The 113,090-nt window shown below is 73.7% G+C and carries 104 protein-coding genes and 1 pseudogene (1 of these 105 running past the window's edge); 64 read left to right on the top strand and 41 right to left on the bottom strand.

The window, feature by feature from the left end; genetic code table 11:
• From ACZ45Q_RS16755 to ACZ45Q_RS16775, 5 genes are all read right to left on the bottom strand, one after another.
• Positions 1-374: S-adenosylmethionine synthetase N-terminal domain-containing protein (locus ACZ45Q_RS16755; protein ID WP_468261183.1), on the bottom strand; the 374-nt coding region annotated here is incomplete at its 3' end.
• Positions 375-550: 176 nt separating this feature from the next.
• Entirely contained in the window at positions 551-1,195 is a 645-nt protein-coding gene (locus ACZ45Q_RS16760) for a class I SAM-dependent DNA methyltransferase (RefSeq protein WP_468261185.1), read from the bottom strand.
• A gap of 105 nt (positions 1,196-1,300) precedes the next feature.
• On the bottom strand, positions 1,301-2,293 hold the full coding sequence (locus tag ACZ45Q_RS16765; RefSeq protein ID WP_468261188.1) for a DMT family transporter: 993 nt from the start codon (positions 2,291-2,293) through the stop codon (positions 1,301-1,303).
• Complete coding sequence (locus ACZ45Q_RS16770; protein ID WP_468261191.1) at positions 2,293-3,291, bottom strand: PLP-dependent cysteine synthase family protein; 999 nt, start codon at positions 3,289-3,291, stop codon at positions 2,293-2,295. Before ACZ45Q_RS16770 ends, ACZ45Q_RS16765 begins: the two co-directional genes overlap by 1 nt.
• 157 nt (positions 3,292-3,448) lie before the next feature.
• Positions 3,449-4,435 carry a class I SAM-dependent methyltransferase gene (locus tag ACZ45Q_RS16775; protein ID WP_468261194.1) on the bottom strand — a complete coding sequence of 329 codons (987 nt, stop codon included), beginning with the start codon at positions 4,433-4,435 and terminating at the stop codon, positions 3,449-3,451.
• Positions 4,436-5,126: 691 nt separating this feature from the next.
• On the opposite strand from ACZ45Q_RS16775, the gene ACZ45Q_RS16780 reads away from it, so the two are divergent.
• The 3 genes from ACZ45Q_RS16780 (at position 5,127) to ACZ45Q_RS16790 (ending at position 8,133) form a co-directional block, all read left to right on the top strand.
• Positions 5,127-5,792, top strand: coding sequence for a class II aldolase/adducin family protein (locus ACZ45Q_RS16780; protein WP_468261196.1), 666 nt, complete (start codon positions 5,127-5,129; stop codon positions 5,790-5,792).
• Positions 5,789-6,367, top strand: a complete 579-nt coding sequence (locus ACZ45Q_RS16785; protein ID WP_468261199.1) for a cupin — start codon at positions 5,789-5,791, stop codon at positions 6,365-6,367. The genes ACZ45Q_RS16780 and ACZ45Q_RS16785 overlap by 4 nt, the downstream gene beginning before the upstream one ends.
• Before the next feature lie 272 nt (positions 6,368-6,639).
• The gene (locus ACZ45Q_RS16790) at positions 6,640-8,133 is read left to right on the top strand and encodes a helix-turn-helix domain-containing protein (RefSeq protein WP_468261201.1); all 1,494 of its coding nucleotides are present in this window, start codon (positions 6,640-6,642) and stop codon (positions 8,131-8,133) included.
• Here the strand turns inward: ACZ45Q_RS16790 and ACZ45Q_RS16795 are convergent.
• A complete protein-coding gene (locus ACZ45Q_RS16795; RefSeq protein WP_468261204.1) occupies positions 8,119-8,664 on the bottom strand; it encodes a TetR/AcrR family transcriptional regulator in 546 nt (181 codons plus the stop codon). The genes ACZ45Q_RS16790 and ACZ45Q_RS16795 overlap by 15 nt on opposite strands.
• A gap of 265 nt (positions 8,665-8,929) precedes the next feature.
• On the opposite strand from ACZ45Q_RS16795, the gene ACZ45Q_RS16800 reads away from it, so the two are divergent.
• The 5 genes from ACZ45Q_RS16800 to ACZ45Q_RS16820 all read left to right on the top strand — a co-directional run bounded on the left by ACZ45Q_RS16800 (position 8,930) and on the right by ACZ45Q_RS16820 (position 14,738).
• A complete protein-coding gene (locus ACZ45Q_RS16800) occupies positions 8,930-9,622 on the top strand; it encodes a haloacid dehalogenase type II (RefSeq protein WP_468261207.1) in 693 nt (230 codons plus the stop codon).
• Positions 9,623-9,811: 189 nt separating this feature from the next.
• Positions 9,812-11,638, top strand: a complete 1,827-nt coding sequence (locus ACZ45Q_RS16805) for a gamma-glutamyltransferase family protein (protein ID WP_468261210.1) — start codon at positions 9,812-9,814, stop codon at positions 11,636-11,638.
• Between the two features lie 89 nt (positions 11,639-11,727).
• Positions 11,728-12,576 carry an inositol monophosphatase family protein gene (locus ACZ45Q_RS16810; protein WP_468261212.1) on the top strand — a complete coding sequence of 283 codons (849 nt, stop codon included), beginning with the start codon at positions 11,728-11,730 and terminating at the stop codon, positions 12,574-12,576.
• Positions 12,577-12,810: 234 nt separating this feature from the next.
• A complete protein-coding gene (locus ACZ45Q_RS16815; RefSeq protein ID WP_468261214.1) occupies positions 12,811-14,220 on the top strand; it encodes a phytoene desaturase family protein in 1,410 nt (469 codons plus the stop codon).
• Positions 14,217-14,738: an O-acetyl-ADP-ribose deacetylase gene (locus tag ACZ45Q_RS16820; RefSeq protein ID WP_468261218.1), complete on the top strand. Its 522-nt coding sequence runs from the start codon at positions 14,217-14,219 to the stop codon at positions 14,736-14,738. The genes ACZ45Q_RS16815 and ACZ45Q_RS16820 overlap by 4 nt, the downstream gene beginning before the upstream one ends.
• 99 nt (positions 14,739-14,837) lie before the next feature.
• Here ACZ45Q_RS16820 and ACZ45Q_RS16825 read toward each other — a convergent pair whose 3' ends face one another.
• The 3 genes from ACZ45Q_RS16825 to ACZ45Q_RS16835 form a co-directional block, all read right to left on the bottom strand.
• On the bottom strand, positions 14,838-15,488 hold the full coding sequence (locus ACZ45Q_RS16825) for a GntR family transcriptional regulator (RefSeq protein WP_468261220.1): 651 nt from the start codon (positions 15,486-15,488) through the stop codon (positions 14,838-14,840).
• A 110-nt stretch (positions 15,489-15,598) separates the two neighbouring features.
• Positions 15,599-16,324, bottom strand: a complete 726-nt coding sequence (locus tag ACZ45Q_RS16830) for an aspartate/glutamate racemase family protein (protein WP_468261223.1) — start codon at positions 16,322-16,324, stop codon at positions 15,599-15,601.
• Between the two features lie 24 nt (positions 16,325-16,348).
• A complete protein-coding gene (locus ACZ45Q_RS16835) occupies positions 16,349-17,830 on the bottom strand; it encodes an NCS1 family nucleobase:cation symporter-1 (RefSeq protein ID WP_468261226.1) in 1,482 nt (493 codons plus the stop codon).
• A gap of 283 nt (positions 17,831-18,113) precedes the next feature.
• Here ACZ45Q_RS16835 and ACZ45Q_RS16840 point away from each other — a divergent pair, with 283 nt between their 5' ends.
• The 8 genes from ACZ45Q_RS16840 to ACZ45Q_RS16875 all read left to right on the top strand — a co-directional run bounded on the left by ACZ45Q_RS16840 (position 18,114) and on the right by ACZ45Q_RS16875 (position 30,242).
• Entirely contained in the window at positions 18,114-19,712 is a 1,599-nt protein-coding gene (locus ACZ45Q_RS16840; protein WP_468261229.1) for an ABC transporter substrate-binding protein, read from the top strand.
• Between the two features lie 32 nt (positions 19,713-19,744).
• Positions 19,745-20,713 carry an ABC transporter permease gene (locus ACZ45Q_RS16845; protein ID WP_468261232.1) on the top strand — a complete coding sequence of 323 codons (969 nt, stop codon included), beginning with the start codon at positions 19,745-19,747 and terminating at the stop codon, positions 20,711-20,713.
• Positions 20,714-20,804: 91 nt separating this feature from the next.
• Positions 20,805-21,617 carry an ABC transporter permease gene (locus ACZ45Q_RS16850; protein ID WP_468261791.1) on the top strand — a complete coding sequence of 271 codons (813 nt, stop codon included), beginning with the start codon at positions 20,805-20,807 and terminating at the stop codon, positions 21,615-21,617.
• 98 nt (positions 21,618-21,715) lie between these two features.
• On the top strand, positions 21,716-22,786 hold the full coding sequence (locus tag ACZ45Q_RS16855; protein ID WP_468261793.1) for an ABC transporter ATP-binding protein: 1,071 nt from the start codon (positions 21,716-21,718) through the stop codon (positions 22,784-22,786).
• Entirely contained in the window at positions 22,779-23,462 is a 684-nt protein-coding gene (locus tag ACZ45Q_RS16860; protein ID WP_468261234.1) for an ABC transporter ATP-binding protein, read from the top strand. Before ACZ45Q_RS16855 ends, ACZ45Q_RS16860 begins: the two co-directional genes overlap by 8 nt.
• A gap of 119 nt (positions 23,463-23,581) precedes the next feature.
• Complete coding sequence (locus ACZ45Q_RS16865) at positions 23,582-25,171, top strand: alkaline phosphatase D family protein (protein ID WP_468261237.1); 1,590 nt, start codon at positions 23,582-23,584, stop codon at positions 25,169-25,171.
• Positions 25,172-25,407: 236 nt separating this feature from the next.
• Positions 25,408-29,328: a glycoside hydrolase family 2 TIM barrel-domain containing protein gene (locus ACZ45Q_RS16870; protein ID WP_468261240.1), complete on the top strand. Its 3,921-nt coding sequence runs from the start codon at positions 25,408-25,410 to the stop codon at positions 29,326-29,328.
• A gap of 35 nt (positions 29,329-29,363) precedes the next feature.
• The gene (locus ACZ45Q_RS16875) at positions 29,364-30,242 is read left to right on the top strand and encodes a DUF72 domain-containing protein (RefSeq protein WP_468261242.1); all 879 of its coding nucleotides are present in this window, start codon (positions 29,364-29,366) and stop codon (positions 30,240-30,242) included.
• Here the strand turns inward: ACZ45Q_RS16875 and ACZ45Q_RS16880 are convergent.
• Positions 30,223-30,585 carry an ArsR/SmtB family transcription factor gene (locus tag ACZ45Q_RS16880; RefSeq protein ID WP_468261245.1) on the bottom strand — a complete coding sequence of 121 codons (363 nt, stop codon included), beginning with the start codon at positions 30,583-30,585 and terminating at the stop codon, positions 30,223-30,225. The genes ACZ45Q_RS16875 and ACZ45Q_RS16880 overlap by 20 nt on opposite strands.
• Before the next feature lie 64 nt (positions 30,586-30,649).
• On the opposite strand from ACZ45Q_RS16880, the gene ACZ45Q_RS16885 reads away from it, so the two are divergent.
• From ACZ45Q_RS16885 to ACZ45Q_RS16895, 3 genes are all read left to right on the top strand, one after another.
• The gene (locus tag ACZ45Q_RS16885; protein WP_468261796.1) at positions 30,650-32,584 is read left to right on the top strand and encodes a heavy metal translocating P-type ATPase; all 1,935 of its coding nucleotides are present in this window, start codon (positions 30,650-30,652) and stop codon (positions 32,582-32,584) included.
• A 61-nt stretch (positions 32,585-32,645) separates the two neighbouring features.
• Complete coding sequence (locus ACZ45Q_RS16890; protein WP_468261799.1) at positions 32,646-34,112, top strand: AlkA N-terminal domain-containing protein; 1,467 nt, start codon at positions 32,646-32,648, stop codon at positions 34,110-34,112.
• A 9-nt stretch (positions 34,113-34,121) separates the two neighbouring features.
• Positions 34,122-34,604: a methylated-DNA--[protein]-cysteine S-methyltransferase gene (locus ACZ45Q_RS16895; RefSeq protein WP_468261247.1), complete on the top strand. Its 483-nt coding sequence runs from the start codon at positions 34,122-34,124 to the stop codon at positions 34,602-34,604.
• On the opposite strand, the gene ACZ45Q_RS16900 is transcribed toward ACZ45Q_RS16895, so the two are convergent.
• Entirely contained in the window at positions 34,601-35,326 is a 726-nt protein-coding gene (locus tag ACZ45Q_RS16900; protein ID WP_468261249.1) for an SIR2 family NAD-dependent protein deacylase, read from the bottom strand. The two genes, ACZ45Q_RS16895 and ACZ45Q_RS16900, sit on opposite strands and share 4 nt — an antisense overlap.
• Before the next feature lie 83 nt (positions 35,327-35,409).
• Between ACZ45Q_RS16900 and ACZ45Q_RS16905 the strand changes: the two genes are divergently transcribed.
• Positions 35,410-35,613: a type II toxin-antitoxin system VapB family antitoxin gene (locus ACZ45Q_RS16905; protein WP_468261252.1), complete on the top strand. Its 204-nt coding sequence runs from the start codon at positions 35,410-35,412 to the stop codon at positions 35,611-35,613.
• Between the two features lie 10 nt (positions 35,614-35,623).
• Here the strand turns inward: ACZ45Q_RS16905 and ACZ45Q_RS16910 are convergent, their stop codons facing one another.
• Positions 35,624-36,118: an NUDIX domain-containing protein gene (locus tag ACZ45Q_RS16910; protein ID WP_468261255.1), complete on the bottom strand. Its 495-nt coding sequence runs from the start codon at positions 36,116-36,118 to the stop codon at positions 35,624-35,626.
• Positions 36,102-37,238: an ADP-ribosylglycohydrolase family protein gene (locus tag ACZ45Q_RS16915; RefSeq protein WP_468261258.1), complete on the bottom strand. Its 1,137-nt coding sequence runs from the start codon at positions 37,236-37,238 to the stop codon at positions 36,102-36,104. Before ACZ45Q_RS16915 ends, ACZ45Q_RS16910 begins: the two co-directional genes overlap by 17 nt.
• A gap of 159 nt (positions 37,239-37,397) precedes the next feature.
• Between ACZ45Q_RS16915 and ACZ45Q_RS16920 the strand changes: the two genes are divergently transcribed.
• Positions 37,398-38,537, top strand: a complete 1,140-nt coding sequence (locus tag ACZ45Q_RS16920) for a glycerate kinase (protein WP_468261801.1) — start codon at positions 37,398-37,400, stop codon at positions 38,535-38,537.
• Between the two features lie 275 nt (positions 38,538-38,812).
• On the opposite strand, the gene pssA is transcribed toward ACZ45Q_RS16920, so the two are convergent.
• The 9 genes from pssA to ACZ45Q_RS16965 form a co-directional block, all read right to left on the bottom strand.
• A complete protein-coding gene (gene pssA / locus ACZ45Q_RS16925) occupies positions 38,813-39,631 on the bottom strand; it encodes a CDP-diacylglycerol--serine O-phosphatidyltransferase (RefSeq protein ID WP_468261804.1) in 819 nt (272 codons plus the stop codon).
• Positions 39,632-39,653: 22 nt separating this feature from the next.
• On the bottom strand, positions 39,654-40,310 hold the full coding sequence (locus tag ACZ45Q_RS16930; RefSeq protein ID WP_468261260.1) for a phosphatidylserine decarboxylase: 657 nt from the start codon (positions 40,308-40,310) through the stop codon (positions 39,654-39,656).
• 170 nt (positions 40,311-40,480) lie between these two features.
• Positions 40,481-41,686, bottom strand: coding sequence for an acyl-CoA dehydrogenase family protein (locus ACZ45Q_RS16935; RefSeq protein ID WP_468261263.1), 1,206 nt, complete (start codon positions 41,684-41,686; stop codon positions 40,481-40,483).
• 3 nt (positions 41,687-41,689) lie between these two features.
• Positions 41,690-42,202, bottom strand: a complete 513-nt coding sequence (locus ACZ45Q_RS16940; protein WP_468261265.1) for a MaoC family dehydratase — start codon at positions 42,200-42,202, stop codon at positions 41,690-41,692.
• A 2-nt stretch (positions 42,203-42,204) separates the two neighbouring features.
• A complete protein-coding gene (locus ACZ45Q_RS16945; protein WP_468261268.1) occupies positions 42,205-43,167 on the bottom strand; it encodes an HpcH/HpaI aldolase/citrate lyase family protein in 963 nt (320 codons plus the stop codon).
• Positions 43,164-45,212, bottom strand: a complete 2,049-nt coding sequence (locus tag ACZ45Q_RS16950; protein WP_468261271.1) for a protein meaA — start codon at positions 45,210-45,212, stop codon at positions 43,164-43,166. The genes ACZ45Q_RS16945 and ACZ45Q_RS16950 overlap by 4 nt, the downstream gene beginning before the upstream one ends.
• 10 nt (positions 45,213-45,222) lie before the next feature.
• Entirely contained in the window at positions 45,223-46,560 is a 1,338-nt protein-coding gene (gene ccrA / locus ACZ45Q_RS16955) for a crotonyl-CoA carboxylase/reductase (RefSeq protein WP_468261806.1), read from the bottom strand.
• Positions 46,561-46,969: 409 nt separating this feature from the next.
• Positions 46,970-47,779, bottom strand: coding sequence for a TetR family transcriptional regulator (locus ACZ45Q_RS16960; RefSeq protein ID WP_468261273.1), 810 nt, complete (start codon positions 47,777-47,779; stop codon positions 46,970-46,972).
• A 184-nt stretch (positions 47,780-47,963) separates the two neighbouring features.
• Positions 47,964-49,769, bottom strand: coding sequence for a 3-hydroxyacyl-CoA dehydrogenase family protein (locus ACZ45Q_RS16965; protein ID WP_468261276.1), 1,806 nt, complete (start codon positions 49,767-49,769; stop codon positions 47,964-47,966).
• A 374-nt stretch (positions 49,770-50,143) separates the two neighbouring features.
• On the opposite strand from ACZ45Q_RS16965, the gene ACZ45Q_RS16970 reads away from it, so the two are divergent.
• Positions 50,144-50,719 (top strand): adenylosuccinate lyase, encoded by a 576-nt coding sequence (locus ACZ45Q_RS16970; RefSeq protein WP_468261279.1) that lies wholly within the window; start codon positions 50,144-50,146, stop codon positions 50,717-50,719.
• A gap of 85 nt (positions 50,720-50,804) precedes the next feature.
• Here ACZ45Q_RS16970 and ACZ45Q_RS16975 read toward each other — a convergent pair whose 3' ends face one another.
• The 5 genes from ACZ45Q_RS16975 to ACZ45Q_RS16995 form a co-directional block, all read right to left on the bottom strand.
• On the bottom strand, positions 50,805-51,368 hold the full coding sequence (locus ACZ45Q_RS16975) for a GNAT family N-acetyltransferase (protein ID WP_468261282.1): 564 nt from the start codon (positions 51,366-51,368) through the stop codon (positions 50,805-50,807).
• Entirely contained in the window at positions 51,365-51,763 is a 399-nt protein-coding gene (locus tag ACZ45Q_RS16980; protein WP_468261285.1) for a RidA family protein, read from the bottom strand. The genes ACZ45Q_RS16975 and ACZ45Q_RS16980 overlap by 4 nt, the downstream gene beginning before the upstream one ends.
• 71 nt (positions 51,764-51,834) lie before the next feature.
• Positions 51,835-53,460: an alpha/beta hydrolase gene (locus ACZ45Q_RS16985; RefSeq protein WP_468261288.1), complete on the bottom strand. Its 1,626-nt coding sequence runs from the start codon at positions 53,458-53,460 to the stop codon at positions 51,835-51,837.
• Between the two features lie 254 nt (positions 53,461-53,714).
• Positions 53,715-54,398 carry a hypothetical protein gene (locus tag ACZ45Q_RS16990; RefSeq protein WP_468261290.1) on the bottom strand — a complete coding sequence of 228 codons (684 nt, stop codon included), beginning with the start codon at positions 54,396-54,398 and terminating at the stop codon, positions 53,715-53,717.
• Between the two features lie 108 nt (positions 54,399-54,506).
• Positions 54,507-55,559 (bottom strand): Rv2578c family radical SAM protein, encoded by a 1,053-nt coding sequence (locus ACZ45Q_RS16995; RefSeq protein ID WP_468261292.1) that lies wholly within the window; start codon positions 55,557-55,559, stop codon positions 54,507-54,509.
• A 178-nt stretch (positions 55,560-55,737) separates the two neighbouring features.
• On the opposite strand from ACZ45Q_RS16995, the gene ACZ45Q_RS17000 reads away from it, so the two are divergent.
• From ACZ45Q_RS17000 to ACZ45Q_RS17050, 11 genes are all read left to right on the top strand, one after another.
• Entirely contained in the window at positions 55,738-56,181 is a 444-nt protein-coding gene (locus ACZ45Q_RS17000; RefSeq protein WP_468261295.1) for an SRPBCC family protein, read from the top strand.
• Positions 56,182-56,330: 149 nt separating this feature from the next.
• Entirely contained in the window at positions 56,331-58,736 is a 2,406-nt protein-coding gene (locus ACZ45Q_RS17005) for an MFS transporter (RefSeq protein ID WP_468261298.1), read from the top strand.
• Between the two features lie 157 nt (positions 58,737-58,893).
• Positions 58,894-61,320 carry an ATP-binding SpoIIE family protein phosphatase gene (locus tag ACZ45Q_RS17010; protein WP_468261300.1) on the top strand — a complete coding sequence of 809 codons (2,427 nt, stop codon included), beginning with the start codon at positions 58,894-58,896 and terminating at the stop codon, positions 61,318-61,320.
• Between the two features lie 173 nt (positions 61,321-61,493).
• Positions 61,494-62,219, top strand: a complete 726-nt coding sequence (locus ACZ45Q_RS17015) for a methyltransferase domain-containing protein (protein WP_468261303.1) — start codon at positions 61,494-61,496, stop codon at positions 62,217-62,219.
• Between the two features lie 213 nt (positions 62,220-62,432).
• On the top strand, positions 62,433-63,266 hold the full coding sequence (locus ACZ45Q_RS17020) for a M55 family metallopeptidase (RefSeq protein ID WP_468261305.1): 834 nt from the start codon (positions 62,433-62,435) through the stop codon (positions 63,264-63,266).
• Entirely contained in the window at positions 63,259-64,608 is a 1,350-nt protein-coding gene (locus tag ACZ45Q_RS17025; protein ID WP_468261308.1) for a M20/M25/M40 family metallo-hydrolase, read from the top strand. Before ACZ45Q_RS17020 ends, ACZ45Q_RS17025 begins: the two co-directional genes overlap by 8 nt.
• Positions 64,609-64,612: 4 nt before the next feature.
• Complete coding sequence (locus tag ACZ45Q_RS17030; RefSeq protein ID WP_468261310.1) at positions 64,613-66,577, top strand: prolyl oligopeptidase family serine peptidase; 1,965 nt, start codon at positions 64,613-64,615, stop codon at positions 66,575-66,577.
• Complete coding sequence (locus ACZ45Q_RS17035; protein ID WP_468261313.1) at positions 66,574-67,521, top strand: S66 peptidase family protein; 948 nt, start codon at positions 66,574-66,576, stop codon at positions 67,519-67,521. Before ACZ45Q_RS17030 ends, ACZ45Q_RS17035 begins: the two co-directional genes overlap by 4 nt.
• A 534-nt stretch (positions 67,522-68,055) precedes the next feature.
• Positions 68,056-69,852, top strand: a complete 1,797-nt coding sequence (locus tag ACZ45Q_RS17040; RefSeq protein ID WP_468261316.1) for a CocE/NonD family hydrolase — start codon at positions 68,056-68,058, stop codon at positions 69,850-69,852.
• A 29-nt stretch (positions 69,853-69,881) separates the two neighbouring features.
• Positions 69,882-70,454, top strand: coding sequence for a GNAT family N-acetyltransferase (locus ACZ45Q_RS17045; RefSeq protein ID WP_468261318.1), 573 nt, complete (start codon positions 69,882-69,884; stop codon positions 70,452-70,454).
• Between the two features lie 45 nt (positions 70,455-70,499).
• Entirely contained in the window at positions 70,500-72,476 is a 1,977-nt protein-coding gene (locus ACZ45Q_RS17050; protein WP_468261321.1) for a DUF5107 domain-containing protein, read from the top strand.
• A 126-nt stretch (positions 72,477-72,602) separates the two neighbouring features.
• Here ACZ45Q_RS17050 and ACZ45Q_RS17055 read toward each other — a convergent pair whose 3' ends face one another.
• Entirely contained in the window at positions 72,603-72,950 is a 348-nt protein-coding gene (locus ACZ45Q_RS17055; RefSeq protein WP_468261323.1) for a VOC family protein, read from the bottom strand.
• Between the two features lie 70 nt (positions 72,951-73,020).
• Here ACZ45Q_RS17055 and ACZ45Q_RS17060 point away from each other — a divergent pair, with 70 nt between their 5' ends.
• The 14 genes from ACZ45Q_RS17060 to ACZ45Q_RS17125 all read left to right on the top strand — a co-directional run bounded on the left by ACZ45Q_RS17060 (position 73,021) and on the right by ACZ45Q_RS17125 (position 83,938).
• Positions 73,021-73,494, top strand: coding sequence for a phage holin family protein (locus ACZ45Q_RS17060; RefSeq protein WP_468261326.1), 474 nt, complete (start codon positions 73,021-73,023; stop codon positions 73,492-73,494).
• 195 nt (positions 73,495-73,689) lie between these two features.
• Complete coding sequence (locus ACZ45Q_RS17065; protein ID WP_468261329.1) at positions 73,690-75,441, top strand: NAD(P)/FAD-dependent oxidoreductase; 1,752 nt, start codon at positions 73,690-73,692, stop codon at positions 75,439-75,441.
• Positions 75,438-77,285, top strand: coding sequence for a transketolase (locus tag ACZ45Q_RS17070; RefSeq protein ID WP_468261331.1), 1,848 nt, complete (start codon positions 75,438-75,440; stop codon positions 77,283-77,285). Before ACZ45Q_RS17065 ends, ACZ45Q_RS17070 begins: the two co-directional genes overlap by 4 nt.
• Positions 77,282-78,241 (top strand): non-homologous end-joining DNA ligase, encoded by a 960-nt coding sequence (gene ligD / locus ACZ45Q_RS17075; RefSeq protein ID WP_468261333.1) that lies wholly within the window; start codon positions 77,282-77,284, stop codon positions 78,239-78,241. The genes ACZ45Q_RS17070 and ligD overlap by 4 nt, the downstream gene beginning before the upstream one ends.
• A gap of 44 nt (positions 78,242-78,285) precedes the next feature.
• The gene (locus ACZ45Q_RS17080) at positions 78,286-78,732 is read left to right on the top strand and encodes a gas vesicle protein GvpO (protein WP_468261336.1); all 447 of its coding nucleotides are present in this window, start codon (positions 78,286-78,288) and stop codon (positions 78,730-78,732) included.
• Positions 78,733-78,868: 136 nt separating this feature from the next.
• Positions 78,869-79,303 carry a gas vesicle structural protein GvpA gene (locus tag ACZ45Q_RS17085; RefSeq protein ID WP_468261338.1) on the top strand — a complete coding sequence of 145 codons (435 nt, stop codon included), beginning with the start codon at positions 78,869-78,871 and terminating at the stop codon, positions 79,301-79,303.
• Positions 79,300-80,073, top strand: a complete 774-nt coding sequence (locus ACZ45Q_RS17090; protein WP_468261341.1) for a GvpL/GvpF family gas vesicle protein — start codon at positions 79,300-79,302, stop codon at positions 80,071-80,073. The genes ACZ45Q_RS17085 and ACZ45Q_RS17090 overlap by 4 nt, the downstream gene beginning before the upstream one ends.
• A 5-nt stretch (positions 80,074-80,078) precedes the next feature.
• On the top strand, positions 80,079-80,342 hold the full coding sequence (locus ACZ45Q_RS17095) for a gas vesicle protein GvpG (protein WP_468261344.1): 264 nt from the start codon (positions 80,079-80,081) through the stop codon (positions 80,340-80,342).
• Entirely contained in the window at positions 80,339-81,058 is a 720-nt protein-coding gene (locus ACZ45Q_RS17100) for a DNA primase (protein ID WP_468261347.1), read from the top strand. Before ACZ45Q_RS17095 ends, ACZ45Q_RS17100 begins: the two co-directional genes overlap by 4 nt.
• Positions 81,055-82,209 (top strand): SRPBCC family protein, encoded by a 1,155-nt coding sequence (locus tag ACZ45Q_RS17105; protein ID WP_468261350.1) that lies wholly within the window; start codon positions 81,055-81,057, stop codon positions 82,207-82,209. Before ACZ45Q_RS17100 ends, ACZ45Q_RS17105 begins: the two co-directional genes overlap by 4 nt.
• Positions 82,206-82,595 (top strand): gas vesicle protein, encoded by a 390-nt coding sequence (locus tag ACZ45Q_RS17110; protein WP_468261353.1) that lies wholly within the window; start codon positions 82,206-82,208, stop codon positions 82,593-82,595. The genes ACZ45Q_RS17105 and ACZ45Q_RS17110 overlap by 4 nt, the downstream gene beginning before the upstream one ends.
• A complete protein-coding gene (locus tag ACZ45Q_RS17115; protein ID WP_468261355.1) occupies positions 82,592-83,407 on the top strand; it encodes a GvpL/GvpF family gas vesicle protein in 816 nt (271 codons plus the stop codon). The genes ACZ45Q_RS17110 and ACZ45Q_RS17115 overlap by 4 nt, the downstream gene beginning before the upstream one ends.
• The gene (locus ACZ45Q_RS17120; RefSeq protein ID WP_468261357.1) at positions 83,404-83,586 is read left to right on the top strand and encodes a gas vesicle protein; all 183 of its coding nucleotides are present in this window, start codon (positions 83,404-83,406) and stop codon (positions 83,584-83,586) included. The genes ACZ45Q_RS17115 and ACZ45Q_RS17120 overlap by 4 nt, the downstream gene beginning before the upstream one ends.
• Positions 83,587-83,674: 88 nt before the next feature.
• A complete protein-coding gene (locus ACZ45Q_RS17125; RefSeq protein ID WP_468261809.1) occupies positions 83,675-83,938 on the top strand; it encodes a gas vesicle protein K in 264 nt (87 codons plus the stop codon).
• Positions 83,939-83,956: 18 nt separating this feature from the next.
• Here the strand turns inward: ACZ45Q_RS17125 and ACZ45Q_RS17130 are convergent, their stop codons facing one another.
• The 3 genes from ACZ45Q_RS17130 to ACZ45Q_RS17140 all read right to left on the bottom strand — a co-directional run bounded on the left by ACZ45Q_RS17130 (position 83,957) and on the right by ACZ45Q_RS17140 (position 86,646).
• The gene (locus ACZ45Q_RS17130; protein ID WP_468261359.1) at positions 83,957-84,127 is read right to left on the bottom strand and encodes a hydrophobic protein; all 171 of its coding nucleotides are present in this window, start codon (positions 84,125-84,127) and stop codon (positions 83,957-83,959) included.
• Between the two features lie 42 nt (positions 84,128-84,169).
• Positions 84,170-84,991, bottom strand: a complete 822-nt coding sequence (locus ACZ45Q_RS17135) for a class I SAM-dependent methyltransferase (protein ID WP_468261362.1) — start codon at positions 84,989-84,991, stop codon at positions 84,170-84,172.
• Positions 84,992-85,125: 134 nt separating this feature from the next.
• On the bottom strand, positions 85,126-86,646 hold the full coding sequence (locus ACZ45Q_RS17140; RefSeq protein ID WP_468261364.1) for a phosphatase PAP2 family protein: 1,521 nt from the start codon (positions 86,644-86,646) through the stop codon (positions 85,126-85,128).
• Between the two features lie 150 nt (positions 86,647-86,796).
• On the opposite strand from ACZ45Q_RS17140, the gene ACZ45Q_RS17145 reads away from it, so the two are divergent.
• Entirely contained in the window at positions 86,797-88,416 is a 1,620-nt protein-coding gene (locus ACZ45Q_RS17145) for an ABC-F family ATP-binding cassette domain-containing protein (RefSeq protein WP_468261367.1), read from the top strand.
• A 79-nt stretch (positions 88,417-88,495) separates the two neighbouring features.
• Here the strand turns inward: ACZ45Q_RS17145 and ACZ45Q_RS17150 are convergent, their stop codons facing one another.
• On the bottom strand, positions 88,496-89,614 hold the full coding sequence (locus tag ACZ45Q_RS17150) for a baeRF2 domain-containing protein (RefSeq protein WP_468261370.1): 1,119 nt from the start codon (positions 89,612-89,614) through the stop codon (positions 88,496-88,498).
• 60 nt (positions 89,615-89,674) lie between these two features.
• Here ACZ45Q_RS17150 and ACZ45Q_RS17155 point away from each other — a divergent pair, with 60 nt between their 5' ends.
• Entirely contained in the window at positions 89,675-89,962 is a 288-nt protein-coding gene (locus tag ACZ45Q_RS17155) for a DUF6158 family protein (protein WP_468261372.1), read from the top strand.
• Positions 89,963-90,113: 151 nt separating this feature from the next.
• Here ACZ45Q_RS17155 and ACZ45Q_RS17160 read toward each other — a convergent pair whose 3' ends face one another.
• The 3 genes from ACZ45Q_RS17160 to ACZ45Q_RS17170 are packed head-to-tail and all read right to left on the bottom strand — an operon-like array spanning position 90,114 to position 91,571.
• The gene (locus ACZ45Q_RS17160; RefSeq protein ID WP_468261375.1) at positions 90,114-90,656 is read right to left on the bottom strand and encodes a type 1 glutamine amidotransferase domain-containing protein; all 543 of its coding nucleotides are present in this window, start codon (positions 90,654-90,656) and stop codon (positions 90,114-90,116) included.
• 51 nt (positions 90,657-90,707) lie between these two features.
• A complete protein-coding gene (locus ACZ45Q_RS17165; RefSeq protein WP_468261378.1) occupies positions 90,708-91,142 on the bottom strand; it encodes a CBS domain-containing protein in 435 nt (144 codons plus the stop codon).
• A gap of 36 nt (positions 91,143-91,178) precedes the next feature.
• Positions 91,179-91,571 (bottom strand): DUF2795 domain-containing protein, encoded by a 393-nt coding sequence (locus ACZ45Q_RS17170; RefSeq protein WP_468261381.1) that lies wholly within the window; start codon positions 91,569-91,571, stop codon positions 91,179-91,181.
• A gap of 163 nt (positions 91,572-91,734) precedes the next feature.
• Here ACZ45Q_RS17170 and ACZ45Q_RS17175 point away from each other — a divergent pair, with 163 nt between their 5' ends.
• The 5 genes from ACZ45Q_RS17175 (at position 91,735) to ACZ45Q_RS17195 (ending at position 96,878) form a co-directional block, all read left to right on the top strand.
• The gene (locus tag ACZ45Q_RS17175; RefSeq protein ID WP_468261384.1) at positions 91,735-91,956 is read left to right on the top strand and encodes a hypothetical protein; all 222 of its coding nucleotides are present in this window, start codon (positions 91,735-91,737) and stop codon (positions 91,954-91,956) included.
• A gap of 306 nt (positions 91,957-92,262) precedes the next feature.
• On the top strand, positions 92,263-93,060 hold the full coding sequence (locus ACZ45Q_RS17180; protein WP_468261386.1) for an RNA polymerase sigma factor SigF: 798 nt from the start codon (positions 92,263-92,265) through the stop codon (positions 93,058-93,060).
• A 336-nt stretch (positions 93,061-93,396) separates the two neighbouring features.
• Positions 93,397-94,362, top strand: a complete 966-nt coding sequence (locus ACZ45Q_RS17185; protein WP_468261389.1) for a hypothetical protein — start codon at positions 93,397-93,399, stop codon at positions 94,360-94,362.
• 201 nt (positions 94,363-94,563) lie between these two features.
• Positions 94,564-95,820 (top strand): aminotransferase class I/II-fold pyridoxal phosphate-dependent enzyme, encoded by a 1,257-nt coding sequence (locus ACZ45Q_RS17190; RefSeq protein WP_468261392.1) that lies wholly within the window; start codon positions 94,564-94,566, stop codon positions 95,818-95,820.
• Positions 95,817-96,878, top strand: a complete 1,062-nt coding sequence (locus ACZ45Q_RS17195) for an MBL fold metallo-hydrolase (RefSeq protein ID WP_468261395.1) — start codon at positions 95,817-95,819, stop codon at positions 96,876-96,878. Before ACZ45Q_RS17190 ends, ACZ45Q_RS17195 begins: the two co-directional genes overlap by 4 nt.
• Here the strand turns inward: ACZ45Q_RS17195 and ACZ45Q_RS17200 are convergent, their stop codons facing one another.
• Both ACZ45Q_RS17200 and ACZ45Q_RS17205 read right to left on the bottom strand, forming a co-directional pair.
• Positions 96,879-97,505, bottom strand: coding sequence for a DedA family protein (locus tag ACZ45Q_RS17200; protein WP_468261397.1), 627 nt, complete (start codon positions 97,503-97,505; stop codon positions 96,879-96,881).
• A complete protein-coding gene (locus ACZ45Q_RS17205; protein WP_468261400.1) occupies positions 97,502-98,275 on the bottom strand; it encodes an MBL fold metallo-hydrolase in 774 nt (257 codons plus the stop codon). Before ACZ45Q_RS17205 ends, ACZ45Q_RS17200 begins: the two co-directional genes overlap by 4 nt.
• Positions 98,276-98,357: 82 nt before the next feature.
• On the opposite strand from ACZ45Q_RS17205, the gene ACZ45Q_RS17210 reads away from it, so the two are divergent.
• The 7 genes and pseudogenes from ACZ45Q_RS17210 (at position 98,358) to dnaK (ending at position 108,154) form a co-directional block, all read left to right on the top strand.
• On the top strand, positions 98,358-98,759 hold the full coding sequence (locus ACZ45Q_RS17210) for a hypothetical protein (RefSeq protein WP_468261403.1): 402 nt from the start codon (positions 98,358-98,360) through the stop codon (positions 98,757-98,759).
• Between the two features lie 211 nt (positions 98,760-98,970).
• Entirely contained in the window at positions 98,971-101,142 is a 2,172-nt protein-coding gene (locus tag ACZ45Q_RS17215; RefSeq protein ID WP_468261406.1) for an alkaline phosphatase family protein, read from the top strand.
• An 84-nt stretch (positions 101,143-101,226) separates the two neighbouring features.
• Positions 101,227-102,702, top strand: coding sequence for an amino acid permease (locus ACZ45Q_RS17220; RefSeq protein WP_468261409.1), 1,476 nt, complete (start codon positions 101,227-101,229; stop codon positions 102,700-102,702).
• Positions 102,703-102,798: 96 nt separating this feature from the next.
• A complete protein-coding gene (locus ACZ45Q_RS17225; protein ID WP_468261412.1) occupies positions 102,799-103,860 on the top strand; it encodes an ATP-binding protein in 1,062 nt (353 codons plus the stop codon).
• Positions 103,857-105,649, top strand: a pseudogene (locus tag ACZ45Q_RS17230) (vWA domain-containing protein). The gene ACZ45Q_RS17225 and the pseudogene ACZ45Q_RS17230 overlap by 4 nt, the downstream one beginning before the upstream one ends.
• A 71-nt stretch (positions 105,650-105,720) precedes the next feature.
• Positions 105,721-106,149, top strand: a complete 429-nt coding sequence (locus tag ACZ45Q_RS17235) for an OsmC family protein (protein ID WP_468261416.1) — start codon at positions 105,721-105,723, stop codon at positions 106,147-106,149.
• A gap of 118 nt (positions 106,150-106,267) precedes the next feature.
• Complete coding sequence (dnaK, locus tag ACZ45Q_RS17240; RefSeq protein ID WP_468261419.1) at positions 106,268-108,154, top strand: molecular chaperone DnaK; 1,887 nt, start codon at positions 106,268-106,270, stop codon at positions 108,152-108,154.
• Positions 108,155-108,175: 21 nt separating this feature from the next.
• On the opposite strand, the gene narJ is transcribed toward dnaK, so the two are convergent.
• From narJ to ACZ45Q_RS17255, 3 genes are all read right to left on the bottom strand, one after another.
• On the bottom strand, positions 108,176-108,673 hold the full coding sequence (narJ, locus tag ACZ45Q_RS17245) for a nitrate reductase molybdenum cofactor assembly chaperone (protein WP_468261422.1): 498 nt from the start codon (positions 108,671-108,673) through the stop codon (positions 108,176-108,178).
• Positions 108,674-108,770: 97 nt separating this feature from the next.
• Positions 108,771-109,568 carry an SAM-dependent methyltransferase gene (locus ACZ45Q_RS17250; protein ID WP_468261425.1) on the bottom strand — a complete coding sequence of 266 codons (798 nt, stop codon included), beginning with the start codon at positions 109,566-109,568 and terminating at the stop codon, positions 108,771-108,773.
• A gap of 109 nt (positions 109,569-109,677) precedes the next feature.
• Complete coding sequence (locus ACZ45Q_RS17255) at positions 109,678-110,544, bottom strand: helix-turn-helix domain-containing protein (protein WP_468261428.1); 867 nt, start codon at positions 110,542-110,544, stop codon at positions 109,678-109,680.
• A gap of 220 nt (positions 110,545-110,764) precedes the next feature.
• On the opposite strand from ACZ45Q_RS17255, the gene ACZ45Q_RS17260 reads away from it, so the two are divergent.
• Positions 110,765-111,190, top strand: a complete 426-nt coding sequence (locus ACZ45Q_RS17260; RefSeq protein WP_468261430.1) for a hypothetical protein — start codon at positions 110,765-110,767, stop codon at positions 111,188-111,190.
• Here the strand turns inward: ACZ45Q_RS17260 and ACZ45Q_RS17265 are convergent.
• A complete protein-coding gene (locus tag ACZ45Q_RS17265; protein WP_468261433.1) occupies positions 111,172-111,987 on the bottom strand; it encodes a helix-turn-helix domain-containing protein in 816 nt (271 codons plus the stop codon). The genes ACZ45Q_RS17260 and ACZ45Q_RS17265 overlap by 19 nt on opposite strands.
• Positions 111,988-112,111: 124 nt before the next feature.
• Here ACZ45Q_RS17265 and ACZ45Q_RS17270 point away from each other — a divergent pair, with 124 nt between their 5' ends.
• On the top strand, positions 112,112-112,417 hold the full coding sequence (locus tag ACZ45Q_RS17270) for a 4a-hydroxytetrahydrobiopterin dehydratase (protein ID WP_468261436.1): 306 nt from the start codon (positions 112,112-112,114) through the stop codon (positions 112,415-112,417).
• A 5-nt stretch (positions 112,418-112,422) separates the two neighbouring features.
• On the top strand, positions 112,423-113,090 hold the 5' portion of the coding sequence (locus tag ACZ45Q_RS17275; RefSeq protein ID WP_468261439.1) for a class I SAM-dependent methyltransferase. The gene runs 73 nt beyond the window's last position; only the first 668 of its 741 coding nucleotides appear in the window; its start codon is at positions 112,423-112,425; its stop codon lies off the right edge, out of view.

Here is a 113,090-nt window from a genome sequence, read left to right on the forward strand (position 1 = left end):
TGGCGGTCGAGTGCGTCGGCGTCGCCCTCGACGCGGGTCTCGTAGGCGGTGTCGACGCCCTGGGCGATGTCGGGGGACTGGGCGCCGATGGAGACGGACACGCCGCAGGAGGCGCCGTCGAAGCCCTTGGCGGAGGAGTCGTAGCCGATGTCGAGGATCGTGTCGCGGACCAGGGTGGCGATGTCGGCGTAGGCCTGGGTGGTGACCTCGCCGGCGATGTGGACCTGGCCGGTGGTGATCAGGGTCTCGACGGCGACGCGGGAGGCGGGGTCCTGGCGCAGCAGGGCGTCCAGGATCGTGTCGCTGATCCGATCGGCGATCTTGTCGGGGTGGCCCTCGGTGACGGACTCCGAGGTGAACAGACGACGGGACATGACACTCCAGACGGTGGTGAGTGAGCACGTGTCGGCAGGTGGCGCACACGGGGGCGCGCGGCCCCCCGGGGGGCGGAACCGGAGTGTCCGTGCCCGCTCCCCGCCGGGGGCCGGCGCCGCCGGGAGGGCTCGGGCCACCGGTCCGCCCCGGTGGGATCAGCGGTCCGCGCCGGCGCTCACACCGCCCCGGCCGTGCGGAAGACCCAGTAGTCGGCGCCCTCCTCGGCGATGTAGTGGGCGTTGCGCAGCGTCATGTGCAGCCGGGCCCGTGCGCTGACCTCGGGGGAGCGGACGAAGTCCTCGAACCCCGTCTCCGCCGCGTAACTGCCGCGGGTGGACACCACGATCAGGCCACCGGGCCGGGCGTACTCGACGAGCGTGAGCAGGGCCGTGGGACGGACGTGTCCCAGCGTGAACACCCCGCTGCTGACGACGATGTCGTACTGGTCCAGGCGGTCGTCCCGCCGGGGCGCGGAGAGGTCGACGCCTCCGTGGACCTTCCGGTACGCATCGGTCCGGAGGGCCTCGGCGGCCATGTTCTCCGACAGGTCGACACCGTCGATCACGTAGTCGCCCAGCGTCCTGAGGACCCGGCCGACGAGTCCGGTGCCGCAGCCGGCGTCGAAGACGGTCGTCTGCGGCGACCCGTAGGCGGAGGCGAGCAGATGGACCAGGTTGGCGGCGATCCGCGGCGCCACCCACTTCTGGTCCGCCAGGTCCACGTCGTAGCGGGCCGCCCAGTCCTCGTAGTAGTCCTTCAGCCCGGGAGAGTCGTCGAAGAAGACGTGCGACTGCTTGATGTTGGTGAACGAGTTGCTCATGGGGGTCCTCCCTTTCGGAACCGGTGAGGTCAGCTGTCAGGGGAAGTGCGTGTTCGGTGGCGGCCGGGCCGGCCGCCGGGGCCTGGCGGGGGGGGCGGTGCCGCGCTAGGTCACCGCGGGCACGTCGGACGCGTCGTCCGCTCTGTCGGCACCGCCGTCGGGGACGCTTCTGGCGCGGGCGTTGCGTACGTCGAAGACCATGTAGACGGCGATGCCGACGAGGATGAACAGCGCGCCGCCGACCTCGGTCCAGGTGGGCATCCGCTGCTCCACCGGCAGACTGAGGATCGCCCCGAAGATCGTCTCCGTGGCCAGGAGGGGACCGACCAGCGGCACGGGGATCCCCTGCGCCGCCTTCACCCAGATGTAGGTCCCCCACCACGATCCGATGACGCCGAGGAACACGCACCAGGCGATGATCTTGAACAGGGGGTACGGCTCGAAGGTCTCGTCCGGAGTGGTGGCGATGGCGAAGGGCAGCAGCACCATGGAGGCACCGCCGGCGCCCATCGCCACCAGCGCGGCCCAGATCGTCGGGTCGGGCTTGGTCTCCCAGGTGCGCTGCGACTGGGCGTTGCGGACCACGAAGTAGGACCAGGTGAGCATGGCCATGATGGCCAGGGCGATGCCGAAGAGCGAGTCGCCCGCGCGCTCCGAACGCCCCTGGATGTAGTCCGAGGCACTGAGCAGGGTGAGACCGGCGAGGATGAGGACGACCGGGGGGATCAGCTCCCGCCAGGACATGCGCCGCTCCGCGAAGTTGCCGGCCACCGCGATCGTGATCGGCGACGACCCCACGACGACGGCGGTGATGAAGCCGCTGCCCGCGGTCGCGGAATACGAGACGCAGACGTAGAAGACGAAGTACCCGACGAACCCGATGTAGAGCCCGAACAGGACGCGTCGGACCGGCATCGCCCGCAGCGCCTGCCGGTCGCGGCACAGGACGTACAGTCCGCACAGGCCGAACAGCGTGTACCGGCCGGTGACCAGGAGCAGTTCGCTCGCCGGCTGGACCGCGGCCGGGGCGACGAAGGCGAAGGCCCACAGCAGCGCGGCCGTCAGCGCGGCGGCCACGTTCTTCTTCGTGCTTCCCATTACGAGGCCGGCTCCAGTGCGTGGTTCTCGCCGGCGTCGAACCCGTGCCGGGCCAGCCAGTCGGGGTTGTAGATCTTCGACATGTACTTGGTCCCGCTGTCCGGCAGCACCGTGACGACCTTCGCGGGCCCCGGCAGCGACCGGGCGACCTGCACCGCGCCCCACACGTTCGCCCCCGAGGTGCCGCCGCACACCAGGCCCTCGCGGCGCGCCAGGTGCCGGCAGGTGGCGAAGGCGTCGGCGTCGGTGAACCGCAGGACGTCGTCGACGACCGAGAAGTCCATGCACTGCGCCAGGTGGTCCTCGCCCGCGCCCTCGACGAAGTACGGAGCGATCTGCCCGGGGTCGACGACGCCCTGGTGGAAGTAGCGGTGGTAGATGGAACCGGCCGGGTCGAGCAGCACCGAGCGCACGGCCGGATTGCGCTGCTTCAGGAACCGCGACGTGCCGGAGATGGTGCCGCCCGTGCTGCCCGACGCCACGAAGGCCGTCAGCGACATGCCCAGCTCGCTCCAGATCTCCGGCCCCGTCGAGCGGTAGTGCGCCTCGGCGTTGAGGGGGTTGTCGTACTGGTCGAGCATGAAGGAGCCCGGTGTCTCGGCGTGCAGCCGACGGGCGACGGCCACGTAGTGCTCGGCCGAGTCCGGCGGGGACGGCGTCGGGCAGACGATCACCTCCGCGCCCATCGCGCGCAGGGCGTCCTGCTTCTCCTTGCTCACCTTGTCCGGCATCGTCAGGATCGCGCGGTAGCCGCGGGCCGCCGCGGTCATCGCGATCGCCGCTCCCGTGTTCCCGGAGGTGTTCTCGATGATGGTGGCCCCCGGCAGAAGCAGGCCGCGCCGCTCGGCGTCGTCGAGGATGTAGCCGACGATCCGGTCCTTGATGCTGCCTCCCGGATTCACGAACTCGACCTTGGCGAATATCCGAACATCCGCGGGGACATCGAAAGTGGTGAGTTCGACGAGAGGGGTGTTGCCAATGAACGACTGGATGTTCATGCCGACCCTTACTGAATGCTGAGGGAAGTTGCGGTCGAATTCCCGCGAACGCGGCGAACGGACCGGAGTGGCGAACGCGCCAAGTTGTGTGACGCGCCGTGCCGGACACCGCACCGGGCCTTTGCCGCCGCGCCGGCCGTGTGGTGTGCCGCCGGTGTCAGAGAGCGGTGTCCGGAATCTTGACGGAATCGAGGATCGCGACCGTGTGGCCGACCTTCTCGCCCTTTTCCACCAGGGCCAGGGCGTCCACCGCGGGCATCGCGTGGGGCGCCAGCCCGGCCTCCAGTTGCAGGGCCTGCGCGCCCGCCGCCGCGGCCGTGAGCCCCGCGAACGCCTCGCGCAAAACGTCCACCGGGTAGAAGTGGAACGGCCCGAGCCCCTCCCGCTCCCACCGGGCGTAACCGCCGACCACCTCGTGCGGCTCGGACTGCACCTTCCAGGTGAAGGTCAGGATGCTGCCGTTGTATCCGGCGGCCCCGGACAGCGCCAGGATCTCCGACAGCGGCACGCGCGCCCCGATCGACGACAGCACCCGGCCGCCGACCCGGAGGATCGGGTGCGCCTGCTGGAGAGCCAGGTAGTGCAGCGTGACGAGGTTCTTCTCGGCGAACCCGGGGATCTCCTCGCTGCGGCCGGTGATGAACGTCGAGCTGGTCTGGCCCTCGTCGAGGTCGCCTTCCCCGGCCATCGGGATGTTGGGGAGGTTCTCGTAGACCACGTCGACCTCGGACATCCGGCCGGCCAGCGGGGACAGGAGGTCACCCGCCGCCCCGACCAGTTCGACGTCCCGGCCGAGGACGTTGCCGCGGATGTTCTCCCGGGCGTGCGCGAGGACGTCCTCGTGCAGGTCGGTGAAGCCGACGGTGCGCGCCTGGAGGATCTCCACCGCCGCCAGGGCGTCCAGGCCCGCGCCCGTGCCGACCGTGCAGAACCGCGGGGCGAGGACGCCCATGCGGGCCAGCGTCTTGAACGCCGGCACGGCCACGCTCGCGACCCAGTCGGCGCGGGGCTCGTCCGCCTTCGGCAGATAGGAATGGTCCGAGAGCGTGAGCCCGATCGTGGAGCGTATGCGAGAGGTCTGTGCGAGCTGGAAGAAAGCGGCCGGCGAAATCGTCATCTCGGCCTGGTCGAACTCCGTACCCATGTGCGCCTCCTGCGTCATGACTGCGCTGTCTCAGCGAGAAATCCCGATCCACCCCGAGCCGGAGAGCAAGTGGCGCGCCCAGCCGGTCTGTACCGGAAGCCGGATCGGCTTGCCCGACCTCGGTGTCGGCTGATCCGGGCAATGGGGAATGGCGTCCTTTTGTCGCGGACGGTCCCGCCGGTGGCGGAAGCAACTTCACTATCGGCGGTCGCTCGCAAAGCTGTACAGGGCGTGCCTGTTGTCTGTCGCGAGGCAACACGGCGCAACACCGGCCCCGCTGACCGCCCTTCGGTCCCGGCCACCGGCCGCACGCCCGTGTACGGGGCACCGGTTTCTGTCACCTTCGCGGCATCGGTGTCTTCCCGTCACACCGTCATGAACCGGGGCACAAGGGCGCGTTCGGCCCGGTCGGGGTACCAGGCCCGTCCGCGCGGCGCAAGCGGCCTCGCTCCGGCCACCCGGCGCCGGGAGCTGTTGACGCCCGGAAGATCGCCTCCCTAGGATGTAACTAAACCGGTGGGTATACCTCGCCGAAGAGTCCGTCCGAAGGGCGAGGGTGGAGTTCCCACCGCCGTTCCGCGTCGGCCGCCCCCGGAGGGGCCCCACGAGGAACCCGCCGAGGGAAGCGACGCACCTCGGTCTGTCCCGGCCGCCGGCCGGATGCGCAGACCGGTGCTGGAGGAGACGAGTCGTGAAGCCCGTACACATCCACGAGGACCCGGGACCGCTGCGCGCGCGCCTCGTGGCCACCTGCCGCACCCTGCGCCGGCGCGGCCACCTGCCGGGGACCTCCGGCAGCGCCTCGGTGCGCACCGGTGAGGCGGTCCTGATCACGGCCGGCGGCCGGAGCGACGCGGCGCCGTCCCCCCAGGACACGGTGCTCGTCGACCCCGTCCAAGGGCTGCCGCTGCTCGGCGAGACCGAGTGGCCGCCCACCGAGACCCCGGTCCACCTGGCGGTCCACCGGCAGCTGCCCGGCGGCGGCGCGGTGCTGTACGCGCACCCCCCGTACGGCACGGCTCTGGCCACCCTCACCGGCGCCGGGCCGCTCGGCCGCGTCGTCTTCGAGGACCCGGGACCGGCCTGCCCCCTCGGCCCCGGCGACTCCCGCCGCATCGAGGTCCCCGTCCTGCCCTGCGGCCGCGACGTCCTGCGCACCGCCGAGGACGTGACCGCCCGTCTCCACGCGCCGCCGGCCGGCCCCCTGCCCGCCCTGTTCCTGGCCCGGCAGGGCGTCCTCACCTGGGGGCGAGACCTCGACGAGGCCCGCGACCGGCTGGAGTGCCTGGAGTCGCTCAGCCGGCTGCGGCCGCCGGCCGGACGCCCCGGCGGCGCCGTGAAGGACCCCGTCGGGTGACACTGCTTCAGATCATGCCGGAGGACGCGCCGGACACGGTGCGGCTGCGCACCGAGGACCTGGACGTCATCCGCGGCGAGCTGCTCGACATCGGCGTGCGTCTGGAACGGTGGCACCCCACCCACCGGGTTCCGGCCGGTGCCGCCGACGCCACCATCATGAAGGCGTACCGGAGCCACATCGACCACATCAGCGCCGAGGGTGGTTACCGGTTCGTCGACATCGTGCGCATGCCGCCCGAACCCGCCGACCCCCGGTGGCCCCGGCGGGCGCGCGCGGCCCGCCGGAAATACCTCGACGAGCACGTGCACGACGACGACCTGGTGCGCTTCTTCGTCACGGGGACCGGCTGCTACTGCCTCCATGTCGCGGGCCGGGTGCACGCCGTGGTGTGCACCGCCGGTGACCTGCTGTCCGTGCCCGGCCGGACGGCGCACTGGTCCGACATGGGCTCGCGCCCGTCGTTCACCGCGATCCGCTTCCGTCAGACGCCGGACGGCGGGGGCAGCCGGTTCCCGCCGGACGGCATCGCCGCCCGGTTCCCGACCCTCGACGATCTGCTGGCCACGACATGAGCGACGCCGGCGCCCACCCCGCCCGCGGGGACGCCGGCCCCACCGGTCCGTGAGGGCCGGTGCGCCCCGGGACGGCCGCCGTGCCCGGCCTTCGTCCGCCCCGGGGCGGACGCCGTGCCCGGCCCCCGTCCCCGGGGCCCGCCGGGCCTGCGCCGGGGCGGGCCCGTCCCCGCACGGCCCGCCCCCGTCCGCCCACCTGCTCGACGTCCGCGACCCGACCCACCCGGTCCTACACCACGCACCGACGGCTCCACGGTTCGAGGGGATTCACCATGCTGCGAGAAACCGCGCACCACTCACCGGCCATCAGTCCCTCCCGCGGGAACGCCGGCCGGGCCCCGGCCGCCGCCCCCGCCCCCGCGTCGTTCGGTCAGCTGCTCCGGGCCCGCCGCCAGCAACGGGGCCTGTCCCTGGCGCAGTTGGCCTCACGGGTGCACTTCGACCGGGGCCATGTCAGCAAGGTCGAGACCGGCAAGCGTCCCCCCTCGGTCACCTTCGCCGAGGCCTGCGACCGGGCGCTGGACGTCGGCGACACCTTCACCACCATCGCCACGGCCCTGGAAGCCGCCTCCCGGCAGCACCGGGGCTGGGTCCGCCCCGCCCAACTGCCCGCGGCGACCCAGCACTTCGTCGGACGCCACGCCCTGCTCGACCGGCTCGACGGTGTGCTGTGCGGGGACGAGCGGTCCCTCGGTGTCCCCGTCGTGGTCGTCGACGGACCGCCGGGGGTGGGGAAGACCGCGCTCGCCGTCCGTGCCGCGCACCGGGCGGTGAACGCCGGACGCTTCCCGGACGGGCAGTTCTTCGTCGACCTCCAGGGCCCGGGCCCCGGCACCGCGGCCGCACCGCTGGACGTACTGGAGGACCTGCTCCGCGCCCTCGGCGTGCCCGCCGAGCACATCCCGGCGGACCTGGACCAGCGGGCCGCCACCCTCCGCTCCGTCCTCCACGGCCGGGAGGTGCTGCTGGTCCTGGACAACGCGGCCGACGCCCGGCAGATCCTGCCGCTGCTGCCCGGCTCGCCCGGCTGCGCCGTCGTCGTCACCAGCCGCCCCCAGCTGCCCGGCCTGATCTCCTTGGTGGGGGCCGTGACCCTGACCTTGCAGGAGTTACCCGGGGCGGAGGCGGCACGGCTGATCCGCTCGCTCATCGGCGACGCCCGCGCCGACGCCGACCCCGCCGCCGTGGCCGTCCTGGCCGAGCGCTGCGGGCACCTGCCGCTGGCGCTGGTGCTGGCCGCCGAGCACATCGTCAGCCGGCGGCACCACAGCGCCGGTACGCTCGCCGCCGACCTCAAACCCGAGGACGCCCGGCTCGACCTCGCCGCGGGGGACGTGGCTCTGCGGGACGCGTTCTCCACCTCGTACGAGACGCTCGACGAGCGGACCGCGCGGATGTTCCGGCTGCTGGGCCTGCTGCCCAGCTACACGATCAACCCCGCCGCGGCGGCGGCGACCGCGGGCGTGGGGCAGGACGAGGCCTCCCTGCTGCTGCGCAACCTCGCCGACGCCCATCTGATCCGGCACCACGACGAGCGGCACTACCGCCTGGACAACCTGCTGCGGGCCTACGCGACCAAGCTGGCGAAGTGCCTGGACGCGAGGTCCGAGCGGATGAAGGCGATGCGCCGGGCGGCCGACTTCTTCCTGAACGCCTCGCCCGGCTGCGGCTCGTCCCGCGGCACGGGCGCCGGGGCGGCGGGGGAGGGGGCGGCGCCGGGCGTCGCCGCTGCGGCCGGCGGGCCGGCGGGGTCAGCCGGCCAGTGACGACTCGATGAGGGCGGCGGCCATCTGCTCGGCCCGGTCGACCGCCTGGTCCACCGATCCCATGGAGTCGGCGATGCACGCCCCTTCGTGCAGGATCAGCAGCTGGGCGGCGAGCGCCGCGGGGTCCTTCGCGCCGGCCTGCGTGGCCAGGTCGCCCATGTAGGCCAGGAGCCAGGCCTTCTGCTCGCGGGCGACCTCCCGCCCCGGGTGGTCCGCGGGCAGTTCCACGGACGCGTTGACGAAGGCGCAGCCCCGGGAGTTGCGCTCGCGCATCCACTCCCGCAGCGCACCGAACGTGGCCAGCAGCTTCGCGCGCGGCGGTCCGTCGTGGCCGTTGACGTACTTCACGAGGGTGGAGCGCCACAGGCCGTCGCGGGCCCGCAGATACGCCACGATCAGGCCGTCCTTCGACCCGAAGCGGTCGTAGAGGGTCTTCTTCGTGACACCCGCTTCCTCGGCGATCGCCTCCACGCCGACCGCGCGGATCCCCACGTCGTAGAAGAGCCGGGAGGCGGTCTCGAGGATCTTCACGCTGGCCGGCGTCAGATGCGGCACACCGTGCGGCCGGCTGCTCCGTCTGGCGGTCCCACTCTGTGTAGTAGTCACCCTTCGACGGTACACCCATCGGTATGGTTATGTCCGGTCCCCCACCGGCGGGTTCTTCCCCTCCCTCCCGCCGGCCGGCCGCCGCCTGACAGGGCGTGACATGCCACGAACGGCGTAATCGGGCCCCGGGCCGCCGCGCCGGGTCAGGCTGTGCGGCGTCGTGACCCGACCGCTGTGGGGAGGAGACCGGATGGTCCAGGCAGGTGACATCGAGGTCGTCGTCTTCGACGTCCTCGGAACGATGGTCGACGAGCCGGGCGGGCTCCGGGCGGCCATCGGCGAGGCGGTGCCCGACGCCGACGACGCGACCCTCGACCGGCTTCGCACCGTGTGGCAGGAGCACGTCGAAGGCGAGCAGCGGCGCATCGGGGAAGGGAGCCGGCCCTACGCCGGCTCCGCGGCCCTCGACCGCGAGGCGGCCCGGCGCGTGGCCGACCGCGCCGGGCTCGCCGACCCGGCGGCCGTCGAGCGGCTGGCCACCGCGGGGCAGCGCCTGCGGCCCTGGGACGACTCCGCCGCAGGACTCGCCCGCCTGGCGGACCGCCGGCCCGTGATGGCGCTCTCCCACGCCGGCCGTGCCGCCCTGCTCCGCCTCGGCGCGCACGCCGGGCTGCGCTGGCACCTGGCGCTGTCCGCAGAGGACGCCCGGGCCTACAAGCCGGCGCCGGAGGTCTACCGGCTCGCGCTCGACGCGGCCGGATGCCCGCCGGAGAGGGTGCTGATGGTCGCCGCCCACGCCTGGGACCTGCGCGGCGCACAGGCGGTCGGCATGCGGACCGCCTACGTGCGGCGGCCGGCCGGGGACCCTCCGACGCCCGCCGACACCTTCGACCTGCGGGTGGACGGCCTGGACGAACTGGCCGGGGTCCTGTCGGCGGTCTAGTGGAGCCGAAGGACGGCGACGGCGGTCCAGCGGAGCCGAAGGGCGGCGGACTCCGGTTCCCGGGCGGTCGATAGCCTGCCGGGGCAGCGGACGGAACAGGGCCGACCGCGCCCCCGGCCGCTCCTCAACGGCCCGTCAGAAGAACCCGGCGGGCCGGTCGTCGAGCGAGACAGCGAGGTCGGAACCCGGATGTTCACCACCCGCCCCACCCTCCAGGGCACCTTCGGCATGGTGTCCTCCACCCACTGGCTGGCCTCCCAGTCGGCGATGGCCGTTCTGGAGGACGGCGGCAACGCCTACGACGCCGCCGTGGCCGGCGCGTTCGTGCTGCACGTCGTCGAGCCGCACCTCAACGGGCCGGCCGGGGAGGTGCCGATCCTGCTGGCGCCGGCCGGCGGCGAGGTGCGGGTGCTGTGCGGGCAGGGCGTGGCCCCGGCCGGGGCGAGCATCGCGCACTACCGCGGGCTCGGTCTGGACCTCGTCCCCGGCACCGGCCCGCTCGCCGCCGCCGTGCCCGGCGCCTTCGACGCCTGGATGCTGCTGCTGCGCGACCACGGCACCAAGTCCCTCGCCGAGGTGCTGAAGTACGCCATCGGCTACGCCGAGCACGGGCACCCGCCGGTGGAGCGGGTGGGCGCGGCGGTGGAGACCGTCCGGGAACTGTTCGAGACCGAGTGGACCTCCTCGGCCGAGGTCTACCTGCCGGGCGGACGCGCGCCCCGGCCCGGCGACCTGTTCCGCAACCCCGCCCTCGCGGCCACCTGGAGGCGGCTGCTCGCGGAGACCGGCGGCGCGGGCAGCCGGGAGGCGCGGATCGAGGCCGCCCGCCGGGTGTGGAGCACCGGGTTCATAGCCGAGGCCCTGGTCCGGCAGGCCGCACGGCCCACCATGGACACCAGCGGCGAGCGGCACACCGGCACCCTGACGGCCGCCGACCTCGCCGGCTGGTCCGCGACCTACGAGAGGCCGGCGACCTACGACTGGAACGGCTGGACCGTGTGCAAGGCCGGCCCCTGGAGCCAGGGCCCCGTCCTGCTCCAGCAACTGGCCCTGCTCCCGCCCGAACTGCCCCCGCACGGCTCCGCCGACTACGTCCACCTGCTGATCGAGGGCAGCAAACTCGCCCTGGCCGACCGGGAGGCCTGGTACGGCGACGCGGCCGAGGTGCCGCTCGAGGATCTGCTGTCGGACGCGTACAACACCGAGCGGCGCACGCTCGTCGGCGACCGCGCCAGTCGCGAACTGCGGCCCGGCAGCCCCGGTGGGCGCACCCCGCGGCTGTGCGCCCACGCGCGCGTGGTGGCCGCGGACGGGGCCGCCCGGCCGGTGCCCGGCGCCGGCGAGCCGACCGTCGCCAAGGGCCCCGCCTCCCCGGTGCCGGGCGAGCCGGACGTCGCCGCGGACGGCGGCACCCGCGGCGACACCTGCCACCTCGACGTCGTCGACCGCTGGGGCAACATGGTCGCCGCCACCCCCAGCGGCGGCTGGCTCCAGTCCAACCCGGTCGTGCCGGAACTGGGCTTCCCGCTGGGCACCCGGTTGCAGATGACCTGGCTGGAGGAGGGCCTGCCCAACTCCCTCACCCCCGGCCGCCGGCCCCGCACCACGCTCACGCCCTCCCTCGCCCTGCGCGACGGCGTGCCCGTCATGGCCTTCGGCACGCCGGGCGGCGACCAGCAGGACCAGTGGCAGCTGCACTTCTTCCTGGCGGTGGCGCTGGGCGCCCTCGTGCGCGGCGGTCTCGACCTCCAGGGCGCCATCGACGCCCCCAACTGGCACAACGACAGCTTCCCCGGCTCCTTCTTCCCGCGCGGGATGCGCCCCGGCAGCGTCACCGTGGAGTCCCGCACGGCCCCGGAGGTCGTCGCCGAACTGCGCCGCCGCGGTCACGACGTCACGGTCGGCGACCCCTGGTCCGAGGGGCGGCTGTGCGCCGTCGCGCGGGACCCGGACACCGGCGTCCTGTCGGCGGCGGCCAATCCGCGGGGCATGCAGGGGTACGCGGTCGGCCGGTGAGCGGGGGCGGCACCCGCTGTTCACGTCGATTCCGCCCGCCGTGCACCGGCCGGGTGGGGATTGTCGCAGGGGCGTGCTCTCATGGAGGCATGATCGAAGACAGCGAAACCATCGACGAGTTTCTCGCCCGGTACGCCGACGACGTGGAAGAGGCCGTCCGCAAGGCGGCCGCCCTGGAGATCATGCCCCGCTGGCGCCGGCTCGCCGCGCACGAGGTCGACCAGAAGACCGGACCGCACGACCTGGTCACCGACGCCGACCGGCTGGCCGAGCAGTACCTCACCGGGGAACTCGTCAGGCTGCTGCCCGGCTCCGTGGTGGTCGGCGAGGAGGCCGTGCACGCCAACCCGGCGTCCTACGAGGCGATCCGGGGCGGGGCACCGGTGTGGATCGTCGACCCCGTCGACGGCACCCGCCAGTTCGTGCACGGCGACCCCGGCTTCTGCACGCTGGTCGCGCTCGCGCACCACGGCGTCGTCCACGCGTCCTGGACCTACGCACCCGCCCGCGACCAACTGGCCACGGCCGTACGGGACAAGGGCGCCTTCCTCGACGGCGAGCGGCTGCACGCGGGCCCGCCGGAGCCCGGCCGCGAGCTGCGGGTGGCCACCTCCCACCCGGACTACACCACCGAGGACCAGAAGCGCGCCCTGCTCGGACTGCGCACCCCGGGCGTGGCTCCCCGCCCGTGCGGCTCCGCGGGGCTGGAGTACCTCGCCGTCGCCCGTGGCGAGTCGGACGCCACCGCGTTCTCCTGGGAGGCGGCCTGGGACCACGCCGCCGGACTGCTGCTGGTGGAGGAGGCGGGCGGCACGCACCTGACGCGCACGGGCGAGCCGTTCCGCATCACGGGGGGCAACGACCTGCCGTTCACGGCGGCCCGCGACGCCGCCACCGCCCGCCGCGTCGTGGCCCTGCTGGCGGGCGAGGCCGCCTGAGCCGACGGCCCTCCACCAGCCCGTCCGGCCCCCACCGCCGCGCCGCTTCGCCGAGATCATCCGGCCCCGGCCGCCCGTCCGCGAGGGAGTCACCCGCCCCGCCCGCCCTGGCCGTCCGCCCCGGCCGTCCGCCCCGGGAGGGCCGTCCGTACCCGTGCGGGAAGGCTGTCGGTGGTGCGGCCTATCCTGATCTCAGTGGCCGTCGGCTGACGAAGGGGTCCGAAGGTGCCGTCGATGCTCGATGCCGTCGTGGTGGGTGCGGGGCCGAACGGCCTGACGGCCGCCGTGGAGCTGGCCCGCCGCGGCTTCTCCGTCGCCGTTTTCGAGGCACGGGACACCGTCGGCGGCGGCGCCCGCACCGAGGAGCTGACCCTCCCCGGTTTCCGGCACGACCCGTGCTCCGCCGCACACCCCCTCGCGATCAACTCCCCGGCCTTCCGCGGACTGCCCCTGAAGCGGTACGGGCTCGAGTGGCTGCACGCCCCCCTGCCCATGGCGCACCCGTTCCCCGACGGCTCCGCCGCCGTCCTGGCCCGCTCCGTCGGCGAGACCGCGGCCTCCTTCGGCCCGCGCGACGCGGGCACCTACCGCCGGCTGGTCGAACCCTTCCTGCACCGCTGGGACACACTCGCCCGGGACTTCATGTCCCTGCCGCTGACCGCCCTGCCCCGCGACCCGGTCACCCTCGCCCGCTTCGGCCTGGTCGGCCTGCCCCCGGCGACCTGGCTGATGCGCCGCTTCCGCGACGAGAAGGCCAGGACCCTGTTCGCCGGGCTCGTCGCCCACGTCATGGCCCCGCTCGGCGGCCTCGCCACCGGCGCCGTCGGCCTGGTCTTCGCGCTCGCCGCGCACGCCCGCGGCTGGCCCGTGGCCCGCGGCGGCTCCCAGGCCATCTCCGACGCGCTCGCCGCGTACCTCACCGACCTCGGCGGCGCCCTGCACACGGACTACGAGGTCAAGCGCCTGGACGACCTGCCGCCCGCCCGCGCCTACGTCTTCGACACCTCGCCCACCGCCCTGGCCAGGATCGCCGGCCTCGGGCGCTACTACGACGACTACCGGTACGGCCCCGGCGTCTTCAAGATCGACTACGCGCTGGACGGCCCGGTCCCGTGGACCGCCGAGGAGGCCCGCACCGCGGGCACCGTGCAGATCGGCGCCGACAGCACGGAGATCGGCGCCGCCCTGCACGCGGCGTCCCGCACCGGCCGGGCGCCCGCGAAGCCGTTCCTCATCACCGTGCAGCCCGGCGTCGCCGACCCCACCCGGGCTCCGGAGGGCAAGCAGGTCTTCTGGGCGTACGGCCATGTCCCCAACGGCTGGACCGGCGACCTCACCGACGCGATCGAACGCCAGCTGGAGCGCTTCGCGCCGGGCTTCCGGGACCGCGTCCTCGCCCGCGCCACGGCCGGCCCGCCGGAGATCGCCGCCCGCAACGCCAACTACGTCGGCGGCGACATCGCCTCCGGCGCGGTCTCCGGCCTGCAGATCATGCTGCGTCCCAAGCTCTCCCTGTTCCCGTACGCCACCCCGCACCCGGCCGTCTTCATCTGCTCGTCGGCCACTCCGCCGGGCCCCGGCGTCCACGGCATGTCCGGACACAACGCGGCGAAGGCCGTCTGGCGGAGGCTGAGGCAGACATGACGGCGGACAGCACCCGGATCACGCTCGTCCAGGGCGACCTCACCCGTGAGCGCGCCGACGCCCTCGTGAACGCGGCCAACTCCTCCCTGCTCGGCGGAGGCGGCGTCGACGGCGCCATCCACCGCCGCGGCGGCCCCGCGATCCTCGAGGAGTGCCGGGCGCTGCGCGCCTCCCGGTACGGCAAGGGCCTGCCCACCGGCCAGGCGGTCGCCACCAGCGCCGGCGACCTCGACGCCCGCTGGGTCATCCACACCGTCGGCCCGGTCTGGTCGGCCACCGAGGACCGCTCCGGCCTGCTCGCCTCCTGCTACGCCGAGTCCCTGCGCGTCGCCGACGAACTGGGCGCCCGCACGGTCGCCTTCCCGGCGATCTCGACGGGGGTCTACCGCTGGCCGATGGACGACGCGGCCCGTATCGCCGTCGCGGCCGTGCGCGCCGCGCGGACCTCGGTCGAGGAGGTCCGGTTTGTCCTCTTCGACGACGGCGCGTACGCGGCGTTCGCCGCACAGATCCGCTGACGGCCACCCCGGCGCCCCCTACCCCCGGTACCCCCGACGCCCTGGTGCGGCGAGCCCCGGCCCGGGAACGCCACGCCGGTGTTTCCGTGCGCGCGGGGCTCAGCCCTCGGTCTGCCGCCGGTGCCCCATGGCCGCCTTGCGGCTGCTCGCCAGGTGCTCGAGGACCAGCGCCTCCACCTTGGCCACGTCCCGTTCCGCGATGGCGTCGCAGAGCGCCTCGTGCTCGCGGGCGACGGCCAGCAGGTCGTCGTGCTGGCCGAGGAGCCAGCGCAGTCTGCTGCGCAGGACGTTCTCCAGTTCGGTCAGCAGTTCGTTGGCGGCCAGCGAGGTGACCGTCTGGTGGAAGTCCGCCGCCGCGCGGCGCGCCCGCACCGCGTCCCCGGCCCGCGCCGCCTCCAGTTCGGCGTCCACGACGGCCCGGAGCCTGTCGAGTCCGTCGCGGGTGTGCCGTTGCGCGGCGAGCCGGAAGGACAGCAGTTCCAGGGCCGAGCGCACCTCGTCCAGGTCGGCGACGTCGCTGGGGGTGAACTCCCGCACCACCGCCCAGGACCGCGGGCGCGGGGTCACCAGCCCCTCGGCCACCAGCGCCTTCAGCGCCTCCCGCACGGGAAGGCGGCTCACGCCCAGCGCCTCGGCCAGCTCCCGCTCGACCAGCCGGCTGCCGGGGCGCCGCACGCCGTCGAGGATCTCGTCACGCAGTTGTCGCGTCACCCGCTCCGACTCGGGTGCGAAGTCCCCAGACGCGCCCATCCCCGTCCTTCTTCTGTCGTCGTCGTACCGGCACGGTGACCTTAGCGAACGACGCCTCCGGCGGCACACGGGGCGGGCGGGCGCCGGGACCCGGCGGCGGCCGGACGGCGTCAGCCCGCCACGGGCGGCCAGTTGACGATCCGCTTGGGCCGCGGTGGTGCGTAGGTGCGCACCTTGGACGTGGACAGGCCCAGCCGGACCAGCGACTCGGCGACGGTCACGGCGGCGGCCACCCCGTCGACGACCGGCACCCCGGTGCGCTCGACGACGGCGTCCGCGAGGCCCGCCATGCCTCCGCAGCCCAGGCAGATCACCTCGGCCCGGTCCTCCCGCACGGCCCGTTCGGCCTCGGTGGCGATGGCGTCGACCGCGGTTTTCTCGTCCCGTTCCAGGTCGAGCACGCCCAGTCCGCTCGCGCGGACGGAGGCGCACCGGGCGCCGAGCCCGGCGACGTGCAGCCGCTCCTCGATGAGCGGGACGGTGCGGTCGAGGGTCGTGACGACGGAGTAGCGGCGCCCCAGGAACTGGGCGGTGCTGGCGGCGGCCTCGGTGATGTCGACGACGGGGACGTCGAGCAGTTCCTGGAGTCCTTCCCGGCCGTGCTCGCCGTACCCCGCCTGGATCACGGCGTCGTAGGGGCCGGGGTGGGCGCGGACGGTCTCCATCACGGCGACCGCGGCGAGGTAGCTCTCGTAGTTGCCCTCCACCGAGACGGCGCCGAAGGCCGGGGTCAGCGGGACGATCTCGGTGCCGGGCGAGGCGGCGAGGACGGCCTGCCTGCCGATGGCGTCGGTGAGGGACTGGGTGGTGTTGACGTTGACGACGAGGATGCGCATGGGCGGGCCTCCGGTAGGGGCGGGCTATTCGGCGGCCACGGCGATGGCCTCGCCGTCGACGTCCCGGACGGGGGCGGCGCGGTCCGCGACGACCGTGTACAGCAGGGCGGCGAGGAGGGCTCCGACGAACCAGGAGAATCCCGCGGCGGCCTCGAACGCCGGGACCAGGGCGACGACCACGGCGATCGCGGCGCTGGGGAGGAAGGCGGCGACGGCACGGGGGTTGTAGCCGCGCCGGTAGTGGTACTCGCCCCGCGCGTCCTCGGTGTACAGGTCGGGCACGTTCACCCGGGACCGGCGCAGCAGCCAGTAGTCGGCCATGATCACTCCGAACAGCGGGCCGAGCAGGGCGCCCAGGCCGCCGAGGAAGTAGTTGACGACCGCCGGGCTGTTGTAGAGGTTCCAGGGGGTGATGACCAGGCCGAGGACGGCGGTCACGAGGGCGGCCCGCCGGAAGTTCAGCCGGCGCGGGAAGAGGTCGACCAGCGCGTAGATGGGCGCGACGAAGTTGGCGAGCAGGTTCACCGCGATCGTCAGGGCGATCAGCGCGAGCGAGGCCGCCGCCAGCAGGAACATGTTCGGGATGGTCCGGACGATCTCCGTGGGGCTGGTGATGACGTGGCCGTCGAGCTTGAACTGGGCGCCGCTGAGGACGGCCACGATGACGGCGAAGAAGAGCATGTTCACCGGGATGCCGATCACGTTGCCGCGGACGATCGCGGAGCGGTCCTTGGCGGACCTGGTGAAGTCGCAGAAGTTCAGCACGAACGTCCCGTAGATCACCACCCACAGGGCGGCGGCCTGGAGGATCTGCAACCACATCGCGCCTCCGGTGAGCGGCGCGTCGACCGACAGGGAGATCGAGGCGTCGGCCCGGACGAACATCCACACGGCGAGCGCGCACATGGTGATCAGCGTCGTCGGGGCGGCGAACGCCATGTAGCGGCGGATCATCTGCATCCCGTAGCTGACGATGAGCACCTGAAGGCCCCACAGGGTCAGGAAGGTGATCCAGCCCAGTGCCGACTGGCCGAGCAGGGAGTCGGTGTCCCAGGCGGCCAGTGCGGGGAACATCGCCACCAGCAGGGCGCTGAGGACCACGGCGGCGAGGTACGTCTGGATCCCGAACCAGGCGATGGCCACGGCGCCGCGCACCCCGGCCGGGATCTTCGCCCCGTTGACGCCGAACGCGACGCGGCTCATGACCGGGAAGGGGACGCCCGTCTTGTGCCCCATGAACCCGGAGAGGGTCAGCAGCAGGAAGAGCAGGACGGAGGCGAGGGCGAAGGCGGCCAGGATGCCCCACACGCTCAGCCCGAGCGCGAACAGGCCGATGGCGAAGGCGTAGTTGCCGAGGCTGTGCACGTCGTTGGCCCAGAGGGTGAAGACGTTGTAGGCGCCCCAGCGGCGGCCCTGTCGTTTCGTCGGGGCCAGGTCGTACGTGTAGAGGCCGGGGCTGACGGCGGTGCCGGTCTCCGGTGAGGAGCGGTCGTCCAGGGCGGTCATCGGGGCTCCTGGGATCGGGGAGGGGAAGGAAGTCCGCTTGCGGGTCCCCGTTTTGTATCCCAAAAGAATTCAACCAACAAGGGTTGTCGCGCCTCGCCGGGCGCTCTTGGGTGTTTTCACGAGAGTAAAAGGGGCGATACGGGGTGATCAGGACGGACGATGATCCGGAAGTGCCCTCCGAGTCGGTATCCCAAATCCCGGTGGATGCGAAGGTTCCTTGATGGGCGCTTTAATTGCGTCCGATGTGCAACAACGGCTCACCGGCAAGAAGCATGGGGGACACATGACAACCCGTCGGATACGAAGCGCCGCCGCCGCGGCGGCGGCGATGGCCGCGGGCCTCACCGCCTGCTCGGCCCCCGGGGGCGGCTCCGGCGGTGCGGGCGACGGCAAGGCCGCCGACTCCGTCGTCATCGGTGTCGCCTCCGAGCCGGACACGCTCAGCCCGCTGCTCGGCTACGGCAAGGACGGCAACTCCAAGATCTTCGACGGGCTGCTCGCCCGCGACACCGACCTGAAGCTGAAGCCCGCCCTGGCGGCGAAGCTTCCCGAGGTCACCGACGGCGGCCGGACCTACACCTACACCCTGCGCGAGGGTGTGAAGTTCAGCGACGGCGAGGCGCTGACCGCCGACGACGTGGTCTACACGTACCGCACCGTGCTGGACGGGAAGACCAACAACACCGCCAAGAGCGAACTGGACGCCGTCAAGAGCGTCGAGGCCAACGGCGACGACGAGGTCGTCTTCACCCTCAAGTACCCCTACGCCCCCTTCGCCGCCCGCACGGTGCTGCCCATCGTCCCCGAGCACGTCGCCGGGAAGCAGGACCCCAACACCGGTGCGTTCAACACCCGGCCGGTCGGCACCGGGCCGTACGTCCTCACCGACTGGAGCAAGGGCGAGAAGCTCACCTTCAAGGCCAACCCCCACTACTGGGGCGGCAAGCCGAAGGTGACCTCCTTCACCATGGCGATCATCGCCGACGACAACGTCCGCGCCACCCGGCTGCGCTCCGGCGACCTCGACGGCGCCGTGCTCCCGCCCAACCTGGCCGCCACCTTCGCCAAGGACGACGGCAAGCGGACGTACCAGGCGAAGTCGTACGACTTCCGGGCCGTCACCCTTCCCACGGGGAACGAGGTGACCGGTGACCTCGCCGTCCGGCAGGCGCTGGACGCCGCCGTGGACCGCCGGGCCATGGTCGACCGGATCCTCGACGGCGCCGGCCGCCCCGCCTACGGCCCGCTGCCCGCCGACGATCCCTGGTACGCCGAGGGCATCGAGCGCCCGCGCGACCTCGCCAAGGCCGAGCGCATCCTGGACGAGGCCGGCTGGAAGCCCGGCAAGGACGGCATCCGCGTCAAGGACGGGCAGCGCGCCTCCTTCACCCTGTACTACCCCTCCGGCGACAAGGTCCGCCAGGACCACGCCCTGGCCTACGCCTCCGACGCCAAGAAGGCCGGCGTCGAGGTGAAGGTGGAGGGCGCCACCTGGGAGGTCATCGAGCCGCGGATGGGGCGCGACGCGGTGCTCGCCGGCTTCGGCAGCGTCGGCGACCCGGACTTCGGGCTCTACACGCTGCTGCACTCCTCCCTCGCCGGCGACGGGTTCAACAACATGGCCCGCTACGACAACCCGGCCGTCGACGAGGCCCTCGACCAGGGCCGGCAGAGCCAGGACCCGAAGGAGCGCGGCGCCGCCTACACCACCGTCCAGAAGGAACTGGCCGAGAACCCCGGCTACACCTTCCTCACCCACATCGACCACCTCTACGTGCTCGCCGACCGCTGGAGCGGACTGACCACCCAGCTCGAACCGCACGAGCACGGCTTCGCCAGCGGCCCCTGGTGGAACATCGAGGACTGGCAGCCGAAGAAGTGACGCCGATCCCCCGGAACCTGCCCTGGGGAGCGATGGCACGGCTGGCGGGGCGGCGGGCACTGTTCGCCGCCCCGGTCCTGGTCGTCGTCACGTTCGCGGTGTTCGCGATCGCCGCCGCCTCCCCGTTCGACCCCGTCAAGGCCTACGCCGGCACCGCCGCCCTGGGCGCCGACCAGGAGACCCTGGACCGGCTGCGCGCCAACCTCGGCGTCGACGAGCCCTTCGTCAGCCGCTGGTGGCACTGGCTGACCTCCGCCCTCACCGGCGACCTCGGCCACTCCGCCGTGATGCGGCAGCCGGTGACGCAGGTGATCGCCGAGCGGCTGGTGTGGTCCGCGCTGCTGTGCGCCGTGGCCTTCGCCGTCGCCGTCCTCGTCGGCACCCTGCTCGGCGTCCTGGCCGCCCGCCGCCCCGGCTCGCTCCTCGACCGGGCGGTGACCTCGCTCGCCTACGCCCTGGAGGCCGCGCCGGTCTTCTGGATCGCGCTGCTCGCCGTGTGGCTCTTCGCCCTCCAGTGGGACCTGCTCCCCGCCGGCGGCCTGACCGACACCGCGAGCCGGCAGGTCACCTTCGGACAGGTCGCGAGCCACATCGTGCTGCCCGCCGGGGTGCTCGCCGTCTCCCAGCTGCCCTGGTTCACGCTGTACGTGCGCCAGGGCGTCGGCGACGCCCTCGCCGAGGACCCGGTGCGCGGCGCCCGCGCCCGCGGGCTGAGCGAGCGCACCGTGCTGCTGGGCCACGCCCTGCGCTCCGGGCTGCTGCCGGTGCTCACGCTGATCGGCTCCCGCGTCCCCGAACTCATCACCGGCGCCCTGCTGGTGGAGAGCGTCTTCAGCTGGCCGGGCATCGCCGCGGCCACCGTCGAGGCGGCCACCGCCGTGGACTTCCCGCTGCTGGCCGCGCTGACCACGCTCGCCACCGCCGCCGTCCTCGCCGGGAACCTGCTCGCCGACCTCCTCTACGGACTGTTCGACCCGAGGGTGAAGCTCAGTGACATGTGACGCGCCGGCCCCGACGCCCGCACCCGCGCCCGCTCCCGTCGAGAAGCGGACCTGGCGGTCGTACGGCGGCGACCGCCGCTCCACGCGCGCCCTGCGCGTGCGCACCTCCGCGGCCCTGGTGGCCGTCACCGTCCTCGCCGTCCTCCTCGTGCCGCCGCTGGTCCAGCTCGACCAGCAGGCCGTCGACCTGGCCGCCGAACTGCGACCGCCGAGCTGGGCGCACCCCTTCGGCACCGACGACGTCGGCCGGGACCTGCTGCTGCGCTGTGTGTACGGGCTGCGCGTCTCCCTGCTGGTCGGGGTCGCCGCGGCGCTGACCGCGACCGTCGTCGGCACCGCCGTGGGCGCCGCCGCCGGTGCCCTGGGCGGCTGGTTCGACCGCTGCGTCATGCGGGTCGTCGACGCCTTCTCCTCCGTACCGCATCTGCTGCTCGGCATCTTCATCGTCGCGCTGTTCCGGCCGGGCGTCTGGCCGGTGGTGGTCTCGGTGGCGCTGACCCACTGGCTGTCGACGGCGCGGATCGTCCGCGCCGAGGTGCTGTCCCTGCGCTCGCGTCCCCACATCGACGCCGCCGTCTCCGGCGGGGCCTCCCGGTGGCGGGTGGCGGTACGGCACCTGCTGCCCGGTGTGCTGCCGCAGGCGGCGCTCGCGGCCGTGCTGATGGTGCCGCACGCCATGTGGCACGAGTCGGCGCTGTCCTTCCTCGGCCTCGGGCTGCCCACCCACACCGCGAGCCTCGGCAACCTGATCCAGGACGCGCGCGGTTCGCTGCTGGCGGGCCAGTGGTGGCCGACCCTCTTCCCCGGCCTGTTCATCATCGTCCCGACCCTCGCGATCGCGGGCCTCGCCGGTGCCTGGCGGGAGCGGATCAACCCCCGGCGGCGATCGGAGCTGATGCTGTGAGCGACAAGCACGCCGTGAAGGAGCAGGACGCCGTCACGGACCAGGACGCCGGGAAGGGACAGGACGCCGTGACGGACGAGCGCGCCGTGGTGGACGCCATGACGGACAGGAACGCCGCGACGGACGCCGTGCGCGACAAGCGGCCCGGTGTGACGGCCGGGCGCGCCCCCGTGCTGTCGGTGCGCGGGCTGTCGGTGCGGTTCCGCATGCCGGGCGGGCGTCCGGTCGCCGCCGTCACCGACGCGCACTTCGACGTCGCGGCCGGCGAGTGCCTGGCGCTGATCGGCGAGAGCGGCTGCGGCAAGTCCGTGCTCGCCTCCGCCCTGCTGGGCCTGCTCCCCGGCAACGCCCAGACCGCGGGCGAGGCCCGGCTCGGCTACGGCTACGGCTCCGGCGACGCCGGCCGCGGCCTCGACCTGCTGGCCGCCGACGAGCGCACCCTCGCCCGCTCCGTGCGCGGCCGGCTGATCGGCCTCGTCCCGCAGAGCCCGGCCGCCCACCTGACGCCCGTGCGCACCATCCGCTCCCAACTGGAGGAGACCGTCGCGGCACTGACCGGCACCCGGGGCGGCGCGGCCCTGCGCACCGCCGCCGAGGCCGCCGCCGCACGCGCCGCGTTCCCCGTCGACCACCTCGACCGCCACCCGCACGAGCTGTCCGGCGGCCTCGCCCAGCGCGCCGCCACCGCCCTCGCCCTCGTCGGCGACGCCCCGCTGCTGCTCGCCGACGAACCCACCACGGGACTCGACCGGGACCTGGTGGACCGCACCGTCGACGAACTGCGCCGGCACGTCGACGCCGGCACGGACGGCACCGGCCGCGCCCTGCTGATGATCACCCACGATCTGGCCGCCGCCGAGCGCATCGCCGACCGCGTCGCCGTGATGTACGCCGGCCGCATCGTCGAACTCGCCGACGCCGCCGGCTTCTTCGGCGAACCCGGCCCCCGCCACCCGTACAGCCGGGGCCTGCTCCAGGCGCTGCCCGACCGCGCCTTCGCCCCCATTCCCGGCCTGCCGCCCGAACTCGGCGCCCTGCCCGACGGCTGCGCGTTCGCCGCCCGCTGCGAGCGCGCGAGCGACGCCTGCTCCGTGCTGCCGCCGCTGTCCGGCACGGTCGCCTGCCACCACCCGCACACCGCCCCGACGGAGGCCGCCGACCGTGCTTGAGCTGCGTGCCATCACCGCCGGATACACCCGGAACGCCCCCGTGATCCGGGACGTGTCGCTGACCGTCGCCCCCGGGGAGTCCATCGGGCTGCTCGGCCCCAGCGGCTGCGGCAAGTCCACCCTCGCCCGGGTCGCGGCCCTGCTGCACCGGCCCGACGCCGGCACCGTCGTCGTCGACGGCGAACCCGTACGCCGCTGGCGCCACCGCGCCCCGCGCGCCCTGCGCACCGCGTTCGGCGTCGTCTTCCAGCAGGCGCGGCTGTCCGCCGACCCCCGCCTGACGCTCACCGACCTGATCGCCGAACCGCTGCGCGCCACCGGGCGGCGCGAGGCGGTCACCGACCGCGTCGGCGAACTCGCCGCCACGGTCGGGCTGACCGGCGAGCTGCTGACCCGGCGTCCGCACGAGGTCAGCGACGGCCAGCTGCAACGCGCCTGCCTGGCCCGCGCCCTGGTGCTGCGCCCGCGCTGGCTGGTCTGCGACGAGATGACGGCGATGCTCGACGCCTCGACCACCGCCGCCCTGGTCCGGGTCGTGGAGGAGTACCGGGCCGAGACCGGCGCCGGGCTGCTGGCCGTCGGCCACGACCGCACGCTGCTCGACCGGTGGTGCGACCACACGGTCCACTTCACGGATCTGACAGCCGCCGTTCCCGCGCGGGCGGCCTCCCGGTAGCACGGACTCCGGCTGCTCGACATGTATCCGTCAAACTAGGGCAACGAGCTTCCCGGCCGGGGTTCATCCGGCGCCGCTTGGCTGGTGTGGTCCGCAGCCATCCGCCGCCTGGAGGTTCGATGACCCCGCCGCGCACCAGCATGGACAGCTCCCTGAAGAGAAGGGGATTCCTCGGGATCGCCGGGGCCGGCGCCGGCGCGGTGCTGCTCGGCACCGGCGTCGCACCCGTCGCCGCGGCCCCGCAGCGCGTCCCGGCCGACCCGTTCCGGCTCGGCGTCGCATCCGGCGACCCGCTGCCCGACGGAGTGGTCCTGTGGACCCGACTCGCCCCGAAACCCCTGGAGTTCGGCGGCGGCATGCCCCGGCACCCCGTCCCCGTGCAGTGGGAGGTCGCCCTCGACGCACGGTTCCGGCGCGTCGTCCGCCGCGGCGTGGAGGTCGCCCGGCCCGAGGAGGCGCACACCGTCCACGCCGACGTGCGCGGCCTGCGCCCGCACCACGAGTACTTCTACCGCTTCCGCGCCGGCCGGGCCGTCTCCCCGGCCGGCCGCACCCGCACCGCCCCGGCCCCCGGCACCGCACCCGCCGTCGAATTCGCCTTCGCGTCCTGCGCCAACTGGGAGCAGGGGCACTTCACGGCGTACCGGCACATGGCCGAGGAGCGGCCGGACGTCGTCTTCCACCTCGGCGACTACCTCTACGAGTACGCGGCCGGCGTCAACGGCAAGGTGCGCACCCACATCGGCGACGAGATGAACACCCTCGACGAGTACCGGCAGCGGCACGCCCAGTACAAGACCGACCCCGACCTGCGGCTGCTGCACGCCACGGCGCCGTTCGTGGTCACCTGGGACGACCACGAGACCGACAACAACTACGCCGACCTCAGCCCCGAGAACAGCGACCCCGCCCAGGGCAACGACACCACCGCCCGCTTCGCCGCCCGCCGCCGGGCCGCCTACCAGGCCTACTGGGAGCACATGCCGCTGCGCCGGTTCCGCAAGCCGGTGGACACGGCCCTGCCGCTGTACCGCCGGCTGGAGTTCGGCGCCACGGCCACCTTCAGCGTGCTGGACACCCGCCAGTACCGCACCGACCAGCCCTACGGCGACAAGTGGCAGGTCTCCGGGCCCGAGCAGTGGGACCCGAACGCCACGATCCTCGGCGACGAGCAGCACGCCTGGCTGGAGCGCGGCCTCGCCCGCTCGCGGTCCCGGTGGAACGTGCTCCCGCAGCAGATCTACTTCGCCAACTGGGACGCCGTGGCCGGGGAGGACGACGGCGGCTACAACGACGGCTGGGACGGCTACCGGGTCTCCCGCGACCGGGTGCTCGGCTTCGTCGAGGAGCGCGGCATCGAGAACTTCGTGGTGCTCACCGGCGACGTGCACGCCAACTGGACCAACGACCTGCGCCGCGACTTCGAGCGACCTCAGACCCCGGTGCTGGGCAGCGAGTTCGTCACCACGTCGATCACCTCGGGCGGCGACGGCACCGACTCCCACGACCCGGGCCGGGTGTACTGGGACGAGAACCCGCACACCAAGTACTACAGCAACCGCCGCGGCTATGTGCGCTGCCGCGTGACCAAGGACGAGTACACCGCCGACTACCGGGTGGTCGACCACGTCACCCGGCCCGGCGCCCCGGTCCGCACGGACAGGTCCTTCGTGATCGAGTCGGGCCGGCCGGGGGTCCAGCCCCGCTGACCCGGAGCACGGACCGGGGGAGGGGGCCGGTGGCCGGAGACGGCCGCCGGCCCCGCGTCTCTCAGGAACGCACAGACTCCGACACGGTGATTGATTCGATTGTGTTCGGCTCTTAGGGTGTGGCTGACTCAGTCGTCGCCCCGTCACCGGCAGTTGCCGGCCGGCCCGGTGCCGACTGCCGACGAACACCGTGCGTTGAGCCGCCCCCGAACCGACGCCCACGGAAGGCCACGGTCATGCCGCAGCACTCGCCCGTGTCACCCGCCGGCCCCCACGCCGCCCCCCGCCCCCGCCCGCTCGTCAGCCGCCGCCGGCTGCTGGAGGGCGGGGCCGCCTTCTTCGGCGCCCTCGCGCTGTCCGCGTCGCAGCCCGCGGCGCACGCGGCCGGCCGCGCCCCCGCCGCCCCCGACGGCCCCCCGGCCTGGCACGACTTCGGTGTCTTCCGGCTCGGCACCGAGCCCCCGCACACCACGCTGATGCCGTACGCGGACGTCTCCCAGGCCCTGGCCGGCGACCGCACCCGCTCGCCGTACCGCCTGAGCCTCGACGGCACCTGGAAGTTCGCCTACGCCGACCGCCCCGACGACCGCGACCCGGACTTCCACCGCACCGACCTCGACGACGGCGACTGGGAGACCATCCCGGTGCCCTCCGTCTGGCAGCTGCACGGCCACGACTTCCCGATCTACCTCAACATCACCTACCCGTACTGGGGCCCCAACGGCCGGGGCGAGGACCCGCGGCCCCCCACGCCGCCGACCCGCTACAGCCCGGTCGGCCAGTACCGGCGCACCTTCACCGTCCCCCGCGACTGGTCGGGCCGGCGCACCTTCCTGCACTTCGAGGGTGTCAAGTCCGCGCACTACGTGTGGATCAACGGCCGGCCGGTGGGCTACGACGAGGACTCCTTCACCCCCTCCGAGTACGACATCACCGACCACCTCCGGCCCGGCACCAACCAGATCGCCGTCGAGGTCTACCGCTACTCCGACGGCGACTGGCTGGAGGACCAGGACATGATCCGGCTGAGCGGCATCTTCCGCTCGGTCTACCTGTACTCCACCCCGGCCGTGCACCTGCGCGACTTCAAGCTGGACACCCCGCTGAACGCCACCTACAGCGACGCCGAGCTGTCCGTCACCGCGAGCGTGCGCGCCTACGGCGGCGGCGACGCGGGGCGGTACACCGTGGAGACCCGGCTCTACGACGCCGCCGGCCACGCCGTCTGGTCCCGCCCGCTGGAGCAGCCCGCCGACCTCTCCACGGTGAGCGTCGGCGAGGACGTCACCGTGCGGGCCGCCAAGGCCGTCCGCGCGCCCAGGCTCTGGTCGGCCGAGCACCCGTACCTCTACACCGCCGTCCTCCGCCTGCGCGACCCGGCCGGAAAGGTGATCGAGACCCTCTCGCACCGCGTCGGCTTCCGTGAGTTCGCGCTCAAGGACGGCCTGATGCGCATCAACGGCAGACCCGTCTCCTTCCGCGGCACCAACCGCCACGAGATGCACCCGGCCCGCGGCATCGCGCTCACCCGCGAGGACATGATCGAGGACATCACGGTCATCAAGCGGATGAACATGAACAGCGTCCGCACCTCGCACTACCCGAACAACCCGCTGTGGTACGAACTCGCCGACGAGTACGGCCTCTACCTCGTCGACGAGACCAACCTGGAGACGCACGGCATCCGCGACGAGTACCCCGGCGACCACCCCGAGTGGACGAAGGCCTGCGTGGCCCGGGCCCAGAACATGGTGCACCGCGACAAGAACCACGCCTCGGTCGTCATCTGGTCCCTCGGCAACGAGGCCGGCGGCGGCAGCACCTTCACCGCCATGCACGACTGGATCCGCTCCTACGACCCCACCCGGGTCATCCAGTACGAGGGCGACGACCGCCCGGGGATCAGCGACATCCGCTCGGAGATGTACGACACGCCCCAGCGCGTCGAACAGCGGGCGAAGGACACCTCCGACACCCGGCCCTACGTGATGATCGAGTACTCCCACGCGATGGGGAACTCCAACGGCAACTTCAAGAAGTACTGGGACCTCGTCCGCCGCCACGACGTCCTCCAGGGCGGCTGGATCTGGGACTTCGCCGACCAGTCGCTGAGCTGGCCGGTCCCGCGGCGCACCCTGCTCACCGAGACCGGCCCCGCCCGGCTGCGCGGCGAGATCCTCGCCGCCTCCGGCACCTTCGACCCCGCCGAGGGCCTGTCGGGCGGCACCGTCTTCGCCCGCGACGAACGCCTGGACCTCACCGGCTCGCTCACGCTGGAGGCCTGGGTCACCCCGGACGTGACCGGCTACCACCAGCCGATCATCGCCAAGGGCGACACCCAGTACGCCCTGAAGCAGAACGGCCGCACGCTGGAGTTCTTCATCCACTCCGGCGGCCGGTGGATCACCGCCACCTGGACCGTGCCGGAGGACTGGACCGGCCGCGAGCACCACGTCGCGGGCGTCTTCGACGCGGACGCCGGCACCCTCGCCCTGTACGCCGACGGCGTCCGGCGGGCGACCCGCACCACCGACCGCCGGCCGGACGTCACCGCCGCGCCGCTCGCCCTGGCCACCGACGCCGACAACCAGGTCCGCGAGTTCAGCGGCACCATCCGCCGCGCCCGCGTCTACGCCCGCGCCCTGACCGCCGCCGAACTCGCCGACGACGACCGCGGGCCCGGCGACGACGGCGTGCGGTTCTGGTTCGACGCCCGGACCGTCGAGGTGGAGCGGAAGCGGCCGGAGGAGAAGACCTTCTTCGCCTACGGCGGCGACTGGGGCGACAACCCCAACGACGGCAACTTCGTCGCCGACGGCATCGTCACCGCCGACCGCGGCCACACCGGCAAGGCCGCCGAGATCAAGCGCGTCCACCAGGCGATCGGCGTCCGCAAGCGGCCCGGCGGCCCCGGCGCGGTCACCCTCGTCAACGAGTACCTCTTCACCGGCCTGCGCGAGTTCGACGGCCACTGGCAGCTCGTCGCCGACGGCCGGGTCGTACGGCGCGGACGGCTCACCCGCGACCAGCTGGCCGTGGAACCGCTGTCCGAGAAGGACATCACCGTGCCCGTACGGCTGCCGGACGACCCGGCGCCGGGCACCGAGTTCTTCCTCGAACTGTCCTTCACCACCAAGGAGGCCACACCCTGGGCGAAGGCCGGTTTCGAGGTCGCCCGGCAGCAGCTCCCGCTCGACGCGGACGTGCCCGCCGTGACCCCCGTGCCCCTGGACCGCGTCCCGGCCCTGCGCCACCGCGACGGCGACGACGAGGTCACGGTCGACGGCCGCGGCTTCTCGGTCACCGTCGACAAGCGCAGCGGCACCATCACCTCCTTCGAGGCGAACGGCACCCGCCTGATCACCTCCGGGCCCGTGCCCAACTTCTGGCGGGCGCCCACCGACAACGACCGCGGCAACGGCCAGCACCTGCGCAACCAGACCTGGCGGGACGCCGGGGCCCGCCGCAGGGTGACGGAGGTGACGGTCCGCGCCCTCGGCGACCGGGCCGTCGAGATCAGGGTCGCCGGCACCCTGCCGACCACCACGGAGTCGGCGTACACCACCACCTACACGGTGTTCGGCAACGCCGAGATCAAGGTCGACAACACCCTGCACCCCGGCGCCGCGAACCTGCCCTACCTCCCCGAGGTCGGCACGATGCTGTTCCTGCCCCGCGGCCTGGACCGGCTGCACTGGTACGGACGCGGCCCCGAGGAGAACCACTGGGACCGCAACACCGGCACCGACGTGGGCCGGTACTCGGGAACCGTCGCCGAGCAGTGGACGCCCTACATCCGCCCGCAGGAGAACGGCAACAAGACCGACGTGCGCTGGGTCGCCCTCACCGACCGCCGCGGCGTCGGCCTGCTCGCCTCGGGCGAACCCCTGCTGGAGGTCAACGCCTCGCACTTCACGCCGGAGGACCTGTCGTCCGGGGTGCGCCACGACTACCAGCTCACCCCGCGCGACGCGGTCGTGCTGCGGCTGAACCACCGTCAGACGGGCGTCGGCGGCGACAACAGCTGGGGCGCGCACACCCACGACGAGTTCAAGCTGTTCGCCGACCGGGACTACTCCTACACCTACCGGCTGCGCCCGCTGACCGATGTGAAGAAGGCGACGGCGGCCTCGCGGCGGCCCACGGCGACCGACTAGGGATCGCGCCGGGAGCCCGGGGTAACCGGGCTCCCATGGGCGAGGTACGGGTCGGCGCGTGTTCCTGGACGGACCGGCACCTGGTCGCGAGCGGCTGGTATCCACGGGGACGGCGGGACGCCGAGGGGCGGCTGAGGCACTACGCCTCCCGGCTGCCCGTGGTCGAAGTGGACGCCGGGTACTACGCGTTGCCGAGCCGGCGCAACAGCGAGCTGTGGGTGGAGCGCACCCCCGACGCCTTCCGCTTCGACGTCAAGGCCTTCTCGCTGCTGACCGGCCACCCCACGCGCGTCGAGGCACTCCCCGCCGACCTGCGCCGGGCCGATCCCGGCGCGCTGCGGCGCGGGCGGGCCGGCGAGGCGCTGCTGGACGAGGTGTGGGGCCGGTTCGCCGAGGCGGTCCGGCCGCTGCGCGAGGCCGGCCGGCTGGGCACCGTGCTGTTCCAGTTCCCACCGTGGTTCGCGCCCGGCGACTCGGCCGAGGAGACGCTCCAGGCCTGCGCCCGGCGCACCGAGGGCTGGCCGGTCGCCGTGGAGTTCCGGCACCCGGGGTGGTGGGAGGCCGAACGCGCGGACGCCACCTGCGCCCTGCTGTCCGCCCTCGGCGCGACGGCCGTCGGCACGGACATGGCGCAGGGCCTGCCCGGCTCACTGCCGCCCGTGCTGCCGGTCACCCGGCCCGGCCTCGCCGTCGTCCGCTTCCACGGACGCAGCCGCTCCTGGGGGAGGGGCGGCAAGGAGGACCGGTTCCGCCACGACTACTCCGCCGCCGAACTGGCCGCCCGCGTACCCCGGCTGCTGCGCACCGCCCGGCAGGTGGACGAGCTGCACGTGCTGTTCAACAACTGCTGCGCGGACGCGGCCGTACGCGCCGCCGAGACGATGAGCGGGCTGCTCACTCCGCGGTGTCGCTGATCCCCAGCCGCAGGTGCTCCACGTGGTACACGGCCTGGTCCAGCAGCTCGGCGACATGGTGGTCGTGCAGCGTGTACACCACGGACCGGCCGCGGCGCTCGCCCACCACGAGGCCCAGGTTCCGCAGCAGCCGCAGCTGGTGGGAGCAGGCCGACTGCTCCATGCCGACCTCGGCCGCCAACTCGGTCGCGGGCAGCGGGCCTTCGCGCAGCCGGGCCAGGATCAGCAGCCGGGAGGGCGTGGACAGGGCCTGGAGCGTGGTGGCGACCTTCGCGGCGTTCTCCGCGTCCAGGCGCACACGTGTGCCGGCGTCCTGCGCGGTGGTGACGGCTCCATGACCCATGCGCTCATCTTACGCACCCCCGCACAACCCATGAATGGATGAACGGGTCTTCATCTGTTCCTGTATGGTGCTGCGCGTGTCCACAACGCTCGCTCCCACCCCCGTCCCCTCGTCCACCCGCTCGGCGCCGCGCCGCCGCACCCGTGTCCTCGCCCTGCCCGAGGCCCGCTGGGCGCTCCTGTCGCTGATCGCCTTCCTGCTCGCCCTCGCCCTCGACCTCACCGGCGCCCCCGCCTGGGCCCACGGCCCGCTCTACGCGGTCGCCTACGTGGCCGGCGGCTGGGAACCGGCGCTGGAGGGCCTGCGTGCGCTGCGCGACAAGACCCTGGACGTCGATCTGCTGATGATCGTCGCCGCCCTCGGCGCGGCCGCCATCGGGCAGGTCCTCGACGGCGCCCTGCTCATCGTCATCTTCGCCACCTCCGGCGCCCTGGAGGCCCTGGCCACCGCCCGCACCGCCGACTCCGTGCGCGGCCTGCTCGACCTCGCCCCCACCACGGCCACCCGGCTGACCGAGGACGGCCGCGAGGAGACCGTCCCCACCGAGGAACTGCGCGTCGGCGACCTGGTGCTGGTCCGGCCCGGTGAGCGGATCGGTGCCGACGGCACCGTGACCGACGGCACCAGCGAGGCCGACCAGGCCACCATCACCGGCGAGCCCCTCCCCGTCCTGAAGCGTCCCGGCGACGAGGTCTTCGCCGGCACCCTCAACGGCACCGGCGCGCTGCGCGTCCGCGTCGGGCGCGACGCCGCCGACTCGGTGATCGCCCGGATCGTCACCCTGGTCGAGGAGGCCTCCCGCACCAAGGCCCCGACCCAGCTGTTCATCGAGAAGATCGAGCAGCGCTACTCGGTCGGTGTCGTCGTCGCCACCCTCGCCGTCTTCGGCGTCCCGCTCGCCTTCGGCGCCGACCTCGACGACGCCCTGCTGCGCGCCATGACCTTCATGATCGTCGCCTCGCCCTGCGCGGTCGTCCTCGCCACCATGCCGCCGCTGCTGTCCGCCATCGCCAACGCCGGCCGGCACGGCGTCCTGGTGAAGTCGGCGGTCGCCATGGAACGCCTCGGCGAGACCGACACCGCCGCCCTGGACAAGACCGGCACCCTCACCGAGGGCGCCCCCGAGGTCACCGCCGTGCGCCCGCTGCCGGGCTCCGGCCTCACCGAGGACGCCCTGCTCGCGCTGGCCGCCGCCGCCGAGCATCCCAGCGAGCACCCGCTGGCCCGCGCCGTCGTCGCCGCCGCCCGCGCCCGGGGACTGCGGACCGGCGACGCCCGGGACTTCACGGCGATCCCCGGCCGGGGCGTCACCGCGGTCGTCGACGGCCACCACGTGCGGGTCGGCCGCGCCGAGACCCCCGAGGGCGACGAGACCACCGTCGAGGTCGTCCGCGACGGCGTCCCCGTCGGCACCCTCACCCTCACCGACCGCCTCCGCGTCGACGCCGCCCGGGCCACCGCCGCGCTCACCGCCCTGACCGGCACCGCCCCCACCCTCCTCACCGGCGACAACGACCGCGCCGCCGCACGCGTCGCCGACGCCACCGGCATCACCGACGTCCGCGCCGGTCTGCTGCCCGAGGACAAGGTCACCGCCGTACGGGACCTGGAGCGGGCCGGCCGCACGGTGCTGTTCGTCGGCGACGGCGTCAACGACGCCCCCGCGCTCGCCGCCGCCCACGCCGGCGTCGCCATGGGCCGCGCGGGCTCCGACCTCGCCCTGGAGACGGCGGACGCCGTCGTGGTCCGCGACGAGCTGACGGCCGTGCCGGCGGTGGTACGGCTGTCCCGGCGCGCCCGCCGGCTGGTGGTGCAGAACCTGGTCATCGCGGGCACCTTCATCACCGTCCTGGTCCTGTGGGACCTCATCGGGCACCTGCCGCTGCCGCTCGGTGTCGCCGGACACGAGGGCTCCACCGTGCTGGTCGGCCTCAACGGCCTGCGACTGCTGCGCGAGACGGCGTGGCGATCCGGCGAGGACCAGCAGACGCAAGGTTGATGTCGGATTCTCGCCAGCCCCGGACCGGGCCGTCGACCATCCTGGACGCATGCAGAAGGGGATGCACACCCACACCGAACGCTGCGTCCGCGCAGTGCTGTCCAAGGACGCCCGGTTCGACGGCTGGTTCTTCACGGCCGTCCTGTCCACCGGCATCTACTGCCGGCCCAGCTGCCCCGCGGTGCCGCCCAAGCCGGAGAACATGACGTTCCACCCGAGCGCGGCGGCCTGCCAGCAGGCCGGGTTCCGGGCCTGCAAGCGGTGCCGCCCCGACACCACGCCCGGCTCCCCGGAGTGGAACGGCCGCGCCGACCTCACCGCACGCGCCATGCGGCTGATCGCCGACGGCGTCGTGGACCGCGACGGCGTGCCCGGACTCGCCGCCCGGCTCGGCTACAGCACCCGGCAGATCGAACGCCAGCTGCTCGCCGAGCTGGGCGCGGGCCCCCTCGCGCTGGCCCGCGCCCAGCGCGCCCAGACCGCCCGGCTCCTGATCGAGACGACCGCGCTGCCGATGGCCGAGATCGCCTTCGCCGCGGGCTTCTCCTCCATCCGCACCTTCAACGACACCGTCCGCGAGGTCTACGCGCTCGCCCCGACCGACCTGCGCAACCGGCGCTCCGGGACCGCGGCGCACACCCCCGGCGCCCTCTGTCTGCGCCTGCCGTTCCGGGCCCCGCTCAACCCCGACAACCTCTTCGGCCACCTCGCCGCCACCGCCGTACCCGGCGTGGAGGAGTGGCGGGACGGCGCCTACCGCCGCACCCTGCGGCTGCCGTACGGGCACGGCATCGTGGCGCTCACCCCGCAGCCCGACCACATCGCCTGCCGGCTGAGCCTGACCGACCTGCGGGACCTGCCCGTCGCCACCAGCCGCTGCCGCCGGCTGCTCGACCTGGACGCCGACCCGGTCGCGGTCGACGACCGGCTGCGCACCGACCCGCTGCTGGCGCCCCTGGTCGACAAGGCACCCGGGCGCCGGGTGCCGCGCACGGCCGACGCGGCGGAGTTCGCCGTCCGGGCGGTGCTCGGCCAGCAGGTCTCCACGGCCGCCGCCCGCACCCACGCCGCCCGCCTGGTCACCGCGCACGGCGAACCGGTCGAGGACCCCGAGGGCGGCCTCACCCACCTCTTCCCCTCGCCCGGCGCACTGGCCGAGGCGGACCCCGAGACCCTGGCCATGCCGCGCAGCCGCCGCACCACCCTCGCCACCCTCGTGAGCCACCTCGCCGACGGCTCCCTCCGCCTCGGCGTCGACAGCGACTGGGCCGAGACCCGCCGGCGCCTCCTCGCGCTGCCCGGCTTCGGCCCCTGGACGGCCGACGTCATCGCCATGCGCGCCCTCGGCGACCCCGACGCCTTCCTCCCCACCGACCTCGGCATCCGCCGCGCCGCACGGGAGCTGGGACTGCCGTCCACCCCGGCGGCGCTCACCGCCCGCGCGGCCGCCTGGCGGCCCTGGCGGGCGTACGCCGTCCAGTACCTGTGGGCGACCGACGACCACCCCATCAACTTCCTGCCCGTGTAAGGGAGACCCGTGAAACAGCACACGGTGACCGACAGCCCGTACGGCCCCCTCACCCTCGTCGCCGAGGACGGCGTCCTGTGCGGCCTCTACATGACCGACCAGCGCCACCGCCCGCCGCAGGAGACCTTCGGAGAACGCGACGACCGGCCGTTCGGCGAGGCCCTCGACCAGCTCGGGGCGTACTTCGCCGGCGACCTGAAGCACTTCACCCTGGAACTGCGGCTGAGGGGCACGCCCTTCCAGCGCAGGGTCTGGGACGCGCTGCGCACCATCCCGTACGGCGAGACCCGCACCTACGGCCGGCTCGCCGACGCCCTCGGCAACCCCGCCGCCTCCCGCGCCGTCGGCCTCGCCGGCGGCCGCAACCCGATCGGCATCATCGTCCCCTGCCACCGCGTCGTCGGCGCCAGCGGCGACCTGACCGGCTACGGCGGCGGCCTGGACCGCAAGCGCCGCCTGCTGGACTTCGAACGGGGAGCGGGGCTGTTCTAACCGGCGAGGGTGCGCAGCAACTCCGGCAGCGCCGTGCCGATCGGCTCCCGGAGCACCTCGTCGGCCAGGTCGTCGTACGGCGTCGGCTCGGCGTTGACGATGATCAGGCGGGCCCCGTGGTCGGCGGCCACCCCGGCCAGCGCGGCGGCGGGCTGCACCTGGAGGCTGCTGCCGACGGCGACGAACACCTCGCAGGCCTCGGCGACGGCGACCGCCTCGCCGAGCACGACCGGATCGAGCCGCTCGCCGAACATCACCGTCGCGGACTTCAGGATGCCGCCGCACTCCAGGCAGGGCGGATCGTCCTCGCCGGCCTCCACCCGGGCGAGCGCGTCCCGCATCGAGCCGCGCGCACCGCACCCGGTGCACACGACGCCGTGTGCGCTGCCGTGCAGTTCGAGGACCTTGCGCGCGGGCATCCCGGCCAGCTGGTGCAGCCCGTCCACGTTCTGCGTGATCACCCGCACCGGCACCCCCGACCGCTCCAGCCCGGCCACCGCCCGGTGCGCGGCGTTCGGCTCGGCCCGCAGGGCGTGGGTCTCGCGCCGCATCCGCCACGAACGGCGCCGGATCTCCGGATCGCCCATGTAGTACTCGTACGTCACGAGCTTCTCGGCCTCCGGATCGCGCCGCCACAGACCGTGGGGACCGCGGTAGTCGGGGATGCCGGAGTCGGTGGAGATGCCGGCACCGGTCAGGAGGGCGACCAGGGGCTTGCTCATGGCCCCGAGCGTAGGGCGCCCGGGACCGGGGCGGCGAGCGGATAATCCTTCCGCGGTGGGGCGCCGGGTGCTAGCGTCCCGGCATGGCCAAGGTCACCGTCTCCCTGGACGCCGAGCTCGTGGTGGAAGCCATGGTGCTGGCCGGCGTCGGCACCCCGCAGGACGCCGTGGAGCTCGTCGTCCGCGACTACATCCAGCGCGGGCACCGCACCGAGGCCAGGACCGCCGAGCGGGACGAGGCGCTGCACGCCGTCGACGCCAAGCCCCAGGACCACCAGGGAGGCTGACGGGCGGCGGTCAGCCGACGCGGCGGCCGTTCTCCAGTTCCACCGTGCCGCCGTTCTCCGCCAGGGCGTCCAGTCCGGCCAGCACCCGGCCGAGCAGAGCGCCCAGCAGGTGGTCGGGCAGCTCCTCCCGGGGCACCAGCCGCCAGGACAGCAGCTCCTCCTCCTGGAGCCGGATCGCCTTGAGGTCCTCCTCGCCGAGCACCCCGCCGTCGTACAGATAGGACACCAGCGGCGGCCGGTCCGGTCCCGGTACCCAGTCCACCACCAGCAGCCGGCCCAGCTCGACGTCGAGGCCGATCTCCTCGGCCGTCTCCCGCCGCGCCCCCTGCCGCGGGGTCTCACCGGCGTCCGACTCGACCGTGCCGCCGGGCAGCGTCCAGCCCTCCCGGTAGTTGGGCTCGACGAGCAGCACCCGGCCCTCGGCGTCCCGCAGCAGCGCGGCGGCACCGCACAGGACGCGCGGCAGACCGGCGATGTACGTGGCGTAGTCAGGTGTCGTGGTCATCCCGGAAGGGTAACCGGGGCCGGGCCGGTCGATGCCCGGCCTCCGCGAGGCGCACCGTGCGCTCGGCCAGCTCACTGATGCGCACGCCGTCGAACCCGAAGACGGCACTGCGCACCGTGTCCCGCAGCGGCTCCGTCCACTGCGCCGGGATGGCCGCCGCACCGCACAGCACTCCGGCCACCGACCCGGCCGTCGCCCCGTTGGAGTCGGTGTCCAGCCCGCCGCGCACGGTGAGGGCGATGGTGCGGGTGAAGTCGCCGTCGCCGTACAGCAGCCCGGCGGTGAGCACGGCGGCGTTCGGGACGACGTGGATCCAGCCGAGCCCGGCGGTCTCCTCCGTGACGGTGGCCAGCGTGTCCTCCCAGCTCAGCCGGGCGTCGTGCAGGGAGATCACTCGGCGTACGGTGCGGGCCAGCCGGCTGCTCGCCGGGACGACGGCGAAGGCCTCGTCCAGCGCGTGCCGCACGGTCGGGGCCGTGAACGCCGCCGCGATCAGCGCCGCCGCCCACATGGCGCCGTAGACGCCGTTGCCGGTGTGCGACAGCACCGCGTCCCGGCGGGCGAGCAGCGCGGCACGGCGCGGGGCGCCGGGGTTGGTCCAGCCGTGGACGTCGGCGCGGATCAGGGCGCCGATCCACTCCTGGCAGGGGTTGTCGTAGGTGGCGGTCAGCGGCGGCTTGAGCCCCTTGGCCAGGTTCCGGTACGCCGCCCGCTCCGCGGTGAAGGTCTGCAGGTAGGGCAGCCGCAGCAGCCACAGGTCGCCGACCTGCTCGGTGCTGAAGCCGAAGCCGTGGGTCTCCAGCAGGTGCAGGCCGAGGACGGCGTAGTCGACGTCGTCGTCGCGGCAGCTGCCGTCGATCCGGCCGCGGACGCAGGCCCGCCACTCGGGCCGCAGCAGCGCGGCGTCGCCGTCGCCGTCGTCGCCGGTGGCCAGGGGCTCGGGCAGGTAGTCGGTCAGCGGCAGGGCGCCGGTCCGCCGCAGATAGCGGTCGATGCGGTCGCGGGTCCACACCTCGCCCTGCTCGACGGGCTTGCCGAGCATGTTGCCGGCGATCCGGCCCAGCCAGCCGCCGTGGACGCGGTCGGGCAGTCCGGGGGCGGCGATGCGTTCAGGGGTCATGTCTGCGGTGTACCCGCTCACGGCGGCCCGCGGGCCGTTCCACGGTCCGGGCAGGGCATGACGGCGGGGCGGGTGTGAGGTTAAGGTCGCAGCGGCGCGACTGCCTTGACGTGCGCAAGGCCCGAAGAGCAAGGGGATAGCAAGGTGGCTGACGCTGCAGTGGACGGGGCCCGTCGGGTGCTCGTCGCCGCGGACAAGTTCAAGGGCTCGCTGACGGCCGTGGAGGTCGCCGAGCGGGTGACCGCCGGGCTGCGCCGGGTGGTGCCGGACGTCGTCGTGGAGGCGCTGCCGGTGGCCGACGGCGGCGACGGCACGGTGGCCGCGGCCGTCGCGGCCGGGTTCGAGCGCCGGGAGCTGCGGGTCGTCGGGCCCGTCGGCGACGAGGTGACGGCGGCGTACGCGCTGCGCGGCGACACCGCGGTCGTGGAGATGGCCGAGGCGAGCGGGTTGCAGCGGCTGCCCGAGGGCGTCCTCGCGCCGCTGACGGCGTCCACGTACGGCTCGGGGGAGCTGCTGCGGGCCGCGCTGGACGCGGGGGCGCGGACGATCGTGTTCGGCGTCGGCGGCAGTGCGACGACGGACGGCGGCGCCGGGATGCTGGCCGCGCTGGGCGCACGCTTCCTGGACGGGGACGGCAAGCCGGTGGCGCCCGGTGGCGGAGGGCTCGCCGAGCTGGCGACCGCCGACCTGTCCGGCCTCGACCCGAGGCTCGCCGAGGTCGAGCTGGTCCTCGCCAGCGATGTCGACAACCCGCTGACCGGGCCGAAGGGCGCCCCGGCGGTCTACGGTCCGCAGAAGGGCGCCTCGCCGGAGGACGTGCGGACGCTGGACGCGGCGCTCGCGCACTTCGCGAAGGTGCTGGAAGGCGTCGTGGGCGCGAAGGCCGCCGAGTACGCGGCGTCGCCGGGGGCCGGTGCCGCGGGCGGCATCGGTTACGGGGCGCTGCTGCTGGGGGCGCGGTTCCGGCCCGGTATCGAGGTCATGCTGGACGTCCTCGGCTTCGCGCCGGCCCTGGAGCGGGCCGAGCTGGTGATCACCGGTGAGGGCTCGCTGGACGAGCAGACCCTGCACGGCAAGGCGCCGGCGGGCGTGGCCGCGGCGGCCCGGGCGGCCGGCAAGGAGGTCGTCGCGGTGTGCGGTCGGCTGGCGCTGCCGGCGGAGGTGCTGGGGCGGGCCGGGATCCGGCGGGCCTATCCGCTGACGGAGGTCGAGCCGGATGTGGCGCGCTGCATCGCGGAGGCGGGGCCGATCCTGGAGCGCGTGGCGCAGAACATCGCCCGCGACTTCCTGACCCCCTGACCCACCCCGACGTTCCTCGCCCCCGCCGCCCCTACCCATTCCCGTCCCCTGGGGGCTGCGCCCCCAGACCCCCCTTTTCGGCCTGACGGCCTCGTCCTCAAACGCCGGACGGGCTGAAAGTTCAGCCCCTCCGGCGTTTGAGGAGCAGGGGTCCGGGGGCGGAGCCCCCGGGGTGGGACGGGTAGGGGCGGCGGGGGCGAGAACAACCCGGCCGGGACGGCGAAGGGCCCCGGACCCGAGTCGGGTCCGGGGCCCCACGCCAGGGAGCGCGAGCGCTACGGCAGCTGCGCCGCCCGCGCCTCCCGCCGGTTGTCCCGGAAGTTGTTCACCCGCCGAGCCGTCGCGAACAGCGGAATCACCGCCCCCATCACCAGCTGCAAGGCACATCCCGTCTGCAGCAGCAGCTGCCCGCTCGGCGCGTCGAAGGCCCACGCCGCCAGCAGCCCCATCGACAGCACGATCCACGACAGCATCGCCACCGCCAGCCGGCCCCGCGGCTTCGGGTACTCCACCCGGCTCACCATCAGCCACGCCGTCCCGAGGATCGCCAGCAGCGTCGCCACGAAGGGCAGCTCCAGCAGCACGATCGACACGACGGTCAGCGCGCCGAACGGCGACGGCATGCCCTGGAACGTGCCGTCCTTCACGGTGACGCAGGAGAATCGCGCAAGCCGCAGCACCACCGCCAGCAGCACGACGATCGCACCGACCGCCGCCACCCGCTGGTACGCGTCGTCCGCGACCATGCCGTACACCAGGACGAAGTACGCCGGCGCCAGCCCGAAGCTGATCAGGTCGGAGAGGTTGTCCAGCTCCGCGCCCATCGGCGAGGAGCGCAGCTTGCGGGCGACCAGACCGTCGAACAGGTCGAAGATCGCCGCGCACAGCATCAGGATGACCGCCGTGGCCGCGCTGTGCCGGGCCATGCCCGACTCCTCGCTGCCGGTCAGATGCGGGATCAGGATGCCGGTGGTGGTGAAGTACACCGCCATGAAGCCGCAGGTCGCGTTGCCGAGGGTGAGCGTGTCCGCTATCGACAGGCGCAGCGACAGCGGCATCTCCTCCTCTTCGTCCACCTCGTCGGCCTCCGGCACCCAGCCGGGCTTGGTCTCCGGGTCAATCACGGTCAATGCGAGTCACCCCAGCCACCGTCTTCTGGCCGACCTCGACCGCGACCTCCACGCCCTCGGGCAGGTAGAGGTCGACGCGCGAGCCGAAGCGGATCAGACCGATGCGGTCGCCCTGCTCGACCTTGGTGCCCTGCGGCACGTAGGGGACGATGCGGCGGGCCACCGCGCCGGCGATCTGGATCATCTCGATGTCGCCCAGCTCGGTGTCGAAGTGCCAGACGACGCGCTCGTTGTTCTCGCTCTCCTTGTTGAAAGCGGGAACGAAGCCGCCGGGCACGTGCTCGACCGACGTCACGGTGCCGGACAGCGGTGCCCGGTTGACGTGGACGTTGAGCGGGCTCATGAAGATGGCGACGCGGGTGCGGCCGTCCTTCCACGGCATGATGCTCTGCACCACTCCGTCGGCGGGCGAGATGACCCGGCCCTGGGCGATCTCGCGCTCGGGGTCGCGGAAGAACCACAGCATCCCCGCCGCGAGCGCGGTGGCGGGAACGGCGACGGCCTTGGCGGCACCCGAACGGCGGGCGCGGGCCAGGCTGAGGGCTGCGGTGGCGACGGTCGGCAGGAGCCACGGCGATGCTCCGCGCGCGAGGCGTACGCCGGCGAGGCTGTCGCGAGGTGCAGAGGTTTGGCTGTGGGGCATGGATGACCTTCGTAGCGGATCAGGCCGCGCTTCGACGGGGGACGGCGGCTTTCCGGCGATCGTAGCGGCTCGGGGCGGCAACTGGGTAAGCCAGGAAGCCGAGTCGGCGGCCGAAGACTGCCTACGGGGTGTGATCTTCTTCTCCAAGAAAACACCCCGTATCCGGACATCTAGCCCTGGAATCGATACTCTTCGAGCAGCCTGCGACCGATGATCATTTTCTGGATCTCGGCGGTGCCTTCACCGATCAGCAGCATCGGCGCCTCGCGGTAGAGACGCTCGATCTCGTACTCCTTCGAGAAGCCGTAGCCACCGTGGATCCGGAAGGCGTCCTCCACGACCTCCTTGCAGTATTCGGACGCGAGGTACTTCGCCATCCCTGCTTCGAGGTCGTTTCGTTCGCCGGAGTCCTTTTTGCGTGCGGCGTTCACCATCATCGCATGAGCGGCCTCGACCTTGGTAGCCATCTCCGCGAGCTTGAACTGGATGGCCTGGTGCTGGGCGATCGGCTTGCCGAAAGTGTGACGCTGCTGGGCGTACCGGACACCCAGCTCGAAGGCACGCTGAGCGACGCCGCAGCCACGTGCCGCCACGTTGACGCGGCCGACCTCGACGCCGTCCATCATTTGGTAAAAACCTCGGCCGGTGACGCCGCCGAGCACCCGATCGGCCGGAATGCGCAGTCCGTCCATGATCAGCTCGGTGGTGTCGACGCCCTTGTAGCCCATCTTGTCGATCTTCCCGGGGATGGTCAGGCCGGGCCGGACCTCGCCGAAGCCGGGCTCCTTCTCCACCAGGAACGTCGTCATCGACTTGTGCGGCGCCGTCCCCTCGGGGTGACCCTCGTCACTGCGGACCAGGACGGCCACGAGCGACGACGTGCCGCCGTTGGTCAGCCACATCTTCTGGCCGGTCAGGACGTACTCGTCGCCGTCCCGCACCGCCTTCGAGGTGATGGCCGACACGTCCGAGCCGAGCGCCGGCTCCGACATCGAGAACGCACCCCGGATGTCACCGGCGGCCATGCGGGGCAGGAAGTGGTCCTTCTGCTCCTGCGTGCCGTGCTGCTTGAGCATGTACGCCACGATGAAGTGCGTGTTGATGATGCCGGACACCGACATCCAGCCCCGGGCGATCTCCTCGACGCACAGCGCGTAGGTCAGGAGCGACTCGCCCAGGCCCCCGTACTCCTCGGGGATCATCAGGCCGAAGAGGCCGAGTTCCTTCAGGCCGTCGACGATCGCCTGCGGGTACTCGTCGCGGTGCTCCAGCTCGGTGGCGACCGGGATGATCTCCTTGTCCACGAAGTCGCGGACGGTGGAGAGGATCTCCTGCTGGACGTCGGTCAGACCGGCGGTCTGGGCGAGACGGGCCATCGCTTACTTCCCCTGTTCCTTCAGCTCGGGGCGGCCCGGCTGCTCGCCGCCGCGCTCCTTGATGTACGTCTCGGTCGGCACCATCACCTTGCGGCGGAAGACGCAGACCAGGGTGCCGTCCTGCTTGTAGCCCTTGGTCTCGACGTGGACGATCCCGCGGTCGTCCTTCGACTTCGACGGCCACTTGTCGAGCACGGTCGTCTCGCCGTAGATCGTGTCGCCGTGGAAGGTCGGCGCGACGTGCCTGAGCGACTCGATCTCCAGGTTGGCGATCGCCTTGCCGGAGACGTCCGGCACGCTCATGCCGAGCAGCAGCGAGTAGACGTAGTTCCCGACCACCACGTTCTTGCCGAAGTCCGTCGTCTTCTCGGCGTAGTTCGTGTCCATGTGGAGCGGGTGGTGGTTCATGGTGAGGAGACAGAACAGGTGGTCGTCGTACTCGGTGACCGTCTTGCCCGGCCAGTGCTTGTACGTCGCCCCGACCTCGAACTCCTCGTAGGTGCGTCCGAACTGCATGCTCACGCCTCCGGGATCTCGAACGTGCTGGTGCGCTGCATGCCGGCGGCGCGGCCCTTGCCCGCGACGACCAGCGCCATCTTGCGGCTGGCCTCGTCGATCATCTCGTCGCCGAGCATCGCGGAGCCCTTCTTGCCGCCCGCCTCGGACGTGTAGTACTCGTACGCGTCCAGGATCAGCTCGGCGTGGTCGTAGTCCTCCTGCGACGGCGAGAAGATCTCGTTGGACGCCTCGACCTGGCCCGGGTGCAGCACCCACTTGCCGTCGAAGCCGAGGGCGGCGGCGCGTTGCGCGACCGCGCGGTAGCCGTCGACGTTGCGGATCTGGAGGTAGGGGCCGTCGATCGCCTGGAGGTCGTTGGCGCGGGCCGCCATCAGGATCTTCATCAGGATGTAGTGGTAGGCGTCCGCCGGGTAGCCGGGCGGCTGCTCGCCGACGACCAGGGACTTCATGTTGATGGACGCCATGAAGTCGGCCGGGCCGAAGATGATCGTCTCCAGGCGCGGGGAGGCCTGGGCGATCTCGTTGACGTTGTTCAGGCCCTGCGCGTTCTCGATCTGCGCCTCGATGCCGATCCGGCCGACCTCGAAGCCCATCGTCTTCTCGATCTGGGTGAGGAGGAGGTCCAGGGCCACGACCTGCCGGGCGTCCTGGACCTTCGGCAGCATGATGCAGTCCAGGTTCGGGCCGGCGCCCTCCACCACCGTCACGACGTCGCGGTACGTCCACTCCGTCGTCCAGTCGTTGACGCGCACGACGCGGGTCTTGCCGGTCCAGTCGCCCTCGTTGAGGAACTTGACGATGGTGTGCCGCGCCTCGGGCTTGGCGAGCGGCGCGCACGCGTCCTCCAGGTCGAGGAAGACCTGGTCCGCCGGGAGGCCCTGGGCCTTCTCCAGGAACCGGGGGTTGCTTCCCGGCACCGCCAGGCAGGAGCGGCGCGGCCGAAGCCGGTTCACGGTCGTCATGCGGGGACCTCCAGGGGGTCGAGCTTGTTCGCGTTGCGGATCTCGTCCACGATCCGGCCGATGATGCCGGTGATGTCGAAGTCCTTCGGTGTGAAGACCGCGGCCACTCCGGCGGCCCGCAGCTCTTCGGCGTCACCGTTGGGGATGATGCCACCGGCGATCACCGGTATATCTGTGGCACCGGCCACATGGAGGCGCTCCAGCACGTCCGGCACGAGCTGGGCGTGCGAGCCGGACAGGATGGACAGGCCGACCGCGTGCACGTCCTCCGCGAGGGCCGCGTCCACGATCTGCTCCGGCGTCAGCCGGATGCCCTGGTACACCACCTCGAAGCCGGCGTCCCGCGCGCGCACCGCGATCTGCTCGGCGCCGTTGGAGTGGCCGTCCAGTCCGGGCTTGCCGACCAGGAAGCGCAGCTTGCCGACGCCGAGGTCCTGGGCGGTCAGCTCCACCGCCTTGCGCACCCGGGCCAGCGCGGTGCCCTCCTCGGCGGCGACCGCCACCGGTGCGGAGGACACGCCCGTCGGCGCCCGGAACTCGCCGAACACCTCGCGCAGGGCCCCGGCCCATTCGCCGGTCGTGACGCCCGCGCGGGCGCACTCCAGGGTGGCCTCCATGAGGTTGTCGGTGCCGCGCGCGGCCTCCTTCAGCCGCTCCAGCGCCTTGCAGGGGCGCGGATGGTTGAACGGGGGCTGGTAGCGGGTGTCGCGCCAGTGCTGGAGCGAGGCGATCACCCGGGCCTCCACCGCCGGGTCCACGGTCTGGATCGCGGTGTCCAGGTCGGCGGTGAGCGGGTTGGGCTCGGTGCCCTCGAAGGCGTTGACGCCGACGATCTTCTCCTCGCCGGACTCGATGCGGGCCCGGCGCTCGGCGTGCGAGGCGACCAGCTGCGACTTGAGGTAGCCGGACTCGACGGCGGCCATGGCGCCGCCCATCTCCTCGATCCGCTCCATCTCGGCGAGGGCGGCCTCGACCAGCTCGTCCACCTTCGCCTCGATGACCTTCGAGCCCTCGAAGATGTCGTCGTACTCCAGCAGGTCGCTCTCGTAGGCCAGGACCTGCTGGATGCGCAGCGACCACTGCTGGTCCCAGGGGCGGGGCAGGCCCAGCGCCTCGTTCCAGGCGGGCAGCTGCACGGCACGCGCGCGTGCGTCCTTGGAGAGGGTGACCGCCAGCATCTCCAGCACGATCCGCTGGACGTTGTTCTCCGGCTGCGCCTCCGTCAGACCGAGGGAGTTGACCTGGACGCCGTAGCGGAAGCGGCGGTGCTTGGGGTTCTCGATGCCGTACCGCTCGCGGGTGACGCGGTCCCAGATGCGGCCGAAGGCGCGCATCTTGCACATCTCCTCGATGAAGCGGACGCCCGCGTTCACGAAGAAGGAGATCCGGCCCACGACGTCGCCCATGCGCTCCTGCGGCACCTGGCCGGAGTCACGGACCGCGTCGAGCACGGCGATCGCGGTGGACATCGCGTACGCGATCTCCTGGACCGGTGTGGCGCCCGCCTCCTGCAAGTGGTAGCTGCAGATGTTGATCGGGTTCCACTTCGGCATGTGGGAGACCGTGTACGCGATCATGTCCGTCGTCAGGCGGAGCGACGGCCCCGGCGGGAACACGTGGGTGCCCCGGGACAGGTACTCCTTGACGATGTCGTTCTGGGTCGTGCCGCTGAGCTTGGTGATGTCCGCACCCTGCTCCTCGGCGACGACCTGGTAGAGCGCCAGCAGCCACATGGCCGTGGCGTTGATGGTCATCGAGGTGTTCATCTGCTCCAGGGGGATGTCCTGGAACAGCCGGCGCATGTCACCCAGGTGCGCGATCGGCACCCCGACCCGGCCGACCTCGCCGCGGGCGAGGATGTGGTCGGAGTCGTAGCCGGTCTGCGTCGGCAGGTCGAACGCCACCGACAGACCCGTCTGGCCCTTGGCGAGGTTGCGCCGGTACAGCTCGTTGGACGCCTCGGCCGTGGAGTGACCGGCGTAGGTGCGCATGAGCCACGGCCGGTCCTTCTCCCGCCTCGTCGCGGCGGGCTGACGCTCACTCATACGGCGCCTCTCAGACGTTCCGGAAGCGGTTGATGCCGTCGAGGTGCCGGGCGCGCATCTCCGCGTCGCGGACGCCGAGGCCCTCCTCGGGCGCCAGGCACAGGACGCCGACCTTGCCCTGGTGCAGGTTGCGGTGCACGTCGTAGGCGGCCTGGCCGGTGTCCTCGAGGCCGTACGTCTTCGACAGCGTGGGGTGGATCTTGCCCTTGGCGATGAGGCGGTTGGCCTCGTAGGCCTCGCGGTAGTTGGCGAAGTGCGAGCCGATGATCCGCTTCAGCGACATCCACAGGTAGCGGTTGTCGTACTCGTGCATGTAGCCCGAGGTGGAGGCGCAGGTGGTGATGGTGCCGCCCTTGCGGGTGACGTAGACCGAGGCGCCGAAGGTCTCGCGGCCGGGGTGCTCGAAGACGATGTCGATGTCCTCGCCGCCGGTGAGTTCGCGGATGCGCTTGCCGAAGCGCTTCCACTCCTTGGGGTCCTGGGTGGTCTCGTCCTTCCAGAACTTGTAGCCCTCGGCGTTGCGGTCGATGACGTGCTCGGCGCCCATCTTCCGGCAGATCTCGGCCTTCTCGGGGGAGGAGACGACACAGATCGGGGTGGCGCCGCCGGCCAGCGCGAACTGCGTGGCGTAGGAGCCGAGGCCGCCGCTCGCGCCCCAGATCAGGACGTTGTCGCCCTGCTTCATCGCCGCGCCGTTGCGGGAGACAAGCTGCCGGTAGGCGGTGGAGTTGACCAGGCCGGGGGCGGCGGCCTCCTCCCAGGTGAGGTGCTTGGGCTTCGGCATGAGCTGGTTGGTCTTCACCAGCGCGATCTCGGCGAGGCCGCCGAAGTTGGTCTCGAAGCCCCAGATGCGCTGCTCGGGGTCGAGCATGGTGTCGTCGTGGCCGTCGGGGGACTCCAGCTCGACGCTCAGGCAGTGGGCGACGACCTCGTCGCCGGGCTGCCAGGCGTTGACGCCGGCGCCGGTGCGCAGGACGACGCCGGCCAGGTCGGAGCCGATGATGTGGTACGGCAGGTCGTGCCGCTTGGTCAGCGGGGAGAGCCTGCCGTAGCGCTCCAGGAAGGCGAATGTGGACACCGGCTCGAAGATCGAGGTCCACACCGAGTTGTAGTTGACCGAGGAGGCCATCACGGCCACCAGGGCCTCGCCCGGGCCCAGCTCGGGCAGGGGCACCTCGTCGAGGTGGATCGACTTGCGGGGGTCCTTGTCGCGGGTGGCGAGGCCCGCGAACATCTCCGTCTCGTCCTTGTGCACGGTGATCGCGCGGTACGACTCGGGGAGCGGCAGGTTGGCGAAGTCGGCCGAGGTGGACTCGGGCGCCTGGATCGCGGCCAGGATGTCCTTCATGGTCACGGTGTTGCCTCCGGCGTCGAGCGCCCTGAGGGAGGGGCGCTGAGGGTTACGTCGGTGCTGCTGAGGATCGGTGAGGGTGGGTGCCGTCGGTTCGGCGGGTGGTGCTGTGCGGCGGCGCTTGGTTGGCGCGGGAGGTGTGCCTGTGACGCAGGCGTCCGGGTCACGGTGATGGCCCGCGGGGACAGCCCGGACACCTTCAACGTATGACACCGCGTGTCACGTCGCAAGGCACTGAGTGCCAGAACTTGCTCTCAGATGAAATCTTTACGCGACAGATGAGCGATGATCGATCGAACGGCCTCTGCGCAGGGGTGAAAAACGGGCACTGACATGCAAAAACGGCCACCCGGCGGGTGGCCGTTCTCACAGGGCGCGGCGGGGCTCGACGCCCCCGGAAACCGCCTCAGCGCTCCTTCAGCGTCTGCTCGATGGCCCGCATGACCTCGTCCAGCGGGGCGTCGGTCCGGGCGACGGTCACCAGCACCTCGCCCTCGCCGAAGGTGCCGGCCGCGGCCGGTGCCGAGGACCCGGCACGCCCGGCGCCGATGCCCGTGCCGAACGTCTTCCGCACGATCGCGAAGGCGTGGTCCAGCTGCGCCTCCACGTCTCCCTGCCCGCCGGCCCGCAGCCAGCGCCGCAGGACGTGGTTGTGGGCGGTGACCACGGCGGAGGCGGCGACCTCCGCCAGCAGCGGGTCGTCGTTGGCGTCGTCGGCGTGCGCGTGCTCGTCGAAGTGGCCCAGCAGATAGCGGGTGAACAGCCGCTCGTAACGGGCCACCGAGGCGATCTCGGCCTCGCGCAGGGTGGGCACCTCCCGCGTGAGCTTGTACCGGGCGACCGAGATCTCCGGCCGGGCCGCGTACATCTTCATGACTTCCTTGATGCCGCGGCACACCGTGTCGAGCGGGTGCTCGTGGGCCGGGGCGGCGTTCAGCACCGCCTCGGCGCGGACCAGGGTGTCGTCGTGGTCGGGGAAGATCGCCTCTTCCTTGGAACGGAAGTGACGGAAGAAGGTGCGGCGGGCGACCCCGGCAGCCGCCGCGATCTCGTCGACGGTGGTCGCCTCGTACCCCTTGGTCGCGAAGAGTTCCATCGCGGCGGCCGCCAGTTCCCGGCGCATTTTCAGCCGTTGGGCGGCGGCTCGGCCGCCCGCGGCCCTCTCCGGAGCGTCGGGCGTAGCTGGTGTACGTGAGGACTTGGCGGGCTGGGACATGACCCGAACGTACTGCATCCGCGCAGCCGGGCGCGCGTGACCTGGGTTTCCGCCGGCCCGTCGGGGCGGGGATCCGGGCCGGGCGGCCAAGGGAGCGTCCGGCCCGGCGGGCGGGGGGCGGCTGCCGGGGTCCAGCAGCCCGCCCCACTCCTCGCCCGGCCGGAGCCAGTCGTCGGGCCGTGGGTCAGCGGCGGGCATATTCGCGGAAGCCGCGGCCGGTCTTGCGGCCGAGGCAGCCCGCGGCCACCAGGTGCTCCAGGAGCGGCGCCGGGGCCAGACCCGGGTCGCGGAACTCCCGGTGCAGCACCTTCTCGATGGCCAGCGAGACGTCCAGCCCCACCACGTCCAGCAGTTCGAACGGGCCCATCGGGTAGCCGCCGCCCAGCTTCATCGCCGCGTCGATGTCGTCGAGCGAGGCGTAGTGCTCCTGCACCATCTTGACCGCGTTGTTCAGGTACGGGAACAGCAGGGCGTTGACGATGAACCCGGCCCGGTCGCCGCAGTCCACGGGGTGCTTGCGGATCGTCGCGCACACCTCCCGGACGGTGGCGTGCACGTCGTCCGCGGTCAGCACCGTGCGCACGACCTCCACCAGCTTCATGGCCGGCGCCGGGTTGAAGAAGTGCATGCCGATCACGTCCTGCGGGCGCGAGGTGGCGCGGGCACAGGCGACGACGGGCAGCGAGGAGGTGGTCGTGGCCAGGACCGCGCCCGGCTTGCACACCTTGTCCAGCGCGGCGAACAGCTGCCGCTTGACCTCCAGGTCCTCGGCGACCGCCTCCACCGCCAGGTCCACGTCGGCGAAGTCGTCGTACGTGCCGGCCGGCGTGATCCGCTCCAGGGTCTGCGCCGCGGCCTCGGCGGTCATCCGGCCCTTGTCGACCGAGCGGGCCAGCGACTTGCCGACCCGGGCCTTGGCCGTCTGCGCCTTCTCCTCGCTGCGGGCGGCGAGCACCACCTCGTACCCGGCCTTGGCGAACACCTCGGCGATGCCGGACGCCATGGTGCCGGAGCCGGCCACACCGACCGACCGGACGGGGCGCCCGGCGACCGGGCCGGCGCTCTCCCGCGGGGTCAGCGCGTCCGGCACGACGACGGCGCTGCCCGGCGCCTCGTAGGTGTAGAAGCCGCGCCCGGCCTTGCGGCCCGTCAGGCCCGCCTCGCTGAGCTGCTTCAGGATCGGCGCCGGGGCGTGCAGCCGGTCCCGGGAGGCGGTGTACATGGCCTCGAGCACCGTGCGCGCGGTGTCGACGCCGATCAGGTCCAGCAGGGCCAGGGGGCCCATCGGCAGGCCGCAGCCCAGCCGCATCGCGGCGTCGATGTCCTCGCGGGAGGCGTAACGCGCCTCGTACATCGCCGCGGCCTGGTTGAGGTAGCCGAACAGCAGCCCGTCGGCGACGAACCCGGGCCGGTCGCCGACCGCGACGGGCTCCTTGCCCAGGTCCACGGCGAGGTCGGTGACGGCCGTGACCGCCGCCGGGGAGGTCAGCACCGAGGAGACGACCTCGACCAGCTTCATCGCCGGGGCCGGGTTGAAGAAGTGCAGGCCCAGCACCCGCTCGGGGCGGGCGGAGTCCGCGGCGAGGCGGGTGACGGACAGCGCGTTGGTGCCGGTGGCCAGGATCGTCTCCGGCCGCACGATGCCGTCGAGCTCCCGGAAGATCTGCTGCTTGATCTCGTACGACTCCGGCGCCACCTCGATCACGAGGTCGGCGTCGGCCGCCGCGCGCAGGTCGGTGGCGGTGCGGACCCGGGCGAGGGCGTCCGCACGCTCCTGGTCGGTCAGCCGGCCCCGCTCCACGGCGCGGGCCAGGGACGCCTCCAGGGCGGCGACCGCCTTCGTGGTCTGGGCCTCGCCGATGTCGATGCCGACGACGTCGCGGCCGGCCTTGGCCAGGACCTCGGCGATGCCGGTGCCCATGGTGCCGAGGCCGACGACGGCGACGGTCCGGAGCGGGGACTGAGGGGTGTCGGACAGGGGAGTGGCCATCGCGGACTCCAGGAATGAGGGTGACGACGGAAGACGCCCCCGGGTGCGCCGAGGGCGCACCGGGTGCGGTGGAGTGCGGGTGTCTGCCGGGCTGCGAGCGCACACGCCCGGTGCCGTCGGGGCGGGCGATGCACATGCCCGCGCGGCGGCGAGAGGCCGACCGGCCCTGTCCCGGGGCCGAGTCGTACAAGCGGTACCTGAGAGGAACCGAACCGACTGCGTCTCACGACGGCCGCGTCACCAGACCGCCGTGAGCAGTGCTGCGAGTGGGTAACTCGCTCGATTGAGCTTAACTTGCGGGTAACGAGCGCGCCAGTCCCCGGTGTTTGTGATGTACGTCCCCCGCGGCGGGCGACGCGCCTAACCTCGGTGCCATGGACGAAGAGTTGCGATCACTCACGGAGCGCTTACGCGCCGAGTCGGGGGCGTCGCCCGCCTACGAGCGGCTGGTGTCGACCGGCGACCACGACGAGCTGGCGGCGGTGCTCACCGAGCCGGGACAGCCGCTGTGGGCCCGGGAACTCGCCGCCTTCCGTCTGGGGGTGGCGGGGGACCGGCGGGCCTTCGAGTCCCTCGTGCTGCTGCTCAACCACCGCGACCCGCCGCGCTGCGCCGCCGCCGCCCACGCCCTGGCCCGGCTCGGCGACCCGCGCACCGCCCGCGCCGCCGCCGCCCTCGCCACCAACGAACTGCGCGTCGCCTACGCCCTGCACCCGGTCCGGCTGCTGACCGGGCTGCGCGCCCCCGAGGCGGTGCCGGCCCTGATCACCACCCTGGAACGGCGGCTGCGCCCGCACGACCCCTACCGCCGGGTGGCCCTGGCCTGCGTGGAGGGCCTGGGCGCGCTCGGCGACGCCCGGGCCCGGCCGGTGCTGAAGGCGGCCCTCGCCCACCCGGCCCTGGCGGAGGCGGCGGTGCGGGCGCTGGCGCGGATTCCGGAGTCGGGGTGAGCGGGGTGACCGGCAACCGGCATGGGCCGTCGGCTGTCGTGGCTGCCGGCGCCGGCGTCAGTCCCCCGGCGACCGGCGCGGCCCGTCAGCCGGTCAGCGGCCTGGCGCAGCGCACCTCGGGGACGGTGATGCCCTCCACCTCGAACGGTTCCTCCGCGCCGTCGGCGTGGAAGCCCGCGCGCTCGTAGAACCGCCGGGCGCGGTCGTTGCCCTTCAGCACCCACAGCAGCATCCGCGGGTACCCGGCGGCGGTGCAGCGGCGCACCGACTCGCGGAGCAGGGCCTGCCCGACGCCGTCGCCCAGCCGGCCCGGGTCGACGTAGATCGCGTACAACTCGGCGTCGGCGGTGTACGCCTCGCCGTCCCGGTACGGGCCGTGACAGGCCCAGCCGACCAGCCGGCCGGCGCCGTCCTCGGCGACCAGGTTCACCACCTCGGAGGGCGCGCGGGTGAAGAAGTCGCGGCGCCGCCCGGCGTCCTCGGCGACGTCGAGCGCGTCGAGGTACGACTGCGGCACCAGACCCCGGTAGGCGTGCTGCCACCCGCGGACGCGGATCTCGGAGACGCGGTCGCAGTCGGCGAGGACCATCTCCCGCACGTGCGGTGCGGGGACGCGCACCGCCCTGTCCGGCCTGCCCGGAGCCGTCATTCGGGCACCACCGCGAAGGCCTCGATCTCCATCAGGAACTCGGGGCGCACCAGCGCGGCGACCTGCACCGCCGAGGCGGCCGGCAGCCGGTCGTCGGGCAGGTGCTCGGCGCGGACCGCGCGGATGGCCGGCAGGTGGGCCATGTCCGTGACGAAATACGTCAGTTTGACCACGTGCTCGAAGCCGGCCCCGGCGGCGGCCAGGCAGCGCCGGAGGTTGTCGAACACCTGGCGCGCCTGGGCGGCGGGGTCGCCCTCCCCGACGATCCGGCCCTCCGCGTCCAGGGGGAGTTGCCCGGAGACGGCCACGAAGCGGCCGGTGCCGAGGACGACATGGGAGTACTGGGCGGCGGGGGCGACCCCGTCGGGGGCGGTGATCCTGGTCGGCTCGCTCATACGCCCATGATGGATCACGGGACCGACAACGCCCGCCGCCCGCCTCCCGCGCGGAGGCGGGCGCCGGGCGCTCAGCCGCGGAAGCCGAGCAGCCCGTGCAGCGTCGCCCCGCGCGCGGACGTCGCCGCGGCCTTCGACGTCAACGGCTTCGGCTCGGGCAGCGCCTCGCACACGGCGTCGGCCTCGCCGTCGCCGCGCGGGAGGGTCCCGTCGGCCAGATAGGCCGTCAGATGCCGGTCCAGGCAGGTGTTGCCGCTGAGCGTGATGCCGTGGTTGCCGCCGCCGTCCTCCACCACGAGGCGGGAGCCGCGCAGCAGACGGTGCACCGAGACGCCGCCCTCGTACGGGGTCGCGGCGTCGTGCGTCGCCTGGAACAGCAGCGCCGGCGGCAGCTCGTCGTTGCCGACGTCCACCGGACGCCGCGGCGGGACGGGCCAGAAGGCGCAGGGCGCGTTGTACCAGGCGTTGTTCCAGGTCAGGAAGGGTGCCTTGGCATGCGTCTCCCAGTTGTCCTCGCGCCACTCCTCCCAGTCCCGCGGCCATCCGGCGTCCCGGCACTCGACGGAGGTGTAGATGCTGTACCCGTTGTCCCCGGACGCGTCGACGGCGCCGAAGTTCTCGTACGCCTCCACCAGCGGACCGGTGTCCTGCTCGTTGACGTACGCCGAGAACGCCTCCGCCAGGTAGGGCCAGTAGCCGTTGTAGTACCCGCCCGGCAGATAGGTGTCCTCCAGTTCGGCGGCACCCACCTTCCCGCCCGCGGGCCGCTTCCCCAGCGCCTCGCGCATCCGGTACCACGCCGTCTCGACCCGCTCCGGATCGGTGCCGAGCCCGTAGGCGGCGTCGTGCCTGGCCACCCACGCCAGGAAGGCCCGGTGCCGGTCGTTGAAGGCCAGGTCCTGCCGGAGGTTGGCCTCGTACCAGACCCCGGTCGGGTCGACGACGGAGTCCAGCACCAGGCGGTGCACCCGCTCCGGGTGCAGCTTGGCGTAGACGGCACCGAGGTAGGTCCCGTACGAGTACCCGAAGTAACTGATCCGCGGCGCGCCCAGCGCCCGGCGGACCGCCTCCAGGTCGTGCGCGGCGGCGACCGTGTCGATGTACGGCAGTACGCGCGCGTACTTGCTGCCGCAGGCCTCGGCGAAGGACTTGGCCCGCGCGAGGTTGGCCCGCTCGATCGCGTCGGTGAGGGGCACCGAGTCGGGCCGCACCGGATCGAAGTGCCCGGGCCGGCAGTCCAGCGCGGGTTCGCTGACGCCCACGCCGCGCGGATCGAAGCCGATCACGTCGTACTGCGCGGCCACCTCCTTGGGCAGCGAGGCCGCCACGAACCCGGCGAGCGTCCGTCCGCTCCCGCCCGGCCCGCCCGGGTTGACCAGCAGCGGGCCCTGGGACCGCCGCGCGGTGTGCGGGACACGGGACAGCGCCAGCGTGATCTTCTCCCCGCCCGGGCGGCCGTGGTCGAGCGGCACGTCGAGGGACGCGCACTCCAGCGTCGGGTAGTCGGCCGTTCCGCACTTCGTCCAGGAGAGCCGTGAGGAGGCGTCGGGAACGGCGGGGGTGTCGGGAACGGCGAGGGCGTCGGGCGTGACCGGGGACGCCGTCGCGCCCCGCGGGACGCCCGCCTCCGCGGGCGCGGCGGCGCAGGTCCCGGCCAGGACGGCGGCGGCGCACAGCACGGCTGCGCGGTGTCTCATGGGGCCTCCCAGAACGCCAGGGGCGGGCGGTCCGCGTCAGTCGCGGTTCTCGCCGCATCGTTCCGGGCGGCGTCCGAGGAGGAACGTCTTCTGCCGATAGTTGACCCGATCGGATCGGATGATGCCCTCGAATGTCCTCCGACGCCGAACGGCCTCGGACGAGCGTGAGCGGGTTCGACCGCACACCGCCCCCGGGCAGACGGGCCCGGATGAAAGGGGACAGCCCCTGGGCTTCCGGCGTCAGGCTTTTGGCGTCACGGACCAGGGTCCGCACCCAGCCGGGCTGTGACGGGCTGCCCGCCGTGCACTTGCCGGCTTCGGTCGAACAGAAGCTGAGTGACCTCCTTGGCGAAGCCGTCGTCGACGTACTCGGCTACGCCCATGGAGCTGACCCACAACACAGTGGTGTCCGCCACCACCAGCGTCTGTACCGCAGTGTCGCCGTTGTCCATCGTTGTACGGGAGTAGGCCCGTCGGTCACCCAGTGGTCCGAGCACTCCCGACTGTGTTTCCTCCATGAGGAGGGCATCGAACACCGCGGTCGCATCGTCCTGTGTCCGGCCCGAGAACACGGCGAAATGCACGTTGGCCTTATCCGGCTTCACAAAGGCAGAAGTGCCTTGTGCCGCGACGCCCGCACAGGCGTCGGCACCGATGACGTCCCCGCACCACCCCTGGCCGCCGTCGGTGGGCTCCTCCACGACCTTCCAGCCGGGAAGGGACCCGCCGTCCGGCAGCGCGGAGAGCACGTGGCGTCCGTCCAGCACATCGACAGGTCGCTCAGTGTCCGGACCTTCCGCCGCCGCGCCCTGCCGAGCATGGGGCGACGCAGACACGGCGGAGGAGCTGCCGTCGCTCCTCGCTTGTTGCTCGCAGGCCGTCAGCAGCAACACCGCAGCCGCCGCCGCTATGCCTGACCAGCGACGTCCGACCATCATGATGCCCCCACCCGTTCGACTCAGCGGCGGCTGATCATACCGATGCCCTCTCCTGCGCCGTGTCGGGCACTGCGCCGATGCGCAGGCGAATATGGCGGCGACTCCCCTTCACAGGAGCGTGAGCTGGGTGGGCCCGGGGACTTCCGCGTCCGGTGCGGGATGTTCGGCCCGTCCCGGCTCCGGCAGGGCCCGGGGCGTTCCCGCGCGTGTGGGGCCGATGCCGTATTCCTGGGCCAGGTCGTGGACCTGGCGGGTGATGCGGCGTTGGTACCACCTGGGGGCGTAGGCGCCGTCGGCGTACAGGCGGTCGTAGCGGCGGACCAGGTGGGGGTGGTGGGTGGTGAGCCAGGACATGAACCACTCGCGGGCGCCGGGGCGCAGGTGGAGGACGAGGGGGGTCACGGACGTGGCGCCGGCGGCGGCGATCGCGCGGACCGTCGCGCGGAGGCGGTCCGGTTGGTCGCTCAGGTACGGGATGACCGGTGCCATCAGCACACCGCAGCCGATGCCGTGTTCGCCCAGGGTGCGGACCACCTCCAGCCGCCGCTCCGGCGCGGGCGTGCCCGGTTCCACGGTGCGCCACAGGTCGGGGTCGGTGAAGCCGACCGAGACGGAGATGCCCACGTCCGTGACGCGTGCCGCCCGCGTCAGCAGGTCCAGGTCGCGCAGGATCAGCGTGCCCTTGGTGAGGATCGAGAAGGGGTTGGCCCGCTCGCTCAGGGCCGTGATGATCCCCGGCATCAGCCGGTAGCGGCCCTCGGCGCGCTGGTAGCAGTCGACGTTGGTGCCCATCGCGACGTGGTCGCCCTGCCAGCGGCGGGAGGCGAGCTGGCGGCGCAGCAGCTCCGGCGCGTTCACCTTGACCACGATCTGCGAGTCGAAGCCGAGGCCGGTGTCGAGGTCCAGGTAGCTGTGGGTCTTTCTCGCGAAACAGTAGACGCACGCGTGCGTGCAGCCCCGGTACGGGTTGACCGTCCATTCGAACGGCATCCGCGAGGCGCCCGGCACGCGGTTGAGGATCGAGCGGGCCCGTACCTCGTGGAAGGTGATGCCGCGGAACTCGGGCGTGTCGAAGGTACGGGTGACCACGGCGTCCGCGTCGAACAGGGCGGGGTCGGCCGCCCGGCTGTGGGCGGAGTCGGTGAGGTTGTCCCAGCGCATGACGCCTCCTCGGTAGCACTGGGCACAGAATAGAACATGTGTTCCCTTGATCGTGCGAGAGCGGGAGCGAGCGCCCCGAGGTGCTTTCCGGTCGGGTTCGATCGGCCCGATTTGGCGGCCGGGGGCCGGGGTGATTGGCTTGCCCCGACCCCGAGGAATTCAGGCCCTGGAGGAACCGATGGCGCAGGTCGAGGCCACGACGGAGCGGATCGTCGCGGCGGACGCGGAGACGGTGTTCGACACCCTCGCCGACTACAGCGGCACGCGCGCGAAGCTGCTGCCCGAGCAGTTCAGCGAGTACGAGGTCCGTGAGGGCGGCGACGGTGAGGGCACCCTCGTCCACTGGAAGCTCCAGGCCACCAGCAAGCGCGTCCGCGACTGCCTGCTGGAGGTGACCGAGCCGTCCGACGGTGAGCTGGTCGAGAAGGACCGCAACTCCTCCATGGTGACCGTCTGGCGCGTCACCCCGGCCGGCGAGGGCAAGTCCCGGGTCGTCGTGACCACCACCTGGCAGGGCGCCGGCGGCATCGGCGGCTTCTTCGAGAAGACGTTCGCCCCCAAGGGGCTCGGCCGGATCTACGACGCGATCCTGGCCCGGCTCGCCGCCGAGGTCGAGAAGTAGCCAACCGGTGCCGGTGGGGCGGGTGTTGGCCGCCTCACCGGTTCGGGTGATCTCCCGGCGCACGCCCCGAATGCCGTAACTCGTCGCACTTGTCCGCAGTTGTTGCCTCAGGCAGCGATTGTGTGCAGGTGCGACGAGGGGAGCGGTACGTGGGTGGGATCACGCTGGCGCAGGACGAGCCGGCCGCCGCCGCGCCTCCGTCCGCCCCCACGCCCCCGCCGGAGCCGGCCGCCGGGCTGAGCCCGCGCCGGGTGCGGCTGGTCTTCTGCGGGCTGATGCTCGCGCTGCTGCTCGCCGCGCTGGAGCAGATGATCGTCGCGACCGCGCTGCCGAAGATCGTCGGCGAGCTGCACGGCCTGGACAAGATGTCCTGGGCGATCACCGCCTACCTGCTCACCTCCACCGTCGGCCTGCCGATCTACGGCAAGCTCGGCGACCTCCTCGGCCGCAAGGGCGTCTTCCAGTTCGCGATCCTGGTCTTCGTCGTCGGCTCCGCACTCGCCGGCCGGGCGCAGACCATGGACCAGCTGATCGCCTTCCGCGCCGTGCAGGGCGTCGGCGCCGGCGGCCTGATGATCGGCGTCCAGGCGATCATCGCCGACATCGTGCCGCCCCGGGAACGCGGCCGGTTCATGGGCCTGATCGGCGCCGCCTTCGGCCTCGCCTCGGTCGCCGGACCGCTGCTCGGCGGCTACTTCACCGATCACCTCTCCTGGCGCTGGTGCTTCTACATCAACGTGCCCTTCGGCCTGCTCACCATGGTCGTCGTCGCCGTCGTGCTGAAGCTGCCCAAGCCGCGGGGCCGGGCCCGTCTGGACGTCCTCGGCGCCCTGCTGCTCGCCGCCGCCTCCACCTGCCTGGTGCTGCTGACCAGCTGGGGCGGCACCGAGTACGCCTGGGGCTCCCGCGTCGTCCTCGGCCTCGCCGCGGGCGCGGCCGTGTCCACCGTGCTGTTCCTCGTCGCCGAGCGCTTCGCCGCCGAACCCCTCATCCCGCTGCGGCTGTTCCGCGACTCCGTCTTCAACGTCACCGGCCTGATCGGCCTCGTCGTCGGCGTCGCCCTGTTCGGCGCCGCCAGCTATCTGCCGACCTTCCTCCAGATGGTCGACGGCGCCTCCGCCACCGAGTCCGGACTGCTGATGCTGCCGATGATGGGCGGCATCGTCGGCGCGTCGATCGTCTCCGGCCAGCTGATCAGCCGCACCGGGCGCTACAAGGCCCACCCGATCCTCGGCGGGGCGCTCTCCGTGATCGGCATGTGGCTGCTGTCCCGGCTCGACGCCGGCACCCCGCGCCTGCACTACAGCATCTGGATGGCCGTCCTCGGCGCCGGCATCGGCATGGTGATGCCCGTCCTCGTCCTCGCCGTGCAGAACTCCGTGCGCCCCGCCGACCTCGGCACCGCCACCAGCGCCAACAACTACTTCCGGCAGATCGGCGGCAGCGTCGGCGCCGCCGTCTTCGGCACGCTCTTCGCCGACCGGCTCACCGACGCCCTCACCGAGCGGGTCCCGGCCGGGGAGGGCGCCGCGCTCCCCGACGCCGAGGCCATCAGCCCCGAGCTGGTGCACGCCCTGCCGCCGGCCCTGCGCGACGCCTACATCCAGGCGTACGCCGACGCCATGCCGCGGATCTTCCTGTACCTGGTGCCGGTGCTCGTCCTCGGCCTGTTCCTCGCCTTCTTCCTCAAGGAGAAACCGCTGGTGTCCCACAACGCCCCCGTCACCGAGCCGGAGACCGCACAGCCCCTGGCACGGCCCACCGCACCGGTCCCCCAGGCCCGGTCGCCGTACACCGCCGGCATCCCCGTCTGCGGCACCGTGCAGCACCCCGACGGCACCGTCGTCCCCCGTGCCGCCCTCACCCTCATCGACGTCGGCGGGCAGCAGATCGGACGCGGAGCCAGCGGCGACGACGGGCGGTACGCGCTGGCCACCCCGGGCCCGGGGGCGTACGTCCTGATCGCCGCGGCCGGCGGTCACCAGCCGCAGGCGGTCTCCGTCACCGTCGGCGAGCGCCCCGTCGAGCTGGACGTGGTCCTCGGCGGCGCGGGGCGTCTCGCCGGCAGCGTGCTCACCGCCGACGGCAGCCCCGTGCGGGACGCCATCGTCACCCTCACCAACGTGCACGGCGAGGTCGTGGCCACCACCCGCAGCGGCCGGGAGGGCGGCTACGTCATCACCGAGCTGGTGGCCGGCGAGTACACCCTCGCCGCGAGCGCCCCCGCCTTCCGCCCCGCCGCCCTGCCGGTCAGCGTGCAGGCGTCCCGGGAGACCCTGCAGGACGTCGAACTGGCCGGCGGCGCCGTACTGAAGGGCACCGTGCGCGCGGGCGGCGGACGGCCCGTGCAGGACGCGCGCGTGACCCTGCTCGACGCCGCCGGCAACGTCGTCGACACGCTCACCACCGGCGCCGACGGCACCTTCCGCTTCGTCGACCTGGCCTCCGGCGAGTACACCGTCATCGCCGCCGGCTACCCGCCCGTCGCCACCGTGCTCCAGGTGGCCGGCGGTGGCCGCACGGAACGCGACCTCCAACTCGGCCACGAGGACTGAACGCCGCACCGGGCGGGCCACCGGCGCGCACCCGTGCGCCGGTGCGTACGGCGGGCGCCGAATTCCCCCGTTGCCCCACACCACTGCCGGTCCGCGCCGTACGGTGGAACCCGTCCGTACAGATCTTGCCGCCCGTCGGGAGAGAGGGTCTGACGCCATGGACCATGGCACCGAACGGGACGTGCCGCCCGGCCGCGTCCCCCTGGCCGTGGTGGTGGTCGACCGCGACGGCCTGGTCTCCCACTGGAGCCGGGGCGCACGCCGCCTGTTCGCCCTCGCCAAGGAGGAGGCGATCGGCCGTCCGGCCCTCGACCTGCTGCCCGTCTCCGGCGCCCTGTCCGAGGACGACGACCTCGCACCGCGCGGGACGTACGCCGGGTACGACGGACTCGGGCCCGGACTGGAGTCCTCCCTGGACGGGCGGCTGTCCTACCCGGCCGCCGGCCGCGCCCGGCTCACCGTGCCCGGCCGGGAGCGCGCCGACGTGCTGTGGTGGGCCTACCCGCTGGTCGGCCCCGGCCCGGAGCGGCTGCTGGTGCTGGCCGCCGACGCCGGCGGACTGAGCCCCGACGAGCCCGGCGCCGACGGGCCCCTCGAGCGCATCGCCCCCGGCTTCGCGCTGCACACCGACTTCCCCGGCGCCGAGGACCTCGCCCGCCGCCTCCCCGAGATCCTGCCCAGCATGAGCGTCGAGGAGAGCGCCCGCATCGTCTCCCAGGTGCTCGAACTGGGTTACCCCGTACTGGAGTTCAGCCAGAACGACCGGGTCCCCGTCACCCCCGACTGGGGCGTCGCCCGGCGCGAGGAACGCAAGGCGCGCCGGGAGCGCGCCTCCCGCGCCCTGGCGGCCGGCGAGCCGCTGCCGCCGGACCTGCGGGACGAGGCGGAGTACGCCGAGGACCTCGAGTACGCCGCCGTACGCGAACGCCTGGAGTTCCTCAACGAGGTCAGCGGCCGGATCGGCACCTCACTCGACCTGTCGCGCACCATCGTCGAGGTCAGCCGGGCCGTCGTCCCCCGCTTCACCGACGTCGCCGGCACCTACCTGCGCGAACAGGTCGTCGCCGGTGAGGGGTTCCCGGAGGGCGTGCCGGACACCACCACCATGTGGCACCGGGTCGCCGTCGAGCACACCGACGAACCGGGCCGCTGGGACGACGTCGTGCCCGTCGGCGAGGCGATGCCCTTCCCGGCGCACACGCCGTTCTTCCAGTGCATGACCTCCGGCGAACCCGTGCTGGTGCCGCGGATCACCGAGGAGATGGGGCACGCCATCGCCTCGCAGTTCGAGAAGCGGGACATCCGGCCCCTGATCACCGGCCGCTCCATGCTGGTCGTCCCGCTCAAGGCCCGCAACGTCGTCCTCGGCTTCATGATCCTGCTGCGCCACCCGGAGCGGCCCGTCTTCAACGACATGGACCGGGTCACCGGCGCCGAACTCGCCGCCCGCGCGGGCCTGGTCCTCGACAACGCACGTATGTACACCCACCAGGAGAACGTCGCCGAGACGCTCCAGGACAGCATGCTGCCGCACATCCCCGCACACATGGCGGGCTGCGACATCGCCACCCGCTACCTGCCCGGCACCCTGCTCGGCCGGGTCGGCGGCGACTGGTTCGACGCGGTGAAGCTGCCCGGCGCCCGTACCGCGTTCGTCGTCGGCGACGTCATGGGCCACGGGCTGAACTCGGCCGCCATGATGGGCCAGTTGCGGACGGCCGTGCAGACCATGGCGGGGCTCGACCTGCCGCCCGCCCAGCTGCTGCGCAACCTCGACGACCTGGCGCAGCGGCTCGGCGACAGCTACCTCGCGACCTGCCTGTACGCGGTCTACGACCCGGTCGCGGGCGAGCTGCACCTGGCCAACGCCGGGCACATCCCGCCCGTCCTGGTCCGCGCCGAGGACGGGCGCAGCGAGCTGATCGACCTGCCCACCGGAGCGCCGATCGGCGTCGGCGGAGTGCCCTTCGAGGCGGTACGCGTGCGCGTGGCGTCCGGCGACCGGCTGGTGATGTGCACCGACGGGCTGGTCGAGGTGCGCGGCGAGGACATCGGCGTCGGCCTGGCGGCGCTGTGCGAGTCCGCCGCCCACCCGGCCGCCTCCATGGACGACGCCTGCGACACCATCATCCGTGCGCTGGGCCGGCGCGGCGGCCGCAAGGACGACGTGGCCCTGCTGATGGCCCGCCTGGGCGGCATCGCCCCCGACGACGTCGCCGAGTGGCGCATCGACCGCGACCCGGCCGGGGCCCGCCGGGCCCGCGCGGTGGTGCGTGAGCACCTCCACGAGTGGGGGCTGGCCGGACTGGCCGGCAACGCCGAGCTGCTCGCCGGGGAACTCGTCACCAACGCCGTGCGGCACGCCCGCGGACCGGCCGTCGGGCTGCGGCTGGTGCGCGGGGAGACGCTGCTGTGCGAGGTGGACGACGACGACCACGAACTGCCGGTGCTGCGCAGCGCCGGCCCCCGGGACGAGGCCGGACGCGGACTGCGGGTGGTCAGCACGCTCGCCCGGGAGTGGGGCGCCAGCCGGACGGCGGCCGGCAAGACGGTCTGGTTCGAGCTGACCCTGCCGAGGCGCTGACACCGCCGTCCGGCCCGGGGGTGTTCGCCGGGCGGGCGCCGTCTGCCCCGGGCGCCGGGACCGAACGTGCCGTGAAGGTCGTGCGGGCGCCGTTGTGGCGGCGGCCGGGAGGCGGTAGACCGTACTGGCCCGCCACTCCGGCGGGCCGGACGACGCACCCTGGGGAGTCGGGCATGAGTGTGGCGAGTCGGTACCGTCAGGCCTGGGAGGGCTTCTGGAGCGAGGCCCCCGAGGAGCGGGGGGCGGTGTTCTGGGACGCGGAGCCGGCCCTGACCGCCGCCCGGCATCTGGCCCTCGTCGAGCCGTATCTGACCGACCCCGGTCTGCCCCTGGTCGACCTCGGCTGCGGCAACGGCACCCAGACCCGCTTCCTCGCCGACCGCTTCCCGCACGTCATCGGCGCCGACCTGTCCGCCGCGGCGCTGGACAGGGCCCGGCGCGCCGACCCGGCCGGCCGGGCGGCGTACCGGCAACTGGACGCCGCCGACAAGGCGGAGACCGAGACGCTGCACGCGGAACTGGGCGACGCCAACGTCTATCTGCGGGGCGTGCTGCACCAGTGCGCGGCCGAGGACCGGCAGCCGCTGGCCGACGGGGTCGCCGCCCTCCTCGGGACCCGCGGCCGGGCGGTGCTCGTGGAGCCGTCGCAGGCCGCCAAGTCCGTCCTGAAGGGGCTGGCGCAGGGCCCGGCCGGGCCGCCCGCCAAGCTGGCGGCGGTCTTCCGGCACGGTCTGACGCCGGGGGAGGCCGCGGACGACGCCATCGCGGAGCACCTGCGCGCCGCCGGTCTGACCGTGCTGGCCGGCGGAGAGCTGCCGCTGGTGACGACCGAGCACGGACCCGACGGCACCCGGATCGAGTTGCCGGCGACATGGCTGGTGGCGGGGCGTACCGGGTGAGGCGGCCGGGGCGGACCGGCTGAAGCGTCCGGGGTGGCCTGGGTGAGGTGTCCGGGGCGGCACGGGTGAGGTGACCGGGCGGTCCGGGTGAGGCGACCGGGCGGCGCCGCTTGGCACCCCCGGCCTGTGGAAAACCGCCCACCGGCATCCGGCCGGTGAGCGTTTTCCACAGGCCTGGCCGGGAATCGGGGCGTTCGCGTAACGTGACGCCTCATGAAGATCCTCATCAGCGCCGACATGGAAGGTGCCACCGGCGTCACCTGGCCTGCCGACGTGCTGCCGGGCACCCCCCAGTGGGAGCGGTGCCGCTCGATGTTCACCTCCGACGTGAACGCCGCAGTGCTGGGCTTCTACGACGGCGGCGCCGACGAGGTGCTCGTCAACGAGGCGCACTGGACCATGCGCAATCTGCTGCTGGAGCAGCTGGACGACCGGGCCCAGATGCTCACCGGCCGGCACAAGGCGCTGTCCATGGTCGAGGGCGTCCAGCACGGCGACGTGGACGGCATCGCCTTCATCGGGTACCACGCGGGCGCCGGCATGGAGGGCGTCCTCGCCCACACCTACCTGGCCAACCAGATCACGGGCGTCTGGCTGAACGACGTACGCGCCAGCGAGGGCCTGCTCAACGCGCACGTCGTCGCCGAGTACGGCGTGCCCGTCGTCCTGGTCACCGGCGACGACCTGGCCTGCGAGGACGCGCTCGGCTACGCGCCCGAGGCGCTGAAGGTCGCCGTCAAGGACCACGTCTCGCGGTACGCGGCCGTGTGCCGGACGCCGGCCAGGACCGCCGCCGACATTCGCGCGGCGGCCAAGGAGGCGGCGGCGCTCGCGGTGCGGCACCAGCCGGTCGCCGGCGGGCCGTTCACCGTCGCCGTGGAGTTCGACGCCGAACACCTCGCCGCGGCCTCCACGGTCGTGCCGGGCGTGGAGCGCGTCGGCGAGCGCAAGGTGGCGTACACCACCGACACCATGTACGAGGGAATCCGGACCTTCAAGGCGGTCACCACGATCGCGTCGGCGGCGGTGGAGGAGCAGTATGGCTGAGCACGCCCACGGGCAGGACCGGGCGCTGGACGGGACGGCGCTGGACCAGGTGGCGCTGGACGAGGTGGTCCGCTTCACCTCCGACCTGATCCGGATCGACACCACCAACCGGGGCGGCGGCGACTGCCAGGAGCGCCCGGCCGCCGAGTACGCCGCCGAACGCCTGGCGGACGCCGGCATCGAGCCCACGCTGCTGGAGCGCACCAAGGGGCGGACCAACGTGGTCGCCCGGATCCAGGGCACCGACCCGTCCGCCGACGCGCTGCTGGTCCACGGTCATCTGGACGTGGTGCCGGCCGAGGCCGCCGACTGGAGCGTGCACCCGTTCTCGGGGGAGATCCGTGACGGGGTCGTCTGGGGCCGCGGGGCCGTGGACATGAAGAACATGGACGCGATGATCCTCGCCGCGGTGCGCGGCTGGGCCCGGCAGGGCGTACGGCCCCGGCGGGACGTGGTGATCGCGTTCACCGCCGACGAGGAGGCCAGCGCGGAGGACGGCTCGGGGTTCCTGGCCGACCGGCACGCGGCCCTGTTCGAGGGCTGCACCGAAGGCGTCAGCGAGTCCGGCGCGTTCACCTTCCACGACGGCGGGGGCCGGCAGATCTACCCGATCGCGGCCGGCGAGCGCGGCACCGGCTGGCTGAAGCTCACCGCCCGCGGCCGGGCCGGGCACGGTTCCAAGGTGAACCGGGAGAACGCGGTCACCCGCCTCTCGGCGGCCATCACCCGCATCGGCGAGCACGAGTGGCCGCTGCGGCTGACCCCGACGGTGCGCGCGGCCCTCACCGAACTCGCCGCGCTGTACGGCATCGACACCGACCTCAGCGACGTGGACGCCCTGCTGGACAAGCTCGGTCCCGCCGCGAAGCTCGTCGAGGCCACCGTGCGCAACAGCGCCAACCCGACCATGCTGGACGCCGGTTACAAGGTCAACGTCATCCCGGGGCAGGCCGTCGCCCAGGTCGACGGGCGCTTCCTGGCCGGGCACGAGGAGGAGTTCCGTGCCACGCTCGACCGGCTGACCGGACCTGATGTCGACTGGGAGTTCGTGCACCACGAGGTCGCCCTCCAGGCACCGGTGGACTCGCCGACGTTCGCGGGGATGCGCGCCGCCGTCGAGGAGTTCGCCCCGGAGGGACACGTGGTGCCGTACTGCATGTCCGGCGGCACGGACGCCAAGCAGTTCTCGCGCCTGGGCATCACCGGCTACGGCTTCGCGCCGCTGAAGCTGCCGGAGGGCTTCGACTACCAGGCGCTCTTCCACGGCGTCGACGAGCGCGTCCCGGTCGAGGCGCTCCACTTCGGCGTCCGGGTCCTCGACCGGTTCCTGCGGACGGCCTGAGGCGGTGGGGGAGACAGTGCGGACCCTGGCGTACGGATCGTGGCCCTCGCCCATCGACGCGGCGCTCGCCGCCGCGCACGACGGGCGTCCCGAGGACGTGGGCTTCGTCGGCGACGAGGTGTGGTGGACCGAGCCCCGCCCCACCGAGGAGGGCCGGCGCACCCTGGTGCGGCGCCGCGCCGACGGCAGCGAGGAACCGGTGCTGCCCGCACCGTGGAACGTGCGCACGCGCGTCATCGAGTACGGCGGGCGGGCCTGGGCCGGGGCGATGACGGCGGACGGGCCGCTGCTGGTGTTCGTCCACTTCACCGACCAGCGGCTCTACGTGCTTCAGCCGGGCGGCGAACCCCGTCCGCTCACGCCCGTCTCGCCGGTCGGCGGCGGGCTGCGCTGGGCGGAGCCGCGGTTGCTGGTGGAGCGCGGCGAGGTGTGGTGCGTCCTGGAGGAGTTCACCGGCGACGGCCCGAGCGACGTCCGGCGCGTCCCGGCCGCCGTGCCGCTGGACGGCTCGGCCGCGGACGACCGGGACGCCGTGCGGGAACTGACCGACGACCGGCACCGGTTCGTCACCGGCCCACGTCTCTCGCCCGACGGGCGGCGCGCCGCCTGGCTGGCCTGGGACCATCCCCGGATGCCCTGGGACGGCACCGAGCTGCTGGTCGCCGACGTCCGCGCCGACGGCACGTTCGCCGCGCCCCGTACCGTCGCCGGTGGCCCCGAGGAGTCGATCGCCCAGGTCGACTGGGCCCATGACGGCGCCCTGCTGTACGCCTCGGACCGCACCGGCTGGTGGAACGTCTACCGCGACGACGTGCCCCTGTGCCCGCGCGAGGAGGAGTTCGGCGGGCCGCTGTGGAAGCTAGGCCAGCGCTGGTTCGCCCCGCTGGACAGCGGCCTGATCGCCGTGGTGCACGGGCGCGGCGCCACCGCCCTCGGCATCCTGGACCCGGAGACCGGCGAGGTCGTCGACGCGGCGGGCCCCTGGACCGAGTTCGCGCCCACCCTCGCGGTGCACGGCGAGCGGGTCGCGGCCGTCGGCGCCAGCCCGCGCAGCGCCTACGAGGTCGTGGAGCTGGACACCCGCACCGGCCACGCCCGGGTGATCGGCGCCCCGCACGACGACGCCGTCGACTCCGCCCTCTACCCCGAGCCGCAGATCCGCACCTTCACCGGCCCCGACGGCCGCGAGATCCACGCGCACGTCTACCCGCCGCACAACCCCGGCTGCGTCCCGCCCGGCGGTGAGCTGCCGCCGTACGTGATCTGGGCGCACGGCGGGCCCACCGGCCGGTCGCCCCTCGTGCTCGACCTGGAGATCGCCTACTTCACCTCCCGCGGCATCGGCGTCGCCGAGGTCAACTACGGCGGCTCCACGGGACACGGGCGGGAGTACCGCAACCGGCTGCGCGAGCAGTGGGGTGTGGTCGACGTCGAGGACTGCGCCGCCGTCGCGCTGGCCCTCGCCGACGAGGGCACCGCCGACCGCGACCGCCTCGCGGTGCGCGGCGGCAGCGCCGGCGGCTGGACCGCCGCCGCGTCGCTGGCCACCACGGACGTCTACGCGTGCGGCACCATCATCTACCCGGTCCTCGACCTGACCGGCTGGAGCACGGGCGGGACCCACGACTTCGAGTCGCAGTACCTGGAGACGCTGATCGGGCCCTACGCCGAGGTGCCCGGCCGGTACGTGGAGCGCTCGCCCACCGAGCACGCCGACCGGATCACGGCCCCGTTCGTGCTGCTCCAGGGCCTGGACGACGTGATCTGCCCGCCCGAGCAGTGCGAGCGCTTCCTCGCCCGTCTGGCGGACCGGCAGGTGCCGCACGCCTACCTCGCCTTCGAGGGCGAGGGCCACGGCTTCCGGCGGGCGGAGACCATGATCCGCGCCCTGGAGGCGGAACTGTCCCTGTACGCGCAGGTGTTCAAGCTGGACCCGCTCGGCGTCCCGACCCTGGAGCTGACGAGGTGAACGCCTCCCGAGCCGTCCGGGCGGGAGGCCTGGTGCGTCCCGCCCGCCTCGCGCCCGGCGCCCGGGTGGCCGTCGTCGCACCCAGCGGCCCCGTGCCGGAGGACCGGCTGGAGGCCGGGCTCGACGTGCTGCGCGGCTGGGACCTGGAGCCGGTGGCCGCACCCCATGTCCTGGACCGGCACGGCACGTTCGACTACCTGGCGGGCACGGACGCCGACCGGGCCGCCGGCCTCCAGGCCGCCTGGTGCGACCCGGCCGTGGACGCGGTGCTGTGCGCCGGCGGCGGATACGGCGCGCAGCGCATGGTCGACCTGCTGGACTGGGACGCCCTGCGCGCCGCGGGGCCCAAGGTGTTCGTCGGGTACAGCGACATCACCGCGCTGCACGAGGCGTTCGCGGTCCGGCTGGGCCTGGCCACACTGCACGGACCGATGGCGGCCGGCGTCGACTTCCTGAAGAACGCGCGGGCGCAGGAGCATCTGCGGGCCACCCTGTTCGCCCCGGAGACGGTGCGCACCATCGCCTCCGGTGGTACGCCGCTGGTCCCCGGCCGGGCGCGGGGCGTCACCCTCGGCGGCTGCGTGACCCTGCTCGCCGCCGACCTCGGCACGCCGCACGCGCGGTCCTCCGCGGGCGGGGGACTGCTGTGCCTGGAGGACGTGGACGAGGAGCCGTACCGGCTGGACCGCTGCCTCACCCAACTGCTGCGCGCGGGCTGGCTCGACGGGGTACGGGGCGTGCTGCTCGGCTCCTGGGAGGAGTGCGGTCCCTACGAGGAGCTGCGGCCCCTGCTGCTGGACCGGCTGGGCGGCCTCGGGGTCCCGGTGGTGGAGGAGTTCGGGTTCGGGCACGGCGCGGGCGCGCTGACCGTCCCCTTCGGTGTCCTGGCCGAACTGGACGCGGACACGGGCACGCTGACGCTGGAGGAGCCGGCCTTGCGCTGACCTCCGCCGCCGAGGAGCGGGCCCGCCCTGGACGACCTGCCCAGTGCTGCCCCTTCGGCCGACGGCGTGCGGACGCGGGGGCATCGACGCCGGGCGCCCCGCGAAGCGCCAGGCGCGCCGTCCGCCGGGCCGGAGCTGATCCCGCCGAGGGCGCTCAAGCGCGGGGAAGTCGCCGCTGGACGCCCCCGCCCCGGCCCGGAACTTATCCCACCGCCGACGGCACGCAGACGCAAGGATGTCGACGCCACACGCCCCGGTCCCGAGCTGCTGGCGCCGACGGCGCGCAGGCGCGGGCATGTCGACGCCGGACGCCCCGATCCGCGCTGATCCCGCCGACGGTACGCACGCGCGGGCATGCCAAGTCCTGCGGCCGGCCCGGACTCGTGCCGAACCCCGCTGAACACCCCGCTCGTTGAATCCGCGTCAAAAACCCTCGTCGGGGTGATTGACCCGAACCTGACACGTGTCACACCATGCTTACCGGCCGGTACTTACCGGTCGGTAAGTCCGGGCTGCCCTGAACGGGCCCTCAGTGTGGAGGTCTCCGTGCCCCGTCGTCTCCCCAGATGCCGCGCCCCTCTCGCGCTCGCCCTCGGCGCCGCGCTCACCGTCCCCCTCACCCTCACCGCCCCAGCCGCCGCCGCGACCGGCCAGTACACGGTCACGCCGCTGAAGTTCACCGTCGACGCCGGCGGACGGAGGTGCACGATCGACGCGGACCTCTACCGGCCCACGGACGTGGACCCCGCCCGCCCGGCACCCGCCGTGCTGACCACCAACGGCTTCGGCGGCAGCAAGTCCGACGGCCAGACCGACGCCATCGGCAAGGCCTTCGCCGAACGCGGCTATGTGGCCCTCGCCTACTCCGGCCTCGGCTTCGGCAGGTCCGGCTGCCTGATCTCGCTCGACGACCCGGACATCGACGGCGCCGCCGCCTCCGAGCTGATCGACTTCCTCGGCGGCAAGCGCGCCGCGGACGACGGCACCACCGCCGGCTTCGTCACCCTCGACCGGGCCGGCGACCCGCGCGTCGGCATGATCGGCGGGTCCTACGGAGGCGCCGTGCAGCTGGCGACGGCCGCCGTCGACCGGCGCCTCGACGCCCTCGTACCCATGATCACCTGGCACGACCTGGCGTACTCCCTCGACCCGAACAACGCCGTCGGCGCCGAGGACGTGCCCGGCGCCTTCAAATGGCAGTGGGCCAACGGCTTCTACCTGATCGGCGAGGGCCAGCCCCTGCTCGCGCCGAGCCTCGACCCCTCCCGCATCAACTCGCTGTCCTGCCTGCACTTCGTCACCCGCGCCTGCGAGACGATCCGCACCCTGAACTCCGGCAGCTATCCGGCCGACAGGACCGCCGAGCTGCTCGACTTCGCGCGGAGCGTCTCCCCGGTGTCGTACCTGGACCGGGTGCGTACTCCCACCCTGCTCGTCCAGGGGCAGGCCGACAGCCTCTTCAACCTCAACGAGGCCACCGCCACGTACGACAGACTCACGGCGCGGGGCACCCCGGCCAAGATGATCTGGCAGTCCTGGGGACACAGCGGCGGCATGACCGACCCCGCCGCCGGTGAACTGAACATCGGCCAGGGCAACCTGGAGACCTCCTACGTAGGCAAGCGCATCCTCGCCTGGTTCGACCACTACCTGCGCAAGAACCACGGCACCGACACCGGACCCGACTTCGCCTACTACCGCGACTGGGTCACCGACCCTCGCCACACCTACGCCACCGCCGACCGTCCGCCCCGGCTCAGCCGCACCCTTTACCTCTCCGGCGACGGCAAGCTGGTCGACGACCGCTCCAAGGTCGCCCGCGGCAGCCGCACCTACACCAACTGGGCCGTCCCCACGAGCCACTCGGAGAGTTCCCTCGCCGGCATCATCGGACTGCCCGACCCGGCGCCGTACGACATCAAGGGAACCCACCTGGCGTGGACCAGCGCACCGCTGGAGCGCTCCCTCGACGTCGTGGGAGCACCCCGGGCCACCCTGAAGGTCGTCTCCCCGCGCGCCGAGCGCACCCAGGACTCCGGTGACGCCGCCGACAAGCTGGTGCTGTTCGCCAAGGTCTACGACGTGGCCCCCGACGGCACCCAGAGCCTGGTCCACCGCCTGATCGCCCCGGTCCGGGTGCCGGACGTCACCGAGCCGTTCACCGTGACCCTGCCGGGGATCGTGCACCGGTACGAGGAGGGGCACCGGCTGCGGTTCGTCGTCGCGGCGAGCGACGGCGCCCATGCCGGCAACCGGGGGATCAAGCCCGTGACCGTGGTCAGCGCGCCCGGGGACACCGGAGTGCTCAGGCTGCCGGTGGCCGGCGGGTGAGCCGTCGTCGCCGGGCTTAGGGTGGCGGGATGCCGCACACCGCATCCCGCCACCTCGCCGAGGGTCCCCGGGTGGGCATCCGCCACTTCACCCCGGAGGACGGCGCCGAATTCACCGCCCGGGCCCGCGAGAGCAAGGATCTGCACCGGCCGTGGCTGTTCCCGCCGGACACCGAGAAGGCCTACGCCGCCTACGCCGGCCGGCTGATCGAGGACCCGGCCAGGGCCGGCTTCCTGGTCTGCGAGAAGGACGACGGCGCCATCGCCGGGTTCATCAACATCAACAACATCGTCCACGGCGGCTTCATGAGCGGGGCGCTCGGCTACGGCGCCTTCGCCCACGCGGCCGGCCGCGGGCTGATGCGCGAGGGCCTGGACCTCGTCGTCCGGCACGCCTTCGGGCCGATGCGGCTGCACCGGCTGGAGATCAACGTCCAGCCCGGCAACACCGCCTCCATCGCCCTGGCCCGCGCCTGCGGCTTCCGCCTGGAGGGTTTCTCACCGCGGTTCCTGTACATCGACGGGGCCTGGCGGGACCACCAGCGCTGGGCCCGGACCGCCGAGTCGGTGACCGGCCCCGCGCCGCGTCCGGGCCGGCCCTGACGCCACCCTGTTCAGAACGGTCCCGAGCGGCTTCCATGGGGAGGCGTGACGACGATCCGACGTGAGGTACTGACCCTGCCCGCCGCGGACCTGGGCCCGGACAACCCGCTGCCCCCACTGCGCCCGCTCGACGAGATGCACCGCATCGACGACCGCGACAAGGCGGACCTGCCCCGCGACATGGCCCGCCAGATCGGCCGCGCGCCGCTGCGCAGCCTGCTGCCGGTGCGGGTGCGCGACGGCTACGACCGGCACCGCACGCCCCGCACGTTCGACGCCCTGGTGCTGGAGAACGACCGCCTGCGGGCCACCGTCCTGCCCGGCCTGGGCGGCCGGATCACCTCCCTGCGCCACAAGCCCACGGGCCGTGAACTCCTCTACGTCAATCCCGTGTTCCAGCCCGCCGACTTCGCCCTCAACGGGGCCTGGTACTCCGGCGGCATCGAGTGGAACATCGGCGCCACCGGCCACACCACGCTGTCCTGCTCGCCCCTGCACGCCGCCCGCGTCCCCGCCCCCGACGGCGGGGAGATGCTCCGCCTGTGGGAGTGGGAACGGCTGCGCGACCTGCCCTTCCAGGTCGACCTGTGGCTGCCGGACGGCTCGGACTTCCTGTACGTCGGTGTGCGGGTGCGCAACCCGCACGAGCGCCCCGTGCCGACGTACTGGTGGTCCAACATCGCCGTCCCCGAGGACCGCCGTGTCCTCGCCCCCGCCGACGAGGCCTTCCACTTCGGCTACGAGCGCCGCCTGCGCCGGGTGCCCGTCCCGGCGTACGACGGCATCGACCGGACCTACCCGCTGAACAGCACCTACGCCGCCGACTACTTCTACGACCTGCCCGCCGCCCGGCGCCGCTGGATCGCCGCGCTCGACGGGGAGGGGCACGGCCTGGTGCAGACCTCCACCGACGCGCTGCGCGGCCGGAAGCTGTTCGTCTGGGGCGCGGGACCGGGCGGTCGCCGCTGGCAGGAGTGGCTCACCGAGCCCGGCACCGCCGGCTACTGCGAGATCCAGGCCGGTCTGGCCCGCACCCAGCTGGAACACGTCGAGCTGGAGGCGGAGAGCGAGGTGTCCTGGCTGGAGGCGTACGGCCCGCTCGACGCGCCCCCGGCAGGGGAGTGGCACGCGGTGCTGGACGGCGTGGAGGCCCGGCTGGAGCAGGCCCTGCCGCGCGCCGAGGTCGACGCGGCCTACCGCACCTGGCTGCCCTGCGCCGACACCGACCCCGGCGAGATCCTCGCCACGGGCTCCGGGTGGGGCGCCCTCGAAGTGCTGCGCACCGGCCTGAAGCTGCCCGGCACGCCCTTCGGCGAGGACACCCTCGGCGACGCCCAGGAACCCTGGCTGCACCTGCTGCGCGCCGGTTCCCTGCCCGCACCCGGCCGGCACCTGCCGCCCCACGAGACGCTGGTCGCCCGGCCCTGGCGGGACATGCTGGAGACCGCGCCCGCCACCCCGTTCACCGAGTACCACCTCGGCGTCGCCCAGTGGCACGCCGGTGATCTGGCGCAGGCCGTGCGCAGCTGGGAGCGGGGTCTCGGCCGGGCCGCCGACCGCTGGCCGCTGCTGCGCTGCCTCGCCGTCGCCGACCGGGAGGGCGGCCACCACGAGCGGGCCGCCGACCGGTACGCGGAGGCCTTCGACGACCTGTGCGCGCGGCGCCCGGAGGCCGGCGGCCCCGGCGGCGAGGCGTGGACGGCGGCCGCCGCCGCGCTCGGCCGGGAGGCGGTCGAGGCGCTCCTGACGGTGGGGCGCACCGCCGCCGCCCGCGCCGTCCTCGAACGGCTCGACCCCGCCACCCGGGCCCGCGGCCGGTTCCGGCTGGCCGAGGCGGCGCTGCTGCTCGAAGAGGGCCGGCCGGAGCGGGCGCGGGCCCTCCTCGACGGCGGCATCGAGGTCGCCGACCTGCGGGAGGGCGACGAGGTCATCGGCCGGCTGTGGGCCCGCCTCACCGACGAACCGCTTCCGGCCCGCCTCGACTTCCGGATGCGGCCCGAGGAGCGGGCGGAGGGGGCCTGACGGTCGGAGAGGGCCCGACGGCCTGAGGGGGCCCTGACGGTCGGAGTGGTCCCGGCGGCCGGAGGGGCGCTGGCGGTCTGCGGGGAGGGGCCTGACCGCCGGAGGAGCGCCGGCCGCGTCCACGGCTCAGGCCCGGCGGTCCACGTACTCGTACACCACGCCGTCGGGATGACGGGCGATCAGGTTGCGGCCGGCCGGCGTCGGCACCGGGCCCGCGATGATGTCGGCGCCCAGCTCGCCGAGCACCCGGCAGGCCTCCTCGACGTCCGACACGGCGATGGTCGCGGCGACCTTGCGCAGCACTTCCAGCTGGGACTCGGGCCCGCTCATCAGCAGGAAGCAGCCGATCGCGGCCACTTCGACACCACCGCGTTCGAAGCGGAGGGCCCGGCCGCCGGCGAGGCCCTCGTAGAACGGGATGGCCTTGTCCAGATCGTCGACGTAGATGCGCAGCGTGGCTCCGAGAATGTCCATGCGGGAGAGCCTAGTTGGGGACGGGAGGGCGCCGGCTCATGGCCGGGGAGGACGCGGGTACCCGCAAGACATGAACCGCTTGGATCACTTGGAACATCTGGACAAGCACCTCGTCGACGAACTGGCGCAGGTGGCACGCGAGACGGTGCGGGACGAACTGCGCGAGCAGACGCGCAAGCAGCGCCGCCGGGCCACCCTGTACGCGGCGTCCGGGGCCGCCGCCCTCTACGCGGGCGCGGCATTGGCGCTCGCCCTGGGCCTGGTCCTCGCCATCGGGCTGCCGGACTGGGCCGCCGCCCTGATCACCGCGGTGATCCTGGGCGCGGTGGCGTACGTGCTGCGCGGTGCCGCCCGCCCCTCCGGGCCCCCGGAGGCGACCGCGGCGCACGGGGCCGCCCCGCCGGCCGGCAGCCGGGTCCCGTATCCGCCGATGCCGCCCGTCGCCCCCGGCGGCGGGACCGGCGGAGGCACACCGCCGCCCGGCGCCCCGCTCACCCCGCGACCGGAGGACCTGAACCCCGAGACGCGCCACGACCGCTCGTGACGCGCGGCACAAAAACCCGTCGCAGGGGCGCGGAGGGGGCGTGGGTGCGCACGCCCCCTTTCTCATGCCGCGGGGCGGCCGGTACCCGGGCCAGGTGCCGGAAACCGGTCGTGTGCGCCGCTCGCCCACGTTTGGGCACCCAGGTCACGGGGACGCGGAAGGCTCACGAGGTACGCGACAGCCCGGAGGCGAACCGTGAGCCGACCCCGCATCGTGATCGTCGGTGCCGGCTTCGCCGGGTACCGGACGGCCCGCACCCTGTCCCGGCTCACCCGGCACCAGGCCGACATCACCCTGCTCAACCCGACCGACTACTTCCTGTACCTGCCCCTGCTGCCCCAGGTCGCCGCCGGAGTCCTGGAACCGCGCCGGGTCACCGTGTCCCTGTCGGGGACCCTGCCGCACGTCAAGCTGGTCCTCGGTGAGGCCGACGGCATCGACCTCGACGGACACACCGTGCACTACACCGACCCCGAGGGCCGCGAGGGCTCCCTCGGCTTCGACCGGCTGGTGCTGGCTGCGGGCAGCGTCAACAAGCTGCTGCCGATCCCCGGCGTCGCCGAGCACGCGCACGGCTTCCGCGGGCTGCCGGAGGCCCTCTATCTGCGCGACCACGTGACCCGGCAGGTCGAGCTGGCCGCCGCCACCCGGGACCGGGAGGAGTGCTCCGCCCGGTGCACCTTCGTGGTGGTCGGCGCCGGCTACACCGGGACGGAGGTCGCGGCGCACGGTCAGATGTTCACCGACGCGCAGGTCCGCAAGCACCCGCTGCGGGCGGGTATGCGACCGCGCTGGATGCTGCTGGACGTCGCGCCGCGGGTGCTGCCCGAGATGGACGAACGGCTCTCCCGCACCGCGGAGCGCGTCCTGCGGCAGCGCGGCGTGGACGTGCGGATGGGGACCTCCGTGAAGGAGGCGACGCACGAGGGCGTGCTGCTGACCGACGGCGAGACCGTCGACACCCGCACGCTGGTGTGGTGCGTGGGCGTACGGCCCGACCCGCTGGTGGAGTCCCTGGGGCTGCCGATGGAGCGCGGCAGGTTGCTGGTGGACCCGCACCTCCAGGTGCCGGGCCGCCCCGAGCTGTTCGCCTGCGGCGACATCGCCGCGGTACCCGATCTGAACGACCCCGGCTCGTACACGCCGATGACCGCGCAGCACGCCTGGCGGCACGGCAAGGTGTGCGCGCAGAACGTGGCCGCCTCGCTGGGGCTGGGCGGGGAGCGGCGGGCCTACCGGCACAAGGACATGGGGTTCGTGGTGGACCTCGGCGGGGCCAAGGCCGCCGCCAACCCGCTCGGCGTGCCGTTGTCCGGCCCGGCGGCGGGCGCCGTCACCCGGGGCTACCACCTCGCGGCGATGCCCGGCAACCGGGTCAGGGTCGCCGCGGACTGGCTGCTCGACGCGGTGCTGCCGCGCCAGGCCGTCCAGCTCGGGCTGGTCCGGTCGTGGTCGGTGCCGCTGGAGTCGTCGTCGCCGGAGGTGGCACGGGTGGCACGCCACCCCGACGGTGAGCCCGCGGAGAGCCGGCCAGGCGGTGAGCCCGCCCAGAGCCAACCCGGTGGGGAAGCCGCCAAGAACCAGCCGGGTGGTGAGCCCGCCAAGAACCAGCCGGGTGGTGAGCCCGCCAAGAACCAGCCGGGTGGTGAGCCCGCCAAGAACCAGCCCGGTGGGGAAGCCGCCAAGAACCAGCCCGGTGGGGAAGCCGCCAAGAACCAGCCCGGCGGGGAGCCCGCCAAGAACCAGCCCGGCGGGGAGCCCGCCAAGAGCCAGCCGGGTGGTGAGCCCGCCAAGAACCAACCCGGCGGGGAGCCCGCCAGGAGCCGTGCCGCCGGCCCGCCCGGTGAGGACGAGGGGCCCGAACCCCCGGCCGACCAGCCGCCCCCCGGCTCCGGAGCCGCGCCCGGCCCCGTCAAGCGTGACGACCCCGCGGAAGGAGACTCATGAACACCGAGGAACTCGTCGAACTGGGCCAGCAGTTGCGCGTCGACAGCGTGCGCTCGGCCGCCGAGGCGGGCTCGGGGCACCCCACGTCCTCGATGTCCGCCGCGGACCTGATGGCCGTACTCCTGGCCAACCACCTGCACTACGACTTCGAGCGCCCCGCCCACCCCGGCAACGACCGTTTCGTGCTGTCCAAGGGACACGCCTCACCGCTGCTGTACGCCGCCTACAAGGCCGCCGGCGTCGTCGACGACGAGGAACTGCTCACATTCCGCCGGCTGGGCAGCCGTCTGGAGGGCCATCCGACGCCGCAGCGGCTGCCGTGGGTGGAGACGGCCACCGGGTCCCTGGGACAGGGCCTGCCGGTCGGCGTCGGCATCGCGCTGGCCGGCAAGCGGCTGGACCGCACCGACTACCGGGTGTGGGTGCTGTGCGGCGACAGCGAACTGGCCGAGGGGTCGGTGTGGGAGGCCGCCGAGCACGCCGGGCACGAGCACCTCGACAACCTCACCGCGATCATCGACGTCAACCGGCTCGGCCAGCGCGGCGCGACCCGGCACGGGCACGACCTCGACGCCTACGCCCGCCGCTTCCAGGCCTTCGGCTGGCACACCGTCGAGATCGACGGCCACGAAGTCGACGCGATCGACCGCGCCTACGGGGAGGCCGCCTCCACCAAGGGCCAGCCCACGGCGATCATCGCCCGCACCCTCAAGGGCAAGGGCGTCGCCGACATCGAGGACCGCGAGGGGCTGCACGGCAAGCCCCTGAAGAACGCCGACGACGCCATCGCCGAACTCGGCGGCCCCCGGAACCTGCGCGTCCGCGTTCAGGAACCGCCCACCGCCCGCGCGCTGCACGCCGTCGGCTCCGGCGAGATCGACCTGCCCCGCTGGGAGAAGGGCGAGCAGGTGGCCACCCGCAACGCCTTCGGGGAGGCACTGGCCGCGCTCGGCACCGCCCGCGGCGACGTCGTCGCCCTGGACGGCGAGGTCGGCGACTCCACCCGCGCGGAGTTCTTCGCCAAGGAGCACCCCGAGCGCTACTTCGAGTGCTACATCGCCGAGCAGCAGATGGTCGCCGCCGCGGTCGGCATGGCGGCCCGCGGCTGGGTGCCGTACGCGACCTCGTTCGCCGCCTTCCTCACCCGCGCGTACGACTTCGTGCGCATGGCGTCCATCAGCGGCTCCGGCATCAACCTGGTCGGCTCCCACGCGGGCGTCGCCATCGGGCAGGACGGGCCCAGCCAGATGGGCCTGGAGGACCTGGCCATGATGCGCGCGGTGCACGACTCGACCGTGCTGTACCCGTGCGACGCCAACCAGACCGCGAAGCTGGTCGCCGAGACGGCGGCTCTGGAGGGCATCCGCTACCTGCGCACCTCGCGCGGCGAGAGCGAGGTCCTCTACGGGCCCGACGAGGAGTTCCCCGTCGGCGGCAGCAAGGTGCTGCGCTCCTCCGGCGACGACCGCATGACGATCGTCGCGGCCGGCGTCACGGTGCCCGAGGCGCTCGCCGCCGCCGACGCCCTGGAGCGGGAGGGCATCCGGGCCCGGGTGATCGACCTGTACTCGGTCAAGCCCGTCGACGCGGCGACCCTGCGGCAGGCCGCCGAGGACACCGGCTGCCTGGTGACGGTCGAGGACCACCGCCCGGAGGGCGGCATCGGCGACGCCGTGCTCGACGCGTTCACCGACGGCCGACCGGTGCCCCGGCTGGTGCGGCTCGCCGTCCGTACGATGCCGGGCTCGGCGGCGCCCGACGAGCAGCTGCACGCCGCGGGCATCGACGCCGAGTCGATCGCGGCGGCCGGCCGGCTGCTGGTGGAGGAGGCGGTCGTGCCGTGAGCCGGGACGCCGTTCGGACCGTGCGGGCGGGGCGGCGCACGGTCGAGGTGCACCGCCCGGAGAAGGTGCTCTTCCCGGGCGGGGACGGCGACGCCGAGCAGTACACCAAGGACGACCTGGTCGCCTACCACCGGGCGGTCGCCCCCTTCATGCTGCCGCACCTGCGGGGCCGCCCGCTGATGCTGGAGCGGCACCCCGACGGCATCGACGGCCCGCGGTTCATGCAGAAGAACACGCCGGACACCTATCCGGAGTGGATCACCCGCGTGGAGGTGCCCAAGGAGGGCGGCACCGTCCGCCACACGGTGTGCGACGACAGCGCCACCCTCGTCTACCTCGCCGACCAGGCCGCCCTCACCCTGCACCGCTGGCTCTCCCGGACCGGCCGGATCGACCGCCCCGACCGGATGGTCTTCGACCTCGACCCCGCTCCGCGGCCCGGACGAGGCGACGGCGCCGCCGTGAGCGGCTTCGCGGCGGTCCGGGAGGCGGCCGTCCTGCTGGGCGAACTGCTCGAGACGCTGCGCCTGCCCTCGGCGCTGATGACCACCGGCTCCCGCGGGCTGCACGTGGTCGTGCCGGTCGACGGGCACCACGACTTCGACGAGGTGCGCGGCTTCGCGCGGGAGGTCGCCGACGTCCTGGCCGCCGCCCATCCGCGGACCCTGACCACCGCCGTGCGCAAGAAGGACCGCGGCGACCGGCTCTACCTCGACGTGCAGCGCAACGCCTACGCGCAGACCGCCGTCGCGCCCTTCAGCGTCCGCGCCGAACCCGGCGCCCCCGTCGCCACCCCCATCGCCTGGGACCAGCTGGACGACCCCGCGCTGCACGCCCGGCGCTGGACCATCGCCGACGCCGTCGAGCAGGCCCGCACCAACCCCTGGGCCGGGGTCATGAGCCGCGGACGCTCCCTCGGCCCGGCCCGGCGGCGACTGGATGCATACGTCCGTTGAGGTTTGGCCAACACCTTTGCGGCCACACGGACGGGGAGGTGGCCATGTCGAACACGAAAGACACGTCAGGTTCCCGGGCTTCACAGAACTCGCAGAAGCCCCGGGAGTCACAGAAGTCCCGTAGCAGCACGGACAACTCCACGGACAACTCCACGGACAACTTCACCGACACATCCGACGCGCCCGACACGTCCGCCGACGACGCCACGGCAGACCGCCGGCCGAGCCCCGTCGAGGTGCTGCGCCAGGCGCGCAGCCAGCTCGCGGAGCTGACCGGCATGGAGGCCGAGTCCGTGTCGTCCTTCGAGCAGACGGAGGAGGGCTGGGCGCTGGAGGTCGAGGTGCTCGAGCTGGAACGCGTGCCCGACACCATGAGCCTGCTGGCGAGCTACCAGGTGGAACTCGACGCCCAGGGGCAGCTCACCGGCTACCGCCGCGTCCGTCGCTACGAGCGCGGCCGGTCCGACGCACGCGGGCCCGGCGGCCGCTAGGCCGCCCGTACGGACCTCCACCGCACACCGAAGCCACGAACAGCCCACGAACAACCCGAGAGCAACCCGAGAACAGCCACGAACGAACCCGCGAACGAACCCACGGACAACCCACCAACAGGGAGGAACAGCCGGGATGACTGTCGTACCGGCACAACAGACCGGCGGCGGAGGCGGCAGCAGCGGCCTCTACGACGTGCTTGAGCTTGTTCTGGACAGGGGGCTCGTCATCGACGCATTCGTGCGCGTGTCCCTGGTCGGGATCGAGATCCTGAAGATCGACGTGCGTGTCGTCGTCGCCAGTGTCGACACCTATCTGCGCTTCGCCGAGGCGTGCAACCGGCTCGACCTGGAGGCCGGGCCGCGCAAGGACCCGGGCCTGCCCGACCTGGTCGGGGAGATGACCGAGTCCGGCGCCCGCGGCAAGTCCAAGGGGGCGCTGTCCGGCGCCGCCCAGACCATCTCCGACGCCTTCCAGCAGGCCCGGGACGAAGGCTCCGAGCGTGAGCGCGAGCCGCGTCCGCGGGCCCGCAGGACCACGACCGCGCGCCGGAAGGAGGAGCAGGAGTGAGCACGTACGTCTACGGCATCACGGCGAGCACCCACCCCGCGCTCCCCGAGGGCATGGACGGCGTCGGCGACCCGCCGTGCCGGGTCCGGGTCCTGAAGGAGGGCGAGCTGGCGGCCATCGTCAGCGACGCCCCCGAGGGCCTGCGCCCCAAGCGCAGGGATCTGCTCGCCCACCAGAACGTGATCGGGGAGGCGGGCGCCGCCGCCTGCGTGCTGCCGATGCGGTTCGGCAGCGTCGCCCCCGACGACCAGGCGGTCACCGGTGTGCTCGCCGAGCGCGCCGAGCACTACCGGGAGCGGCTGCGGGCGCTGGACGGCCGGGTCGAGTACAACGTCAAGGCCAACCACGTCGAGGAGGCCGTCCTCCACCACGTGATGGCCGAGACGCCGGAGATCCGCGCCCTCGCCGAGGCCAACCGGCAGGCGGGCGGCGGGAGCTACGAGGACAAGATCCGGCTCGGCGAGATGGTGGCCGGCGCGGTCAAGGACAAGGAGGCCGAGGACGCCGAGGCGCTCCGGGGCGCGCTGGAGGGCGAGGCCGACGCGGTGAGCGTCGGTCCGGAGTCCACGGGCTGGCTGGCCAACGTGTCGTTCCTGGTGGACCGCGGGTCGGCCGAGCGGTTCCTGGCCGCCGTCGAACGGGCCCGCCGGGACATGCCGCACCTGGAGGTACGGGTCAACGGTCCGCTGCCGCCGTACAGCTTCGTCGAGCCCGGCCCCGCCGAGCCCGCGGCCACCGCGGCCGGCGGTGTGGACGCCGGGGCGGGGTGAGATCCGTGGGACTGCTCTCCGAGGTGCTGCTGCTGCCGTTCGCACCGGTGCGCGGCAGCGCCTGGGCCATCAGGCAGGTGCTCCAGGAGGCCGAGCGGATCTACTACGACCCGGCCACGATCCGGGCCGAACTCGCCCGCCTGGAGGAGCGGTTGGAGGCCGGGGAGATCACGGAGGAGGAATTCGACCGGCAGGAGGACGAACTCCTGGACCGGCTGGAGATCGCTTCGCGCGACAGCGCGGCATGGGGTGACGGGACGGCACGATGAATCGAGTGGGACTGGGCCTCGCGGTAGGGGCCGGATATCTGCTGGGGCGCACGAAGAAACTCAAGTTCGCGGTGGCCGTCGGCTCGATGGTGGCCGGCAAGAAGCTCAACCTGACCCCGCGGGGCATAGCGGAGCTGGTCAACACCCAGTTGCAGAACAATCCGCAGCTCAAGGAGGTCGGCGACCAGCTGCGCACGGACCTTCAGGGCGTCGGCAAGGCGGCCTCGGGCGCCATGGTCGAGCGGCAGATCGACGCGCTCGCCGACCGGCTGCACGGGCGCACCGCCCAGGTCCGCGACCAGCTCTCCGGCGTGGTGTCCCGGGCACCGGGCGCCGGCTCCGGGGACACCGGCGACGCCGAGGGCGGGGAGGCCGGCGGACGCGCCGCGGACCGGGACGACGAGGACGACCGTGACGACCGCGAGGACGGCCGCGGCGAACGGGAGAGCCACGACGCGTACGACGAGCGGGACGAGGACGGGGCGCCCGGGGCGGCGGTGAAGAAGGCGCCCGCGAAGAAGGCGCCTGCCAAGAAGGCCCCCGCGAAGAAGGCCCCCGCGAAGAAGGCCCCCGCGAAGAAGGCGCCTGCCAAGAAGGCCCCGGCCGGGAAGGCGGCGGCGAAGACGTCGCAGCCGGCGAAGAAGGCGGCCGGCAAGAAGGCGAGCGAGGCCCGGGGAGCCCGCTCCGGACTGCCGAAGGGCGGTGGTGAGCGATGACCGGGACCGTCGGTTCCGCGGCCTCCGCGGCGGGCGGCGCCGCGAAGAAGAACCCGCTCGGCGACGTGGCCCGCAGCGAGGCGGCCGAGCGGCTGAAGGCGGAGGTGCAGGACTACCTCGCGGCGCAGGCCCAGCGCCTGCTGACCGGCGCGGGCCGCAAGCTCGGCGAGGCGACCGTCAGACTGAACGACATCGCCGAGGGCAACAGCCCCGGCTTCGCCGAACTCGCCCGGGACGGCGGCCGCAAGCTCGCCGAGGGCAAGGGGCCGCTGCGCACGGCGCTGGAGGTCGGTGCCGGCCGGGCCAAGGAGAACGTCGTCGGCGCGTTCAAGAACCTCGGCGGCGGCAAGGGCAAGCGCAAGGGCGGCTCCGGCCAGAAGCCGACCGTGATCATCGAGTACGTCGACGTGGGTGTGCCGCTGCGCACCGCGTACGACCAGTGGACCCAGTACCAGGACTTCAGCACCTTCGCCAAGGGCGTCAAGAGCGCGAACCGTGCCGACGACACCTCGTCCGACTGGCAGATGAAGGTCTGGTGGTCCAACCGCAGCTGGAAGGCGACGACCACCGAGCAGGTGCCCGACGACCGGATCTCCTGGACCTCGGAGGGCGCCAAGGGCACGACCAAGGGCGTCGTCAGCTTCCACCGGCTCGCCGACAGCCTCACTCGCGTCCTGCTGGTCATCGAGTACTACCCCTCGGGCCTCTTCGAGAAGACCGGCAACATCTGGCGCGCCCAGGGCCGCCGGGCCCGGCTCGACCTCAAGAACTACGTCCGCTTCATCACGTTCAAGGGCGAGGCGGAGGACGGCTGGCGCGGGGAGATCCGCGACGGCGAGGTCGTCCGCAGCCACGAGGACGCGGTCGCGGAGGAGGAACGCCAGGAGCAGGAGGAGCAGGAGGCGCAGCGGGAGCAGGGAGAGGCCCGCGAGGAGCCGGGGGAGGAGTACGAGGAGGAGCCCGGGGACGAGTACGAGGACGAGGCCGACGAGGAGTACGAGGACGAGGGCGAACCCGGGTACGAGGACGAACCCGAGTACGAGGACGACGAAGGTCCCGGCGCGGAGTACGAAGGGGAGTACGACGAGGAGCGGGCCGTCGACGTCCACCGTGACGAGGACGAGTACGCCGAGTCCGGGAGTCGCCGATGACGACGCCCCGCCGGCTGCCCGAGCCCTACGGACAGGGGCAGAGCGCCAACCTCGCCGACATCCTGGAGCGGGTGCTCGACAAGGGTGTCGTCATCGCGGGCGACATCAAGATCAACCTGCTCGACATCGAGCTGCTCACCATCAAGCTGCGGCTCGTCGTCGCCTCCGTCGACAAGGCCAAGGAGATGGGCATCGACTGGTGGGAGAGCGACCCGGCGCTCTCCTCGAACGCCAGGCACAAGGAGCTGGCCCGGGAGAACGCCGAGCTGCGTGAGCGCCTGGCCGAACTGGAGACGGGCCGCGCGCCGAGGGAAGTGCAGCGAGAGGCACCCAGGGGAGTACCGAGGGAAACACCCGGAGAAGTGCCGAGGGAAGAGGCCCCATGACAGGACTGCGGTACGTGTACGCCGTCTGCCGCCCCTTCGGCGCGGCCCTCCAGTCGCAGCTGACGGGAGTCGCGGGCGACCCGCCCCGGCTGCTGCACCACCACGGGCTGGTCGCCGTCGTCAGCCACGTCCCCGAGCCGGACTTCGGCGAGGAGGCGCTCAGGGCGCACCTGGAGGATCTCGACTGGCTGGCCGCGACCGCCCGCGCCCACCAGCAGGTCGTCGACGCGCTCACCGTCGTCACCACGCCGCTCCCGCTGCGGCTGGCCACCGTCTTCCGGGACGACAGCGGCGTCCGCGTGATGATGGAGCAGCGCGAGGACGACTTCCGGCGCACCCTGGAGCGGCTGGACGGCCGCGTGGAGTGGGGCGTCAAGGTGTTCGTCGAGACGGACGCCGGGCAGGACGCGGCGGAGGGCTCCGCGGAGCGGCCGGCGGAGAAGCCCACGTCGGGCCGGGACTATCTGCGGCAGCGGCGCATGCAGACCCGGGCGCACGAGGACCTGTGGACCCGGGCCGAGGAGTTCGCGTCCCGGCTGCACGAGACGCTGTCCGTGCGGGCGGACGGCGCCCGGCTGCACGCGCCGCAGAATCCCGCGCTCTCCGGCGCCGCCGGACGGAACGTTCTCAATGCCGCCTATTTGGTTCCGCGGAACGCCTCCGAGGAATTCGTGGAAATGGTGGACCGGACGAAGGACGACGCGCCGGGAATTCGAGTGGAACTCACCGGGCCCTGGGCGGCCTATTCGTTCGCCGGTGAGGAAGGGGCCGGAAAGGAAACCGAGGACGTGGCCGAGGGGGAGGGGCCGTGACGGTCGTCGAACGCCGGGAGATCGCCCTGGTGGACCTGCTCGACCGGCTGCTGGCCGGCGGTGTGGTCATCACGGGGGACATCACGCTGCGCATCGCGGACGTCGACCTGGTCCGCATCGACCTCAACGCGCTGATCAGCTCGGTCAACCGCAACGTGCCCTCGCCCTGGGATGACTGACGTGACCGCACCCGAACCCGAACCCCGCCCCGCACCCGAACCCGGGTCCGACCACCGGCCGGACGCCGCCGCCGACCGCCGTCGGCGCATCGACCTCGAGCCCGACACCGTGGAGCGGGACCTGATCAAGCTCGTGCTGACCGTCGTCGAGCTGCTGCGCCAGCTCATGGAGCGCCAGGCGCTGCGCCGCTTCGACGAGGGCGACCTGACCGAGGACCAGGAGGAGCGCGTCGGGCTCACCCTGATGCTGCTCGAGGACCGCATGACCGAGCTGCGCGAGCGCTACGGACTGCGGCCCGAGGACCTGAACCTGGACCTCGGGCCGCTCGGACCGCTGCTGCCCCGGGAGTGAGCCTCCCGGGGCAGCACCTCACCACCGGTACCAGCGCCCCCGGCCGCCGCTCGCGGTCGTGCCGCGCGCCAGGAAGCCGAGGAGCCACAGCACCAGGACCGCCAGGGCGATCCACCAGAGCACCTTCACGGCGAATCCGGCACCGAAGAGAATCACTGCCAGAAGCAATACGAGCAGAAGTGGAACCATAGTGTGAACCTCCTGCCGTACTGATGTCCCAGGAATCGGCGATCAGGCTTCTTTCCGGCAGAGAATTTCTCCGTGCAGCACGGTGAACCAGCCGTCCTCCCGCTCGCCCCATTCCCGCCAGGCCGCCGCGACGGCCCGCAGGTCCTCCGCCGTCGCATGGCCGCCGCCGGTGGCCCGCCCGGCGTAGGCGGACGCCAGGGTGCGGTCCGCCCACAGCCCGCTCCACCACCGCCGTTCCTCCGGTGTGGCGAAGGTCCAGGTGCCGGAGGTCGCCGTGATGTCCGTCAGGCCCGCCCGCAGCGCCCAGGACCTCAGCCGCCGGCCGGCGTCCGGTTCGCCGCCGTTGGCGCGGGCGACCCGCCGGTACAGGTCCAGCCAGGCGTCCAGCCCCGGGGAGGCGGGGTACCAGGTCATGGCCGCGTAGTCCGCGTCGCGCACGGCGACGAGACCGCCGGGGCGGGTCACCCGCCGCAGCTCGCGCAGCGCCCGCACCGGGTCCCCCACGTGCTGGAGCACCTGGTGGGCGTGGACCACGCAGAAGGTGTCGTCCGGGTAGTCCAGGGCGTGCACGTCGGCGACCGCGAAGTCGACGTTGGCCAGGCCCCGCCCGGCGGCGGTGGCCCGGGCCCGCTGAAGGATCTCCGGCGCGCGGTCGACGCCCGTGACATGACCGTCCGGCACCAGCTCGGCCAGGTCCGCGGTGATGGTGCCCGGGCCGCAGCCGACGTCCAGGATCCGCATGTGCGGGCGCAGGGAGCCGAGCAGGTAGCCGGCGGAGTTGGCGGCGGTGCGCCAGGTGTGCGAGCGGAGCACGGACTCGTGGTGCCCGTGCGTGTAGACGGCGGTGTCCTCGGGCTTCGGCATGGCTGGTCCCCTCTCCGGAACGCGGAAACGTCACCGTGCGGCGCCCGGGAGGGACCCGCGCGGTGACGTGATCACCGTACGCGCGTGTGTCGGATGTTGAGACCAGCGTTCCAGGATGTGGACGGAGGTGCCGGTCAGGTCAGCGGCGGCCGGGAGAGCGGCCCGCCGCCCGGCAGCGGCCGGTACACCGCGAGCGCCTCCGGCAGCTTCTCCAGGGTCAGGTCGCCCTCGGTCTCGGTGACCTCGCCGTCGTACGCCATGAGCGTGCCCGGCGCGACACCGGACAGGCGCAGCCGGGCCACCTGCACCGCCGCGTGAGCGGGAGAGCGGGTCAGCGGACCGGCGAGGGCCGCCGACAGCAGCCGCAGCGCCGGGCGCCGGCCGCCGTGCACCACCCGCACGTCGAGCTGCCCGTCCGCCAGGTCGAGCCGGCGTCCGGGCGCCAGCCCCATGCGGTGGTACGTGCCGTTGCCCGCGAACAGCATCCACAGCGGGCGCCGGCGGCCCCGCACCTCGGCCTCCAGCGGATGCCGGTCGGCGCGCAGCACCCGCACCGCCGCGAGCACCCCGGCCGGCCAGCCGCCGATCCGGGGCGCCCAGCGCTCCCGCTCGCGCACCAGCTCCGGGTACACCCCGAGACTGAAGGTGTTCAGGAAGATCCCGCGCTGCCGCCCGGAGACGAACCGGCCCACGTCCACCCGCACGCCCTCGCCCTGCTCCAGGGCCCGGCTCAGGTCCCGCACGTCCTCCACGCCGAGGTCGTAGGCGAAGTGGTTCAGCGTGCCGCCGGGCAGCACCGCCAGCGGCAGGCCGTACCGCAGGGCGGTCTCGGCGGCGGCGTTCACGGTGCCGTCGCCGCCGCACACGCCGAGCACCCGGGCCCGGCCCGCCGCCTTCTCCAGCTCCTGGCGCACCTCGCCCGGCTCGCACTCGACGATCTCGGCCCGCGGCAGCGCGTCGCACAGCGCGCGGACCCGGTCCGAGGTGCCCGAGGCGATGTTGGCCACCATCACCAGCCCCTCGCCCTCCACCAGCGCCGGCACCCGGGCGCGCGGCCGGGCCGGCGGCACGAGCTGGGCGCGGGTCGGCACCATCCCGCGCACGGCGAACGCCGCACCCACACCGAGCGCCGCACCGGCCAGCACGTCGCTCGGGAAGTGCACGCCGGTGTAGACACGGGACCAGGCGACCGAGCCGGCCACCGGAGCCACCGCCGCGCCCCAGGCCGGCGACTCCAGGGCCACGCCGGTCGCGAACGCGGCGGCCGACGCGGCGTGCCCGGACGGGAACGACGTCGTCCCCGGCTGCCGCTTCAGCTGCCGGACCAGCGGCACCGGGTCCAGCACCGGCCGGGGGCGGCGGACGCTGCGCTTGCCCAGGGTGTTGATGGTCAGGGAGGCCAGGCCCAGCGAGGCGATGCCGCGCACCGCGGCGCGGCGCGCCCGCGGCGTGCGGGTCGCGGCCAGCGCCGCGGCCACCGCGAACCACAGCACGCCGTGGTTGGCGCTGTTGCTGAGACGGGGCAGCACCCGGTCGCCGCCGGGCCAGTGCCGTGCGGCGACCGCCTCGAACAGTCGCTGGTCGAACCGGAGAAACCGGTTCCGCACGGGATGCGGACCGGGCGTCGGCGCGGTGAGGTCTACGTCGGGGCTCATGCTCCCCGCCTACCCGGTGAACGCCGTTTCGAGCGGGGGCGCCACCCCGAGGGCCGCCGTGCAGGGTTCCTGTACTTCCGGAGCGACCGGTCGGCGACCGCGGGGAAAACCGTTTGCCGCGCCGGTGGCACGCCCAGACAATCGCCTCCCATGGGCCACCTCGAAGCAGCGCACCTGGAGTACCACCTGCCCGACGGGAGGACGCTGCTGGGCGACGTCTCCTTCCGGGTGGGCGAGGGGGCCGTCGTCGCCCTGGTCGGACCCAACGGCGCCGGCAAGACCACGCTGCTGCGGCTGCTCGCCGGCGAACTCGCCCCCCACGGCGGCAGCGTCTCGGTGAGCGGCGGCCTCGGGGTGATGCGCCAGTTCATCGGCTCCGTGCGCGACGACACGACCGTACGGGACCTGCTCGTCTCCGCGGCGCCGCCGCGGGTCCGCGAGGCCGCGCGCGCCGTGGACGCCGCCGAGCACGCCCTCGTCACCGTCGACGACGAGGCCGCCCAGCTGGCCTACGCCCAGGCACTGGCGGACTGGGCCGAGGCCCGCGGCTACGAGGCGGAGACGCTGTGGGACATGTGCACCACCGCCGCGCTGGGCGTCCCGTACGAACGCGCGCAGTGGCGTCAGGTGCGCACGCTCTCCGGAGGTGAGCAGAAACGGCTGGTGCTGGAGGCGCTGCTGCGCGGCCCCGACGAGGTGCTGCTGCTGGACGAGCCCGACAACTACCTGGACGTGCCCGGCAAGCGGTGGCTGGAGGAGCGCCTCGCCGAGACCCGCAAGACCGTGCTGTTCGTCTCCCACGACCGTGAACTCCTCGCCCGCGCCGCCGCACGCATCGTGTCCCTGGAACCGGGCCCGGCCGGCGCCGACGCCTGGGTCCACGGCGGCGGCTTCGGCACCTACCACGAGGCCCGCCGCGAACGCTTCGCCCGCTTCGAGGAGTTGCGCCGCCGCTGGGACGAGAAGCACGCCCAGCTGAAGAAGCTCGTGCTGAACCTCCGTCAGGCCGCCGCCAACAGCGACGAGATGGCCTCCCGCTACCGCGCCGCCCAGACCCGGCTGCGCAAGTTCGAGGAGGCCGGGCCGCCCCCGGAGCCGCCCCGCGAGCAGGACATCCGGATGCGGCTCAAGGGCGGCCGGACCGGCGTCCGCGCCGTCACCTGCGAGCAACTGGAGCTGACCGGCCTGATGAAACCCTTCGACCTGGAGGTCTTCTACGGCGAACGGGTCGCCGTGCTCGGCTCCAACGGCTCCGGCAAGTCCCACTTCCTGCGCCTGCTCGCCGGCGACGACGTGGCGCACACGGGCCGCTTCAAGCTCGGCGCACGCGTCGTGCCCGGCCACTTCGCGCAGACCCACGCGCACCCCGGACTCGAGAACCGCACCCTGCTGGACATCCTGTGGCGGGAGCACGCCCAGGACCGCGGCGCCGCCATGTCCCGGCTGCGCCGCTACGAACTGACCCGGCAGGCCGAGCAGACCTTCGGCCGGCTCTCCGGCGGCCAGCAGGCCCGCTTCCAGATCCTGCTGCTGGAACTCCAGGGCGTCACCGCCCTGCTCCTGGACGAGCCGACCGACAACCTCGACCTGGAGTCCGCCGAAGCCCTCCAGGAAGGCCTGGAATCCTTCGAGGGCACGGTCCTCGCGGTCACCCACGACCGCTGGTTCGCCCGCGCCTTCGACCGCTACCTGGTCTTCGGCAGCGACGGCCGGGTCCGTGAGACGGCCGGGCCGGTGTGGGACGAGCGGCGGGTCGAGCGCGTACGCTGACCCGCCGCCCGCCCACGGCGGCCCCGGGCGCCCTTCAACGCGCCCGGGGCCGGGCCCGGTCCCCGGCCACGTCGTCCCGTCACTTCCAGCGCAGCAGCGCGCCCAGGCCGCCGATCGGCGTGTCCTCGCCGCCCTCCGGCAGCGCCGGGACCACCGAGATCGCCGGGGCGCCGGTCATGACCGCCGAGCGCAGCAGCGCGTCGTCCGCGCGGGCCGACCAGGAGTGCTGCTCGCCGAGCGTCTTCAGCTCCGTACGGCGCATCGCCAGCTGGTCCGGGTCCTCGCCGATCCACACCTCGCGGTGCGTGTCGGGCCCGTCCGGGATCACCAGCAGCTCGTCGATGCGGTGCTCGCGGGCCGCCTCCACCAGCGCCGGCACGCCCTCCACGGCGGCGGCCCGGCCCTCGCCGTCCGGTGTGCGGGCGGCCAGGAACCTGTCCAGGTCCTCCTGGGCGCGCGTCCGCACGTGCTCGTCGCGCAGCCGCTCCACCTCGTCGTCCAGCAGCCGGCTGCCGGAGCCCCGGGAGGCCTCCACGACCCGGTCCTGGAGCCGCTTGGGCAGCCGCTCGTGCACCGAGCGCCGCTCCCGGTCGTCGCCCACCAGGATCAGCAGGTCGGCCCGGGTCTCCTCCTGGCACACGGCGAGCGCGTCGGCGATCTCCGCCGCGTTGTGCTCCCAGGTGTTCTCCACCCGCAGCTGGAAGTGGCGCTCCGACCAGTCCACGGTGCTGGTGCGGTGCACCGGCCACTGCCGGCCGGTCACCGAGCCCGCGTCCTGGCTGCCCAGTGCGCTGCGCAGCTCGAAGTCGGCGCCCTTGCGGTCGACGTACGCCACCACGCACACCGGGTCCTCGCCGGCCAGCTCCAGCAGCGGTGCCACATGCGGCAGCGGCGCCCAGTGCGCGGCGGTGCCGCCCTGCGGGGGCCGGGCGAGCGGCGGGTCCAGGACCACCTGCCCGGCGCGGGCGAACAGGGCGCGCCCGTGCGGGTCGGAGGAGTGCCGCAGGTCGTCCACCGCCTCCTGCACGGCCCGGCAGGTCGCCTCGTCGGCGCCCTGCTCCGCCAGCTCCCGGGCCACCGCGCCGGCCGTCAGCTCACGGGCGTGGACGGTGTCCTCCGCATGGCGGGAGAGGTCGACGTACACGGAGGCCCAGGGGCCGGGGTGTTCGTAGAGTGGGTGCAGAAAGGCGAGATCCATGGTTTCCCTCCCGGATGCCGCTCGGGGGTGGTGTTCCTCCGGGGCGGGTACCCGGACCGCATGAACGAACACGACACGTGGGACGGCACCATGACCGGAGTGGACCCGGAGCGACTGGACGACCAGCAGCTCATGAAGGAGCTGGAGACCATCCACCGCACCCGCCACGACACGCTGCTCTACGGCTCCAACGACGCGCTGCGCGCCCACAACGAACGCATGGCCCAGCTGGAGGGCGAGTGGCTGCGCCGCAACCCGCGCCGCCCCGTCGCCGCCGGACGCACCCGGGAGGGCGCCCGCGAACGCGGCTCCGGCCAGACGGCGACGCCCGGCACCCCTGGTACGTGAGAAGGCACCCCACCGGACCCGTGGTCCCGTGGGGTGCCCGTCCGTCCGGCGCGCCCGTCCGTCCGACCTGCCCGTCCGGCCGGCGTGCCGGTCCGTACGACGGCCCGTCCGTCCGGCGCGCCCGCCGTGCCGGTGGCCGCTCAGACCCGGCTCAGCCGCCGGCCTTGCCGAACTCCGCCAGGTACGTCTCGCAGAACGCCTTCAGATCGTCCGGCTTGCGGCTGGTGATCAGCTTGTTGTTCCCGTGGTCGCAGACCTTCACCTGCTCGTCGACCCAGGTGCCGCCGGCGTTGCGGATGTCCGTCCGAAGACTCGGCCACGAGGTCAGCACCCGGTCCCGCACCACGTCGGCCTCGACCAGCGTCCAGGGCGCGTGACAGATCGCGGCGACCGGGCGGCCCTGGGTGAAGAAGTCCTTCACGAACCCCACGGCCTTGTCGTCCATCCGCAGGAAGTCCGGGTTGGCCACCCCGCCGGGCAGGACCAGCCCGCCGAACGCGTCCGCGGAGGTGTCGCCCACCACCTCGTCCACCGGGAAGGTGTCCGCCTTGTCGAGGTGGTCGAACGCCTGGATCTCGCCCGGCTTCGTGGAGACGAGCACGGGCTCGTGACCGGCGTCCTTCGCGGCCTGCCACGGCTCGGTCAGCTCGACCTGCTCGACACCCTCGGGTGCGGTCAGGAATGCGATACGCATACTCGTGTCACGTCCTTCCTTCCGGTTCCGTTCGTGTTCGCCCGGCGCGTCTCACGTGCCGGCGCCGGGCGTGTCGGGCTCCGCCCGGCTGATGTCCGCCAGCGTCGAGGAGGGGTCCTCGGACTCGGCCACGTCGCCGAGGCTGAGCATCCCCACCGGCAGCCCGTTCTCCACGACCGGCAGCCGCCGGACGGCGTGCTCGCGCATCAGCGCGACCGCGTCCGACACCCGGTCGTGCGGGCCGACCACCAGCGGGTCCGGCGTGCACACGGACCGCGCGCCCACCGTGAGCGGGTCGATCCCCTCGGCCACGGCCCGCACCGTGATGTCACGGTCGGTGAGCACCCCGACGACGCGCTCCCCGTCGGCCACCACCACGTCACCGATGTTCTGCGAGCGCATCAGCTGCGCCGCCTCGACCAGTGAGGCGTCCGGGCGGACGGCGACCACACCCGGGGTCATCACGTCCTTCACGTACTCGGCCATGGCCGGGGCCCTCCTCACAGCCTCCTGGTCGCGCGGCTAGCCGCCGCCCCGGCCGCCCGCCTGGGTCAGCGCCTCGGCCAGTTCCTGGAGCGTGGCGTAGCTCGACTTGTGCGGCAGCCCCTCGACGCGTTCCACGACGGAGTCGGGGGCGTGGTCGCGGCGCAGGGCGCGGGCCAGCTCCCGCGGCCCGGCGGGGAAGGCGCCGCGGGTCAGGTGCCGGGCCAGCTCCAGCCGGAGCGTCTCCAGGGACGACGGCCCGCGACCCGGGGTGACCGGACCGTACGCGACCTCGGGGTCGTCGTCGGCGGTCGGCTCCGGGTCGTGCCACTCCTCGGTGCGGGTGGGGTGCCCGGACTTGAGCAGACCCTGCAGTTCGTGCTTCATCTCGTCGTCGCGGTGGACGCTCAGCCGGTCGCTGCCTCGCTGCATGTCTCCCTCCAGATCCTTCGGGGGTGGGCACCGCGTACCCGAACACCGGAGAGCGACACGGAATCGCCCCGGCCGGTTCGCCGGGTTTGCGCCGCGCTCGCCGGGAACCCGCTTCCATACCCCCCACGCCCATCCCTTCTTCCCGGGAAGGACGGACAGGACCATGGCGGTGCTCGCTGTGCTCATCCCGGTCCTCATGCTCGGCGTGGTGCTGGCGCTGGGGCGGTACGAGGACCTGCTGCTGCCGGGGGCCGACCCGGCAGCCGGCGCCCTCGACCCGGCCGACGCGCGCCCGGCCGCCCCGGGCCCTCCCCGCGGGCCGTCCGGCGCCCCCGCCCGCGGCCCGTCCCCCGGCCCGGCGGGCGCTCCCGCGTCCTCGCCCTGACTCCCCGAGCCCGGCACGGGATCCCGCGGCGGTGGTGTTTGCGGGGCCCGGCCCGGGGCAGGCGGAAAGACAGTGCTTCGGACAGAAGGCACGTCCGTGGGAGCGGGTACCGCCCCGGCCGGATCTGTCCGGACCGGACGCGCTTCCACGGTGACCGCCCGAACCCCGGGCCGTGCCGTTTCTCCCGGCGCCCGGCACACGATTCCGCGGAGCACCGCGCCCCCGGCCGCCCGCACTCCGGCCGTGCCGACCGCGCCCCGGGAGCCCCACGGCAGGGCCCCGCACTCCGAGGGAGCTGCGACGCACATGCGGACCACAGTCAGCGCGAAGCACCCGCACGACGACGCCCCCGACACCGCCGACGCGTTCCGGCGACTCGCCTCGCTTCCCGACGGCCCCGAGCGCGACGCCCTGCGCGACCGGATCGTGGAGGCCTGGCTGCCCATGGCCGAGCGGCTCGCCGGCCGCTTCCGCAGTCGCGGCGAGAGCTACGAGGACCTGCGCCAGGTCGCCGCCCTCGGCCTGGTCAAGGCCGTCGACCGCTACGACCCCGACCGCGGCCACGCCTTCGAGAGCTACGCCGTGCCGACCGTCACCGGGGAGATCAAGCGGCACTTCCGCGACCACATGTGGACCCTGCACGTGCCGCGCCGGGTCCAGGACCTGCGCAACCGCGTCCGCGTCGCGAGCCAAGAGCTGTCCCAGACGGTCTCCGGCCGCCGGCCCACCGTCGCCGAACTCGCCGAACACGCCGACCTCAGCGAGGAGGACGTCCGGGCGGGGCTGGAGGCCCTGGACAGCTTCTCCGCCCTCTCCCTGGACGCCGAACTCCCCGGCGGCGAGGACGGCTACTCCCTGGGCGACGCCCTCGGCGCCCCCGACCCGGCCCTCGACACCGTCGTGGACCGCGAAGCCGTCAAGGACCGCCTCGCCGCCCTGCCGGAACGCGAACGCGCCATCCTCTACATGCGCTTCTTCGACGACATGACCCAGAGCCGCATCGCCGAGCAGCTCGGCATCTCCCAGATGCACGTCTCCCGGCTGATCACGCGCTGCTGCCACCGGGTGCGCGAGCAGGTCCTGAGGGACGACACGAACCGGTGACCCGGCCGACGGGCCGGCACCCCGGTACCTCCGTGACCCGGCCGACGGGCCGGCACCCGTGTACCCCGGTGACCCGGCCGACGGGCCGGTGCCCCGGTACTCCGGTGACCCGGTGGGCGGGCCGGTGACCCGGTCCCGCGGGCCGGCGGCGCCGTGACGCCGGACCGGGTGCCGCCCGGGCCGCCACGAACCTCCTCCTCAAACCTCCTCCTCACCCGCACGGCCGTCCACGTCCCACGAACGGCGCACGGCCGCGCGCGCCGCCGACGGACGCGGGCTGAGATGGCTGCGTGGGCGCCGGCGCGGCGCCCCGCCGCCGTCACCCCGAGGAGACCCATGCGCCGCACCGCCCGCGCCCTCTCCACCGCCCTCCTGGCCGGCGCCGCCCTGGGGATGTCCGCCGCGCCCGCCCTCGCCGTGCCCGCCTTCACCGCACCGGCCACCGCCTTCGCCGCCCCGGCGGCCCAAGCCTTCACAGCGCCGGCCCCCGGCCTCCTCGCACCGGCGCCCGCCCTCGCCACCCCAGCTGCCGCCTTCGCCGCCCCGGCCCCCGGCCCGGAGCCGCCCGTGCCGGTCGCCCCCGAGCACCGGGCCGGCACCGGCGAGCCCGCCGCCGAGGTCAGCCCGGCCACCGTCAAGCCCGGCGGCACCGTCACCGTCTCCGTCTCCTGCCCGGGTACCGGCGGCCCCGCACCGGCCACCCTGGACGCCACCTCGCAGGCGTTCGACGAGGGCACCGTCGCGCTGCGCAAGGTGCCGGGCAACGACGACAAGGGAGCCGGGCCCGCCTACCGCGGCACCGCCCGCATCGCGCCCGCCGAGAACTTCGAGGGCGACCCGGACGCCGTCGGCCCCGACTCCGCGTGGACCGTCGACGGGACCTGCCCGGCGGCACCCGGCGGCCAGGGCAAGCCGTGGAGCGCGACGATCACCGTCTCCCGGCCCGGCGGCGGCAAACCGTGCCCCGACCCGGCACGGCCGGGGCAGCACTGCCCCGCCAAGCCGGGGCCGTCGTGCCACAAGCCCGTCGCGCCGGGCGGACACTGCCCCACCAAGCCGCCCTGCCCCGACCACGTACGGCCCGGCGAGCCCTGCCCCGCCGGGCCGTCGTGCCACGAGCCGGCGTCCCGTCACCACACCTGCGCCGCCACCGCGCACACGCACGGCGTGCGGGCCGGGGCGGGCGGCACCTTCACCGACTCCGTACCGGCCCTGGTCGCGGGCGGTGTGTTCATCGCGGGCGCCGGCGGACTGGCCGCCCACCGCCTGCTGCGCGCCCGCGGCGGCGGACAGCACCACTGACCACCGGAGGGCCGCCCCCCGGGGGCTCCGGGGTCGCCGCACGGGCGGTCCGGCCGCCGCCGTACCCCGTCCCGCGGACCGGACGCTGTGATCCGCGCGACCCGGCCCGGGGCCATGGGCGGGCGGCTCGATGGGTACTCACAGACACGACCGGGGAAGACGGTGCGGCGGGGACGGCACCACACAGGCGCGGAGGTAGCGATGCGGCGGACGGCCCGCGAGGCGGCCCCCGAAGGCCACGGCCCCGTCCGCTACGGGCCGTCCCTCCCCGGCGACGGGCTCCCCGTCCTGCCCGAGCTGTCCGACGCGCTCGCCGCCGCGGCGACCCGCGCCGAGGACGACCCGGTCGGCGGCGGACCGGCCCTCCTGGACGCGGCCTGCGGCTACTGGCACCGCCGCGGCCTGACCTGCCGGCCCGCCGAGACGGCCGCCGCCCCCGGGGCCCCCGCCCTGCTGCTGGCGCTGACCGCGGCCCTCGGCGGCGACGTCCTGGTGCCCCGGCCCTGCGCGGCGTGGTGGGGGCCGGACGCCCGACTGCCCGGCGGACGCGTCTTCCACGTCCCGACCACCGCGGAGAGCGGCGGCGTCCCCGACCCGTACGCCCTGCTGGAGACCGTGCGCCGGGTCCGTGCCGAGGGCGGCGACCCCCGGCTGCTCGTGCTGTCCGTCGCCGACGACCCCACCGCCACCCTCGCGCCGCCCGAGCTCCTGCACGAGACGGTCGAGGCCGCCGCCGGCGAGGGGCTGCACCTGCTCAGCGACGAGACCTGGCGCGACACCCTGCACGACCCGCACGCCACGGTGCTGGTCAGCCCGGCGGAGATCCTTCCCGAGCGGGTCACCGTCGTCACCGACCTGGCCGGGTCACTGCTGCCGTCCGGCTGGCCGGCCGCCGTCGCCCGCTTCGCGCCGTCCACCGCCGGGGACGGCCTGCACGCACGCGTGCTCGACGTGCTCACCGCCCTCGGCGCCCGCGTCGCCACGCCGGTCGCGGCCGCCGCCGCGTACGCCCTGGCCGAACCCGAACCGGTCACCGCCCGCCGCGAAGCTGCCGTACGCCTCCACGCGCGCGTGGCCGCCGCCGTGCACGCCGCCACCGTCACCGCGGGCGCCCTGTCCCGCCCCCCGCGCGCCGGGCGCCACCTGTACCTCGACCTGGAGCCGCTGCGCGGCGCGCTCGGTGCGTCGGGCGTCGGCGACGCGCAGGAACTGGAGGACTTCCTCACCGCCCGGCTCGGCATGCCCGCGCCGGGCGGCCACCGCTTCGGGGACGACCTGGGCGCACTGCGCGTACGGCTGTCCACCGGCCCGCTGCTGGGCGCCGGCGACGACGGACGCGCGGAATGCCTCACGGCCCCCGAACCGTTGGAACTGCCACACGTGCAACGCGCGTTGACCACCGTGAAGTCGGTCTTCGACGACCTCCGCGACGCTCAGCGATGGGAGCCTCCTCGATGACGCAGCAGTCCGAGTCGACCACGAGCACCCCGACGCCCGCCCCGGGCACCGACGCACCGCCGGCTCCCTCACCCCTGGCCGCCGCCCGCCCCCCGCTCGCCGAGCCCCGGCCGCTCGCCGAGCGCAGGGTGTGGCCGCGCACCTTCCACGACCGGCTCACCGCCCCGCTGCCCGGCCTCAAGGCCGTCGCCCGGTTCGCCCGCGAGGGCGCCGTCAGACCCGGCCCCGAGGGCCTCGCCGACATCCCCCGGCTGCCGTTCGCCCCCGGCCCGCCGCCCCGCGTCGACGCCCGCACGGTCGCCGTCACCTGGGCCGGACACGCCAGCTGGGTGGTGGGCATCGGCGGGCTCACCGTCCTCACCGACCCCGTCTGGTCCCGCCGCATCCTCGGCACACCGGCCCGCATCACCCCCGTCGGCGTGCCCTGGGACGCGCTGCCGGCCGTCGACGCGGTGGTCATCAGCCACAACCACTACGACCACCTGGACGCGCCCACGCTGCGCCGGCTCCCGCGCGACACCCCGGTCTTCGTACCGGCCGGGCTCGGCCGCTGGTTCCACCGCCGCAAGTTCACCTGCGTCACCGAACTGGACTGGTGGGAGGCGGCCGAACTGCGGGGAGTGCGCATCGACTTCGTCCCCGCCCACCACTGGTCCAAGCGCACCCTCACCGACACCTGCCGCACCCTGTGGGGCGGCTGGGTCCTCACCGACCCCGACGGCCGCCGCGTGTACTTCGCCGGCGACACGGGATACGGCCACTGGTTCTCCCGCATCGGCGAGCGCTACCCGGGCATCGACCTCGCCCTGCTGCCCATCGGCGCCTACGACCCGCGCTGGTGGCTCAGCGACGTCCACTGCGACCCGGAGGAAGCGGTCCGGGCCGCCCGGGACCTCGGCGCCCGCCGGATGGCCCCCATGCACTGGGGCACGTTCGTGCTGTCCGCCGAACCCGTCCTGGAGCCCCTCGTCCGGGTCCGGGCCGCCTGGGACCGCGCCGGACTGCCCCGCGAGGACCTGTGGGACCTGCCGGTGGGCGGCTCCCGCGTCCTGGAGTAGTCACCCGGCCCCGGCGGGCCCGCGCAGCCGCCGCCACACGCTCGGCGCCGCGCTGACCAGCAGGGTCAGCGCGACCGCCGCGGCCACGCCCTCCCACGGCTCCTTGAACAGCGAACCGCCCAGGATGCCGATCAGCTGGTAGGTCACCGCCCACGCCACACAGGCCGGCAGATTGCCGCGGACGAAACGGCGCAGCGGCCACCCGCCCAGCAGACAGGCCAGCATCACCGGGAGCCGGCCGGCCGGCACCAGCCGGGACAGCACCAGGACCGCCACCCCGTGCTCGGCGAGTTTCGTCTGCGCCTGCTCCAGCCGGTCCTCCGGGGCACGCGCGCGTATCGCCTCCAGCCAGCGCGAGCCGTTCTTCGACGCCAGCCCCCGCCGCCCCAGCCAGTACAGCGTCAGGTCACCGAGGAACGCGGCCAGCGACGCGGTCAGGAACACCATCCCCAGGGAGATCGCCGTCTGGTGGAAGGCGACCACCGCCGCCGAACTCACCAGTGCGCCCGTCGGCACCACCGGCACCAGCGCCCCGATCAGCACCAGCAGGAACAACGAGGGGTAGCCCAGCGCCTGCTGGGTGGTCTCCGGGGGAATCGTCGACGGGGCGGCCGCCAGCCAGTTCACCGGGCGACCTCCAGCCGCACGCTCTCCCCGTGGCCGAGCCGGTGCACCGCCACGCCCGGCGCGCGCTCCGCGGCCAGGCGCACGAACTCGTCGCCCGGCGCGTGGAACTCGTGGGGGCGCACGGCGTCCATCCCGATCGGCCAGTACGTGCCGTAGTGCACCGGCACCGCGCTGCCGGGCGCCAGCCGGGCCAGTGCCTCGGCCGCCCGGCCGGGGTCCAGGTGCTCACGGCCCAGGAACGGACCCCAGCCGCCCACCGGCAGCAGGGCCGCGTCGACCGGGCCGACCTCCTCCGCCATGGCGTCGAACAGCCCGGTGTCCCCGGCGAAGTACGTCCGTGCCTCGCCCTGGACGACGTAGCCAAGGGCGGGGGAGCGGTGCCGCCCGAACGGCAGCCGGCGTCCGTCGTGCCGGGCCGGGACCGCCCGCACGACCAGGTCGCCGATCCGTGTCTCGTCGCCCGGCGCGACCTCGGTCAGACGCAGGTGGGCCAGCCGGCGCAGCCCCGGCACCGCCCGTGGTGCGCCCCGGGGCACGAGCAGGCGCGTGCCCTCCGCGAGCCGCGCCAGCGAGGGCACGTGCAGATGGTCGGCGTGCAGGTGCGACACCAGTGCCACGTCCGCGCGCCGGGCGGCGGGCGGGGGCAGGGCGCCGCGCCGGCGCCGCAGATGCGCGAGCCGGCGCACGAACAGGGGATCGGTGAGCACACGAGTGCCCGAGTCCTCGACCGTGCAGGTGGCGTGACCCCACCAGGTGACCTCCACCGGCACCCCTTCGCCTCCTTCACGCGACTCCCCGAAGCCTACGTCCAGGAGTAGGGTCGCTGGCGAAACCCGAGGTGAGGGGGACGCCATGGGACCGGTGCGGGTGACGGCGATCGCGAGTCTGACGCCGCTGGAGGAACTGGACGCCGATCCCTTCCTGGTGGACTCCCGCAGCCAGCACGCCATGTGCGCCCGCTGGGCCGCCGAACACGGCTACGTGGTCGCCCGGGAACTGCTGGTCCGCGGCCTGCGCCCGGACCACGCGGCGCTGTGGGACGGCGTGCGCCCCGGCCTGGACCTGTTCGTCGCGCCCAGCCGCCGGGTGCTGGAGAGCGCGCTGGCCTCGGTGGAGGAGTTCACCGCCGAGTGCGCGCGCCGCGGGGTGCGGGTGGAGACGGCCGGGCACGCCGAGCCGTCGTACGACGCCGAGATGAAGGCGTGCGTGCACCGGCGCCTGTCGATGCCGACGGCGGGCTACGACGGCCGGTGACGGGCGGTCCGCGCCCGGCCGGGGCGGGCGGGGGCGCGGGCCACCGCACGGGCACCGGCGGCACCTTGCCCGTCGCCGTCACAGCGGGCAGCGGGCCCCAAGGCACCGGAGGGTCGGATTCCGGACCCCGGGGGACAAACCGTGATCGTCGGGCGTTGTGACAGGGTGGAGACGGGCGGCCCGCGCCGACGGCGGGCCGGGGACGTGAGGTGTGCGCAGCGTGGGCGGAGGGCATTGGCGGCGGATCGCCAGTCAGCTGGGGCGGAGCGTCGCCGTGTGGGCGGTGTCCACGGTCACCATGCTGGTGCTCGCCGGCCTCCTGCCCGACTTCCAGATCCAGTCCCCGGACGGCTCGAGCGCCACCGACACCGCCGTCGCCGCCGCGTTCGGCGCCGGTGCCTTCGGTGTGCTCTCCGCAGTGGTGTGGCCGCTGCTGGTCCGGCTGCTGCTGCTCGTGCCGGCGCTCGTCCTCGGGCTGCTGGTCTTCTTCCTCAACGGCGCGCTGCTGCTCGTCGCCCTGCGCGTGAACCCCGCCGAGCGGGGCGCCGCCGCCTGGGAGACCGCGGTCGTGGTGGCCGCCGTGATGTCCGCCGTCGCCTCCGCCACCGGCGCCGCCCTGGCCGTCCGCGACGACGACGCCTACCGCCGCCGGCTCTACCGCCTGGCCGACCGCCGCCGCAGATCCGGCCCGCCCTGCCCGTCCGGCCCGGGCACGGTCTTCCTGCAACTGGACGGCGTCGGCCACGACGTCCTCACGGACGCCGTCGGCAAGGGGCTGATGCCCACCCTCGCCCGCTGGCTCGGCGAAGGCCCCGCGGACGAGCCCGGACGGCCCGCCCGTCCCGCCACCCACCGGCTCACCCCCTGGCACACCGACTGGTCCAGCCAGACCGGCGCCAGCCAGCTCGGCATCCTGCACGGCAGCAACCACGACGTCCCCGCCTTCCGCTGGTACGACAAGGACAAGCGGGAGGTGATGGTCTCCAACCGCCCGTCCAGCGCCGCCCTGCTCCAGCGCCGCGCCGTGGAGCGGACCGGCGAGGGCGGGCTGCTCGCCGTGGACGGTGCCAGCCGGGGCAACCTGTTCAGCGGCGGTGCCGGCGAACAGGCCCTCGTGCTGTCCATCGCCACCCGCCGCCGCAGCCGGGAGAACCGCTCCCGGGCCGGCTACTTCGCCTACTTCTCCGACCCGGCCAACGCCGTGCGCACCGCGCTGTCCTTCGTCGCCGAGGTGGGCCGCGAGATCGGCCAGTCCGTCCGGGCCCGCGTCCGCAAGGAGCGGCCACGGGTCTCCCGCGGCGGCCTCTACCCCTTCGTGCGGGCCTTCGCCACCGTCGTCGAACGGGACGTCGTGGTCGCCGCGGTGATGGGCGACATGCTCGCCGGGCGCACCGCCGTCTACGCCGACCTCGTGGCCTACGACGAGGTCGCGCACCACTCGGGCCCGGCGAGCCGGGACGCCGAGAAGGTCCTCCAGCGGCTGGACCGGGCCGTCGCGCTGATCGAGAAGGTCGCCGAGCACGCGCCCCGCCGGTACCGGATCGTCGTCCTGTCCGACCACGGCCAGAGCCCGGGCGAGACCTTCCGCGCCCGCTACGGCCTGACCCTCGGCGACCTGGTGCGGGCCGGCTGCGGACTGCCCGTGCCGCGCCGGGCGCAGCGCACCCGCAGCGGCGCCGAGGCGCGCAACGCCGTCCGGGCCGCGCTGCGCATCCCGGTGGAGGAGGGCGGCGAGCAGCACCGCCCCCGCCGCCGCTCGGAGCCGATCGTGCTCGCCTCCGGCAACCTGGGCCTGGTGTCCTTCCCGGACGTGCCGTACCGGATGACCCGGGAGGAGATCGACGCCCGCCACCCCGCGCTGCTGCCCACCCTGGCCAACCACCCCGGCATCGGCTTCCTGCTGGTGCGCAGCGAGGAGCACGGCGGCGTCGTGCTCGGGGCGCGCGGCGCCGAGATCCCCCTGGACCGGCTGGACCGCAACCCCGGACCGCTCGCCCCCTTCGGCCCGCGCGCCGCCGACGCCGTGCGCCGCACGCACTCCTTCCCGCACACCGCCGACATCATGGTCAACTCCTTCTACGACCCGGCCGACGGCGAGGTCCTCGCCTTCGAGGAGCAGATCGGCTCCCACGGCGGACTCGGCGGCGCCCAGTCGAAGGCGTTCCTGCTGTCGCCGGTCGCCTTCAGCCCGGCGGCCGACGACGGCGCGGAGCTGTTCGGCGCCGAGCAGGTGCACCGGGTGCTGCGGCGCTGGCTGGGGGAGGCCAACGGACCCCAGGTACCCCTGGAAGATCATCGGCCGCTGGAGGATCCCCGGCCCTCGGCCCTGGACGGCTCAGCTTTTGCGGTGCCGGACGGGGTCGCACAGGACAAAAGCGCCTGATTTGGCGCTGCTTCGGACCATGCCCGACCATGGGCGCCGCCCCGGCGATCCCGGGCAGCAGTTCGAAGAGAGGCGCACCACCCCATGCACGTCACCGGGACCGTCCCCCCGTCGGCTCCGGCCCCGCAGCAGACCGCAGCGGCCGCCGGTCCCGCCCCCGGCGGCACCGGCGGCACCGGCGGCACCGACCGCACCGACCGCACCGGCGGCACCGACCGCACCGGCGGCACCGGCGGCACCGGAGACTCCGGCAGGCACGCCCGCCGCTTCGGCCTCCCCGTCGCCACCGCCCTGGTCATGGGCAACATCATCGGCGGCGGCATCTTCCTGCTCCCGGCCTCGGTCGCCCCGTACGGCACCGTCAGCCTGCTCGCCTTCGGCGTCCTCACCGTCGGCGCCCTCGCCCTCGCCCTGGTCTTCGGCCGGCTCGCCGCCCGCGACCCGCGCACCGGCGGCCCCTACGTCTACGCCCGCGAGGCCTTCGGCGACTTCGCCGGCTTCCTCGCGGCCTGGGCCTACTGGATCACCACCTGGGTGTCCAACGCGGCCCTCGCCGTCGCCGCCGTCGGCTATCTGGACGTCCTCGTCCCGGTGGGCGACCACCGCTGGACCGCCTGTCTGGCCGCGCTCGTCGTCCAGTGGCTGCCCGCGCTCGCCAACTTCGCCGGCACCCGCTACGTCGGCGCCGTACAGTTCGTGGCGACGGTGCTGAAGTTCGCCCCGCTGCTCCTCGTCGCCGTCGGCGGGCTGTTCTTCTTCGACGCCGGCAACCTCGGCCCGTTCAACGCCAGCGGCGGCAGCGCCGTCGGCGCGGTCTCCGCCGCCGCGGCGATCCTGCTCTTCTCCTACCTCGGAGTGGAGTCCGCCGCGGTCAGCGCCGGCGAGGTCAAGGACCCCCGCCGCACCGTCGGGCGGGCCACCGTCATCGGCACCCTGGGTGCCGCCCTCGTCTACCTCCTGGGCACCCTGTCCGTCTTCGGCACGGTCGCCCACGACCGTCTGGTCGACTCCTCCGCGCCCTTCTCCGACGCCGTGAACGCCATGTTCGGCGGCACCTGGGGCGGCTGGGCGGTCGCCCTCGCCGCGCTGGTCTCCATGACCGGCTGCCTCAACGGCTGGACCCTGCTGAGCGCCCAGACCCCCTACGCCGCCGCCCGCGACGGCCTGTTCCCGTCCGTCTTCGCCCGCAAGCGGCGCGGGGTCCCCACCGTCGGAGTCGGCGTCACGGTCGTCCTCGCCTCGCTCCTGACCGTCTACAACTACACCTCCGGCTCGGCGAAGGTCTTCGAGGTGCTGGTCCTCGTCACCACCTTCACCGCGACCGTGCCCTACCTGCTGGCCACCGCCGCGCAGCTGTACCACCTGGCCTCCGGGCGCCGCACGGTCGACCGGGCGCGGCTGGTGCGGGACGCCGTCGTCGCCTCGGCCGCGGCCGGATTCTCCCTCTGGCTGGTCGCGGGCGCCGGGTACGCGGCCGTCTACCAGGGCGTGCTCTTCCTGTTCGCGGGCGTGCTGGTGTACGCGGTGATGGCGGCCCGGCGGCAGCCCGCCGCCCGGTGACCGGCGGCCCGTACTCCCCGGTAATTCGGCTGCGGCCGGGGCGCGGGCCGCTCACACTGGTGTGCGATCACCGCGTACCACCGTCAGGAGCCTTGCGTGCAGGCAGCCGTCACCGTCACCCCCTCCCGTCTCCCCGAGCTGCTGCTCGGCCTCGCCACCGTGCGGCCGGTCTTCCTCTGGGGCGCGCCCGGCATCGGCAAGTCGTCCCTGGTGAGGGACTTCGCCGAGCAGCTGGGCCTGGAGTGCGTGAGCCTGCTCGGCACCCAGCTCGCCCCCGAGGACCTGATCGGCGTGCCGCAGATCCGCGACGGCCGGTCGGTGTTCTGCCCGCCCGAGGTGATCGCCCGTGAGCAGCCGTACTGCCTGTTCCTGGACGAGCTGAACGCGGCCACGCCCGATGTGCAGAAGGCGTTCTACTCGCTCATCCTGGACCGCCGCATCGGCAGTTACGAACTGCCCGAGGGCTCGATCGTCATCGGCGCCGGCAACCGCGCCACCGACAACGCCCTCGCCCGCCCCATCGCCTCCGCGCTGGTCAACCGCCTCACCCACGTCCACCTGGAGGCGTCCGCCCGGGACTGGCTGACCTGGGCCGCGAACCACGGCATCCACCCCTGGGTCACGGACCACCTCACCGACCGGCCCGACCACCTGTGGTCGAAGCCGCCCAAGACCGAGGAGCCGTTCTCCACCCCGCGCTCCTGGCACATGCTCTCCGACGCCCTGCACTCCTTCGGCCGCGACCTGGACGAGGACACCCTGAGCGTGCTCGCGCACGGCACGCTCACCCCGCGCCACGCCACCGCCTTCTGCGGCTACGTCAAGATCGTCCGCAGCCGGTTCGGCATCGAGGCGATCCTGCGCGGCGACGCCCGCTGGCCGCACCGCCCCGAGGACCGCGACCTGCTCTATTACGTCGCCGAGTCCTTCCGCGGCCGGCTGGTCAAGGAACTGCCCGCGAGCAAGGAGCACATGTCGGCGAACGGCCGCCAGACCGCCTACCGCGCCAAGTCGCTGCTGGTGCAGCTCGCCGAGATCTCCGTCGAGGTCGCCCAGAGCGTCATCGCCTCCGACGCCGACGGCAATCCGGTGCTGCCCTCCTGGTTCCTGGTGGAGGCGGCCCGCGACATGCCGCGCCTGGTCGAGGCCCGCCGGTGAGCCGGAAGCCCGGGAAGAAGAAGCGCGACCTCGCGGCGGAGGCGTTCGACGAGGGCCTGCGGCTGGTCCGCGCCAACCCGGCACTGGCCGCCGTGGAGTTCACCGTCTGCCGCCACGAGCACTGCGAGGAGGCCCCCCGCGACGGGCTGGCCCGCGTCGACTCCGACGGCGTACTGCACGTCCACCCCGCCCGGACGGCCGACCCGGCGGACTGGGCGTGGGCGATCGCGCACGCCGCCCTGCACCTCGGCTTCGGACACGTGCCGGCCGCCAAGGGGACGCCCGTCCAGCCCGACCGGTACGAGCGCGCCGCACGCTGCGTCGTGGTCAACCGCTTCCTGCTGTCCTTCCCCGTCGGCCGGACCCCCGAGGACCTGCCGCCGTCGTACCCGGACGGCGACGAGGAGCAGCTCGCCGCCCGCTGGCGCCGCGACGGGCTCCCGGCCGCCTACGAGCGGTGCGGCACGGCCGGTGCCGAACCCGACCTGACGCTGGTGGAGTGGTTCGGGTGGCACGGGCAGCCGCCGGACCGGCAGCTGGCGTTCGCCACCGCCCTGACCCGGACGGTGTCCGCCGCGATGGACGTGGCGGGCGGCCGGCGCGACTCCATGGACGGCGAGGCGGCCGCACGGCGCCCTGGGAGAAGGCGCTGAGCTGGTTCGTCTCCTCCTACCCGCTGCTCGGCGGCATCGCCGCCGGCATCGAGCTGGTCGCCGACGCCGAGCTGGCCCGCGCCCACGGCATCGCGGTCGCCGCCGTCAACGCCGAGGCGGGCGAGATCTACGTCAACCCGCTGCGGCAGTTCGAGGACGAGGAGTGGCGCTTCATCCTCGCCCACGAGATGCTGCACGCCGCCCTGCGCCACGGCGACCGCTGCGGCACCCGCGACCCGTACCTCTTCAACGTCGCCTGCGACTACGTCGTCAACGGCTGGCTGGTGCAGATGCAGGTCGGCGCCATGCCCGAGGGCCTGCTGCACGACCCGGAGCTGTCCGGCCTGTCCGCCGAGGAGGTCTACGACCGCATCGCCGGCGACCTGCGCCGCATCCGCCGCCTGTCCACCCCGCGCGGCAAGGGCGTCGGCGACGTGCTCGGCGCCCCGCTCGGCGCGCCCCGCGACCACTGCGACCTCGACGGCTTCTACCGGCGCGGCCTCGCCCAGGGCCTGGACCTGCACCAGCGGCAGGAGCGCGGCTTCCTGCCCGGCGGCCTGGTCGAGGAGATCCGGGCGCTCAGCCACCCGCCGCTGCCCTGGGACGCCCGGCTGGCCCGCTGGTTCGACGAGTTCGTGCCCCGCCCCGAGCCCCTGCGGTCGTACGCGCGCCCCTCCCGCCGGCAGGCGGCCAGCCCCGGCATCCCGCGCGCCGGACGGTACGTCCCGCCCGAGGAGATCGCCCGCTGCACGTTCGGCGTCGTGCTGGACACCTCCGGCTCCATGGACCGCACCCTGCTCGGCAAGGCGCTCGGCGCCATCGCCTCCTACGCCGAGGCCCGCGACGTCCCCGCCGCCCGGGTCGTGTTCTGCGACGCCGCCCCGCACGACGCCGGGTATGTGCCGGTGACGGAGATCGCCGGCCGCGTACGGGTGCACGGCCGCGGCGGCACCGTGCTCCAGCCCGGCGTCGACCTGCTGCACCGCGCCGACGACTTCCCGCCCGCCGCACCGGTGCTGATCATCACCGACGGGTGGTGCGACGTGCTGCGGGTGCGCCGCGAGCACGCCTACCTGATCCCCCAGGGAGCGCGGCTGCCGTTCGCCGCCCGGGGCCCGGTTTTCCGCGTGAGGTGACCCGGAATGTGATCGGATGGGACGGGAAACCCCGCAAGGGGCACAACGGGATCCACCCGAAAGGAAGAACCGTGGCAACCACGCGCTCCGCACACACCGTCTGGGAAGGCAACCTCCTCGAGGGGAACGGCACCGTCACCTTCGACTCCTCCGGGGCCATCGGCGAGCAGCCGGTCACGTGGGCCGCCCGCACCCAGGAGGCGAACGGCAAGACCAGCCCCGAGGAGCTGATCGCCGCCGCGCACTCCAGCTGCTTCTCCATGGCCTTCTCGCACGCCCTGGCCCAGGCCGGCACCCCGCCGACCAAGCTGACCACCTCGGCCGACGTGAGTTTCCAGCCGGGCGAGGGCATCACCGGCATCCACCTCACCGTCGAGGGCTCCGTCCCCGGTATGGACAGCGACGCCTTCGTCGCCGCGGCCGAGGACGCCAAGGTCAACTGCCCGGTCAGCCAGGCCCTGAAGGCCGTGCCGATCACGCTGTCCGCGAAGCTCGTCTGACCACGGCACACCCGGCCGTCGCCCTCCGCCGGGGCCCTGCGCCCTTGACAACAGCACGCTCAAGTTTTGCGCTGGAGAGCGTGGGTTACCCGTAGTGCCCTGGCGGAAGGGGACGGCGATGGGACGTGCGGTCGGGATCGATCTCGGAACGACCAACTCGGTGGTGGCCGTGCTGGAGGGCGGTGAGCCCACCGTCGTCGCCAACGCCGAGGGGGCCCGCACCACCCCGTCGGTGGTGGCCTTCGCCAAGAACGGCGAGGTGCTGGTCGGCGAGGTCGCCAAGCGGCAGGCCGTGACCAACGTGGAGCGCACCGCCCGCTCGGTCAAGCGGCACATGGGCGACAGCGCCTGGCGCTTCCCGGAGCAGGGCGACGTCGACGGCACCCGGTACCGGGCGCAGGAGCTGTCCGCGCGGGTGCTGCAGAAACTGAAGCGGGACGCCGAGGCCTACCTCGGCGAGGACGTCACCGACGCGGTGATCACCGTGCCCGCCTACTTCGACGACACCCAGCGCCAGGCCACCAAGGAGGCCGGGGAGATCGCCGGCCTGAAGGTGCTGCGGATCATCAACGAGCCCACCGCGGCGGCGCTGGCGTACGGCCTGGACAAGGAGAACGACCAGACGGTCCTCGTCTTCGACCTCGGCGGCGGCACCTTCGACGTGTCGCTGCTGGAGATGGGCGACGGAGTGATCGAGGTCAAGGCCACCAACGGCGACACCCTCCTCGGCGGCGACGACTGGGACCAGCGGATCGTCGACCACCTGGTCAAGCGGTTCAAGGGCCAGTACGGCGTCGACCTCGCACGCGACAAGATGGCGCTCCAGCGGCTGCGGGAGGGCGCCGAGAAGGCCAAGATCGAACTGTCCTCGTCCACCGAGACGACGATCAACCTGCCCTACATCACGGCCTCCGCCGAAGGCCCCCTGCACCTGGAGGAGCGGCTGACCCGCACCCAGTTCCAGGAGCTGACCGCCGACCTTCTGGAACGCTGCAAGACCCCCTTCCACCAGGCCGTGGACGACGCCGGCATCCAGCTCTCCACCGTCGACCACGTCATCCTGGTCGGCGGCTCCACCCGCATGCCCGCCGTCACCGACCTGGTCAGGGAACTGACCGGCAAGGACCCGCACAAGGGCGTCAACCCCGACGAGGTCGTGGCGGTCGGCGCGGCCCTCCAGGCGGGCGTGCTGCGCGGCGACGTCAAGGACGTGCTGCTGCTCGACGTCACCCCGCTGTCCCTCGGCATCGAGACCAAGGGCGGCATCATGACCAAGCTGATCGAGCGCAACACCACGATCCCCACCCGGCGTTCGGAGATCTTCACCACCGCCGCCGACAACCAGCCCTCCGTCGGCATCCAGGTCTACCAGGGCGAACGCGAGATCGCCGCCTACAACAAGAAGCTCGGCGTCTTCGACCTCACCGGCCTGCCGCCCGCCCCGCGCGGCGTCCCGCAGATCGAGGTGGCCTTCGACATCGACGCCAACGGCATCATGCACGTCTCCGCCAAGGACATGGCGACCGGACGCGAGCAGAAGATGACCGTCACCGGCGGCTCCGCGCTGGCCAAGGAGGACATCGACCGCATGATGCGGGACGCCGAGCAGTACGCCGAGGAGGACCGCAAACGCCGCGAGGCCGCCGAGACCCGCAACCAGGCCGAACAACTCGTCTACCAGACCGAGAACTTCCTGCGCGACAACGGCGACAAGGTCCCCGCCGAGACCCGCGCGGAGGTCGAGTCGGCCGTCGCCGGCCTCAAGTCCCGGCTGGAGGGCGACACCGACACCGCCGCCCTGCGCGACGCCGTCGAGAAACTCGCCGCCGTCAGCCAGCGCATGGGCCAGGCGATGTACGCCCGGACCGCGTCGGAGCCGACGCCCGAGGGCACCGCGGACACGGCCGGGTCGGCGCGGCAGCAGGACGACGACGCGGTGGTCGACGCGGAGATCGTCGACGACGACAAGGACACCGGCGAGGGCGCCCGGGGCCCGGCGGCGTAGAACTCCGTCCCGGGAGCACGGTCAGCGGCGGGCCTCCGCGCCGGCCGCCGGCGGCAGGGTGGCGCACACCGCGTCCAGTACGCACGCGTACGGGGTGCCGGAGGCGGTGAGCCGGGAACGGAGCCGCTCCAGGGCGTCCCGGTGCTCGAGCAGCGGACCGGTGTCGCCCGTGCGGGAGGTGAACTCCAGCACCGCCGGGAGGAAGTCGGGCCGCTCCTCGCCGGTGACCTCGAGCCCGTGGGCGCGGTAGAGGTCCGCGAAGCCGACCAGGGACCTCCCGTGCCCCGGGGCGTCGTCGTCCCGCCACCGGCTCAGATACAGGCCGTGCCGGTCGTGGGCGTCGAAGACCTGCACGTAGTGCGCCTGGAGTGCGCGCTGCGGGGTCACCGCCGCGTGGTCGGTGAACGCCCGCAGCTGCGGCGCGGCCTCGCGCAGCAGGGGCAGCCGGGCGCGGAAGTCGTCGTCCGGGTAGGTCAGGCAGAGCGCCGCGGCCTGGTACAGCACTTCGAACGCGGGCATCGGGCCTCCCTCTGTCGTCCGCGGTCCCTTGCTCGTCCCTGGCTTTCGAACCTAGGGGCGGGCGGGGGAGCGCACCCGTCCGCGGCGCCCGTACGGGTCAGGGCTTGCGCGCCACCCCCGCGTACACCGGCACGACGCCCTCGGCCTGCGCCGCCACGTCCACCGGCTCCGGCCGCCATCCGGTCACCGGGATGACGCCGGGGCCCAGCAGTTCCAGCCCGTCGAAGAAGCGCGCGAACTCGGCGAGCGGGCGCGGGAAGAACGGCGTGCCGCTGCGCGCGAACAGCTCGGCCGCCTTCCCCACGGCCCCGGGATTCAGGTCGGCGGTGACCTGCGACAGGATCAGATGGCTGCCGGGCGCGAGCACGTCGACGTACCGCTTCAGCAGGGTGTGCGCCTCGTCGTCGAGGTAGTGGGTCAGCGCGACCAGCGACAGGGCGACCGGCCGGGTGAGGTCCAGGGTCTCGCCCGCCCGTCGCAGCACCGTCTCCGGGTCCCGGACGTCCGCGTGCACATAGTCGGTGGAGCCCTCCGCCGAGCCGTGCAGCAGGGCCTCGGCGTGCCGCAGCACGATCGGGTCGTTGTCGGCGTACACGATCCGCGACTCGGGCGCGACGCCCTGCGCCACCTGGTGCAGGTTCGGCTCGGTGGGGATGCCGGTGCCGATGTCGAGGAACTGCCTGAGCCCCGCCTGTGCGACCGTGCGGACCGCCCGGTGCATGAAGCGGCGGTTGGCCCGGGCGCCGCGCACCGCCGTGTCGTCCGCGGCGAGGATCCGCCGGGCCAGCTCCTCGTCCACCGGGTAGTTGTCCTTGCCGCCCAGCCACCAGTCGTAGACCCGGGCCGGGTGCGGGCGGCTGGTGTCGATGGCGGGCGCTGCGTCGGGTCCGGTCATGGGCGGTCGTCTCCTCGGTGGGGCCGGGTGGTGGCGGGGATCGGTGGGGACGCGGCCGGGACGGGCGGGCGAGGGCCCCGGCGGGCGGCCGGGTGGCCCTGGCCCGTGCTCAGTAGGTCTCCCGGTACTCCCGCAGCAGCTTCTCGGTGCGCTGCGTGGACGCGGCGCGCGCCGTCATGTGGTCGAGGACCTCCAGGTGCGGGGAGACCTCCTTGCGGGAGTCCAGGTACAGCGCGCCGGTCAGGTACTCGGTGAAGACCATGTCGGGCAGCTCCGGCTCGGCGAACCGGAACAGGGTGAACGGCGCGTACGTCCCCGGGTGCGGTCCGTCCGCGAACTCGGCGACCTGGAGCGTCACCCGGTCCCGGGCGGCGAACTCCAGCAGCCGGTCCAGCTGTTCGCGCATCACCCGGCCGTGCGCGCTCACCGGGCGCCGCAGCACGGTCTCGTCCATCACCACCCACAGATGCGGCGGATCGGCGCGCTCCAGCAGCCGCTGCCGCTCCATGCGCAGCGCCACATGCCGCTCGACGGCCTCCTCACCGCCCGAGGTTCCGATGGTCCCGGCCCGCAGCACGGCACGCGCGTAGTCCTCCGTCTGCAGCAGCCCCGGCACGAAGTGGGGCTCGTAGGAGCGGATGATCCGGGCCGCGCCCTCCAGGCTCACGTACAGGCTGAACCAGTCCGGCAGCACGTCACCGTACCGCTGCCACCAGCCCGGCTCGTTCGCCTCCTCGGCCAGTGCCACGAACGCTGCCACCTCGTCCTCGGTCACGCCGTACGCCGTCAACAGGATCTGCACGTACGGGATCTTCAGCGCGACCTCCGCCGTCTCCATCCGCCGCACCGTCGCCGGGGCCACCCGGAGCACCTTCGCGGCCTGCTCGCGTCCGAGGCCCGCGGCCTCGCGCAGTTCCTGAAGCCGCTTTCCGAGCACCACCTGGCCCACGGTGGGTGCGGCCCGCCGCTCACTCACGCCACGCCTCCCCAACGCGCCCAAGTCCCACGGAAGTCTGTCACGGTCTCCCGCCCGCTCACAGGGGCTGCCGGGGCGCCGGGCGCATTACCTGGCGGGTAATCGACCCCGTGCGGCGGGGACGGGATCGTGGAGGCACACCGGGTTCCGGGCCGGCGCACTCCGGCCCGGGACCCGGTCCACCGCAGCCGCGCACCGACCCGACGGAGGGTGACTCGTCATGTCCACGAACCAGCTGGCCGCTCTCGCCCGCACCTCGGAACCGCAGGCGATGCTGCGCCGGTTCCTCGCGCTCGACGCCGTGGTGACCGGCGCCAACGCCCTCGCCTACCTCGCCCTCTCCGGCCCGCTCGGCCGCCTCTTCGGTGCCGGTTCCACCCTGCTGCTCGTCCTCGGCGGCTTCCTCGCCGTCTACGCCGCCGCCGTCGGACTGCTGGCCTCCCGGCGCCGGCCGCCGGCGCTCGGCGTCCGGGCGGTGGTGGAGGCCAACCTGGCCTGGGCCGCCCTGAGCTTCGTCGCCCTCGCCCTGTGGCTGACGCCCACCACGGCGGGCGCGGTCTGGACGGTCCTCCAGGCCCTGGTGGTCACCGCCTTCGCCCTGCTCCAGTACGCGGCGCTGAGGGGACGTCAGGACAGCAGGGTGTGAAGGTACTTGACGGTCGCCGGGTCGGCCGGGAGCAGTGTCTCGATGGCCAGCTCGGCGACCGTCACGTCCATCGGCGTGTTGAAGGTGGAGATCGAGGAGATGAACGACAGAGTCCGGCCCTCGTGCTCGATCTGCATCGGCAGCGCGAAGTACGGCACCGGCTCGTCCGGTTCGGCGCCGGGCGCCTCCTCGGGCACCGGGTAGGCGGACACCTCCTCGTACAGCGCGCGCAGTTCCGCGGAGCGGTGCAGGCCGATCCGGCGTTCCATCTGCGCCAGCAGATGCCCGCGCCACTCGCGCAGGTTGCGGATGCGCGGTGCGAGGCCCTCCGGGTGCAGGGTGAGCCGCATCGCGTTGAGCGGGGGCCGCAGCAGATGCTCCGGGACACCCTCCAGCAGCATCGTGATCCCCCGGTTGGCCGCCAGCACCCGGTACGTGGCGTCGACGACCAGCGCCGGGTACGGCTCGTATCCCCGGATCAGCCGCTCCATGCCCTCGCGCAGGGCGCCGAGCGCTGGGTCGTCCAGCGGGGTCTCCGGGTAGTGCGGGGCGTAACCCGCCGCGAGGAGCAGGGCGTTGCGCTCCCGGACGGGCACGTCCAGGTGCTCGGCCAGTCGCAGCACCATCTCCTCGCTGGGCCGGGAGCGGCCCGTCTCGACGAAGCTGATGTGCCGGGCGGAGGAGCCGGCGCGCAGCGCCAGTTCCAGCTGGCTGACCCGGCGCCGCTCCCGCCAGGCCCGCAGCAGCGGCCCCACGCCCTGCGCGGGGGCGGCGGAGCCGGACGTGAGTGCGGTCATACCCGGAAACGGTAGTCCACCGCGCGGCCGCGCGGGGGCCCCGGCCCCTTCCTGACCAGGGCCGCGAGACGTGCCCTGTGGCAGGCTGAGAGCAGTGACGCCCCCCGCGGAAGGAGCCCGGCCCATGCCCGTCGAACCGCTGTCGCAGAAGGAGGTCGAGGACCGGCTGGCAGAGCTGCCCGGCTGGTCGCTCGACGGGGACCGCCTCACCCGCTCCTACCGGCTCGGCTCGCACGTCGCGGCCACGGCGATGGTCGTGCACGTCGCCCAGGTGCAGGAGGAGCTGAACCACCACTCCGAGCTGACCCTCGGCTACGACACGGTGTCCCTGTCCGTGCACACCCACAGCGCCGGCGGCGCCGTCACCGAGAAGGACTTCGAGCTCGCCCGCAGGGTGGACGACCTGGCCCGGGGGCACGGGGCACACTGAGGCGCGTGCTGGACTACGACAGGGAAGCGGAGTGGTACGACGCCTTGCGCGGCGGCGAACCACGGGCCGCCGCCGCGGCGGAGGCGGTCCTGAGCCTCGTCCCGCGGCGGACGCGGCGCCTGCTCGACCTGGCCTGCGGGACCGGCATCGTCACCCGGCGCCTGGCCGCGGCCCGGGACGGCCTGCGGGTGACCGGCGCCGACCTGGCCCCGGCGATGGCCCGCCGGGCCGCCGTCCGGCTGCCCGGCGCCGTGGTGCTGGCCGACAGCCGGCGGCTGCCGTTCCGGGACGGCGCCTTCGACGCCGTCAGCAGCGTGTGGCTGCTGCACCTGGCCTCCGGCGCCGACGAGGTGCGCACCGTCGTCGGCGAGTGCGCGCGGGTGCTGGGCCCGGGCGGGGTCTGGGTCACCACGGTCGACAAGGGCGCCTCGCACAACGTCGGCAGCGACATCGACGCCGTCCTCGCGGCCCGCCCGCCGAGCCCCGTCCGGGACGGCGCGGACGCCGTGGAGGCCCACGCCCGCGCCCACGGCCTGCTCCCCGCCGGCGGGGCCCGCTTCGTCGGCCGGGGCCAGGGCCGCAGCCCGCGCCGCACCATCGCCGACCTGCGCCGGGGCTGGTTCATGACCCTTCCCCCCGGCCATCCCCGCGCCGCCGAGTTCGCGGCCCGCCT

This window comes from Streptomyces sp. NPDC031049 (genome assembly GCF_055571015.1).

Excerpts from the sequence above, each read along its gene's own strand:
- ACZ45Q_RS16760 (WP_468261185.1), bottom strand. The coding sequence starts at position 1,195 with ATGAGCAACTCGTTCACCAACATCAAGCAGTCGCACGTCTTCTTCGAC.
- ACZ45Q_RS16765 (WP_468261188.1), bottom strand. The coding sequence starts at position 2,293 with ATGGGAAGCACGAAGAAGAACGTGGCCGCCGCGCTGACGGCCGCGCTG.
- ACZ45Q_RS16770 (WP_468261191.1), bottom strand. The coding sequence starts at position 3,291 with ATGAACATCCAGTCGTTCATTGGCAACACCCCTCTCGTCGAACTCACC.
- ACZ45Q_RS16775 (WP_468261194.1), bottom strand. The coding sequence starts at position 4,435 with ATGGGTACGGAGTTCGACCAGGCCGAGATGACGATTTCGCCGGCCGCT.
- ACZ45Q_RS16790 (WP_468261201.1), top strand. The coding sequence starts at position 6,640 with ATGCTGCGAGAAACCGCGCACCACTCACCGGCCATCAGTCCCTCCCGC.
- ACZ45Q_RS16800 (WP_468261207.1), top strand. The coding sequence starts at position 8,930 with ATGGTCCAGGCAGGTGACATCGAGGTCGTCGTCTTCGACGTCCTCGGA.
- ACZ45Q_RS16805 (WP_468261210.1), top strand. The coding sequence starts at position 9,812 with ATGTTCACCACCCGCCCCACCCTCCAGGGCACCTTCGGCATGGTGTCC.
- ACZ45Q_RS16810 (WP_468261212.1), top strand. The coding sequence starts at position 11,728 with ATGATCGAAGACAGCGAAACCATCGACGAGTTTCTCGCCCGGTACGCC.
- ACZ45Q_RS16815 (WP_468261214.1), top strand. The coding sequence starts at position 12,811 with ATGCTCGATGCCGTCGTGGTGGGTGCGGGGCCGAACGGCCTGACGGCC.
- ACZ45Q_RS16820 (WP_468261218.1), top strand. The coding sequence starts at position 14,217 with ATGACGGCGGACAGCACCCGGATCACGCTCGTCCAGGGCGACCTCACC.
- ACZ45Q_RS16825 (WP_468261220.1), bottom strand. The coding sequence starts at position 15,488 with ATGGGCGCGTCTGGGGACTTCGCACCCGAGTCGGAGCGGGTGACGCGA.
- ACZ45Q_RS16830 (WP_468261223.1), bottom strand. The coding sequence starts at position 16,324 with ATGCGCATCCTCGTCGTCAACGTCAACACCACCCAGTCCCTCACCGAC.
- ACZ45Q_RS16835 (WP_468261226.1), bottom strand. The coding sequence starts at position 17,830 with ATGACCGCCCTGGACGACCGCTCCTCACCGGAGACCGGCACCGCCGTC.
- ACZ45Q_RS16840 (WP_468261229.1), top strand. The coding sequence starts at position 18,114 with ATGACAACCCGTCGGATACGAAGCGCCGCCGCCGCGGCGGCGGCGATG.
- ACZ45Q_RS16845 (WP_468261232.1), top strand. The coding sequence starts at position 19,745 with ATGGCACGGCTGGCGGGGCGGCGGGCACTGTTCGCCGCCCCGGTCCTG.
- ACZ45Q_RS16855 (WP_468261793.1), top strand. The coding sequence starts at position 21,716 with ATGACGGACAGGAACGCCGCGACGGACGCCGTGCGCGACAAGCGGCCC.
- ACZ45Q_RS16865 (WP_468261237.1), top strand. The coding sequence starts at position 23,582 with ATGACCCCGCCGCGCACCAGCATGGACAGCTCCCTGAAGAGAAGGGGA.
- ACZ45Q_RS16870 (WP_468261240.1), top strand. The coding sequence starts at position 25,408 with ATGCCGCAGCACTCGCCCGTGTCACCCGCCGGCCCCCACGCCGCCCCC.
- ACZ45Q_RS16875 (WP_468261242.1), top strand. The coding sequence starts at position 29,364 with ATGGGCGAGGTACGGGTCGGCGCGTGTTCCTGGACGGACCGGCACCTG.
- ACZ45Q_RS16880 (WP_468261245.1), bottom strand. The coding sequence starts at position 30,585 with ATGGGTCATGGAGCCGTCACCACCGCGCAGGACGCCGGCACACGTGTG.
- ACZ45Q_RS16885 (WP_468261796.1), top strand. The coding sequence starts at position 30,650 with ATGGTGCTGCGCGTGTCCACAACGCTCGCTCCCACCCCCGTCCCCTCG.
- ACZ45Q_RS16890 (WP_468261799.1), top strand. The coding sequence starts at position 32,646 with ATGCACACCCACACCGAACGCTGCGTCCGCGCAGTGCTGTCCAAGGAC.
- ACZ45Q_RS16900 (WP_468261249.1), bottom strand. The coding sequence starts at position 35,326 with ATGAGCAAGCCCCTGGTCGCCCTCCTGACCGGTGCCGGCATCTCCACC.
- ACZ45Q_RS16905 (WP_468261252.1), top strand. The coding sequence starts at position 35,410 with ATGGCCAAGGTCACCGTCTCCCTGGACGCCGAGCTCGTGGTGGAAGCC.
- ACZ45Q_RS16910 (WP_468261255.1), bottom strand. The coding sequence starts at position 36,118 with ATGACCACGACACCTGACTACGCCACGTACATCGCCGGTCTGCCGCGC.
- ACZ45Q_RS16915 (WP_468261258.1), bottom strand. The coding sequence starts at position 37,238 with ATGACCCCTGAACGCATCGCCGCCCCCGGACTGCCCGACCGCGTCCAC.
- ACZ45Q_RS16930 (WP_468261260.1), bottom strand. The coding sequence starts at position 40,310 with ATGCCCCACAGCCAAACCTCTGCACCTCGCGACAGCCTCGCCGGCGTA.
- ACZ45Q_RS16935 (WP_468261263.1), bottom strand. The coding sequence starts at position 41,686 with ATGGCCCGTCTCGCCCAGACCGCCGGTCTGACCGACGTCCAGCAGGAG.
- ACZ45Q_RS16940 (WP_468261265.1), bottom strand. The coding sequence starts at position 42,202 with ATGCAGTTCGGACGCACCTACGAGGAGTTCGAGGTCGGGGCGACGTAC.
- ACZ45Q_RS16945 (WP_468261268.1), bottom strand. The coding sequence starts at position 43,167 with ATGACGACCGTGAACCGGCTTCGGCCGCGCCGCTCCTGCCTGGCGGTG.
- ACZ45Q_RS16950 (WP_468261271.1), bottom strand. The coding sequence starts at position 45,212 with ATGAGTGAGCGTCAGCCCGCCGCGACGAGGCGGGAGAAGGACCGGCCG.
- ccrA (WP_468261806.1), bottom strand. The coding sequence starts at position 46,560 with ATGAAGGACATCCTGGCCGCGATCCAGGCGCCCGAGTCCACCTCGGCC.
- ACZ45Q_RS16960 (WP_468261273.1), bottom strand. The coding sequence starts at position 47,779 with ATGTCCCAGCCCGCCAAGTCCTCACGTACACCAGCTACGCCCGACGCT.
- ACZ45Q_RS16965 (WP_468261276.1), bottom strand. The coding sequence starts at position 49,769 with ATGGCCACTCCCCTGTCCGACACCCCTCAGTCCCCGCTCCGGACCGTC.
- ACZ45Q_RS16970 (WP_468261279.1), top strand. The coding sequence starts at position 50,144 with ATGGACGAAGAGTTGCGATCACTCACGGAGCGCTTACGCGCCGAGTCG.
- ACZ45Q_RS16975 (WP_468261282.1), bottom strand. The coding sequence starts at position 51,368 with ATGACGGCTCCGGGCAGGCCGGACAGGGCGGTGCGCGTCCCCGCACCG.
- ACZ45Q_RS16980 (WP_468261285.1), bottom strand. The coding sequence starts at position 51,763 with ATGAGCGAGCCGACCAGGATCACCGCCCCCGACGGGGTCGCCCCCGCC.
- ACZ45Q_RS16985 (WP_468261288.1), bottom strand. The coding sequence starts at position 53,460 with ATGAGACACCGCGCAGCCGTGCTGTGCGCCGCCGCCGTCCTGGCCGGG.
- ACZ45Q_RS16990 (WP_468261290.1), bottom strand. The coding sequence starts at position 54,398 with ATGATGGTCGGACGTCGCTGGTCAGGCATAGCGGCGGCGGCTGCGGTG.
- ACZ45Q_RS16995 (WP_468261292.1), bottom strand. The coding sequence starts at position 55,559 with ATGCGCTGGGACAACCTCACCGACTCCGCCCACAGCCGGGCGGCCGAC.
- ACZ45Q_RS17000 (WP_468261295.1), top strand. The coding sequence starts at position 55,738 with ATGGCGCAGGTCGAGGCCACGACGGAGCGGATCGTCGCGGCGGACGCG.
- ACZ45Q_RS17010 (WP_468261300.1), top strand. The coding sequence starts at position 58,894 with ATGGACCATGGCACCGAACGGGACGTGCCGCCCGGCCGCGTCCCCCTG.
- ACZ45Q_RS17015 (WP_468261303.1), top strand. The coding sequence starts at position 61,494 with ATGAGTGTGGCGAGTCGGTACCGTCAGGCCTGGGAGGGCTTCTGGAGC.
- ACZ45Q_RS17020 (WP_468261305.1), top strand. The coding sequence starts at position 62,433 with ATGAAGATCCTCATCAGCGCCGACATGGAAGGTGCCACCGGCGTCACC.
- ACZ45Q_RS17025 (WP_468261308.1), top strand. The coding sequence starts at position 63,259 with ATGGCTGAGCACGCCCACGGGCAGGACCGGGCGCTGGACGGGACGGCG.
- ACZ45Q_RS17045 (WP_468261318.1), top strand. The coding sequence starts at position 69,882 with ATGCCGCACACCGCATCCCGCCACCTCGCCGAGGGTCCCCGGGTGGGC.
- ACZ45Q_RS17055 (WP_468261323.1), bottom strand. The coding sequence starts at position 72,950 with ATGGACATTCTCGGAGCCACGCTGCGCATCTACGTCGACGATCTGGAC.
- ACZ45Q_RS17060 (WP_468261326.1), top strand. The coding sequence starts at position 73,021 with ATGAACCGCTTGGATCACTTGGAACATCTGGACAAGCACCTCGTCGAC.
- ACZ45Q_RS17070 (WP_468261331.1), top strand. The coding sequence starts at position 75,438 with ATGAACACCGAGGAACTCGTCGAACTGGGCCAGCAGTTGCGCGTCGAC.
- ACZ45Q_RS17080 (WP_468261336.1), top strand. The coding sequence starts at position 78,286 with ATGTCGAACACGAAAGACACGTCAGGTTCCCGGGCTTCACAGAACTCG.
- ACZ45Q_RS17085 (WP_468261338.1), top strand. The coding sequence starts at position 78,869 with ATGACTGTCGTACCGGCACAACAGACCGGCGGCGGAGGCGGCAGCAGC.
- ACZ45Q_RS17100 (WP_468261347.1), top strand. The coding sequence starts at position 80,339 with ATGAATCGAGTGGGACTGGGCCTCGCGGTAGGGGCCGGATATCTGCTG.
- ACZ45Q_RS17105 (WP_468261350.1), top strand. The coding sequence starts at position 81,055 with ATGACCGGGACCGTCGGTTCCGCGGCCTCCGCGGCGGGCGGCGCCGCG.
- ACZ45Q_RS17110 (WP_468261353.1), top strand. The coding sequence starts at position 82,206 with ATGACGACGCCCCGCCGGCTGCCCGAGCCCTACGGACAGGGGCAGAGC.
- ACZ45Q_RS17115 (WP_468261355.1), top strand. The coding sequence starts at position 82,592 with ATGACAGGACTGCGGTACGTGTACGCCGTCTGCCGCCCCTTCGGCGCG.
- ACZ45Q_RS17130 (WP_468261359.1), bottom strand. The coding sequence starts at position 84,127 with ATGGTTCCACTTCTGCTCGTATTGCTTCTGGCAGTGATTCTCTTCGGT.
- ACZ45Q_RS17135 (WP_468261362.1), bottom strand. The coding sequence starts at position 84,991 with ATGCCGAAGCCCGAGGACACCGCCGTCTACACGCACGGGCACCACGAG.
- ACZ45Q_RS17140 (WP_468261364.1), bottom strand. The coding sequence starts at position 86,646 with ATGAGCCCCGACGTAGACCTCACCGCGCCGACGCCCGGTCCGCATCCC.
- ACZ45Q_RS17145 (WP_468261367.1), top strand. The coding sequence starts at position 86,797 with ATGGGCCACCTCGAAGCAGCGCACCTGGAGTACCACCTGCCCGACGGG.
- ACZ45Q_RS17150 (WP_468261370.1), bottom strand. The coding sequence starts at position 89,614 with ATGGATCTCGCCTTTCTGCACCCACTCTACGAACACCCCGGCCCCTGG.
- ACZ45Q_RS17155 (WP_468261372.1), top strand. The coding sequence starts at position 89,675 with ATGAACGAACACGACACGTGGGACGGCACCATGACCGGAGTGGACCCG.
- ACZ45Q_RS17160 (WP_468261375.1), bottom strand. The coding sequence starts at position 90,656 with ATGCGTATCGCATTCCTGACCGCACCCGAGGGTGTCGAGCAGGTCGAG.
- ACZ45Q_RS17165 (WP_468261378.1), bottom strand. The coding sequence starts at position 91,142 with ATGGCCGAGTACGTGAAGGACGTGATGACCCCGGGTGTGGTCGCCGTC.
- ACZ45Q_RS17170 (WP_468261381.1), bottom strand. The coding sequence starts at position 91,571 with ATGCAGCGAGGCAGCGACCGGCTGAGCGTCCACCGCGACGACGAGATG.
- ACZ45Q_RS17175 (WP_468261384.1), top strand. The coding sequence starts at position 91,735 with ATGGCGGTGCTCGCTGTGCTCATCCCGGTCCTCATGCTCGGCGTGGTG.
- ACZ45Q_RS17180 (WP_468261386.1), top strand. The coding sequence starts at position 92,263 with ATGCGGACCACAGTCAGCGCGAAGCACCCGCACGACGACGCCCCCGAC.
- ACZ45Q_RS17185 (WP_468261389.1), top strand. The coding sequence starts at position 93,397 with ATGCGCCGCACCGCCCGCGCCCTCTCCACCGCCCTCCTGGCCGGCGCC.
- ACZ45Q_RS17190 (WP_468261392.1), top strand. The coding sequence starts at position 94,564 with ATGCGGCGGACGGCCCGCGAGGCGGCCCCCGAAGGCCACGGCCCCGTC.
- ACZ45Q_RS17195 (WP_468261395.1), top strand. The coding sequence starts at position 95,817 with ATGACGCAGCAGTCCGAGTCGACCACGAGCACCCCGACGCCCGCCCCG.
- ACZ45Q_RS17210 (WP_468261403.1), top strand. The coding sequence starts at position 98,358 with ATGGGACCGGTGCGGGTGACGGCGATCGCGAGTCTGACGCCGCTGGAG.
- ACZ45Q_RS17220 (WP_468261409.1), top strand. The coding sequence starts at position 101,227 with ATGCACGTCACCGGGACCGTCCCCCCGTCGGCTCCGGCCCCGCAGCAG.
- dnaK (WP_468261419.1), top strand. The coding sequence starts at position 106,268 with ATGGGACGTGCGGTCGGGATCGATCTCGGAACGACCAACTCGGTGGTG.
- narJ (WP_468261422.1), bottom strand. The coding sequence starts at position 108,673 with ATGCCCGCGTTCGAAGTGCTGTACCAGGCCGCGGCGCTCTGCCTGACC.
- ACZ45Q_RS17250 (WP_468261425.1), bottom strand. The coding sequence starts at position 109,568 with ATGACCGGACCCGACGCAGCGCCCGCCATCGACACCAGCCGCCCGCAC.
- ACZ45Q_RS17260 (WP_468261430.1), top strand. The coding sequence starts at position 110,765 with ATGTCCACGAACCAGCTGGCCGCTCTCGCCCGCACCTCGGAACCGCAG.
- ACZ45Q_RS17265 (WP_468261433.1), bottom strand. The coding sequence starts at position 111,987 with ATGACCGCACTCACGTCCGGCTCCGCCGCCCCCGCGCAGGGCGTGGGG.
- ACZ45Q_RS17270 (WP_468261436.1), top strand. The coding sequence starts at position 112,112 with ATGCCCGTCGAACCGCTGTCGCAGAAGGAGGTCGAGGACCGGCTGGCA.